The sequence below is a fragment of the Caulobacter sp. 05T431 genome (assembly GCF_056665975.1).
Genome location: NZ_JBFTKU010000009.1, coordinates 1 through 114,319, shown reverse-complemented (window position 1 = coordinate 114,319; position 114,319 = coordinate 1). Strand labels below are relative to the sequence as shown.

Annotated in this window: 108 protein-coding genes and 1 riboswitch (1 of these 109 cut by a window edge); of the genes, 61 read left to right on the top strand and 47 right to left on the bottom strand. The window is 68.4% G+C overall.

Annotated elements, in window-relative coordinates; translation table 11 throughout:
* The 4 genes in view from AC1U89_RS10645 to AC1U89_RS10630 are tightly spaced (at most 2 nt apart) and all read left to right on the top strand, a layout consistent with a single transcriptional unit that may run on beyond the window.
* Positions 1–919, top strand: partial view of an arginine N-succinyltransferase gene (locus AC1U89_RS10645; protein WP_479899675.1) — the 3' portion only. 86 nt of this gene lie to the left of the window's left edge; the window shows 919 of its 1,005 coding nt (coding positions 87–1,005); the start codon falls outside the window, past its left edge; it ends in the stop codon at positions 917–919.
* Entirely contained in the window at positions 916–2,367 is a 1,452-nt protein-coding gene (gene astD, locus AC1U89_RS10640; RefSeq protein WP_479899674.1) for a succinylglutamate-semialdehyde dehydrogenase, read from the top strand. Before AC1U89_RS10645 ends, astD begins: the two co-directional genes overlap by 4 nt.
* Positions 2,364–3,707, top strand: coding sequence for an N-succinylarginine dihydrolase (gene astB / locus AC1U89_RS10635; protein ID WP_479899673.1), 1,344 nt, complete (start codon positions 2,364–2,366; stop codon positions 3,705–3,707). The genes astD and astB overlap by 4 nt, the downstream gene beginning before the upstream one ends.
* 2 nt (positions 3,708–3,709) lie before the next feature.
* Entirely contained in the window at positions 3,710–4,222 is a 513-nt protein-coding gene (locus AC1U89_RS10630) for an N-acetyltransferase family protein (protein WP_479899672.1), read from the top strand.
* On the opposite strand, the gene AC1U89_RS10625 is transcribed toward AC1U89_RS10630, so the two are convergent.
* A complete protein-coding gene (locus AC1U89_RS10625) occupies positions 4,219–4,983 on the bottom strand; it encodes a LytTR family DNA-binding domain-containing protein (RefSeq protein ID WP_479899671.1) in 765 nt (254 codons plus the stop codon). The genes AC1U89_RS10630 and AC1U89_RS10625 overlap by 4 nt on opposite strands.
* 207 nt (positions 4,984–5,190) lie before the next feature.
* Between AC1U89_RS10625 and AC1U89_RS10620 the strand changes: the two genes are divergently transcribed.
* The gene (locus AC1U89_RS10620) at positions 5,191–6,381 is read left to right on the top strand and encodes an acyltransferase family protein (protein ID WP_479899670.1); all 1,191 of its coding nucleotides are present in this window, start codon (positions 5,191–5,193) and stop codon (positions 6,379–6,381) included.
* Here AC1U89_RS10620 and phhA read toward each other — a convergent pair.
* A complete protein-coding gene (gene phhA, locus AC1U89_RS10615; protein ID WP_479899669.1) occupies positions 6,339–7,220 on the bottom strand; it encodes a phenylalanine 4-monooxygenase in 882 nt (293 codons plus the stop codon). The genes AC1U89_RS10620 and phhA overlap by 43 nt on opposite strands.
* 183 nt (positions 7,221–7,403) lie before the next feature.
* Here phhA and AC1U89_RS10610 point away from each other — a divergent pair, with 183 nt between their 5' ends.
* Positions 7,404–9,248 (top strand): DUF3422 family protein, encoded by a 1,845-nt coding sequence (locus AC1U89_RS10610; RefSeq protein WP_479899668.1) that lies wholly within the window; start codon positions 7,404–7,406, stop codon positions 9,246–9,248.
* Here the strand turns inward: AC1U89_RS10610 and hspQ are convergent.
* Positions 9,245–9,574, bottom strand: a complete 330-nt coding sequence (hspQ, locus tag AC1U89_RS10605; RefSeq protein ID WP_029914740.1) for a heat shock protein HspQ — start codon at positions 9,572–9,574, stop codon at positions 9,245–9,247. The two genes, AC1U89_RS10610 and hspQ, sit on opposite strands and share 4 nt — an antisense overlap.
* A 160-nt stretch (positions 9,575–9,734) precedes the next feature.
* Here hspQ and AC1U89_RS10600 point away from each other — a divergent pair, with 160 nt between their 5' ends.
* The 7 genes from AC1U89_RS10600 (at position 9,735) to guaA (ending at position 16,754) form a co-directional block, all read left to right on the top strand.
* On the top strand, positions 9,735–10,862 hold the full coding sequence (locus AC1U89_RS10600; protein ID WP_479899667.1) for a Ppx/GppA phosphatase family protein: 1,128 nt from the start codon (positions 9,735–9,737) through the stop codon (positions 10,860–10,862).
* Positions 10,859–11,566, top strand: a complete 708-nt coding sequence (locus AC1U89_RS10595) for an RlmE family RNA methyltransferase (RefSeq protein ID WP_029914734.1) — start codon at positions 10,859–10,861, stop codon at positions 11,564–11,566. Before AC1U89_RS10600 ends, AC1U89_RS10595 begins: the two co-directional genes overlap by 4 nt.
* A gap of 100 nt (positions 11,567–11,666) precedes the next feature.
* Positions 11,667–11,876, top strand: a complete 210-nt coding sequence (locus AC1U89_RS10590; RefSeq protein ID WP_479899666.1) for a hypothetical protein — start codon at positions 11,667–11,669, stop codon at positions 11,874–11,876.
* A 100-nt stretch (positions 11,877–11,976) separates the two neighbouring features.
* On the top strand, positions 11,977–13,440 hold the full coding sequence (guaB, locus tag AC1U89_RS10585; protein ID WP_479899665.1) for an IMP dehydrogenase: 1,464 nt from the start codon (positions 11,977–11,979) through the stop codon (positions 13,438–13,440).
* A gap of 4 nt (positions 13,441–13,444) precedes the next feature.
* Positions 13,445–13,840, top strand: a complete 396-nt coding sequence (locus AC1U89_RS10580; RefSeq protein WP_479899664.1) for an MAPEG family protein — start codon at positions 13,445–13,447, stop codon at positions 13,838–13,840.
* Between the two features lie 8 nt (positions 13,841–13,848).
* Positions 13,849–15,129, top strand: coding sequence for an RsmB/NOP family class I SAM-dependent RNA methyltransferase (locus tag AC1U89_RS10575; RefSeq protein WP_479899663.1), 1,281 nt, complete (start codon positions 13,849–13,851; stop codon positions 15,127–15,129).
* A 62-nt stretch (positions 15,130–15,191) separates the two neighbouring features.
* Positions 15,192–16,754, top strand: coding sequence for a glutamine-hydrolyzing GMP synthase (gene guaA / locus AC1U89_RS10570; RefSeq protein WP_479899662.1), 1,563 nt, complete (start codon positions 15,192–15,194; stop codon positions 16,752–16,754).
* A gap of 60 nt (positions 16,755–16,814) precedes the next feature.
* On the opposite strand, the gene AC1U89_RS10565 is transcribed toward guaA, so the two are convergent.
* The 3 genes from AC1U89_RS10565 to AC1U89_RS10555 form a co-directional block, all read right to left on the bottom strand.
* Positions 16,815–17,540, bottom strand: coding sequence for a sensor histidine kinase (locus AC1U89_RS10565; protein ID WP_479899661.1), 726 nt, complete (start codon positions 17,538–17,540; stop codon positions 16,815–16,817).
* Positions 17,541–18,126: 586 nt separating this feature from the next.
* On the bottom strand, positions 18,127–18,564 hold the full coding sequence (locus AC1U89_RS10560; RefSeq protein ID WP_479899660.1) for a D-Ala-D-Ala carboxypeptidase family metallohydrolase: 438 nt from the start codon (positions 18,562–18,564) through the stop codon (positions 18,127–18,129).
* Between the two features lie 74 nt (positions 18,565–18,638).
* Positions 18,639–19,229 (bottom strand): hypothetical protein, encoded by a 591-nt coding sequence (locus tag AC1U89_RS10555; RefSeq protein WP_337686970.1) that lies wholly within the window; start codon positions 19,227–19,229, stop codon positions 18,639–18,641.
* A 99-nt stretch (positions 19,230–19,328) separates the two neighbouring features.
* Between AC1U89_RS10555 and AC1U89_RS10550 the strand changes: the two genes are divergently transcribed.
* Positions 19,329–19,898, top strand: coding sequence for a 2'-5' RNA ligase family protein (locus AC1U89_RS10550; protein WP_479899659.1), 570 nt, complete (start codon positions 19,329–19,331; stop codon positions 19,896–19,898).
* Positions 19,899–20,017: 119 nt separating this feature from the next.
* Here AC1U89_RS10550 and AC1U89_RS10545 read toward each other — a convergent pair whose 3' ends face one another.
* Positions 20,018–21,388 (bottom strand): aminotransferase-like domain-containing protein, encoded by a 1,371-nt coding sequence (locus AC1U89_RS10545; RefSeq protein WP_479899658.1) that lies wholly within the window; start codon positions 21,386–21,388, stop codon positions 20,018–20,020.
* A gap of 65 nt (positions 21,389–21,453) precedes the next feature.
* Between AC1U89_RS10545 and AC1U89_RS10540 the strand changes: the two genes are divergently transcribed.
* A complete protein-coding gene (locus tag AC1U89_RS10540) occupies positions 21,454–21,849 on the top strand; it encodes a DUF983 domain-containing protein (protein WP_479899657.1) in 396 nt (131 codons plus the stop codon).
* 112 nt (positions 21,850–21,961) lie between these two features.
* On the opposite strand, the gene manD is transcribed toward AC1U89_RS10540, so the two are convergent.
* Entirely contained in the window at positions 21,962–23,173 is a 1,212-nt protein-coding gene (manD, locus tag AC1U89_RS10535; RefSeq protein WP_479899656.1) for a D-mannonate dehydratase ManD, read from the bottom strand.
* Positions 23,174–23,540: 367 nt separating this feature from the next.
* On the opposite strand from manD, the gene AC1U89_RS10530 reads away from it, so the two are divergent.
* The 3 genes from AC1U89_RS10530 to AC1U89_RS10520 all read left to right on the top strand — a co-directional run bounded on the left by AC1U89_RS10530 (position 23,541) and on the right by AC1U89_RS10520 (position 28,604).
* Positions 23,541–25,763, top strand: a complete 2,223-nt coding sequence (locus tag AC1U89_RS10530) for a TonB-dependent receptor (RefSeq protein ID WP_479899655.1) — start codon at positions 23,541–23,543, stop codon at positions 25,761–25,763.
* 127 nt (positions 25,764–25,890) lie between these two features.
* Positions 25,891–27,837, top strand: a complete 1,947-nt coding sequence (uidA, locus tag AC1U89_RS10525; RefSeq protein ID WP_479899654.1) for a beta-glucuronidase — start codon at positions 25,891–25,893, stop codon at positions 27,835–27,837.
* An 8-nt stretch (positions 27,838–27,845) separates the two neighbouring features.
* The gene (locus tag AC1U89_RS10520) at positions 27,846–28,604 is read left to right on the top strand and encodes a FadR/GntR family transcriptional regulator (protein WP_479899653.1); all 759 of its coding nucleotides are present in this window, start codon (positions 27,846–27,848) and stop codon (positions 28,602–28,604) included.
* On the opposite strand, the gene AC1U89_RS10515 is transcribed toward AC1U89_RS10520, so the two are convergent.
* Positions 28,601–28,840: a hypothetical protein gene (locus AC1U89_RS10515; RefSeq protein ID WP_479899652.1), complete on the bottom strand. Its 240-nt coding sequence runs from the start codon at positions 28,838–28,840 to the stop codon at positions 28,601–28,603. The genes AC1U89_RS10520 and AC1U89_RS10515 overlap by 4 nt on opposite strands.
* A gap of 9 nt (positions 28,841–28,849) precedes the next feature.
* On the bottom strand, positions 28,850–29,590 hold the full coding sequence (locus tag AC1U89_RS10510; RefSeq protein ID WP_479899651.1) for a DUF899 domain-containing protein: 741 nt from the start codon (positions 29,588–29,590) through the stop codon (positions 28,850–28,852).
* 75 nt (positions 29,591–29,665) lie between these two features.
* Here AC1U89_RS10510 and AC1U89_RS10505 point away from each other — a divergent pair, with 75 nt between their 5' ends.
* From AC1U89_RS10505 to der, 14 genes are all read left to right on the top strand, one after another.
* Entirely contained in the window at positions 29,666–30,109 is a 444-nt protein-coding gene (locus tag AC1U89_RS10505) for a MarR family winged helix-turn-helix transcriptional regulator (RefSeq protein WP_479899650.1), read from the top strand.
* Positions 30,110–30,221: 112 nt separating this feature from the next.
* Positions 30,222–30,578 (top strand): ArsC family reductase, encoded by a 357-nt coding sequence (locus AC1U89_RS10500; RefSeq protein ID WP_479899649.1) that lies wholly within the window; start codon positions 30,222–30,224, stop codon positions 30,576–30,578.
* On the top strand, positions 30,579–31,238 hold the full coding sequence (locus AC1U89_RS10495; protein WP_479899648.1) for an HAD hydrolase-like protein: 660 nt from the start codon (positions 30,579–30,581) through the stop codon (positions 31,236–31,238).
* 47 nt (positions 31,239–31,285) lie between these two features.
* Positions 31,286–31,477: a hypothetical protein gene (locus AC1U89_RS10490; protein WP_479899647.1), complete on the top strand. Its 192-nt coding sequence runs from the start codon at positions 31,286–31,288 to the stop codon at positions 31,475–31,477.
* Between the two features lie 36 nt (positions 31,478–31,513).
* Positions 31,514–31,945: a hypothetical protein gene (locus AC1U89_RS10485; RefSeq protein WP_479899646.1), complete on the top strand. Its 432-nt coding sequence runs from the start codon at positions 31,514–31,516 to the stop codon at positions 31,943–31,945.
* On the top strand, positions 31,945–32,460 hold the full coding sequence (locus AC1U89_RS10480; RefSeq protein WP_479899645.1) for an RNA polymerase sigma factor: 516 nt from the start codon (positions 31,945–31,947) through the stop codon (positions 32,458–32,460). The genes AC1U89_RS10485 and AC1U89_RS10480 overlap by 1 nt, the downstream gene beginning before the upstream one ends.
* Positions 32,457–32,771, top strand: coding sequence for a hypothetical protein (locus AC1U89_RS10475; RefSeq protein WP_479899644.1), 315 nt, complete (start codon positions 32,457–32,459; stop codon positions 32,769–32,771). Before AC1U89_RS10480 ends, AC1U89_RS10475 begins: the two co-directional genes overlap by 4 nt.
* 184 nt (positions 32,772–32,955) lie before the next feature.
* On the top strand, positions 32,956–33,327 hold the full coding sequence (locus AC1U89_RS10470) for a DUF6249 domain-containing protein (RefSeq protein ID WP_479899643.1): 372 nt from the start codon (positions 32,956–32,958) through the stop codon (positions 33,325–33,327).
* A gap of 27 nt (positions 33,328–33,354) precedes the next feature.
* Positions 33,355–33,942, top strand: a complete 588-nt coding sequence (locus AC1U89_RS10465) for an RNA polymerase sigma factor (RefSeq protein ID WP_479899642.1) — start codon at positions 33,355–33,357, stop codon at positions 33,940–33,942.
* Positions 33,935–34,300: a hypothetical protein gene (locus AC1U89_RS10460; RefSeq protein WP_479899641.1), complete on the top strand. Its 366-nt coding sequence runs from the start codon at positions 33,935–33,937 to the stop codon at positions 34,298–34,300. Before AC1U89_RS10465 ends, AC1U89_RS10460 begins: the two co-directional genes overlap by 8 nt.
* 103 nt (positions 34,301–34,403) lie before the next feature.
* Positions 34,404–35,231 (top strand): 3-methyl-2-oxobutanoate hydroxymethyltransferase, encoded by an 828-nt coding sequence (gene panB / locus AC1U89_RS10455; protein WP_479899723.1) that lies wholly within the window; start codon positions 34,404–34,406, stop codon positions 35,229–35,231.
* Positions 35,232–35,396: 165 nt separating this feature from the next.
* Positions 35,397–36,149, top strand: a complete 753-nt coding sequence (locus tag AC1U89_RS10450) for a tetratricopeptide repeat protein (protein WP_479899640.1) — start codon at positions 35,397–35,399, stop codon at positions 36,147–36,149.
* Between the two features lie 11 nt (positions 36,150–36,160).
* The gene (locus tag AC1U89_RS10445; protein ID WP_479899639.1) at positions 36,161–37,576 is read left to right on the top strand and encodes a PQQ-like beta-propeller repeat protein; all 1,416 of its coding nucleotides are present in this window, start codon (positions 36,161–36,163) and stop codon (positions 37,574–37,576) included.
* Between the two features lie 109 nt (positions 37,577–37,685).
* Complete coding sequence (der, locus tag AC1U89_RS10440; RefSeq protein WP_479899638.1) at positions 37,686–39,455, top strand: ribosome biogenesis GTPase Der; 1,770 nt, start codon at positions 37,686–37,688, stop codon at positions 39,453–39,455.
* Here der and AC1U89_RS10435 read toward each other — a convergent pair.
* Complete coding sequence (locus AC1U89_RS10435) at positions 39,452–40,354, bottom strand: NAD(P)/FAD-dependent oxidoreductase (protein ID WP_479899637.1); 903 nt, start codon at positions 40,352–40,354, stop codon at positions 39,452–39,454. The genes der and AC1U89_RS10435 overlap by 4 nt on opposite strands.
* Before the next feature lie 74 nt (positions 40,355–40,428).
* On the opposite strand from AC1U89_RS10435, the gene AC1U89_RS10430 reads away from it, so the two are divergent.
* Positions 40,429–41,001, top strand: coding sequence for an alpha-ketoglutarate-dependent dioxygenase AlkB (locus AC1U89_RS10430; protein ID WP_479899636.1), 573 nt, complete (start codon positions 40,429–40,431; stop codon positions 40,999–41,001).
* Here AC1U89_RS10430 and AC1U89_RS10425 read toward each other — a convergent pair.
* The 13 genes from AC1U89_RS10425 to rpsF form a co-directional block, all read right to left on the bottom strand.
* Positions 40,998–42,488: a methyl-accepting chemotaxis protein gene (locus AC1U89_RS10425; RefSeq protein ID WP_479899635.1), complete on the bottom strand. Its 1,491-nt coding sequence runs from the start codon at positions 42,486–42,488 to the stop codon at positions 40,998–41,000. The genes AC1U89_RS10430 and AC1U89_RS10425 overlap by 4 nt on opposite strands.
* A 285-nt stretch (positions 42,489–42,773) precedes the next feature.
* Entirely contained in the window at positions 42,774–43,526 is a 753-nt protein-coding gene (locus tag AC1U89_RS10420; protein ID WP_479899634.1) for an SDR family NAD(P)-dependent oxidoreductase, read from the bottom strand.
* Between the two features lie 66 nt (positions 43,527–43,592).
* The gene (locus AC1U89_RS10415; RefSeq protein ID WP_479899633.1) at positions 43,593–44,576 is read right to left on the bottom strand and encodes a bile acid:sodium symporter family protein; all 984 of its coding nucleotides are present in this window, start codon (positions 44,574–44,576) and stop codon (positions 43,593–43,595) included.
* Positions 44,577–44,686: 110 nt separating this feature from the next.
* Positions 44,687–46,186 carry an amidophosphoribosyltransferase gene (gene purF, locus AC1U89_RS10410; protein WP_479899632.1) on the bottom strand — a complete coding sequence of 500 codons (1,500 nt, stop codon included), beginning with the start codon at positions 46,184–46,186 and terminating at the stop codon, positions 44,687–44,689.
* Entirely contained in the window at positions 46,183–46,806 is a 624-nt protein-coding gene (locus AC1U89_RS10405) for a CvpA family protein (RefSeq protein ID WP_479899631.1), read from the bottom strand. The genes purF and AC1U89_RS10405 overlap by 4 nt, the downstream gene beginning before the upstream one ends.
* A complete protein-coding gene (gene radA / locus AC1U89_RS10400) occupies positions 46,803–48,185 on the bottom strand; it encodes a DNA repair protein RadA (RefSeq protein WP_029914664.1) in 1,383 nt (460 codons plus the stop codon). The genes AC1U89_RS10405 and radA overlap by 4 nt, the downstream gene beginning before the upstream one ends.
* Positions 48,186–48,260: 75 nt before the next feature.
* The gene (gene alr / locus AC1U89_RS10395; RefSeq protein ID WP_479899630.1) at positions 48,261–49,343 is read right to left on the bottom strand and encodes an alanine racemase; all 1,083 of its coding nucleotides are present in this window, start codon (positions 49,341–49,343) and stop codon (positions 48,261–48,263) included.
* 55 nt (positions 49,344–49,398) lie between these two features.
* Positions 49,399–50,082 (bottom strand): MarC family protein, encoded by a 684-nt coding sequence (locus AC1U89_RS10390; RefSeq protein ID WP_479899629.1) that lies wholly within the window; start codon positions 50,080–50,082, stop codon positions 49,399–49,401.
* Positions 50,083–50,166: 84 nt separating this feature from the next.
* Positions 50,167–51,690 (bottom strand): replicative DNA helicase, encoded by a 1,524-nt coding sequence (locus AC1U89_RS10385; protein WP_479899628.1) that lies wholly within the window; start codon positions 51,688–51,690, stop codon positions 50,167–50,169.
* 192 nt (positions 51,691–51,882) lie between these two features.
* On the bottom strand, positions 51,883–54,297 hold the full coding sequence (locus tag AC1U89_RS10380; RefSeq protein ID WP_479899627.1) for a TonB-dependent receptor plug domain-containing protein: 2,415 nt from the start codon (positions 54,295–54,297) through the stop codon (positions 51,883–51,885).
* Positions 54,298–54,499: 202 nt separating this feature from the next.
* On the bottom strand, positions 54,500–55,084 hold the full coding sequence (rplI, locus tag AC1U89_RS10375; protein WP_029914649.1) for a 50S ribosomal protein L9: 585 nt from the start codon (positions 55,082–55,084) through the stop codon (positions 54,500–54,502).
* Positions 55,085–55,097: 13 nt separating this feature from the next.
* Entirely contained in the window at positions 55,098–55,373 is a 276-nt protein-coding gene (rpsR, locus tag AC1U89_RS10370; protein WP_029914647.1) for a 30S ribosomal protein S18, read from the bottom strand.
* Positions 55,374–55,388: 15 nt separating this feature from the next.
* A complete protein-coding gene (rpsF, locus tag AC1U89_RS10365) occupies positions 55,389–55,769 on the bottom strand; it encodes a 30S ribosomal protein S6 (RefSeq protein ID WP_029914645.1) in 381 nt (126 codons plus the stop codon).
* Between the two features lie 235 nt (positions 55,770–56,004).
* Here rpsF and AC1U89_RS10360 point away from each other — a divergent pair, with 235 nt between their 5' ends.
* Positions 56,005–56,562, top strand: a complete 558-nt coding sequence (locus AC1U89_RS10360) for a DUF2059 domain-containing protein (RefSeq protein ID WP_479899626.1) — start codon at positions 56,005–56,007, stop codon at positions 56,560–56,562.
* 116 nt (positions 56,563–56,678) lie between these two features.
* Complete coding sequence (locus AC1U89_RS10355) at positions 56,679–57,311, top strand: hypothetical protein (RefSeq protein ID WP_479899625.1); 633 nt, start codon at positions 56,679–56,681, stop codon at positions 57,309–57,311.
* Between the two features lie 3 nt (positions 57,312–57,314).
* On the opposite strand, the gene AC1U89_RS10350 is transcribed toward AC1U89_RS10355, so the two are convergent.
* The 3 genes from AC1U89_RS10350 to AC1U89_RS10340 form a co-directional block, all read right to left on the bottom strand.
* The gene (locus tag AC1U89_RS10350; protein WP_479899624.1) at positions 57,315–58,112 is read right to left on the bottom strand and encodes a sterol desaturase family protein; all 798 of its coding nucleotides are present in this window, start codon (positions 58,110–58,112) and stop codon (positions 57,315–57,317) included.
* Between the two features lie 70 nt (positions 58,113–58,182).
* Positions 58,183–59,298: a helix-turn-helix domain-containing protein gene (locus tag AC1U89_RS10345; RefSeq protein WP_479899623.1), complete on the bottom strand. Its 1,116-nt coding sequence runs from the start codon at positions 59,296–59,298 to the stop codon at positions 58,183–58,185.
* An 81-nt stretch (positions 59,299–59,379) separates the two neighbouring features.
* Positions 59,380–59,922 (bottom strand): peroxiredoxin, encoded by a 543-nt coding sequence (locus AC1U89_RS10340; RefSeq protein WP_479899622.1) that lies wholly within the window; start codon positions 59,920–59,922, stop codon positions 59,380–59,382.
* A 123-nt stretch (positions 59,923–60,045) separates the two neighbouring features.
* Here AC1U89_RS10340 and AC1U89_RS10335 point away from each other — a divergent pair, with 123 nt between their 5' ends.
* From AC1U89_RS10335 to AC1U89_RS10290, 10 genes are all read left to right on the top strand, one after another.
* Positions 60,046–60,525, top strand: a complete 480-nt coding sequence (locus AC1U89_RS10335; protein WP_479899621.1) for a group II truncated hemoglobin — start codon at positions 60,046–60,048, stop codon at positions 60,523–60,525.
* 65 nt (positions 60,526–60,590) lie between these two features.
* Positions 60,591–61,070: a hypothetical protein gene (locus tag AC1U89_RS10330; protein ID WP_479899620.1), complete on the top strand. Its 480-nt coding sequence runs from the start codon at positions 60,591–60,593 to the stop codon at positions 61,068–61,070.
* 66 nt (positions 61,071–61,136) lie between these two features.
* On the top strand, positions 61,137–62,081 hold the full coding sequence (gene fabD, locus AC1U89_RS10325; RefSeq protein WP_479899619.1) for an ACP S-malonyltransferase: 945 nt from the start codon (positions 61,137–61,139) through the stop codon (positions 62,079–62,081).
* A 31-nt stretch (positions 62,082–62,112) separates the two neighbouring features.
* Positions 62,113–62,853, top strand: a complete 741-nt coding sequence (gene fabG, locus AC1U89_RS10320) for a 3-oxoacyl-[acyl-carrier-protein] reductase (RefSeq protein WP_029914631.1) — start codon at positions 62,113–62,115, stop codon at positions 62,851–62,853.
* Between the two features lie 187 nt (positions 62,854–63,040).
* Positions 63,041–63,280, top strand: coding sequence for an acyl carrier protein (locus AC1U89_RS10315; protein ID WP_007672577.1), 240 nt, complete (start codon positions 63,041–63,043; stop codon positions 63,278–63,280).
* A gap of 186 nt (positions 63,281–63,466) precedes the next feature.
* Positions 63,467–64,747 carry a beta-ketoacyl-ACP synthase II gene (fabF, locus tag AC1U89_RS10310; protein ID WP_337687032.1) on the top strand — a complete coding sequence of 427 codons (1,281 nt, stop codon included), beginning with the start codon at positions 63,467–63,469 and terminating at the stop codon, positions 64,745–64,747.
* Positions 64,744–65,883: an endolytic transglycosylase MltG gene (mltG, locus tag AC1U89_RS10305; RefSeq protein ID WP_479899618.1), complete on the top strand. Its 1,140-nt coding sequence runs from the start codon at positions 64,744–64,746 to the stop codon at positions 65,881–65,883. The genes fabF and mltG overlap by 4 nt, the downstream gene beginning before the upstream one ends.
* Before the next feature lies 1 nt (position 65,884).
* Entirely contained in the window at positions 65,885–66,766 is an 882-nt protein-coding gene (locus AC1U89_RS10300) for a YicC/YloC family endoribonuclease (protein ID WP_479899617.1), read from the top strand.
* The gene (gene gmk, locus AC1U89_RS10295) at positions 66,756–67,400 is read left to right on the top strand and encodes a guanylate kinase (RefSeq protein ID WP_479899616.1); all 645 of its coding nucleotides are present in this window, start codon (positions 66,756–66,758) and stop codon (positions 67,398–67,400) included. Before AC1U89_RS10300 ends, gmk begins: the two co-directional genes overlap by 11 nt.
* A 48-nt stretch (positions 67,401–67,448) precedes the next feature.
* The gene (locus tag AC1U89_RS10290; RefSeq protein ID WP_479899615.1) at positions 67,449–67,970 is read left to right on the top strand and encodes a hypothetical protein; all 522 of its coding nucleotides are present in this window, start codon (positions 67,449–67,451) and stop codon (positions 67,968–67,970) included.
* On the opposite strand, the gene rsmA is transcribed toward AC1U89_RS10290, so the two are convergent.
* The 6 genes from rsmA to lptF form a co-directional block, all read right to left on the bottom strand.
* Positions 67,967–68,788 (bottom strand): 16S rRNA (adenine(1518)-N(6)/adenine(1519)-N(6))-dimethyltransferase RsmA, encoded by an 822-nt coding sequence (gene rsmA / locus AC1U89_RS10285; RefSeq protein WP_479899614.1) that lies wholly within the window; start codon positions 68,786–68,788, stop codon positions 67,967–67,969. The two genes, AC1U89_RS10290 and rsmA, sit on opposite strands and share 4 nt — an antisense overlap.
* A 31-nt stretch (positions 68,789–68,819) precedes the next feature.
* Positions 68,820–69,824, bottom strand: a complete 1,005-nt coding sequence (gene pdxA, locus AC1U89_RS10280) for a 4-hydroxythreonine-4-phosphate dehydrogenase PdxA (RefSeq protein ID WP_479899613.1) — start codon at positions 69,822–69,824, stop codon at positions 68,820–68,822.
* Entirely contained in the window at positions 69,821–71,170 is a 1,350-nt protein-coding gene (locus AC1U89_RS10275; protein ID WP_479899612.1) for a peptidylprolyl isomerase, read from the bottom strand. Before AC1U89_RS10275 ends, pdxA begins: the two co-directional genes overlap by 4 nt.
* A 75-nt stretch (positions 71,171–71,245) precedes the next feature.
* Complete coding sequence (locus tag AC1U89_RS10270; RefSeq protein WP_479899611.1) at positions 71,246–73,678, bottom strand: LPS-assembly protein LptD; 2,433 nt, start codon at positions 73,676–73,678, stop codon at positions 71,246–71,248.
* A 25-nt stretch (positions 73,679–73,703) separates the two neighbouring features.
* On the bottom strand, positions 73,704–74,807 hold the full coding sequence (gene lptG / locus AC1U89_RS10265; protein ID WP_479899610.1) for an LPS export ABC transporter permease LptG: 1,104 nt from the start codon (positions 74,805–74,807) through the stop codon (positions 73,704–73,706).
* Complete coding sequence (gene lptF / locus AC1U89_RS10260) at positions 74,804–75,940, bottom strand: LPS export ABC transporter permease LptF (protein WP_479899609.1); 1,137 nt, start codon at positions 75,938–75,940, stop codon at positions 74,804–74,806. Before lptF ends, lptG begins: the two co-directional genes overlap by 4 nt.
* Positions 75,941–76,233: 293 nt before the next feature.
* Here lptF and AC1U89_RS10255 point away from each other — a divergent pair, with 293 nt between their 5' ends.
* The 9 genes from AC1U89_RS10255 (at position 76,234) to AC1U89_RS10215 (ending at position 85,276) form a co-directional block, all read left to right on the top strand.
* A complete protein-coding gene (locus AC1U89_RS10255; RefSeq protein WP_479899608.1) occupies positions 76,234–77,715 on the top strand; it encodes a leucyl aminopeptidase in 1,482 nt (493 codons plus the stop codon).
* Positions 77,716–77,717: 2 nt separating this feature from the next.
* Positions 77,718–78,179, top strand: coding sequence for a DNA polymerase III subunit chi (locus AC1U89_RS10250; RefSeq protein ID WP_479899607.1), 462 nt, complete (start codon positions 77,718–77,720; stop codon positions 78,177–78,179).
* A complete protein-coding gene (locus AC1U89_RS10245) occupies positions 78,176–78,511 on the top strand; it encodes a peptidase inhibitor I78 (protein ID WP_479899606.1) in 336 nt (111 codons plus the stop codon). The genes AC1U89_RS10250 and AC1U89_RS10245 overlap by 4 nt, the downstream gene beginning before the upstream one ends.
* Positions 78,512–78,694: 183 nt before the next feature.
* Positions 78,695–79,108: a Csu type fimbrial protein gene (locus AC1U89_RS10240; protein ID WP_479899605.1), complete on the top strand. Its 414-nt coding sequence runs from the start codon at positions 78,695–78,697 to the stop codon at positions 79,106–79,108.
* A gap of 11 nt (positions 79,109–79,119) precedes the next feature.
* Positions 79,120–80,349, top strand: a complete 1,230-nt coding sequence (locus tag AC1U89_RS10235; protein WP_479899604.1) for a spore coat protein U domain-containing protein — start codon at positions 79,120–79,122, stop codon at positions 80,347–80,349.
* A 39-nt stretch (positions 80,350–80,388) separates the two neighbouring features.
* Complete coding sequence (locus AC1U89_RS10230) at positions 80,389–82,707, top strand: fimbria/pilus outer membrane usher protein (protein ID WP_479899603.1); 2,319 nt, start codon at positions 80,389–80,391, stop codon at positions 82,705–82,707.
* Positions 82,695–83,195 carry a spore coat protein U domain-containing protein gene (locus AC1U89_RS10225; protein ID WP_479899602.1) on the top strand — a complete coding sequence of 167 codons (501 nt, stop codon included), beginning with the start codon at positions 82,695–82,697 and terminating at the stop codon, positions 83,193–83,195. The genes AC1U89_RS10230 and AC1U89_RS10225 overlap by 13 nt, the downstream gene beginning before the upstream one ends.
* A 15-nt stretch (positions 83,196–83,210) precedes the next feature.
* Positions 83,211–83,450 carry a hypothetical protein gene (locus tag AC1U89_RS10220; protein ID WP_479899601.1) on the top strand — a complete coding sequence of 80 codons (240 nt, stop codon included), beginning with the start codon at positions 83,211–83,213 and terminating at the stop codon, positions 83,448–83,450.
* A gap of 83 nt (positions 83,451–83,533) precedes the next feature.
* Positions 83,534–85,276, top strand: a complete 1,743-nt coding sequence (locus AC1U89_RS10215; RefSeq protein WP_479899600.1) for a cellulase family glycosylhydrolase — start codon at positions 83,534–83,536, stop codon at positions 85,274–85,276.
* A 144-nt stretch (positions 85,277–85,420) separates the two neighbouring features.
* Here the strand turns inward: AC1U89_RS10215 and AC1U89_RS10210 are convergent, their stop codons facing one another.
* Both AC1U89_RS10210 and AC1U89_RS10205 read right to left on the bottom strand, forming a co-directional pair.
* The gene (locus AC1U89_RS10210) at positions 85,421–85,825 is read right to left on the bottom strand and encodes a hypothetical protein (protein ID WP_479899599.1); all 405 of its coding nucleotides are present in this window, start codon (positions 85,823–85,825) and stop codon (positions 85,421–85,423) included.
* A gap of 96 nt (positions 85,826–85,921) precedes the next feature.
* The gene (locus AC1U89_RS10205) at positions 85,922–87,793 is read right to left on the bottom strand and encodes an ABC-F family ATP-binding cassette domain-containing protein (protein ID WP_479899598.1); all 1,872 of its coding nucleotides are present in this window, start codon (positions 87,791–87,793) and stop codon (positions 85,922–85,924) included.
* 100 nt (positions 87,794–87,893) lie between these two features.
* Here AC1U89_RS10205 and ndk point away from each other — a divergent pair, with 100 nt between their 5' ends.
* The 3 genes from ndk to AC1U89_RS10190 all read left to right on the top strand — a co-directional run bounded on the left by ndk (position 87,894) and on the right by AC1U89_RS10190 (position 90,658).
* Positions 87,894–88,313 (top strand): nucleoside-diphosphate kinase, encoded by a 420-nt coding sequence (gene ndk / locus AC1U89_RS10200; RefSeq protein WP_479899597.1) that lies wholly within the window; start codon positions 87,894–87,896, stop codon positions 88,311–88,313.
* A gap of 141 nt (positions 88,314–88,454) precedes the next feature.
* On the top strand, positions 88,455–90,017 hold the full coding sequence (locus tag AC1U89_RS10195; protein ID WP_479899596.1) for a tetratricopeptide repeat protein: 1,563 nt from the start codon (positions 88,455–88,457) through the stop codon (positions 90,015–90,017).
* Complete coding sequence (locus AC1U89_RS10190; RefSeq protein WP_479899595.1) at positions 90,014–90,658, top strand: YoaK family protein; 645 nt, start codon at positions 90,014–90,016, stop codon at positions 90,656–90,658. The genes AC1U89_RS10195 and AC1U89_RS10190 overlap by 4 nt, the downstream gene beginning before the upstream one ends.
* Positions 90,659–90,660: 2 nt before the next feature.
* Here the strand turns inward: AC1U89_RS10190 and AC1U89_RS10185 are convergent, their stop codons facing one another.
* The 5 genes from AC1U89_RS10185 to purM all read right to left on the bottom strand — a co-directional run bounded on the left by AC1U89_RS10185 (position 90,661) and on the right by purM (position 97,840).
* Positions 90,661–91,878, bottom strand: coding sequence for a dipeptidase (locus tag AC1U89_RS10185; protein WP_479899594.1), 1,218 nt, complete (start codon positions 91,876–91,878; stop codon positions 90,661–90,663).
* Positions 91,879–91,933: 55 nt separating this feature from the next.
* Positions 91,934–94,330: a TonB-dependent receptor gene (locus AC1U89_RS10180; protein WP_479899593.1), complete on the bottom strand. Its 2,397-nt coding sequence runs from the start codon at positions 94,328–94,330 to the stop codon at positions 91,934–91,936.
* Positions 94,331–94,720: 390 nt separating this feature from the next.
* Positions 94,721–94,810: riboswitch (glycine riboswitch) on the bottom strand.
* Between the two features lie 166 nt (positions 94,811–94,976).
* Positions 94,977–96,026 carry a hypothetical protein gene (locus tag AC1U89_RS10175; protein ID WP_479899592.1) on the bottom strand — a complete coding sequence of 350 codons (1,050 nt, stop codon included), beginning with the start codon at positions 96,024–96,026 and terminating at the stop codon, positions 94,977–94,979.
* A gap of 44 nt (positions 96,027–96,070) precedes the next feature.
* Positions 96,071–96,652, bottom strand: a complete 582-nt coding sequence (purN, locus tag AC1U89_RS10170) for a phosphoribosylglycinamide formyltransferase (protein ID WP_479899591.1) — start codon at positions 96,650–96,652, stop codon at positions 96,071–96,073.
* 162 nt (positions 96,653–96,814) lie between these two features.
* Positions 96,815–97,840 (bottom strand): phosphoribosylformylglycinamidine cyclo-ligase, encoded by a 1,026-nt coding sequence (gene purM / locus AC1U89_RS10165; RefSeq protein ID WP_479899590.1) that lies wholly within the window; start codon positions 97,838–97,840, stop codon positions 96,815–96,817.
* A gap of 113 nt (positions 97,841–97,953) precedes the next feature.
* On the opposite strand from purM, the gene rnd reads away from it, so the two are divergent.
* Positions 97,954–99,123: a ribonuclease D gene (gene rnd / locus AC1U89_RS10160; protein WP_479899589.1), complete on the top strand. Its 1,170-nt coding sequence runs from the start codon at positions 97,954–97,956 to the stop codon at positions 99,121–99,123.
* 48 nt (positions 99,124–99,171) lie between these two features.
* Here rnd and AC1U89_RS10155 read toward each other — a convergent pair whose 3' ends face one another.
* The 7 genes from AC1U89_RS10155 to hdaA all read right to left on the bottom strand — a co-directional run bounded on the left by AC1U89_RS10155 (position 99,172) and on the right by hdaA (position 110,333).
* Positions 99,172–101,238 carry an ATP-binding protein gene (locus AC1U89_RS10155; protein ID WP_479899722.1) on the bottom strand — a complete coding sequence of 689 codons (2,067 nt, stop codon included), beginning with the start codon at positions 101,236–101,238 and terminating at the stop codon, positions 99,172–99,174.
* 115 nt (positions 101,239–101,353) lie between these two features.
* Entirely contained in the window at positions 101,354–101,632 is a 279-nt protein-coding gene (locus tag AC1U89_RS10150) for a hypothetical protein (RefSeq protein ID WP_479899588.1), read from the bottom strand.
* Positions 101,633–101,809: 177 nt separating this feature from the next.
* On the bottom strand, positions 101,810–104,827 hold the full coding sequence (locus AC1U89_RS10145; protein WP_479899587.1) for a TonB-dependent receptor domain-containing protein: 3,018 nt from the start codon (positions 104,825–104,827) through the stop codon (positions 101,810–101,812).
* Positions 104,828–105,114: 287 nt separating this feature from the next.
* Positions 105,115–106,602 carry a Ppx/GppA phosphatase family protein gene (locus AC1U89_RS10140; RefSeq protein ID WP_479899586.1) on the bottom strand — a complete coding sequence of 496 codons (1,488 nt, stop codon included), beginning with the start codon at positions 106,600–106,602 and terminating at the stop codon, positions 105,115–105,117.
* A 79-nt stretch (positions 106,603–106,681) separates the two neighbouring features.
* Positions 106,682–107,131, bottom strand: coding sequence for a hypothetical protein (locus AC1U89_RS10135; RefSeq protein ID WP_479899585.1), 450 nt, complete (start codon positions 107,129–107,131; stop codon positions 106,682–106,684).
* Positions 107,128–109,362, bottom strand: a complete 2,235-nt coding sequence (locus AC1U89_RS10130; RefSeq protein WP_479899584.1) for an RNA degradosome polyphosphate kinase — start codon at positions 109,360–109,362, stop codon at positions 107,128–107,130. The genes AC1U89_RS10135 and AC1U89_RS10130 overlap by 4 nt, the downstream gene beginning before the upstream one ends.
* A gap of 275 nt (positions 109,363–109,637) precedes the next feature.
* Positions 109,638–110,333, bottom strand: coding sequence for a DnaA regulatory inactivator HdaA (hdaA, locus tag AC1U89_RS10125; RefSeq protein WP_479899583.1), 696 nt, complete (start codon positions 110,331–110,333; stop codon positions 109,638–109,640).
* A 189-nt stretch (positions 110,334–110,522) separates the two neighbouring features.
* On the opposite strand from hdaA, the gene AC1U89_RS10120 reads away from it, so the two are divergent.
* From AC1U89_RS10120 to AC1U89_RS10110, 3 genes are all read left to right on the top strand, one after another.
* Positions 110,523–112,385, top strand: coding sequence for an NACHT domain-containing protein (locus AC1U89_RS10120; RefSeq protein ID WP_479899582.1), 1,863 nt, complete (start codon positions 110,523–110,525; stop codon positions 112,383–112,385).
* Between the two features lie 19 nt (positions 112,386–112,404).
* The gene (locus tag AC1U89_RS10115; protein WP_479899581.1) at positions 112,405–113,148 is read left to right on the top strand and encodes an EcsC family protein; all 744 of its coding nucleotides are present in this window, start codon (positions 112,405–112,407) and stop codon (positions 113,146–113,148) included.
* A gap of 132 nt (positions 113,149–113,280) precedes the next feature.
* Complete coding sequence (locus AC1U89_RS10110; RefSeq protein ID WP_479899580.1) at positions 113,281–113,748, top strand: SRPBCC domain-containing protein; 468 nt, start codon at positions 113,281–113,283, stop codon at positions 113,746–113,748.
* Positions 113,749–114,319 lie beyond the last annotated feature (571 nt).

The window sequence follows — 114,319 nt, the reverse complement described above, 5'->3', positions numbered from 1 at the left end:
GCCGGAGGACGAGCACACCCTGCGGGCTCGTCTTGAGCTCTCCCAGAAGAGCTTCCATTCCGAGGTCGCCGCGCCCGAGGCCTGGTACACCCTGATGCTCGAGGACCTGGCCGAAGGGGACGTGGTCGGCGTGGCCGGGGTCAAGGCGGGGGTGGGCCTGAAGCGCCCGCATTTCTCGTTCCGCGTCGTGACCCTGGCCCAGTCTTCTCCCACGCTGGACAAGCGGTTCGACCACCGGGCCCTGGTGCTGGTGAACGAATGCGCCGGCTGGTCCGAGGTCGGTTCGCTGTTCCTCAAGCCCGAGCGCCGCAAGGGCGGGGCGGGGCGTCTGCTGGCCCAGTCGCGCTACATGCTGATCGGGCTGGAGCCGCAACGCTTCGCCGAGATGGTGCTGGCCGAGCTGCGCGGCTGGTTCGACGAGGACGGCKGCTGTCCGTTCTGGGATCACGTGGCCAGCAAGTTCTTCCGGCTGGAGTTCGACGAGGCCGACATGATGAGCGCCTCGACCGACGGCCAGTTCATCCTGGACCTGGCCCCGCGCCACCCGATCTACGCCGAGCTGCTGCCCCAGGTGGCGTCCCAGACCATCGGCCGGGTGCACCGCGAGGGCGAGGCGGCGCGGGCCATGCTGGAGACCGAGGGCTTCCGCTTCTCGGGCCTGATCGACATCTTCGACGCCGGCCCGACCGTGGCGGCGCGGCGCGACGACATCAAGACGGTGCGCGAGGGCCGGCGGCTGCGTGTGCGGCTGGGCGAGGACGCCTATGGCGAGGAGGCCCTGATCTGCTCGGGCGCGGTGGCCCGCTTCCGGGCGGTGCGCGCCCCGGTGCTGATCGACGGCGAGAGCGCGATCATCGGCCGGGACGCGGCGGCGGCCCTGGGCGTGAAGGACGGCGAAATGGTGCGGGTGAAGGCATGAGCGGCGTGTTCATCGACGGCGTCTGGCGGACGGGCGCGGGTTCCGAGGCGACCTCGGTCGATCCCACCACCGGCGAGGTGATCTGGCGCCAGGCGACGGCGAGTCCGACCGATGTGGCCGCGGCGGTCGAGGCCGCGCGCAAGGCCTTCCCCGCCTGGGCCGACCTCTCGCGCGACGAGCGGATCGCGGTCCTGCGCCGCTACAAGGACGTGCTGGTGGCCCGCACGGCGACCTTCGCCGAGGCCCTGAGCCGCGAGACCGGCAAGGCGCTCTGGGAGACCAAGGCCGAGCTGGGCTCGATGGCCGGGAAGGTCGAGGCCTCGATCAAGGCTTATGACGAGCGCACCGGCGAGCACGCCAGCGACATGGCCTTCGGTCGCGCGGTGCTGCGCCACCGTCCGCACGGCGTGATGGCCGTGCTGGGCCCGTTCAACTTCCCCGGCCACCTGCCCAACGGCCACATCGTGCCGGCCCTGCTGGCCGGCGACACGGTGGTGTTCAAGCCGTCGGAAGAGACGCCCCTGGCCGGCCAGCTGCTGGTCGAGGCGCTGGAGGCGGCCGGCGTGCCGCCGGGTGTGGTCAACCTGGTGCAGGGCGGCCGCGAGGTCGGCCAGGCCCTGATCGACCAGGAGATCGACGGCCTGCTGTTCACCGGCTCCGCCGCCGCCGGGGCCTTCTTCCGCCGCCACTTCGCCGACCGGCCGGACGTGATCCTGGCCTTGGAGCTGGGCGGCAACAATCCACTGGTGGTCTGGGACGTCGGCGACGCCGAGGCCGTGGCGGCCCTGGTGGTGCAGTCGGCCTACATCACCACCGGCCAGCGCTGCTCGTGCGCCCGGCGGCTGATCGTGTCGGACGACGCGGCGGGGCAGGCGGTGATCGACGCCGTCGCCGCCCTGTCGGAGCGCCTGGCGGTCGGGCCCTGGAACGGCCGCGAGGAGCCGTTCATGGGCCCGCTGATCTCGGACCGCGCCGCCGCCATGGCCCTGGCCGGAGCCAAAGCCATGCCTGGCCGAGCCGTGCGGCCCATGACCGCCGTCGACGGCCTCAGCGGGGCGTTCGTCTCGCCGGGTCTGGTCGACGTGACCGGCCACGCCGTGCCGGATGAGGAGCTGTTCGCGCCGCTGCTGCAGGTGCGCCGGGTCGGCTCGTTCGACGAGGCGATCGCCGCCGCCAACGCCACCCGCTACGGCCTGTCGGCCGGGCTTGTCTCCAATGAAACAGGGCGTTGGGATCACTTCCTCAAGCGCATCCGGGCCGGGGTGGTCAACTGGAACCGGCCGACCACGGGCGCCGCCGGGACCATGCCGTTCGGCGGTCTGGGCAGCTCGGGCAACCACCGGCCCAGCGCCTACTACGCCGCCGACTACTGCGCCTATCCGGTGGCCAGTTTCGAGGCGCAGGCGGTGGCCAATACCCTGGGCGATATCAAGGGTCTGCGCGAATGAGCTCGCGAGCGGTCGAGGCCAATTGCGACGGGCTGGTCGGGCCCACCCACTCGTATGTCGGCCTGTCGCCGGGCAATATCGCCAGCCAGATAAACGCCGGCGAGGTTTCCAATCCGCGCGCCGCTGTGCTGGAGGGCCTGACCAAGATGCGCAAGCTGGCCGACTGGGGCGTGCCCCAGTTCGTGCTGCCGCCGCACGAGCGGCCGGACCTGGCGCTGCTGCGGGCCATAGGGTTCTCGGGAACCGACGCCGAGGTGCTGGGCAAGGCCTGGAAAGACGCGCCGGCCCTGGCGGCCGCCGCCTGTTCGGCCTCGCCGATGTGGGCCGCCAACGCCGCAACGGTCACGCCCAGCGCCGACACCGCCGACGGCCGCGTTCACTTCACCCCGGCCAACCTGCTGACCAACCTGCATCGCAGCCTGGAAGGTCCCCAGACCGCCCGCGCCCTGCGCCGCCTGTTCCCGGACGAGGCCCGGTTCGCCGTCCACGATCCGCTGTCGGCCCAGTCCCATTTCGCCGACGAGGGCGCGGCGAACCATGTGCGGCTGTGCGCCGACCACGGCGATCCGGGCGTGAACCTGTTCGTCTGGGGCCGCGAGGCGTTCGAACGCTGGGACGGCCGCTATCCGGCCCGCCAGACCCTGGAGGCGTTCGAGGCCATCGAGCGCCGCCACGGCGTGGCGCGCGGCGTCTTCGCCCGCCAGGGCCGGGCGGCCATCGACGGCGGGGCGTTCCACAACGACGTGGTCTGCGTCGGCACGCGCGAATGTCTGCTGTTCCACGAACGCGCCTTCGAGGACGGCGCGGCGATGCGGAACGGCGTGCAACGCGCCGCCGACGGCCTGTTCGAGCCGGTCTTCGTCGAGGTCTCCGAGGCCGACCTGCCGATGGACGACCTGGTGAAGAGCTATCTGTTCAATTCCCAGCTCCTGGTCCTGCCGGGCGAGGACCGGCTGGTGCTGCTGGCGCCGGGGGAGACACGGGACAATCCGCGCKCCCACGCGGTCGCCCAGGGCCTGGCCAGCTCGAACGGTCCGATCGGGCGGGTCGAGTACGTCGACGTGCGCCAGAGCATGCGCAACGGCGGCGGCCCGGCCTGCCTGCGGCTGCGCGTKGTGCTGACCGAGGCCGAGCTGGCGGCGACAAACTCCGCCCAGCGTTTCGACGCGGGCCTGCACGAGCGCCTGAACGCGTGGGCCGAGCGCCGCTATCGTGACCGTCTGGCGCCCGCCGACCTGGCCGATCCGGCGCTGATCGTCGAGAGTCGCGAGGCGCTGGACGAACTGACAGCGATCCTCGACCTTGGCGGTGAGTTCTATCCGTTCCAGCGAGCCGCCTGACCATGAGCGACTTCACCGTCCGGCCCGCGCACGCCGAAGACGCGCCGGCCATCCTGGCCCTGCACCGCAAGGTCGCGGCCCTGCCGGGCGGCCTGGCGCGCGAGCCGCACGAGGTGACCGCCGACTATGTCGCCCACGCCATGGCGGCCGCTGCGGACGGCGGGGTCGGTCTGGTGGCGGTCGGCGCGGACGGCGCGGTGTGCGGCGAGCTGCACGTCGAGCGGATGAAGGTCGGGATCTTCACCCACGTGCTGACCGACCTGACGGTGGCCGTCGATCCGGACTGGCAGGGCAGGGGCGTGGGCTCGGCCCTGTTCCGCGTCCTGATCGAGACGGCCCGGACGATGACCCCGCCGGTCGGCCGCATCGAGCTGTGGACCGGCGCGAACAATCTGGGCGCCCAGAGGCTGTACGAACGCCTGGGCTTTCGGATCGAAGGCCGCATGGTCGGACGCGGCCGCTATCCCGACGGCCATGTCGAGGACGACATCGTCATGGGACTGCTGCTGGATTAGCGGCGCAGGGCGGTCAAGGCCTGCGGGAAGCGACGCGACAACGGCGCCTCCACCGCGCCCAGCTCGATCGCGAAGTCGCCCGAGCCCTCGGGACGCAGACCTGTCACCCGCGCCGGATTGACCAGCCACGAACGATGGGTCCGCAGGAAGCCGTGCCGGGCCATGTCGGCCTCGAGCGCGCTCAATGACGACCGCATCAGCGGCCGCCGATCGTCGGCGAGCACGAACTCGGCGTAGTTCCCGGCCGAACGCACGGCCAGGATCTCGGACACCGGCACGCGCACCAGCCGGGCGCCGTCGCGGATGTCGAAGGTCGGCGCGGTCGCCGCCGTCTGCGCGTGGTCGGCGGCCTCGCGAGCGCTGCGCCTCAGCGACAGGTAGTAGATGATCGAGGCCAGACCGTAGGCCATCAGGTCCTTGCGGAACTCGTAGGGGAATTCGGTCGACAGCGGCCCGAACCGGTAAGGCTCGCCCATGAAGGCCAGGTAGGCCAGCTTGCGCAGGGTCACGAAGCCGGCGACATGCAGCACCGAATAGAGCACGACCGCGACGAGGTGGACCGGCGCGGCGCGCCACCAGCGAGGGGAGGTTCGGGTGGTCCAGACCGCGACGGCGGCGGGGATCATGAAGATCGCCATCGTCACCAGGGCGCTGCTGCCTTCCCAGATGGCGGGGGCCAGCGTGCCGAGGCGCGGCGCGTCGTGGCGGATGGTCAGGACGTTGACCACGGCGATGCACGAGATCAGGCAGACGCCCAGCACCCAGGCGCGTCCGAGGCCCAGACGTTCTTCGCCGCTCAGCCCGAAAAGCGCGCCGTTCGTCCCTGTGGGTTTTCCGCTCGTCCCTGTCGGCGGCCGCCCGTCCCCTGGCCCTTGGCTCCCGGCGGAGGTCCGGGTCACGACGTTCGCATCGTTTTTCAAGCCGGACGCCTCGCCATGCCTTCGCCCGTCATGCCTTCAACGGTCTCAATGCCCGATCGCCGCTACGACCTCGACTGGATTCGGGTCGGCGCGTTCTTCCTGCTGATCCTCTACCACGTCGGCATGTTCTATGTGCCCTGGGATTGGCACGTGAAGTCGCCGCATCCGGTGGAAGCCCTGGAACTGGCCATGTTCCTGACCAATCCCTGGCGGCTGACGCTGCTGTTCCTGGTCTCGGGCGCTGCGACCCGATTCATGGCCGACAAGGTCTCGGTCGGAAAACTGACCACCATGCGGGTGGCGCGCCTGTTGCCGCCGCTGCTGTTCGCGATGGTCGTGATCGTGCCGCCGCAGTCCTATTACCAGGTGGTCGAGTACATCGCGGCCCATCCGGGCACCTCGCTGAGCGTCGACCATTTCTGGGTTCGCTACATCACCGCCTCGGGTCACTGGTGCAGCCCGGACGGCTGCCTGATCACCCCGACCTACAACCACATGTGGTTCGTGGCCTATCTGTTCCTCTACACCCTGGCCCTGGCCGCCCTGCTGCTGGTCTGGCGTCGTCTGGGGCAGCATCTCCAGGCGGGCGCCGAGCGCGTCTTCAAGGGTCTTGGGCTGTTCGCCTGGCCGATCCTGTTCCTGGGCCTGCTGCGCGGCACGCTCTACGTCCGCTACGGCGAGACCCACGCCCTGGTCGGCGATCACTATGTGCACGCCGTCTCGTTCTCGGCCTTCCTKCTGGGGTTCGGCCTAGCCAAGTCGGAKGCGCTGCGCGAGCGCCTGATCGCCGCGCGCTGGCCGGCCCTGGCCCTGGCCGTCGCGGCCTACGCCGGCTGGGCGGCCTACGCCTGGACCTATCGCAGCGATGCGCCGATCCCGCCGCCCGGCCTCAAGCTGGCCATGCGCTTCGTCTACGCCACCGACACCTGGTGCGCGATCGCCGCCATCCTGGGCTTCGGGGCCAAACACCTGAACCGCGGCGGTCCGGCCCTGCGCTACCTGACCCTCGGGGTGTTCCCGTTCTACCTGGTCCACCAGACCCTGATCGTGGTCATGGCCCACCACCTGGCCAAGTTTAACCTGCCCCAGCCGCTGGAAGCCGCGATCCTGATCGTCCTGACCTTCGCCGGCTGCTTCGCCACCTACGAGATCGTCCGCCGGGTTCCCGGCGTGCGGATCCTGTTCGGCCTGAAAGGTCAGCCGCCCGCCGAGGCCAGTCGCCCGCCGGCCTTCGCATAGGCCTGGGTGCCGGCGGTGATCACCCGATCGCCGCCGGCGATCTCGGCGATGCCCAGGTCGCTGGCCCCGGCCAGGCGCTCGTAGAGGGCCCCGAAGTCGCGCAGGGTCACCTCCTGCAGGGTCTGGATCGAGGGGATGACGAAATAGATCTGCTGGAAATCGTCGATCCGATAGGGCGTGCGCATCACCCGCTCCAGATCGAAGCCGATGCGGTTGGGAGAGGGATCGTCGAGGGCGAAGATCGACTCCGTGCGCGAGGAGACGATGCCGGCGCCGTAGATCCGCAGCCCCGCCTTGGTCTCCATCAGGCCGAACTCGACCGTGTACCAGTAGAGCCGCGCCAGGTTGGTCAGCCGCCCCAGTCCCAGGGCCCGTTGACCGCCCTGGCCGTAGGCCTGCATGTAGTCGGCGAAGGTGGGGTCGGTCAGCATCGGCACGTGGCCGAAGACATCGTGGAAGATGTCGGGCTCCTGCAGGTAGTCCAGCTCATGCGGCTTGCGGATGAACTGGCCGGCCGGAAAGCGGCGGTTGGCCAGGTGGTCGAAGAACACGTCGTCGGGCACCAGGCCCGGCACGGCCACCACGCTCCAGCCAGTCAGGCGCTGGAGTTCCTCGTTGATCCGCTTGAAGTCGGGAATGCCCGAGCGATGCAGGTCCAGCGCGTCCAGTCCGCGCAGGAACTCGTCGCAGGCCCGACCGGGCAGCAGGGCGGTCTGGCGCTCGTACAGGGTGATCCAGACGTCGTGCTCGGCCTGGGAATAGGCCTCCCATCCCTGGTCGATGGTCCAATCGGCGGCCGCCCCGGGCGGCGGTTCGGGCAGGATGTGCAGTGCGTCCATGACGACAGTCTAGGCCGCGCCGGAGAGTAAAACCTTCCGACCATGCCTCTTCCGAACGGTGTTTCGAGAAGGGTTTTGCGCGGGCGGCGATGCTGGAAGACGAAAGATGTCGCCTAAGGCGTTGCGCGCGCAGGTAGAGCTGACTAACGTCACCGTAGCACGCAACCTTGGGGGAGGAGCGCGATGCCCTACGAGAGTCCGCTGGTCGAAGCGGCGAGGCAGTCCCACCGGCGAGCGCCCAGGCCCTGCKGCGCGCCGGCCGTCACCGCGCACATCGGCTTCTGGCACCGGCTGCAGGCCAGCTCGGGCGAGACGGCGGCCGAGCATATCCGCAACGGCGCCGCGGCGTTGAGCGGCGCCTATCAGGAAATCAACGCCGCGATCCACCGTTTCCAGGAACTGCTGGGCATTCCGCCCGAGCGCCGGAAGCGGTTCGTCGACAGCCACGCCGGCGACGCGCCGGAACACTACCTCCCGCTGGAATTCGAGTTCGGCGGCCTGATCGGCAAGGCGGTCTTCTCGCGCAACAGCGAAGCCGTCAGCGCCACCTTMATCATCGACCTTTCGAAGGAGCCCGGCGACCAGCTCTATCCGCTGCCGGGGCGTTGGGTCCGCGAGGCGGCCGACAATCTGAAGGCCGGCTTCGCCGATCTGGCCGGGCAACTGCCCAAACCGAACGATCCGGGCCGGCTGCAGAGACACGCCGATTATCTGTACGACGGCTTCTGGGCTCTGTTCTTCCGCAATCTCGAGATCGAGGCGATCGTCGGCCGAGGCGGTGGGGACTGGCAGAAGTTCGTCGACGTGCGCGGCGTCGTGCTCAATGTGGGCGACGAAAACAACGTCCACCGGGTCAAGGCCGAGCCGCTTCCGCACGACTTCCTCAACGTGGTGCCCAGCTTCGACGGCGCGGAATCGGCCGAGGCGCTGCATCGGGTCTGGCCGTTCGTGCAGGCGTCCCATACCGAGGCGCGGGACGTCGAGTTCGTCATGAACAAAGTGCTCGCCGGGCGGGCCCTGTTCGTCTCGGCGTTCGGCGACCTGGGCGTCGGGATCGCCCGTCCGAAGTCGCCGCCGGCGCGCGTCGGCTCGGGCGTGGTGCGCTATCTGGTGATGACCAACGGCCTGGGCGCGACGCGTCTTCGACCGGGAAGCCAGGTCGAGGTGCCGTTCAATCGCTGGCAGATCGGACGGCTGGTCTTCCGGCTGCATGAATTGGCGACAATGCGGATGATGGCCCTGCGCGACCTGCGGCTGGTCAAGGGCGCCGGTCAGCAGGCGATGGTGCTGGGCAGTCGGCTCGACGAGCTCTATCGGCGACAGACCCAGGGCAAGCAGACCACCCGCGATCAGATCAACGACCTCTTCAAGGCGCTGAACAACCTGGGCTCGGACGCTGTCGGCGGGCTGAGCTACCGGATCAATCGTTCACGCCTGATGGCCCAGGGCTACAAGCAGACGCTGCTGGACCTGGAGATCGAGCGCGTCGACGGCTGCCAGCCCTACGACGAGTTCGTGCGTCGCCGGCTGTATCACGAGTTCGATACGATCGACCGGATCGGCATCCGGGTCGAGAGCCTGTCCAACCGCGCKGCCAATCTGCTGTCGCTGGTCGATACCACCAACCAGCTGGAGAACGGACGGGACATCGCCAGGCTGACCTCGCAGCTCAACAAAGGGCAGCAGGTGATGTCCGACAGCCAGCGGTCGATGGTGGTCAGCCAGCAATCGATCGCCGAAAGCGAACGGCAGATCGAACACCTTCAAACACGTGCGGAGCTGCTGATCGGCTGCGGCGCCGTCTATTACGTCAGCAGCATGCTGGAGAAAGCGCCATTCTACGAACGGTTCGCGCCGGCTTGGTTCAAGCACGGCGCGTTCTTCCAATGGCTCGGCGACGACCAGGCTGCCGATGCGGTGTTCAACATCGGCTTGGTCGGCTTGGCTTTCCTTGTCTGGACCCTGTCATCCCGCTGGTTTGCGTCGAGAAGACGGTCGCGACGCCGGGCGCGGCAACAGCAAGCCTAGTGCGAGATCCGCGGCCGCAGCTTGTACGCCCCGTGGTCGAAGCTCTCGAAGATCACCGCCGTCTGGGGGTGGCCCACGGGCTCGCCGGTGTCGTCGGCCAGCAGGTTCTGCTCGGAGACGTAGGCGACGTAGGTGTTGTCGTCGTTCTCGGCCAGCAGGTGGTAGAACGGCTGGTCCTTGGTCGGCCGGATGTCCTCGGGAATGGAGTTCCACCATTCCTCGGTGTTGGCGAACACCGGGTCGACATCGAACACCACGCCCCGGAAGGGGAAGATGCGATGTTTGACCACCTGGCCGATCGCGAATTTGGCGAGTCTCGGGTTCATGTCGCTCAGTTTACACGAGTCTCCTGACTAGAACCTGAACGTAGAGTTCCGTGCCCGGATAACAAGGCGAGGCCTTCCGGTGGGGGAATCCGGCCGCTATGCTCGCTCCCGAAGTGAGGCGGTTCGGCTCGAATCGCCTGCGAGACAAGGTGGAACGACCATGTCGGAGGCGCCGCGAGCGCCCGGCGCGCCTCAGCCTTCGGGCTCGGGCCGGCGCCGGCCGCCAGGCGAGCAGTCGTGCTATGCGGCGCTSGACCTGGGTACGAACAACTGCCGCCTGCTGGTGGCGACGCCTTCGCCGCGCGGCTTCCGCGTGGTCGAGGCCTATTCCCGGATCGTCCGGCTGGGCGAGGGGCTTTCCCAGACGGGACAGCTGTCCGACGAGGCCATGGACCGCTCGATGGCGGCCCTGAAGGTCTGCGCCGAGAAGATCCGCCGCCGCAAGGTGGTTCGGGTCAAGGCGGTGGCCACCCAGGCCTGCCGGGGCGCGGTCAACGGTCCCGATTTCGTCCGCCGGGTCGCCGAGGAGACCGGCCTGCGGCTGCAGATCATCACCCCCAAGGAAGAGGCCCAGCTGTCGGTGGCCGGCTGCATGAGCCTGTTCGACCGCGACGCCGAGGCCGCCCTGGTGGTCGATGTGGGCGGCGGCTCGACCGAGCTGTCGTGGGTGGACCTCAAGGGCGAGGGGCTGGACAGCAAGCCCCGCCAGTTCGCGACCTGGAAGCTGCCGATCAAGGCCTGGCTGTCGATCCCGATCGGCGTGGTCACCCTGGCCGAGCGTTTCCCCGAGGGCGAGCGGGCGGAGGAGGGGTGGTTCCGGGCCATGGTCGACGCTGTCAAGGCGCGGATCGAGGCCTTCCCGCACGCCGAGCCGATGCGGCGGCTGTTCGAGAGCGGCCGGGCCCACATGGTCGGCACCTCGGGTGCCATCACCAGCCTGGCCGGCCTGCACCTGGGCCTGCCGCGCTACGACCGCAACATCGTCGACGGCCTGTGGATGCAGCGTCACGAATGCGAGGCGGCCGCCGATCGGCTGTTGACCCTCACGCCCCGGGAGCGCGCTCAGGAGCCCTGCATCGGGGCCGATCGCGCCGACCTGGTGCTGGCCGGCGCGGCGATATTGCAGGCCGTCCAGGAGCTTTGGCCGTGTTCGCGCGTGCGTGTCGCCGACAGGGGGCTTAGAGAAGGCCTCCTGATGTCCCTGATGTCCGATCAGCAGAAGAAGCCGCGCCGGCGTCGGCGAGGCGGCGCCGGTCGGTCGTCCCGCCCTTCGACGGTGAACGCATGAACGACGAACCTCCCCGCAAGCGCATGGTCAAGCCGCCGGCCGGCGGCAACGAGAGCGGCCGCGCCAAGCCGGCGCGCCTGAAGACCGCCTTCGGCCGCACGCCCAGCCAGCAGGCCTGGCTGGAGCGGCAGATCAACGACCCGTTCTCGGCCAAGGCCCGCGCCCTGGGCTATCGCAGCCGCGCGGCCTTCAAGATCAGCGAGATCGACGACAAGTTCCATTTCTTCCGCAAGAACGCGCGGGTGATCGACCTGGGCTGCGCGCCCGGCGGCTGGCTGCAGATCGCCGTGGAGCGCGGCGTGACCCAGCTGGTCGGCGTGGACCTGCTGCCGGTCGACCCGGTGGCCCCCGCCCACATCCTGGAGATGGACTTCACCGACCCGTCCTGTCCGCCGAAGCTGATCGAGTTGCTGGGCGGCGCCCCGGACCTGGTGATGTCGGACATGGCCCCCAACACCGTCGGCCACCGCGAGACCGACCACCTGCGGATCGTGGGCCTGATCGAGATCGGGGCCGAGTTCGCCATCGAGGTGCTCAAGCCCGGCGGCGCCTTCGTGGCCAAGGCCTTCCAGGGCGGCGAGACCGCCGAGGTGATCGCCCGCCTGAAGAAGCACTTCGACAAGGTCGTGCACTTCAAGCCCAAGGCCAGCCGCAGCGACAGCTCCGAGGTCTTCCTGGTCGCGACCGGGTTCAAGGGGCGGTAAGCCCTCCAGGCCGGGCTAGGGTATTCGACCGATTGCCGGGCGCGGCCTGCGGGCCTGTTCTCTGCTGCGCGCAGTCTCGCGCAGACGTGAGAGTACCCCGATGTCCAAGTCTTTCAGCCTCGCCGTCGCCTTGGCCTTCGCCCTGTCGGCCTTCGGATCGTCCGCCCTGGCCGACAAGCAGTGCCGCGACTCCAAGGGCAAGTTCATCAAATGCCCGGCCGCTTCCGCGCCGGCCAAGCCCAAGCAGTGCAAGGACGCCAAGGGCAAGTTCGTCAAATGCGGCTCGCCCGGCGCCAAGCCGGTGAAGTAGGGCGACTGGCGCCCGCGAATTTTCGTCCCATTTCTGCGGTCGGGCGGGTCGACAGGTGGTCGTCCCGACGCTATACCCGCGCCGCAAAATGGAGACTCCAATGGAGATTCGCGAAGGGCTCACCTTCGACGACGTTTTGCTCGAACCCGGTCCGTCAGACGTCATGCCCACCCAGGTGACGACCGAGACCAAGTTCACGCGTGAAATCAGTCTGAACATCCCGCTCGTGTCCGCCGCCATGGACACGGTCACCGAAAGCCGGCTCGCCATCGCCATGGCCCAGGCCGGCGGCATGGGCATCCTGCACCGCAACCTGACGGTGGAAGAACAGGCCGACCACGTGCGCGAGGTGAAGCGCTACGAAAGCGGCATGGTCATCAATCCGCTGACCATCAATCCCGACACGACCCTGGCGGAAGTCCGGGAGATCACCGCGCGGCGCAAGATCTCGGGCTTCCCGGTCGTCGAGAAGAAGACCGGCAAGCTGGTCGGTATCCTGACCAACCGCGACATGCGGTTCGAAGGCGACGACAAGGTCCCGGCCTCGGCCCTGATGACCCGCGAGAACCTGATCACGGTTTCCGAGGGCGTCGATCACCGCGAGGCGCGCGAACTGCTGCGCAAGCACAAGATCGAGCGCCTGATCGTCGTCGACGACGCCTATCGTGCCGTCGGCCTGATCACCGTCAAGGACATCGAGAAGGCCCAGGCCCACCCCCTGGCCGCCAAGGACGACAAGGGCCGGCTGCTGGTCGGCGCCGCCTCGACCGTCGGCGACGCCGGGTTCGAGCGGTCGATGGGTCTGGTCGAGGCCGGTGTCGACGTCGTCGTCATCGACACCGCCCACGGCCACTCCAGCCAGGTCGCCCAGGCGGTCGCCCGCCTGAAGCGCGAAGCCAATCGCGTGCAGATCGTGGCCGGCAACATCGCCACCTACGACGCCGCCCGCGCCCTGATCGACGCCGGCGCCGACGCGGTGAAGGTCGGCATCGGCCCGGGCAGCATCTGCACCACCCGTATCGTCGCCGGCGTGGGCGTGCCGCAGCTGACCGCCATTGCCGAAGCCGTCCGCGCGGCCCGCGAAAGCGGCACCCCGGTCATCGCCGACGGCGGCATCAAGTACTCGGGCGACCTGGCCAAGGCCATCGCGGCCGGGGCCTCGACCGCCATGATGGGCTCGATGTTCGCCGGCACCGAAGAGGCGCCCGGCGAGGTGTTCCTGTACCAGGGACGCTCGTACAAGAGCTATCGCGGCATGGGCTCGGTGGGCGCCATGGCCCGCGGCTCGGCCGACCGCTATTTCCAGAAGGACATCACCGACAGCTTCAAGCTGGTGCCGGAAGGCATTGAAGGGCAAACGCCTTTCAAGGGCCCGATCGCCCCGGTGCTGCACCAGCTGGTGGGCGGCCTGCGGGCGGCCATGGGCTATGTCGGCGCGCCCGACATCGCCGAGTTCCAGAAGCGGGCCCGCTTCGTGCGGATCACCGGCGCCGGCCTGCGTGAGAGCCACGTCCACGACGTGATGATCACCCGGGAAGCGCCGAACTATCCGAGCGCGGTCTAGCCCGGTGCGGATGGCCCTCGAACTTCAGATGCTGGGCTGGGCCGTCGTGATCGGCCTGGTCCACCTGCTCTGGGCGGCCGCGGCCGCCCAGCCGCAGCGCGGCCTGAAGTGGAACGTGGGCCCCCGCGACACGCCGGTGGTGCTGACGGGAATGGCGGGGCGCCTGGAACGCGCCTTCGCCAATTTCCGCGAGACCTTCCCGTTCTTCGCCGCCGCCGTGCTGGTCGCCTATCTGGGCGGACGCCTCGGCATGCTCTCGGCCCATGGAGCGGTGCTCTATGTCGGGGCGCGGGCGGTCTACATCTTCCTCTACGCCTTCGGCGTGCCGTATGTGCGCTCGCTGGTCTGGCTGGCTTCCTTGATCGGCATCTGCCTGATCCTCGCGGCCTTGGTGATCTGAAAGCAAAAATGCGCGACGGCGGCAGACTAGCAGCGGCGATCGAGGTCCTCACCGAGATCGAGACGCGCCATTTCCCCGTACGGATGGCGCTGAAGCGCTGGGGCGAGAGCGCCCGGTACGCCGGTTCCAAGGACCGCGCCTTCGTGTCGGGCCTGGCGCTGGACGCCCTGCGCCGCAAGCGCTCGCTGGGCTGGATGATGGGCGACGACAGCCCGCGCGGCGTGGTGCTGGGCGTGCTGGCCCAGGACTGGAAGTGGCCGGTCGACCGCATCGCCGAGGCGGCGGGCGAGGAGCACGGTCCCGGCGCCCTGACCGACGCCGAGCGCGAACGCATCGCTTCGCCGCGGCCGCTGGACGACGCGCCGCCCGCCGTGGCCGGCGACTATTCCGACTGGATGGAGCCGTCGTTGGCGCGGGCCCTGGGCGAAAATCGCGCCGCCGAGATGGCCGCCCTGTCCGAACGCGCCCCGGTCGACCTGCGCATCAACCTGCTGAAGACCGACGTCGAGCGCGGCGCCAAGGCCGTGGCCCTGATCGGCGCCCAGCCGGCCGGCGTGCTGGACACCGCCTTCCGCATCCCCGCGCCCGGCGCCGCCGACCGCACGCCGTCGGTCGAGGCCGTGCCGGCCTTCTCGAAGGGCTGGTTCGAGGTCCAGGACCTGGGCTCGCAGATCGCCGCCGCCGTGGCCGGCGACGTCAAGGGCAAGCAGGTGCTGGACTTCTGCGCCGGGGGCGGGGGCAAGACCCTGGCCCTGGCCGCCGCCATGGACAATCGCGGCCAGATCTACGCCCACGACAGCGACGCCCGCCGCCTGGCCGACACCATTCGTCGCGGCCAGAGGGCAGGGGTCCGCAATCTGCAGATCCGCTCGCCGATCGAGGGCGCGCCGCTGAAGGGCCTGGAGGGCAAGCTGGACCTGGTGTTCGTCGACGCCCCCTGCACCGGCTCGGGCACCTGGCGCCGCCACCCCGACGCCAAGTGGCGCCTGTCGCCCGACCAGCTGGCCAAGCGCCAGATCGAACAGGACGCCGTGCTGGCCGACGCTTCCGACTTCGTGAAGCCGGGCGGTCGCCTGATCTATGTCACCTGTTCGCTGCTGGCCGAGGAGAACGAGGACCGCGTGGCGGCCTTCGTCGAGCGCCATCCGGGGTTCTCGGTCAAGCCGATCACCCTGGCGGGCGTCGAACAGCACCTGACGCCGGAAGGCTATCTGCGCCTGACCCCGCATCGCGCCGGAACCGACGGCTTCTTCGCCGCCGTGATCGAGCGCGGGTCCTACGCGCCCTGAACCTGAATTGCTCCCGCGAGGGAGACCGAAACGAAACGACGAACGCTGGAGAGCCTGACCCTATGACCGCCGAACCCCATCACCAGCGCGTCCTGATCGTCGACTTCGGCAGCCAGGTGACCCAGCTGATCGCGCGCCGGGTGCGCGAGGCCGGCGTCTATTGCGAGATCCATCCGTTCGACAAGGCCGAGGCCCTGGTCGACGACTACAAGCCTTCGGCGATCATCCTGTCGGGCGGCCCGGCCAGCGTGCTGGAGGCCGACAGCCCCCGCATCGGGACCAAGCTGTTCGACCTGGGCGTGCCGATGCTGTGCGTCTGCTACGGCGAGCAGCTGCTGTGCGACGTGCTGGGCGGCAAGGTCGAGGGCGGCCACGCCGGCGAGTTTGGCCGCGCCGAACTGACCATCGGCAAGCAGAGCCCGCTGTTCGAAGGGCTGGCCGGCGTCGGCGAGCTGGAAACCGTGTGGATGAGCCACGGCGACCGTGTCACCGCCATTCCCGAGGGCTTCGAGGTGATCGCCACCTCGACCGGCGCGCCGTTCGCCGCCATCGCCAACGACGCCCGCAAGATCTACGGCGTGCAGTTCCACCCCGAGGTGGTCCACACGGTCAATGGCTCGAAGATCTACAAGAACTTCCTGTTCAACATCGCCGGCCTGTCCGGCGACTGGACCATGGCGTCCTTCCGTCAGGAGATGGTCCAGAAGATCCGCGCCCAAGTCGGCGACGGCAAGGTGATCTGCGGCCTGTCGGGCGGCGTCGACAGCTCGGTGGCCGCCGTCCTGATCTACGAGGCGATCGGCGACCAACTGACCTGCGTGTTCGTCGACACCGGCCTGTTGCGCAAGAACGAGGCCGACCAGGTCGTCACCCTGTTCCGCGACCACTACAACATCCCGCTGATCCACGTGGACGCCGGCGACCTGTTCCTGGGCGAGCTGGCGGGCGTCTCCGATCCCGAGACCAAGCGCAAGACGATCGGCAAGCTGTTCATCGACGTCTTCGACAAGGAAGCCGCCAAGATCGAAGGCGCGGCGTTCCTGGCCCAGGGCACGCTCTATCCGGACGTCGTCGAGAGCGTCTCGGCTCGCGGCGGCCCGTCGGCGGTGATCAAGAGCCACCATAACGTGGGCGGCCTGCCGGACTACATGAAGCTGAAGCTGGTCGAGCCGCTGCGCGAGCTGTTCAAGGACGAGGTCCGCGCGCTGGGCGTCGAGCTGGGCCTGGCCCCGGCCTTCGTCGGCCGCCACCCGTTCCCCGGCCCGGGCCTGGCCATCCGCATCCCCGGCGACATCACGCCCGAGAAGGTCAAGGTCCTGCAGGACGCCGACGCCATCTATCTGGAAGAGATCCGCAACGCGGGCCTCTACGACAAGATCTGGCAGGCCTTCGCCGTGCTCCTTCCCGTGAAGACGGTAGGGGTCATGGGGGATGCGCGCACCTATGAGAACGTCCTGGCCCTGCGCGCGGTCACCTCGACCGACGGCATGACCGCCGACTTCTTCGAGTTCCCGTGGGACGTGCTGGGCAAGACCGCCACCCGGATCATCAACGAGGTCCGGGGCGTCAACCGCGTGGTCTACGACGTGACGTCCAAGCCGCCCGGCACGATCGAGTGGGAATAGCTTTCCTGCTTTGATGCGCTTTCTTCACGCGAACCGGTTTCCGCTTCGCTTGAAAGCGCTCTAGTCGGCCGCCTTCGGCTGGAACGGCGCCCAGGCCTCCACGAGCAGGCCTGGGACCGCGTTGTTCAGCGAGATGTGGCCGTTCACGAACTCCAGCCTCAGGCGCATGCCGGCCAGGCCGACGCCGGCGGTTGCCTGGGCGCTTTCGGGCAGGCCGACGCCGTAGTCGCGGATCGACAGCAGCACCATCTCGCCCGCCTGGCGCAGGCCGATGGTCGCGCGGGGACTGCCGGCGTGGCGATGGACGTTGGCCAGGGCTTCCTGGGCGACGCGGTACAGGGCCACCTCGACCGAGCGGGCCATCTTGGGGAAGTCGTCGGCGATATCGATCTGCAGGGCCAGGCCGGTGCGGCGGGCGAAGCCCTCCGCCATCTGCCGGATGGCCGGGCCCAGCCCCATCTCCTCCAGGGCGGGAGGATGCAGCACGTAGGACAGACTGCGGATCTCCTCCAGGGCGTTGGCGAGCAGGGCCTCGACCTCGACACGGGTCTTCTCGGCGCGGCCTTCGACCTTCATCGCGCCCAGCATCAGCTTGGCCCCGGTCAGGTATTGGGCCGTGCCGTCGTGCAGCTCGCGCGCGATCCGTCGGCGCTCGTCATCTTCGGCGTGGAGCAGGGCGGCGGTGGCGCGTCCCAGGGCGGCCTGGGTGTGGCGCTGGACCGTGATGTCCTCGTGCGCCAGGACGATCAGGGTCCGATCGTCGCGGGAGATGCGCGTCGCGGTCATACGGGTCCACAGCGGACCGTTGTTGAGGAAGATTTGATACTCGAAGCGTAGGGGACCAAGCTCGCCGGCAAGCAAATCCCGCAGACCTTGCCTGGCTTCCGCTGCGTCAGGCGCGTCGAGGCTCTCGCAGAACGAGATATAGTTGAGGCCCAGTCCGTAGTTTTCCACAGGCAATTCGTGAAACTCGGCGAACTGCGTCCAGGCGTCATTAACCGCGATGATTTCACCCTGGTCGTTCAGGATCGCTACATTCGCGGCGACGGCGTCGAGTATGGATTCGTGCAAGCTAAACGCGGACCACTCGCTCATCTCGTGAGCCGTATGCATTTGCGTATTTAGTCCTGTGTTTTGATTGTTCGTCTCACGCAAGCCACTGTGCAGGATTCGCGCGACGAGGCACGCGAACAGAACGCACATATTTTATCGCCGCGCATCCGTAGTTTCGAATTTATATTTCAACCGCTGCGATCAGGCGTGTGCGGAACACCCGTCGCGAAATGCGGGCCAAAGCCATCGGTTCCTGAACGCCCGAAGGCGAAGGTTCGCCCCCCGTCCGCAGGAAATGCCGGTCCGTGGGATCGGAGGCCTAGGGTTCGAGGCCGTTATAGACCGTCGAGCCGGGTCCGCCGGGCTGGCGCAACACCTGCTGGCGCAGCCTGGGATCGAAGCTGATGTGCACGCAGCGGCTCTTCTCGTAGATCAGCTGGTCGAACTTCAGCCCGCTATCGCGGATGGTCTTGGCCGCGTCCAGGTCGGTGAGGCCGTCGACATGGAAATCGGCGGCGTGGCCCAGGGCGTGGGCCGAGTTGGGCACACCCCCGACCGCGGCGTTGACCTGGGGGTTGCGATAGGCGCTGGTGATCTCGATCGGCCGGCTGAACAGCGCCCGGACACCCTCCATCCGCTCGGCCAAACGCTTGAGGTTCTCAAGATGCGGCGGCGTCGGGTCGTTCTTCACGCCCATCGACAGGGCCTTGCTGGAGATGGTGAATTCCTCGAGCGAGAAATGCGCGCTGAGTTTCATGAGCGCCCCTCCTGGTGCCGCAAGAGGTTAGCGGTTACGCGACACAATCCAAGCGGGAATTTCTGTAGGCGCGCCTACTGAATGTGGCCGTAATGGCGGGCGACATAGATCACGAAATAGATCAGGGCCCCGCCGGCGAAGAGGGTGTGGAAGCGCAGGTTGCGGATGAAGCAGCCGGCCAGGCTGAGCCCGACCATCAGGGCGATGCGGATCGGATATTCCGGGCTGAGGCTCAGGAAATGCGCCACGCCCTTCAGCAGGGTGTCCAGGACGTCCATCAGGAGGCTGGCGATCAGCAGGCCGAAGAACCAGGCCCGCCGCGACATGAAGTAGTCGCCGTAGCCGTCGTATTCGCTGATCTCGGTGGGGAAGATCACGCTGCACAGCAGGAAGATCATCGCCGCTTCCGAGATCAGGAAGAGATAGGTCTCGAAGGTGAGGGCGCGCAGTTCGGTCAATTGGAACTGCCACCACCAGAAGGCGGTGATCGAGACCATCATGTAGAGCACCCAGCACAGGTGTGGCCACCACAGGTGCTCCTTCTTGGGGTGCTGGATCAGGCCGGCAACGCCGTTCAGCAGCCGCGCCAGGCTGAGGCCCATGATGATGCTGATCATCGTACGGGCGTGGACCAGGAGATCGTGGGTGGGCGGGGCGACCTGCATCCCGCAAGATGACCACTCGGCGCGGTTGTGCGCTAGCCCCTCCCGTTCGCGTGTCGAGACGGCGTGGCGCCGGCCCCGGAATCCGGGCAGGGTGCGGGGGTGTCCGACCAGTTCTCCCTCTTCGACGCGCCGCCGGCCACCGACCGGCTGTTCCTCGCGATCTTCCCCGACCCGGCGACGGCGGCCGACATCGCCCGGCGGGCCGATGCGCTGCGCGCCGTGCACGGCCTGAGCGGGCGACCGCTGGCGCCCGAGCGGTTCCACATCACGCTGCACCATCTGGGCGACCATGCCGGCGTGCGGCGCGACATCGTGGCCATGGCCGGTGAAGCGGCTCAGATGATGGCGACCGCGCCCTTCGAGGTGGTCTTCGACCGCGCCGCCAGCTTCCACAATGGCGGCAACAATCCGTTCGTCCTGCAGGGCGGCGAGGGGCTGGAGGCGCTGAAGGCGTTCCAGCGCGACCTGGGCCTGGCGATGGCGCGGGCCGGCGCCGGCAAGTGGGTGGACAAGAGCTTCACCCCGCACGTGACGATGCTTTACGACAGGCGGCTGGTCGCCGAGCAGGTGATCGAACCGATCAGATGGACCGTCGGCGGTTTCACCCTGATCCACAGCCTGCTGGGGCGGACCGAGCATATTCCGCTGGCGCGCTGGACGCTGGACTGAACCCGCGGAGKAATTTCGCGCTCAAGCTGAACCAATCGCCGCCTCGCGCATTGTCTAGCTGTATCCCCCCTTGATTTGAACTGACCCCGGAGCCTTCAGGCTCCGGGGTTTTTGTTGGTTCAGACGATCGCCTTGGGTCTCAGCAGGGCGGCGACATTGCCCAGGGCTTCGCGCAGCAGCGACGCCTTGGCCGGCCCGCCCAGCGAGATGCGCAGGCCACCCGGCGCGTCGGGCGTCGCGGCGAAGGCGTCGGCCGTGACCAGGGCCAGGCCGCGCGCGGCGGCCAGGGCGCGTAGCCCGGCCGGGTCCTGGCCAGCGGGCAGGTCCAGCCAGACATGCAGCCCCTCGGCGTCGCCCCGGGCCGCGGGCAGGAGCTCGGCGGCGATGGCGCGGCGGGCGCGGGCCTCCAGCCGGACGCCCGCCAGGATCCGCTCGGCGGCGCCGTCTCGGATCCAGCGCACGGCGACGGCCGTGGTCAGGGGCGATCCCATCAGCGCCGTGGCGTGAAGAGCCTCGGTGATCCGCGCGGCCATGGGCCCATGGGGAGCCGCGAGGAAGGCGGTCCGCAGCCCGGGCGTCAGGGTCTTGGACAGGGTGGCGATGTGCAGGGTGCGTTGCGGCGCCAGGGCGGCCAGGGCGGGCAGGGGGCTTTCGAACAGCCGGCTGTAGGGATCGTCCTCGATCAGCCAGGCGTCGCCGGCGCCGACGATGGCCGCGATGGCTCGGCGCCGCGCCAGGCCCATGGTCGTGGCGACAGGATTGCGGGTGCTCGGGACCAGATAGATGGCGGCCGGCCGCTCCTCGGCGCAAAGCCGCTCCAGCGCTTCGGGCAGGAATCCTTCATCGTCGACCGGGCAGGCGACCAGCCTCACGCCCAGGCGCTCGGCCAGGGCGATGATCCCGGGATAGGTCAGGGGCTCGACGACGATGCGGTCGCCGGGCTTGGCGAGAGTGGTCAGGACGGCGGTCAGGGCCGACTGGGCGCCGGGGCAGACCACGATCCGTTCGGGCGCGATCTCGCCCAGCACTGGCGCCAGCCAAGCCGCGCCGGCGGCCCTTTGGCCTGGCGCGCCAGGACCGGCGTGATAGGCCATCAGGGTCGCCACGTCGGTGCGATCCAGGACCGCGACGGCCGTCTCCTTGAGCAGGGCGGCCAGCGACACGCCCTGGGGCGGGGGCGGCAGGTTCATGCTCAGGTCGACCAGGCCGGCCTCGTCGTCCACAGCCCGGCGGCGCACGAAGGTGCCGCGGCCCACCGCACCCTCGACCAGGCCGCGCGCCCGGGCGGCGCCGTAGGCGCGGGTCACCGTGGTGAAGTCTATGCCCAGCTGGTCGGCCACGGCGCGCTGGGGCGGCAGCTGGTCGCCCGGCTGCAGCTCGCCGTCGCGGACGGCTGTCTCCAGGGCTTCGACCAGGGCCAGATAGATCGGTCGGCCGCCGCCCGTGGCGACATGCCTCAGCCAGCCGGCCGTCGGACGGTCGCGGGTCATGGTTGCTTTTCCATGGCGCGATACATACATTCTGAAAATAATGTATGCAACAAGGCGCGCATTGTATGGACCGGCCCTTGCTCACCCACTACGACAATCCCACCAGCCTGCAGGCGGGTCTGACCTGCCGCTGTCCCCGCTGCGGCGAGGGCAAGCTGTTCAGTGGTTTCCTGCGGCTGGCCAAGCGCTGTGACCGCTGCGGGCTGGATTTCAGCTTCGCCGATCCGGCCGACGGTCCGGCCTTCTTCGTCATGACCGGCGTCGGCATCGTGGTGATCGCGATCTGGGCCTGGGCGGTGATCGCCTGGAACCCGCCGCTGTGGGTGCAGTTCGCCACCGTGTTCCCGGCCCTGCTGGTCGGCTGCCTGGGCACGCTGCGCCCCGTGAAGGCCTGGCTGGTGGCCGAGCAGTACATCCACAAGGCCAGCGAGGGCGGCGCCTCCAGCGTCCAGCAACGCTAGGAACGGCAAGGGGAGGGGACGCCCGCGGCGGGGGCGGTGCGGACATCCCCTCCATCGCGCCGCGCGAAGGCGGCGCGTCATCCCGTCCGGCAGGCGGACGGGACATGCGGGATCACCAGTTGAACAGGGTGCCGTCCTCGAGACGGTTCACCGGCAGACTGGCGGGGCGGTAGGGGAACTGGGCGGCCAGGTCCTCGTCGATGTCCACGCCATGGCCGGGCGCTTCGCCGGGATGCAGTTCGCCGTCCTTGAAGGTGTAGGCGTGCGGGAAGACCCGGTCGGTGTCGGCCGTGTGGCGCATATATTCCTGGATGCCGAAGTTCGGGACCCACAGGTCGAAGTGCAGGGCCGCGCCCATGCAGACCGGCGACAGGTCGGTGGCGCCGTGGAAGCCGGTGCGCACGTTGTTCACCTCGGCCAGCCCGGCGATGCGCTTCAGGTGCGAGATTCCGCCGGCGTGGACGATGGTCGTGCGGATGTAGTCGATCAGCTGCTCGTCGATCAGCTGCTTGCAGTCCCAGATCGAGCTGAACACCTCGCCCACGGCCAGGGGGGTGGTGGTGTGCTGGCGGATCAGGCGGAAGCTGGCCTGGTTCTCGGCGGGGGTCACGTCCTCCAGCCAGAACGGGCGATAGGGCTCCAGGTCCTTGCCCAGGCGACCGGCCTCGATGGGCGTCAGGCGGTGATGGCTGTCGTGCAGCAGGTGCACCTCCTCGCCCAGCGCCTTGCGGGCCGCCTCGAACAGCTTGGGCACGGTGGGCAGGTACTTGCTGGTCGACCAGACGTTCTCGGTGGGCAGGGCCGCGTCGGCCGGCTCGTAGAACAGCTTGTCGCCCGAGACGCCGTAGGTGCTGGCCAGGCCCGGCACGCCGGTCTGCAGGCGGATCGCCTTGTAGCCCATGGCCTTGTAGTTCAGCGCCTCGTTGATCGTGTCCTCGATCGTCGCGCCGTTGGCGTGGCCGTAGACCATCACGCCGGTGCGGCTGGCCCCGCCCAGCAGCTGGTACAGCGGCAGGCCCGCGACCTTGGCCTTGATGTCCCACAGCGCCACGTCGACGGCGGCGATGGCCGACATCGTCACCGGCCCGCGCCGCCAGTAGGCCCCGCGATAGAGGAACTGCCAGATGTCCTCGATCTGGTGGGCGTCGCGGCCGATCAGGCAGGGGATGACGTGGTCGGTCAGATAGCTGGCCACGGCCAGTTCGCGCCCGTTCAGGGTAGCGTCGCCGATGCCGTACACGCCCTCGGACGTGGTGATCTTCAGGGTGACGAAGTTGCGCCCCGGACAGGTGACGATGACCTTGGCGTCGATGATTTTCAGCATGCGGGCCTTCCGTAAATCCTKACTGGCGCGCGCGGCGTCGAAGGCCGCCGGGCGCTCCCGCGAGCCCCCGAGGATTCGCGAAAGAGTTCAAAAGTGGCCTGGCCAATTGCGTCGTTTCCAACCTCGGTGTCAAGCGAGCGCCGGACAACGCATCGCTCAACGCGCGACCTTTCGAACACTTCATTATGGAAATTCATCAAATATAACGGTCACATGGCCGAAATCGCGAAAATTTCGGAAACCGGTGTCATTGAATTTGTAGGAGAGGCCAGGGGAATATCTTGAAAGTGTCCTGGCCACTTGTTAGGTTCCCGACCATCGACACGGCGAACAAGCCATCCAAGCAAGTCGAGAAGAGGGGAAATCCATGAAGCGGCTGCTCTGCTGCGCGTCCACGCCCGCGCTCCTGCTGGCCATGTCCACCACGGCCTTCGCCCAGGCCGCGCCCGACGCCATCGCGCTGGACGAGGTGGTCGTCACCGCCCAGAAGCGCGCCGAGAACGTCCAGAACGTGCCCCTGGCGGTTTCGGTCGTCACCGCCCGTCAGCTGGAAAGCGCCGGCGTCAAGGAATTCACCGACGTCTCTCGCGTCGCGCCGTCCCTGACCATCCGCCAGGCCGACCAGCCGATCAACGCGTCGGTGGCGCTACGCGGCATCGGCACCTTCGCCTACGGCATCGGCGTCGAGCCCAGCGTCGCGGTCCAGCTGGACGACGTGCCGGTCTCGTTCCAGGCCCGGGCCTTCTCCGACCTGACCGACGTCGAGCGCGTGGAAGTGCTGCGCGGCCCGCAGAGCACCTTGTATGGCAAGAGCGCCTCGGCCGGCCTGATCAACATCACCACCCGCGACCCGACCCCGCAGTTCAGCGTCCTGGCCAACGCCCTGGCCACCGACGACCACGAATATCGCGGCGCGGTCAGCCTGTCGGGCCCGATCGGCGAGACCCTGGGCTTCCGCCTGAGCGCCAGCCGCAGCGAGTACGCCGGCAACGTCAAGAACCTGTACGACGGCAAGAAGGTCAACGGCCGCGACGAGACCTCGGTCCGCGGCAAGCTGGTCTGGCGGCCGATCGAGGACCTGAAGGTCACCCTGGGCGCCAGCTATATCGACGGCGTCGCCACCTCGGACGCGACGATGCGGGTCTATACGCCGGGCGCCACCCTGCGCGGCACGCCGGGCCTGACCTCGAACGTCACCATGCCGGGCGTCGTGGCGGGCGAAGAGAACCTGACGGTCAGCAACGACACGCCGCCCTACGCCAAGAGCGAAGGCTTCGGCCAGTCACTGAAGGTCGAGTACAACCTGCCCCAGGACTTCACCCTGGTCTCGATCACCTCGCACGACCAGTTCCGCCTGGACGACCAGCTGGACTCCGACCGCACGTCCTATGCGGGGATCAAGAATTCCCAGGGCGGCTACTTCAAGGCCAAGGCCAATACCCAGGAATTCCGCCTGCTGTCGCCAGGCGACGGGCCGTTCCGCTATACCCTTGGCCTGTTCTACGGCGACAACGACCTGCGCCGCAGCTTCAAGCGGGGCCCGGTCTTCTCGCTGGCCCAGTGGTACGCCATGGYCACGTCGGAGAACAAGGCGGCGTTCGGCCAGGCCGAATGGACCTTCCTGCCCAAGACMACGGCGATCGTCGGCCTGCGCTACCAGAAGGAAGACATCGGCTACTATTTCAACGACATCCAGAACGGCAACGCCAAGTTCTCGGGCGGCGACAGCGACAAGTCGGCGACCTATCGCCTGGGCCTGCGCCACCAGCTGACCGACGACGTCATGCTGTTCGGCTCGTACGCCACGGGCCACAAGGGCCAGACCTACGACCTGACGACTGGCTTCAACCAGGCCCGCGCCGACGTCGGTCCGATCGCGCCGGAAGAGTCCAAGTCGTTCGAGGTCGGGGTGAAGAGCCAGCTGCTCGATCACCGGGTGATGCTGAACGCCACGGCCTTCCACGTGAAGTACGACGACTACCAGGCCCAAGGCATCGACACGATCGGCGGCACCCAGAACTTCCGCCTGACCAATGTCGGCAAGGTGCTGACCAAGGGCGTGGAGGTCGAGGCGACGGCGATCGTTACTCGCGAGCTGCGGTTCAACGCCTCGGCCGCCTATGTCGACGCCAAGATCACCTCGTTCCCGAAGGCGGCCTGCTGGCCGGGCCAGACCGCGGCCCAGGGCTGCGTCGCCGGCTCGCCCTCGTACCAGGACCTGAAGGGCGCGACGCTGCCCAACGCGCCCAAGTGGAAGCTGAACGCCGGCATGGACTTCACCCAGCCGCTCGGCAGCTACGAGATGCTGTTCTCGGCGGCCTACGCCTATCAGACCAAGGTCAACTTCTCGCTGAACACCGACCCGGGCACGGTCCAGAAGGCCTATGGCGTGGTCAACGTCTCGGGCGGCTTCCGCAAGCCGGACGACGGCTGGCAGGTCGTGGCCTTCGTCAACAACGTGTTCGACAAGAGCTACGGCGTGAACGGCGCCAACCAGTACGGCAACTTCGGCAGCCAGACGGTCACCGAACTGCAGCCGGCGCGCGACTTCCACCGCTATGCGGGCGTGCGCCTGTCGCTGACCTACTAGGACTTTCTCCCGGGGTCCTCGAGCGGCGGGCTTCGGCCCGCCGCCTTTCTTCTTTCTGGTCCTGGCGGCGGGATTCGCCGCTAGGGTCGACCTTCAAAAGACGTTTCAAACAGGCGAGGGCGTACGGATGGCGGACAATTCGCGCAAGGACGGCGGCGAGGCCCCGCGGGGGCAGGTCACCCGCAGGAGCATGGTCGGCGTGTCGGGCGGCATGGTGCTGGCGGGCGTCGCGGCCGGCGCGAGCCAGGCCCAGGCGCAGGCGGCCAAGCCGGGTCCCGCCGTCGGTACGCCCAGCATCCTCTATCCGCACGAAAGCGCCACGCGCTCGACCAAGAGCCTGGCGGCGACCTGGCGCTTCCGCACCGACCCCAAGGACGTCGGCGAGGTCGAAGGCTGGCAGAAGGGTCTCAAGGACTTCCGCCTGATCCCCGTGCCGGCCAGCTGGAACGACATCTTCGACGACGTGCGAAACTATGTCGGCTCGGCCTGGTACGAGACCGATTTCCGCGTCGACAAGGGCTGGGCCGGCCAGCGCATCCACCTGCGCTTCGGCTCGGTGAACTACACCGCCAAGGTCTGGCTGAACGGCAAGCCGCTGGGCGGCCACGTCGGCGGCCACCTGCCGTTCGCCTTCGACATCACCGACGCGGTGTCGCTGGACGGCGACAACGTGCTGACCGTGCTGGTCGAGAACAAGATCCAGCTGGACCGCGTGCCGTCCACGCCCGACCGCGCGCGCTGGCACATGCACACCGTCCACTTCCCGCAGACGGCCTACGACTTCTTCCCCTACGCCGGCATCCATCGCCCGGTGCTGCTGTTCACGACGCCCGACGTCCACCTGAAGGACGTGACGGTGAAGACCAGCCTGGACGGTAAGGTGTCGATCGACCTGGAGGCCAGCGCGGCCTGGTCGGGCAAGGCCAGCGTGACGATCTCCGACGGAAGCGGCGCCCAGAAGGGCTCGGCGACCCTCAGCGGCGGCAAGGGCTCGACGGTGGTGGCGATCAAGGGCGCGCGGCCCTGGAGCCCGGAGGACCCGCACCTCTACACCCTGACGATCCGCCTGGAGAACGGCGCGGTGTCCGACGAATACGCGTTCAAGATCGGCGTGCGGACCATCGAGGCCAAGGGCGACAAGCTGCTGCTGAACGGCAAGCCAGTGTTCCTGCGCGGCTTCGGCAAGCACGAGGACTTCCCGATCCACGGCCGCGGCCTGGACGTGCCCTCGATCATCCGCGACTTCGAACTGCTGAAATGGATCGGCGGCAACAGCTTCCGCACCTCGCACTACCCGTACAGCGAGGAGGCGATGATGCTGGCCGACGAGCATGGCCTGCTGGTCATCGACGAGACCCCGGCCGTCAGCCTGGTGTTCGCCGACCCGCCCGAGATCCAGGAAGCCCGTTCAAAGCAGCTTCGGCAGGACATCGTCGAGCTGGTCCGCCGCGACAAGAACCATCCCTGCGTGATCATGTGGTCCCTGGCCAACGAACCGTTGGTGAAGCCCTTCCACACGACCGATCCCGAGCCGCCCGGCGGCAACGAGACCGGCCTGAAGTTCTTCTCGCCGCTGTTCGACCTGACCCGGCAACTGGACTCCACCCGGCCGGTGACCATCGTCAGCGTCCAGGGCGGCTCGATGGACTGGCAGGCCTTGGGCGACGTGATCTGCACCAACTCCTACCAGGGTTGGTACTCGCTGTCGGGCCAGCTGGACCTGGCCGAGGAGGCGCTGAAGAACGACGTCGCCAAGCTGCGCGCCCGCCATCCGAACAAGCCAATCATGTTCACGGAGTTCGGCGCCGACGCCGTGGCCGGCATGCACGCCCATCCGCCCGAGATGTGGACCGAGGAATACCAGGCCGACATGGTCGAGATGTATATCCGGGTGCTGGGCGAGTACCCGTTCATCTTCGGCACCCACCCCTGGGCCTTCGCCGATTTCCGCACCTCGCAGAGCATCATGCGGATCGGGGCGCTGAACCACAAAGGCTTCTTCACCCGCGAGCGGAAGCCCAAGCTGGTGGCCCATCGCGCCCGCGCGCTGTGGAGCAAGCCGGCCGAGGTCTGATCGCTCCCGTGACCGAGCCCGTCGCCGACTCGCGGAAGCTGCGCCAGCACATCGCCAACCTCATCGCGGCCTCGATCCGCGACGGGCGCTGGGCGACGGGCGAGCGGCTTCCGTCCGAGCGCGACCTGGCCGACGACCACGGGGTCAGTCGGCCGACCATCCGCGAGGCGATGATCATCCTGGAGGCGCGAGGCCTGGTCGAGGCGCGGCACGGGGCAGGGGTCTATGTGGCCGACGCCCCGCGCCCCGAGGTCTCCGCGCCTCGGCTGGAGGTCAGCGCCTTCGAGCTGGTCGAGGCCCGGCGGCTGATCGAGGGCGACGCCTGCGCCCTGGCGGCGGCGGTGATGACCGACGACCAGCTCGACGAGTTGACGGTCATCCTGCACGACATGGCCGAGGAGCACGACTTCGGGGCGTTGGCCGACCTGGCCGACCGGCGCTTCCACGTCGCCATCGCCAAGGCCAGCCGCAACGGCGTGCTGGTGGCCATGGTCGAGAACCTGTGGGACCTGCGCTACCAGCCGGCCTGCCGCGATCTGCTGGAACGGGCGGGGCGCATGCGGGCCCAGCCTCTGGTCAACGACCACCAGGAGATCCTCGACGCCCTGAAGGCCCGCGATCCGGCCGCGGCGCGCACGGCGATGCGCGAGCACCTGGGGCGGGTGATCGACAACCTGATGGCCGTGGTCGAGGCCGATGCGCTGGAGGAGGCGAGGGCGCGGATCCAGGCCCGCCGCAGCGAGGTGGCGCGCCGGGCCGACGTCTAGCGGAAGGTCGGCGGGCCCGAGCAGAGCGGCGCGGCGACGATCTCGGCCAGCACCGTGCGGTCGTGGGCCACGGCCCGCTGGCGATAGTGCTCCAGGTGTTGCGGGACCAGGACCGCCAGGGCCGCGGCCGCGCCGCCCGCGACGATCGCCACCGGCCACGCGCCCAGCAGCGCCCGCAGGCCGCGCGCCGAGGCCCCGGTCAGCAGAGCCAGCAGTCCCAGCGCGCAGCACAGCATGGCGGACGCCTAGGCCGGGATCGCTTCGGCGTGGCAGGCCTTGGCGGGGGCGGCGTCCTCATATTCGTCGTGCCGGCGCATCCAATCGCCCATGTTGCCGGACTCGTTGCGGCCCAGGGGCGCGCGGTCGAGGATCATATAGGTCCCGATCAGCTCCTCGCCGCCGCGGCCGTAGCTGGAATAGGTGTGGAACACCTGGCCGGTCTCGTCCTTGAAGAACGAACTCATGCCCGGGGCCTCGCCCGAGTCGGGGTTGGCGGGCTCGAAGTTGTAGGTGGCGCCGGCCGCCACGGTCTCCGGCGTGAAGGAGACACCGAAGTCGTAGTTGAAGTCGCCGCCGAACGACGAGACCCAGGGGAATTGCCAGCCCATCCGCGCCTTGTAGGCGGCGATCTTGTCCAGCGGCGCGCGCGACACGGCGATCAGGGTCACGTCGTGATGGTTCAGGTGGGGCAGGGTTCCGTCCAGATGGTCGACCAGGAACGAGCAACCCGGGCAGCCGGCTTCCCACTCGGGCGGCAGCATGAAGTGGTAGACCACCAGCTGGCTTCGGCCGTCGAAAAGCTGGTCCAGGGTCTTGCGGCCGGTCGGGGTGTCGAACGTGTAGGTCTTGTCGATCTTGACCCAGGGCAGGGCCAGGCGCTCGGCGGCGTTGCGATCGCGCAGCCGGGTCTCTTCCTTCTCATGGGCCAGCAGCGCCTTGCGCGCTTCCAGCCATTCCTCGCGCGACGCGACCTTGGGGTTCGCCATCGTCCTTCTCCCTGTTCGTAAGCCCGCCCGGCCTCCGGCCTTGACAGATAACGTTGATATCAACATAATTGGAGAGTGTCAAAGCCCCTTCAGGTCCCGTACGCCGCCACCCTCCATGTGAAGGACACCTGCTTGTGCCTGCACGCCCAGCGCGCGGCGCGGGCCCTGGCGCGGCGCTTCGACGACGCCTTGCGGCCGTTCGAGATCACCAGCGGCCAGTTCTCGCTGCTGATGTCGCTGAACCGGCCCGAGCCCCCGACCATCGGCTCGGTGGCGGGCCTGCTGGCCATGGACCGCACCACCCTGACCGCCAATCTAAAGCCGCTGGAACGACGCGGCCTGCTGACGGTGGCCGTCGATCCCAACKACCGCCGCAACCGCCGGCTGGCCCTGACCCCGACGGGCATGTCGCTGCTGGCGCGGGCCCTGCCGGTGTGGACCTCGACCCACGCCGAGCTCGAGACGGCCCTGCCGGAAGGCGGCGACGCCCTGCGCGCGGGGCTGCTGGCCCTGGCCTGACCAGGATCCGGACGCCCGGGGTGTTCACCCAGGTCTTTTTCCGTTTTGCCCGATGGCGCGCGAACTCTAGGCTGTCAGACTCGAGAATCTGACGCGCACGGAGCAATCAGGCGTGACGACCACGATCTACGGCATCAAGGCCTGCGACACGATGAAGAAGGCGCGGGACTGGCTGGACGGTCACGGCGTGGCCTACGCGTTCCATGACTACAAGACGACGGGCATCGACCGTCCGCGCCTGGAGGCCTGGAGCAAGGCCGTGGGCTGGGAAACCCTGCTCAACAAGGCCGGCACGACCTTCCGCAAGCTGCCGGACGCTGACAAGCAGGGCATCGACCAGGCCAAGGCCATCGACCTGATGCTGGCCCATCCGTCGATGATCAAGCGGCCGGTTCTTGCGACGGGCGATCAACTGCTGGTCGGATTCAAGCCAGACGTGTATGGTCGCGCCATGGGTTCGGGGGGCTGAATGGACGCCCAGATCGATCTGGTCATCTTCGATTTCGACGGCACGCTGGCCGACAGCACGGCCTGGGCCATCCGCGCCGTGCGGCCGCTCGCCGAGCGCTTCAAGTTCAAGGCGGTCACCGAGGACGAGATCGCCATGCTCCGCGGCCGCACCAGCCGCGAGATCATGGCCTATCTGGGCCTGCCGCTGTGGAAAGTCCCGTTGGTCGCCGCCCACGGCAAGAAGATGATGGCCGCCGAGGCCCACGCCATCCCACTGTTCTCCGGCACCGGCGACCTGCTGCGCGCCCTCTCGGCGGCCGGGCTCCGGCTGGCGATCGTCAGCTCCAATTCCGAAACCACGATCCGCTCGATCCTAGGCGCCGAGCTGGCGGGCCTGGTCGATCACTACKGCTGCGGGGCGGCGATCTTCGGCAAGGCCGCCAAGTTCAAGGCCGTGGTCAAGGCAGCGCGCATCCCCAAGGACCGGGTGCTGTGCATCGGCGACGAAACGCGCGACATCGAGGCCGCGCGCGAGGCGGGCCTGGCCTGCGGGGCCGTCGAATGGGGCTACGCCACCCGCCGCGCCCTGGCCGACCACGGCCCGACCATGATGTTCTCGGCCATGGATGAAATTATTTCGCGGGTCGCCGCATCCAATCAGCAGGTCGGCGCCGACTAGTCTTCAGAAACGGCGCGAAGGGTCGCGTCGATCTGGAGATGAGACCGATGGAAGAGCTGTTCCGCTCTTATTGGTGGCTGGTGTTCCCCCTGGGCTGGATCGTGTTCGGGGCTTTCCAAAGCTGGCTGGCCTATCGCGCGCGCCGCGACACCGTGGCCCTGCTGAAATCCTACGCCGAGGCCGGCCGCGAGCCGCCCGCCGAGCTGGTGGCGCGCCTGCGCGTCCGCGGCGCCTGCTGAACCTGAAGGCGTCCGGGACGCCTGGAGACCAAGACCATGGAAGAACTCTTTCGATCCTACTGGTGGCTGATCTTTCCGCTGAGCTGGTTCGTGTTCGGCGCCTATCAGAGCTGGTTGTCCTACAAGGCCAACCGCGACACGCTGKACCTGATCAAGACCTACGCCCAGTCGGGACGCGAGCCGCCGCCGGAATTGCTGGCCAAGCTCAACAAGCGCTGGAACGACGGCGACGAGTTCGATGACGGGGACGACGAGCGCGCGCATCGCCGCCACCGTCGCCGCTATCGGCGCCACAACAGCTGGTCTCGTGTCGCGCTGTTCGGCTGCCTTTGCATGGGCTTCACCTTCGCGTCGATCACGGACATCTACCAGGCCGGCCCAGCCTTCGTCATCGTGGCCTTCGTGATGGGCGCGCTGACCGTCGCGTCGGCGGTGTCGATCCTCGTCGATCGGGCCCCGAGGGACTGATGGACGCGCCGCTGGTCCGGGCCGCGCGGGGCGGGTCGCAATCCGCCTTCGCCCGGCTGGTGGCGGCGCACGAGCGATCCTTGCGCGGCTTCCTGCGCAAGAGCGGCTTCGGCGACGCCGATGACATCGCCCAGGAGGCCTTCCTGGCGGCTTGGTCTGGCCTGAACCGCCTTCGCGACGATGAGGGCTTCCGCGCCTGGCTGTTCGGCATCGCCTGGCGCAAGGCCCTGGACCACAGCCGCTCGGCCCGCCGCGCCGCCCGCCGGGACGAGGCCTGGCGCGAGGACCAGGCGCAGGACGCGCCGCGCCAAGCCGATCCGGCCGACCGCATGGCCCTGGAGGCGGCCCTGTCCGACCTGCCGCCGGATCAGAGGGCCTGCGTCACCCTGTGCCTGGGCCAGGGCTGGTCGCACGGCGAGGCGGCCGAAGTCCTGGGCCTGCCGCTGGGCACGGTGAAGTCGCATGTGAACCGAGGACGTGAGAGACTGTTGTCAGTATTGGGAGACGCGTCATGACCCCCGACGAACGCCTGGCCGCCTTCTTGTCCGAGGACGCCGCTCCGGTCCGATCCGGTTCGGCGCGCCCATCGGTCGACGCACTGTTCGTCGCCGAGGTGATGCAGGCCGTGGGCCGGCGCGAGCTGGGGATCAAGCTGGCCTCGGCCGCCGTGACCGCCCTGGCCGCCGGCCTGGTGCTGTGGGCCTGCGCGCCGGTCCTGGACCTGGCGGTCCAGACCCTGGCGCCCGTCCTGCTTCCGGTCGCCGGGATCCTGACCGTGGCGGCGGCCGTCGTCGTGCTGGGCGGCCAGGGTCTGGTACGCCGCTAGGCCCTGGATTTCCCCGGGAAATCGGTCGAAGTCTTCGAAAGGCGAAGCCTTACGAAAGTTTCATCCGACCCGGCGCCTCCAAACGGCATGGCCCAGGTCTCTTACTTACAGAAGGCGAGGGCAGAGACGCCGCCGCCGAACATTCGAGGGGACTGAAGTCATGGACTTTGGATTTCTGATTCCAATGTCGCCGTTTCTCATGGTCGCGGCGATCGTGATCGTGCCGGCCTGGCTGCGGGCGCGCGAGCGTCGCGAAATGCAGCAGACGGTGCGCGCCGCCATCGAGAAGGGACAGCCGCTACCTCCGGAACTGGTCGAGGCGCTCTCCAAGGACGTTCGTCCGCGGATCGCTTCCTCGGCGCATCGCGATATGCGGATCGGCGTGATCCTGCTGTTCGTCGCTGGAGGCGTCGCCCTGACCGCCCTGGCCCTAGGCCGGATCAATGACTACGCGATGTACGGCACGCTGGCCGGCTCGGCCGTTCCTGGCGCTGTCGGCCTGGCCTTCGTCATCCTCAGCTTCTTCAACCCCAACAAGCGTCCGCCGCAAGACTGACGATTGCGGGGAGAGGGGACAAAGCTCATGGGCACTGAACGCCCACCCACCGGCCATGACGTCGAACTGGCAGCCCTGGCGGCGGCCGGCGACCGGCGGGCCTTCGGCGAGCTGGTGCGCCGCCACGGCTCGGCCGTGCGGGGCCTGCTGCGCCGGCTGGGGGCCGATCCGGCCGCGGCCGACGACGTCGCCCAGGACGCGTTCCTGGTCGGCTACGAGCAGATCGCCGAATATCGCGGGGAGGGGGCCTTCGCGGGCTGGATCAAGAAGATCGCCGCGCGGCTCTACCTGCGGAAGGTCAAGCGCGAGGCGCGCCTGGTGCTGACCGAGGCTCCCGAGGAGGAGGCCCCGGTCGGGTCCGACGGTCCCGCCGCGACGGCCGACCGCCTCGACCTGGACGAAGCCCTCAAGTCTCTGTCCAAGGCCGAGCGGATCTGCGTCTCGCTTTGCTACGGGGCCGACTGGTCGCACGCCGAGGCGGCCGAGGTCTTGAACATCCCCCTTGGGACGGTCAAATCCCATGTCAAACGTGGTCTGGATAAACTCAGGGCCCGGATGGCCGCGCCGTCCGGGAGCGCATCGAACGACTCCGCGAGGAGAGAAAGCCATGGCTGACCTGGATTTCGAAACCCAGCTGACGCGCCTCTACGGCCAGGCCCCGGCGTTTCGCGACGCTGAGCTGTTCGCGCAGGAAGTGACCGACAAGCTGGATCGGGGCTGGGCGCTTCGTCGCGTGATGATCGGCGCCACCGGCGTCGTGGCCGGCGTGGCCGCGGCCGCGCAGCTGGTCAGCGCGCGGTTCTCCGGCGAGTTCTCGGAAATGTCCCACGAAGGCGCGCAACAGCTGGGCAAGCTGACCCAACGCTACGACCAGCTGTTCACCCTGGGCGGATCGGAGACCCTGTGGCTGGCGGTGGCCTTGGCCGGTCTAGCTTTGGCCTTCGCCGTCACCCGACTGATGGACGAGGTCTAGGCCTCGCTCCCGGCGCGGTTTCGGTCAGGTTTTCAACGATCATGTTGCGGCGCCGAACATTCTGGCGGAAAACGGCTCGCTTTTTTCCGCTGGAGTGCCCGTCCTGTCCGCCCACCGTGAAGAGAAGGTCCGTCGACTGGCGGCCCCAGACATCGCCGCGCGCAAGGGCGGCGAGCCCATCGTCTGCCTGACGGCCTACACCGCGCCGATCGCCGCGGCGCTGGACGAGTCGTGCGACCTGCTGCTGGTCGGCGACTCGCTGGGCATGGTCGTCCACGGCCTGCCCAACACCGTGGGCGTGACCATGGAGATGATGATCCTGCACGGCCAGGCGGTGATGCGCGGCTCGCGCAAGGCCATGGTTGTCGTCGACATGCCGTTCGGCTMGTACGAAGGCGCGCCCGAGGAGGCCTACGCCAACGCCGTGCGGATCATGAAGGAGACCGGCTGCCAGGCGGTGAAGGTCGAGAGCGGTTCCACCGTGCCCGCCACGATCGCCTATCTGGTCCAGCGCGGCATCCCGGTCATGGGCCACATCGGCCTGCGTCCCCAGGCGGTGCTGGTGGACGGCGGCTTCAAGGCCAAGGGCAAGGACGAGGCCGGGCGGCTGAAGGTGCTGGAGGAAGCCCGCGCCACGGCCGAGGCCGGCTGTTTCGCGATCGTGGTCGAGGGCGTGGCCGAGGGCCTGGCCCGCGAAGTGACCGCCGCCGTCTCGGTCCCGACCATCGGCATCGGCGCCTCGGCGGGCTGCGACGGCCAGGTGCTGGTGGTCGACGACATGCTGGGTCTGTTCGACTGGACCCCCAAGTTCGTGCGCCGCTACGCCGACCTGAAGGGCGAGATCGAGCGCGCCGCCGCCGACTATGCGCGCGACGTCAGGGCCCGCACCTTCCCGGGCGAGGCCGAGACCTACTACGCGAAGAAGGTCTAGGGCGCTCGCGGGCCGGTTCCGCCCCGTTGCGGCTGGCCCGGACACGCTATAGGTTCGCCGCCTCGGTGGGTTCGCTCGCCATGGTTTTCATTCGCGTGTCGATTCTCGGAGCGATCCGGTGTCGATGCCTCAGGGCGCAGTTTCGCCCCTACCGGAGCCTCGTTCGTGGTCGATGTGTTTGACGAGGTCGAAGAGCAGCTGCGCTCCGACCGCTACAAGTCCCTCGCGCTGAAGTCGCTGCCCTGGGTGGGCGCGCTGGCCGCGGTGGCGATTCTGGGCACGGGCGGCTGGATCGGCTGGACCAGCTATCAGCAGAACCAGACCGACAAGGCCACCGAAGCCTATCAGGCGGCCCTGACCACCGGTCAGAAGCAGGGCCCGGTCGCGGCCTTCCCGGCGTTCGAGGCGATCTCCAAGACCGGCACGCCCGCCTACAAGACCCTGGCCCTCCTGCAGATGGGCGGCGTGCGCCTGGAACAGAACAAAACGGCCGAAGCGGTGGCTTATTTCGACCAAGCTGCCAAGCTTGCGCCCAATCCGGTGCTCGCCGACCTGGCCGGCCTCAATTCCGCCTTGGCGCTCCTCGACACGGCTTCCTACAAGGACGTCGAGGCGAGGCTGACCCCGTTGATGGGCGAGAAGAGTCCCTATCGTGTGCAGGCCAAGGAAGCCCTGGCCTTCGCCAAGCTGCGGGCCGGCGACCTGGCCGGCGCCCGCGCCGACTTCCTGGTGCTGTCCAACTCGCTCGACAACTCCTCGGACGAGATCCGCGAGCGGGCTCAGGGCGCCATGGCCATGATCGATTCCGGCTCGGCCAAGGACCTGCCGGCCATCGCCAAGGCCGCCGCGGCCCTGCCGCCTCTCTCCGCCCTGCCGCCCGGCGCGCCCGTCGGCGTCGCCCCCGCTACCGCCCAATGAGCCGCCGCCCCATGACGACCAAGCGCTATCTGCTTCTCACCGCGATGATGACCGCCGCGGTGTCGGTGGCCGGGTGTTCGACGATCTCGAAGATCAATCCCTTCGACAAGAAGGAAGCCAACAAGACCCTGGCCACCCAGGGCCAGCGGATTTCGGTCATCGCCTTCGACCAGAAGGTCGAGGCGTCCGAAGCCCTGAAGGGTTCCGACTTCTTCCTGCCCGAGCCGACGGTCCAGGCCGACTGGCCGCTGCCGGGCGGCAACGCCGAGCAGTCGGTCGAGCACGTGGCCGCCGCCGCCAACTTCGACATCGCCTGGCGCAAGGGCTTCGGCCAGAAGGCCAACCGCAAGTACCACGTCACCGCGCCGCCCGTGGCCGCCGACGGCAAGATCTTCGTCATGGACGGCGAGGCGACCGTGGTCGCCATCGACGCCCGCAGCGGCTCGACCATCTGGAAGAAGGACCTGCGTCCGGCCAAGGCCCCGGGCAAGAAGCACGGCTTCATGGGCCTGGGCGGCAGCGCCGGCGACCGGACCGGCTTCGGCGGCGGCGTCGCCTACGCCAACGGCAAGCTCTACGTCTCGTCGGGCTTCCGCTTCGTGGCCCAGCTCGACGCGGCCACCGGCGCCGAGGCCTGGCGCCAGCAGACCAGCACGCCCATCCACGCCGCGCCGACCGTCGCCGACGGCCGGGTGTTCGTGATCTCCACCGACAACGAGCTGCTGACCTTCAACGCCGCCGACGGCGCGCCGGGCTGGACCTATCAGGCCCTGATCGAGCCGGCCCGCATCCTGGGGGCGACCAGCCCCGCGATCAGCGGCGACACGGTGGTGGCCGGCTTCGCCTCGGGCGAACTGGTGGCCCTGCGCGCCACCAACGGCAACGATCTGTGGAGTGAGGCCCTCAGCCGCGCCAGCCGCACCAACGCCCTGTCGGAAATCCGCGACATCGCCGGCCGTCCGGTGATCTTCAAGGGCGACGTCTTCGCCGTCAGCCACTCGGGCGTGTTCGCCGCCACCGACCTGCGCACGGGCCAGGCCCGCTGGAGCCTACCGGTCACCGCCATCACCAGCCCCTGGGCGGCCGGCGACGTGGTCTATGTGGTCGACAAGAGCGGCCAGGTGATCTGCGTGTCGCGCGAGGCCGGTCAGGTCTACTGGATCCGCGACCTCAACAACACCGAACAGCTGAGCAAGAAGCAGAAGAAGAAGCGCGCCAAGCACCCGCTGCTGTGGTCGTCGCCGATCCTGGCCTCGGGCCGCCTGATCACCGTGTCGAGCGAAGGCCAGGCCGTGGCGCTGAACCCCAAGACCGGCGAGACCCTGAAGACCCTGAAGATCGGCCAACGCACCTTGCTGGGCCCGATCGCCATGGGCGACACGGTCTATGTGGCCACCGACGAGGCGGACCTGATCGCCATCCGCTAGGCGTCGCCGAGCCTCGCTCGGACCCACAATCCAAGCCATGCGAACCCGGGCCAGCCTCAGCTGGTCCGGGTTTGTCGCTTTTGTCCCCGAAATCGACTAATCACAGCCCATGCCTTTGAAACTCGCCATCGTCGGTCGCCCCAATGTGGGCAAGTCGACCCTGTTCAACCGTCTGGCCGGCCGCAAGCTGGCCCTGGTCGACGACCAGCCCGGCGTCACCCGCGACCGTCGCTTCGCCCACGGCCGCCTCGGCGACCTGGATCTGGAGCTGATCGACACCGCCGGCTTCGAGGACGTCACCGACGAGAGCCTGGAAGCGCGCATGCGCGCCCAGACCGAGCTGGCGATCGAGGAGGCCGATGTCAGCCTGCTGGTCTACGACGCCCGCGAGGGCCTGACGCCGCTCGACAAGATCTTCGCCGAGATCCTGCGCCGCCGGAACAAGCCGGTGCTGGTGGCGGCCAACAAGTCCGAGGGCAAGGCCGGCGACCACGGCGCGGCCGAGGGCAACGTCCTGGGCCTGGGCGAGCCGATTCAGATCAGCGGTGAACACGGCGAGGGCATGGCCGAGCTGTACGCCGCCCTGCTGGCCGTCGCGCCGGAGGAGCTGCAGAGCGACCACGATGAACTGGGCGACGAGAACCCGATCAAGATCGCCATCGTCGGCCGTCCCAACGCCGGCAAGTCGACCCTGATCAACCGCCTGATCGGCGAGCAACGCCTGCTGACCGGCCCCGAGGCCGGCATCACCCGCGACTCCATCTCGGTCGACTGGGACTGGGGCGGCCGCAAGGTCCGCCTCGTCGACACCGCCGGCCTGCGTAAGAAGGCCAAGGTCAACGAGAAGCTGGAGAAGCTCTCGACCCAGGACACCATCCGCTCGCTGACCTTCGCCGAGGTCGTGCTGCTGGTGATGGACGCCACCCATCCGTTCGAGACCCAGGACCTGCAGATCGCCGACCTGGCCGAGCGGGAAGGGCGCTGCGTGGTCTTCGTCCTGGCCAAGTGGGACCTGATCGAGGACCCCGGCCAGATCCTCAAGGAGTTCAACGAGCACGCCGAACGGATGCTGCCCCAGCTGCGCGGCGCGCCCGTGGTGGCGCTGTCGGGCGAAACGGGGCGGGGCGTCGAACGCCTGATGCCCGCCGTGCTGAAGAGCCACAAGGACTGGTCGACCAAGGTCAAGACCCGCGACCTGAACGACTGGCTGCAGATGGCCATGCAGCGCCACCCGCCGCCCAGCGTCGGCGGCAAGCGCATCAAGCCCAAGTACATGGCCCAGACCAAGGCTCGACCGCCGACCTTCGTGCTGTTCTCCAGCCGCGCCGACCAGATGCCCGAGCAATATCGGCGCTACCTGATCAACAGCCTGCGCGAGAGCTTCGACCTGCCCGGCGTGCCGCTGCGCATCACCCTGAAGTCCGGCGCCAATCCCTACGCCGAAGGCGAGGCCAAGGGCCACTCGGGCAAGGGCAAGCGGGAGTTCGAACGCAAGGAGCGCGAGAAGGAGCGGATCCGCGCCTCGCGCAACACCGTCAAGAAGTCGGTGCGCGTGGCCGAGGCCGCCGCGGCCGCCGCCGCGGAAGCCGCCGGCCTCCCGCCGCCCGCCAAGAGCGCGGGCAAGCCCGCCTCGAAGGCCTCCAAGGCGCCCAAGCCGGCCGAGATCGCCGCCGTTCCGGCGGTCGAGCCCGGCAAGGCCGCCGTGAAATCGGTCAAGAAGCAGGGGCCCAAAGTCCAGAAGAAGTCGACCACACCCAGCTACAAGGTCGGCTTCAAGGCCGCCGGCGGCAAGGCGGCCGGCTCCAAGACCGCCGCCCGTCGTCCCGTGGCGGGCGCCCGCACCGTGCGCGGCAACAAGGCGCCGCCGAAGGGGCGCTAGCCGCCCTTGAGCCGGTTGTGCATGGCCGTTGCGGCGATCGCCGCCTCGCCCTGCGCCGTGGTGATCTGGTTGAGGCCGCGCACCATGTCGCCGGCCGCGTAGAGGCCCGGGATCGAGGTCTGCTGGTGGTCGTCCACCACCAGCCGTCCCTGGTCGTCATGGCGCGCGCCCGCCGCCAGGGCCAGGCCCGTCCGGGGCTTCACGCCCAGGGCGCTGTAGAGCGCGTCGAATTCGACACGTCCCGCACCCGAGAAGCATAGGGCGCGGGGCCGATCGGGCTGAAGCTCGACATCCTCGATCGGCGCCTCGATCACCGCCACCCCGGCCTGGGCCAGCAGGGCCCGCTCCTCGGCGGGCAGGGCTTCGGGCGCGGCGATGTGGATCAGGGTCAGTTGGTCGGCATAGGTCCGCAGGAACAGCGCCTCGCGCGCGCCCAAGGCCCCGTGGCCGATCACCCCGACCCGTTGGCCCGTAACCTCGAAGCCGTCGCAGATGGGGCAGATGCGCAGCAGGGTCCGGCGTACGGACTCATCGACCTGGGGCAAGTCGGGGGCGTTATCCTCCACGCCGCAGGCCAGCAGGACGGTGGGCGCGCGGAGGATCTGGTCGTCCAGCGCCAATGCGAAGCCGTCATCCAGGACCGACAGGCCTTCGACCGCGCCGGGCCGGATGAGCGCGCCGTAGCGCAGCGCATGCTCCCTCTGCAACGCGAGCAGCGCCGTGCCGGCCACGCCGTCCGGAAAGCCCGGGTGGTTGTGGGTGATGGGAATCCAGGCGGCCCGGCTGTCGCCGCCGTCGACGACCAGGACCCGCCGCCGGAAGCGGCCCAGATAGAGGGCGGCGGTCAGGCCGGCCGGACCGGCTCCGACGACGATCGCGTCCAGGCTTTCATGAGTCATGATCGGCCATAGACGCGCCAGACCGCCAACGGTTGCACTGGAACACGGCGTCGGCCGACGCCATTTGCCGTGACATGGACCCGCGCCAAGCCAGCCTGTTCGACGATCCGCCGCCCGGACCGCCGGGTTTCGTCTATCGCCTCGACGCGATCACCCCGACGGAGGAGGCTGATCTAGCCGAGGCGGTCGGCCGGCTGGAGCTGCGCGCCTACGAGATGCGCGGCTACAGCGCCCGCCGCCGCGTGGCCTATTTCGGCCGCCGCTATGACGACGACGCGCGCGGATTGACCGACGGTCCGCCGATCCCGGATTTCCTGCAGGCCCTGCGAAGGAAGGCCGCCGACCTGGCGGGCGTGACGCCGGACGCCTTGGTCCACGCGCTGATCAACGAATATCCGCCCGGCGCGCCGATCGGCTGGCATCGCGACCGGCCGGCGTTCGGCCAAGTGGTCGGCTTCTCGCTGCTGTCGCCGGCCGTGATGCGGTTCCGCCGGGCGCGGGAGGAGGGCGGCTGGGCGCGACGCTCCCTGATCCTGGAGCCCCGCTCGGCCTATGGGCTGGCCAGGGAGGCCCGATCGGTCTGGGAGCACAGCATCCCGCCAGTGGAGGCGCTGCGCTACTCGATCACCTTCCGGACCCTGGCCTAGAACTCTTCCCACTCCGGCGCGACGGCGGCGCTGGAGCCCGGCCGCATCTGGGGCACAGGACGCGCCGCGGGACGAGGCGTTTCGACGGCGCGCGGGCGAGCGGCCGGCGCGGCGCGGCGGTGCGTCGCCTCGCCGGTGTGGAAGCGCGACACCAGCTCGGCCAGGCCGACGGACTCGGTCCGCAGGTTGGCGGCGGCGGCGGTGGCCTGCTCGACCATGGCGGCGTTCTGCTGGGTGACCTGGTCCATCTGGTTGATCGCCGAGTTCACCTGGTTCAGGCCCGTGGCCTGTTCCTGCGAGGACTGGGCGATCTCGGAGATCAGGGTGTCGATCTCGGCGACCTTGCCGACGATGCCGTTCAGCGCCTGGCCGGTGTCGCCCACCAGCTGCACGCCGCGCGCCACCTGCGAGGTCGAGTTGGCGATCAGGGTCTTGATCTCCTTGGCCGCTTCGGCAGAACGCTGGGCCAGGGCCCGGACCTCCTGGGCCACCACGGCGAAGCCGCGACCGGCGTCGCCCGCGCGAGCCGCTTCGACGCCCGCGTTCAGGGCCAGAAGGTTGGTCTGGAAGGCGATCTCGTCGATGACGCCGATGATCTGGGTGATTTGGCCCGAGCTCTGCTCGATTTCGCCCATGGCCGCGACGGCGTCGCGCACCACCTCGCCCGAGCGCGCGGCCTCTTGCCGGGCCCCGGACGCGGCGTCGGACGCTTCCTTGGCGCCGACGGCGCTGCGGCGGACCGTGGCGGTGATCTCGTCCAGGGCGGCGGCGGTTTCTTCGAGGCTGGCGGCCTGCTGCTCGGTGCGGCGCGACAGGTCGTCGGAGGCGGCCGAGATCTCGTCGGCGCCGCCGCGCAGGCCGTCGGTCGAATCGACGATCTGGCCGATGGCCGCGCGCAGGGCGTCCACGGCGGCGTTGTAGTCTTCCTTGATGGGCAGGAAGCGGCCTTCGAAGTTCTCGGTGATCCGGGCGGTCAGGTCGCCGCCGGCCAGGCGCTTCAGATAGCCGGCCAGCGAACAGACGACGGCGCTCTGCTCGGCTTCGGCCTTGCGGCGCTTTTCGTTCTCGATGCGCTCGAGCTCGACCGCGGTGATGTCGACGGCGAACTTGATGACCTTGGCGGGCTTGCCGGCGGCGTCGAAGATCGGGTTGTAGTTTCCCTGGATCCAGACGTCCTTGCCGCCCTTGCCGACGCGCTGGAACTTGTCGGAAAAGAACTCGCCGCGACCCAGGCTGCCCCAGAAGGCCTTGTATTCGGCGCTGGCGCCGTAGGTCGGATCAACGAACATGCTGTGGTGGCGGCCGACGATCTCGTCCAGCCGGTAGCCCACGGTGTCGAGGAAGTTCTTGTTGGCGGTGATGATCGTACCGTCCAGCTTGAACTCGATCATCGCCTGCGAGCGGTCGATCGCGGCGACGGTGGCCTCAAGGTCCGCGAGGCGTTCAGTCGCCTTCGGGTCCGGACGTTTGGGCGAAAAAAGCGACATCGATAAGCTCCCCCGCGTGCAACCGCACCGAGGGTCGCACCACACGGCAAGCGTGCGTTCGCCTGGGTTGAGGAGGCGTTAACGCTGACGCCGAACGCAGTCCTCGCCACCGCGACAGTTTGGCGCAACATCTCGTGATCCGATGAAACTATGGAATTCCAAGGGATTGAATTTATTCGATTTGTCGACTTATCGACTTTTGAAGCCCCTACGGCTCACCGAAAAGAAGCGCCACCAGGAGCGCTTCCTATGGGTTAACAGCGATCACTGATCGCTTGCGGTCGTTCAACCGATGCTGGCCGATTCCTGGCCGCGGTCCTTGAACTTCACGACGCCCTTGGGCGGCTCGCGGTCGGGGCGGGCCAGGTCGACGATCAGCGGGACGATGGTGTCCGGGGCGGGCACGGTCTGCGGGTCCTCGCCCGGGAAGGCGCCGGCCCGCATGCGGGTGCGCATGGCGCCCGGGTCGACGCAGACGGCGCGCACGGAGGTGTTCTCCATCTCGTCGTCGTAGCAGGCGACGATCGCCTCCAGCCCGGCCTTGGAGGCCGCGTAGCCGCCCCAGAAGGCGCGGTGGGTCTTGGCGACGCTGCTGGTCAGGAAGATGGCCCGACCGGCCTCGGCGCGGCGCAGCAGCGGGTCCATGGCCCGGATCAGCCGCCAGTTGGCCGTCAGGTTGGTGGCCATGATCATGTCCCAGCCCTTGGGGTCAAGGTGGCCCACCGGGGTCAGGGCGCCCAGCACGCCGGCGGCGCCCACCAGGATGTCCAGCTTGCCGAACCGCTCGTAGAGGGCCGCGCCCAGCTGGTCCAGGCCGTCGGGCTCGCGCAGGTCCAGCGGGACCAGGGTGGCGTGCTCGCCGGCAGCGGCGAAGATCGCGTCGTCCAGGGCCTCCAGCGCTCCCTGGGTGCGGCCCAGGGCGATGACGTGGGCGCCCGCCTGGGCCAGGCCCAGGGCGATGGCTTCGCCGATGCCGCGGGTGGCGCCGGTGACGAGGGCGATGCGGCCGGCCAGCGGCTTTTCGGAGTCGGAAATCATGGGCGGGTTCTAGTGGCTAAGCCGGCAAATGGAAACCGGAACAGCCCCTTAAGTCGCCCGGCCTGTTCAGGCCTCGTCGGCCGGCCGCGCGCCGTAGCGCTGGGCGATCACCGAGCAGGCCATCAGCTGGATCTGATGGAACAGCATCAGCGGCAGGACCAGGACGCCCGCCGTGGCCCCGGGGAACAGGATGCCGGCCATCGGCACGCCGGTGGCCAGGCTCTTCTTGGAGCCGCAGAACACGATGGCCACCTCGTCGGGCTTGGAGAAGCCCAGGGCCCGCGCGCCGAAGACGGTGGCCAGCATCACCACGGCCAGCAGGGCGCAGCAGACGGCCAGCAGCAGGAACAGCTCGGGGATCGAGACGATCTTCCAGATGCCGCCGACCACGGCGGCGCTGAACGCCGAATAGACCACCAACAGGATCGAGCCGCGGTCGACCTGGCCGACCAGCGCCTTGTGCTTCTCGATCCAGCCCTTGACCCACGGACGGACGATCTGGCCGGCCACGAACGGGACCAGCAGCTGGATGACGATCGACTGGATCGAGTCCCAGCCGCCCACGTCGCCGTGGGCGTGCATCAGCAGGCCCACCAGCACCGGCGTCAGGAAGATGCCCAGCAGGTTCGAGGCCGAGGCCGCGCAGACGGCGGCGGCGATGTTGCCCCGACCGATCGAGGTGAAGGCGATCGACGACTGCACGGTCGAGGGCAGGCAGCACAGGAACAGCATGCCGGCCGAGAGGGTGGGGGAGAGCACGCCGGACTTGCTGATCGCCAGGCCCAGGGCCGGGAACAGCACGAAGGTGAAGGCCAGGATCGTCAGGTGCAGCCGCCAGTGGGTCAGGCCCGCGACCACGGCCTCGCGCGACAGCTTGGCGCCGTGCAGGAAGAACAGCACCGCGATGGCGATCTTGACCACCCAGCCGACGACGGTCGCCGCCTCGCCGCGCACCGGCAGGATCGAGGCCAGCACCACCATCCCGAACAGGGCCAGGATGTAGCCGTCGATCTTCAGCTTGGCGAGCAGGGCGGAAACGGGATTGGCCAAGGCGCAACTCTCTCGAACGTCGTCGCCCTCGGACGACCCGGGCGGCGGACCGGGTTAGCCCAGCTTGGGGTCCCCGAACAAGTCGGGGACGACGATGGCGGGCGGGTGGCCTAGGCGCTGAGCAGCGACAGCTGCTTCTCGGCCTGGTCGTTACGGCCCTCGGCGATCTCGCGATCGGTCAGGCGCGTGGGATAGTCGCCGGTGAAATAGTGGTCGGTGAACTGCGGCTGGGCCGGGTCGCGCGGACCGGCCTCCAGCGCCTGGTACAGGCCGTCGACCGACAGGAAGCCCAGGCTATCGACTTCCAGGAACCGCGCCATCTCCTCCAGCGACTTGGTGGCCGCCAGCAGTTGGTCGCGCTCGGGCATGTCGATGCCGTAGAAGTCGGGCCACTTGATCGGTGGGCTGGCCGAGCGGAGGTGGACCTCCTTGGCGCCGGCCTCGCGGACCATGCGGACGATCTTCAGCGAGGTGGTGCCGCGCACGATCGAGTCGTCGATCAGGATGACGCGCTTGCCTTCCAGCACGGCGCGGTTGGGGCTGTGCTTCATGCGCACGCCCAGCTCGCGGACGCCCTGGGTGGGCTGGATGAAGGTGCGGCCCACATAGTGGTTTCGGATGATGCCCAGGTCGAAGGGCAGGCCGCTCTGTTGGGCGAAGCCGATCGCGGCCGGCACGCCGCTGTCGGGCACCGGCACCACGACGTCGGCCTCGACGCCGGTCTCGATGGCCAGGCGCTGGCCCATGCGCTTGCGCACGTCATAGACCGAGCGGCCGTTCACGACGCTGTCGGGGCGGGCGAAATAGACATATTCGAACACGCAGGGCCGGGCGGCGACGTTCTGGAACGGACGCAGCGACTTCACGCCGGTCTCGGAGATCACCACCATCTCGCCGTGCTCGACGTCGCGCACGAAGCGGGCGCCGATCATGTCCAGGGCGCAGGTCTCGGACGCCAGGATAGGCTGGCCGTCCAGGTCGCCCAGCACCAGCGGGCGGATGCCCAGCGGATCGCGCAGGCCGATCATCTTCTTGTTGGTGATGGCCACGATGGCGTAGCCGCCCTCGATCTGGCCGACGGCGTCGATGAAGCGGTCGACGATGCGGGCCTTCCGCGAGCGGGCGATCAGGTGGAGGATCACCTCGCTGTCGCTGGTCGATTGGAAGATCGCGCCCTCCTGCACCAGGCGCTCGCGCAGGGTCAGGAAGTTGGTCAGGTTGCCGTTGTGGGCGATGGCCACGCCGCCGGTCTCGAGATCGGCGAACATCGGCTGGACGTTGCGGATCCCGCTGCCGCCGGCCGTGGAGTAGCGGGTGTGGCCGATGGCCATGTTGCCGGGCAGGCGCTGGACCAGGTCGTTGCCGGTGAAGGCGTCGCCGACATGGCCCATGTGGCGTTCGGTGTGGAAGCGCTGGCCGTCGAAGGCGGCGATGCCGCAGGCTTCCTGGCCGCGATGCTGCAGGGCGTGCAGGCCCAGGGCGGTGACCGCGGCGGCGTCGCGCACGCCGTAGACGCCGAAGACGCCGCATTCGAGGCGCAGGGTGTCGTCTTCCGGATCACGCCACGGCTTGGACGAGAAGCGGTCGGTCGACTGGCCGAAGGACGTCATCGCGATTTCTCCACCAGCTCGTCGACGGAGCGACGCTGGTCCTTATCATAACCCGGATCGCCCGACTTGCGTTCGGACGGTTTGTCGCTGGCGCCGTCATGGACGGCGTCTTCAATGGCGGGAGCCAGCTTGCCGGCCAGGCCCGCGCCCTTGGGGGCGAACACCTTCAGCACCCGGCCGGCGGCGTTGGACAGCGGATACAGCGCCGACTTCGACATCCAGTGCGGGACGCGGTCGGGCGGAGTGGCCATGTGGAACACCAGGCTGAACACGCCCAGCACCACCAGGCCGCGCAGCAAGCCGAACGCCAGGCCCATCAGGCGGTCCAGCGTGCCCAGGGCGCCGTCGGCGTGCAGGGTCTTGGTGATCTGGGCGCCCAGCAGGCGCAGCAGCACGAAGACGATGACGAAGCCCACCAGGATGGCGGCCGCCGTGGCCGCCCAGTCGGGGTCCATCATGCCCCGGAACAGCGGGCCGGTGACGCGCAGGGCCAGCAGCGACACCAGGGCCGCGACGATGAACGACAGGGCCGAGGTCAGCTCCCGCGACGCGCCGCGCGCGAAGCCGACCACAGCCGAAACCAGCAGGATAAGGCCGAAGATGATGTCGAAAGGCGTCACGTCAGCTGGCCCCAGATCTCGTCGCCGATGCGGCGCACCGCGTCGGCCAGCCTGGCCACGCCGGCGACGGGCAGGGCTCCGCCGCCTTCGGGCAGGCCCGACAGCGGTCCCAGAGCTCGACCAAAGCCGAGTTTCGCGGCCTCTTTCAAACGTGTCTCCATACGGCTCACGGGCCGCACTTCACCGGACAGGCTGACCTCGCCGAAGACGACGCAGTCCTGCGGCAGGGCGATGTCGAGGGCCGAGGAGGCCAGAGCCGCCGCCGCAGCCAAGTCCGCCGCCGGCTCGGTGATCCGCAGGCCGCCAGCGACGTTCAGATAGACGTCCTTGTTGCCAAAACCAAGGCCGCAGCGTGATTCCAGCACAGCCAAAACCATGGCCAGGCGCCCCGAATCCCATCCGACCACGGCGCGTCGGGGCGTTCCGTACGCGGACGGCGCGACCAGGGCCTGGAACTCCACCAGGACGGGTCGCGAGCCTTCGATGCCGGCGAACACCGCCGCGCCCGCCGCCCGCTCGCCGCCTTCGTTGAGGAACAGGGCCGAGGGGTTCTTGACCTCGCGCAGGCCGGCGTCGCCCATTTCGAACACCCCGATCTCGTCGGTGGCCCCGAAGCGGTTCTTGGCCCCGCGCAGCACCCGGAACGGATAGCCGCGTTCGCCCTCGAAGCTCAGCACGGCGTCGACCAGGTGCTCGACCACGCGCGGACCGGCGATCTGGCCGTCCTTGGTGACGTGGCCGACCATCAGGATGGCCACGCCCTGCTTCTTGGCCAGGCGCACCAGCTCGCTGGCGCAGGCCCGGACCTGGGTGACGGTGCCCGGACCGGCCTCGTGGGCGTCGCTCCACAGGGTCTGGATCGAGTCGATGACCACCAGGTCGAACTTCTCGCGCTTCAGCCCGTCCAGGATGTCGCGCAGGCTGCTCTCGGCGGCCAGCTTCACGGGGGCCTGGGCGAAGCCCATGCGATCGGCCCGGCCGCGGATCTGGGCCACGGCCTCCTCGCCGGAGATGTAGGCGCAGTTGACGCCGGCCAGGCTGGCCTTGGCCATGACCTCCAGCAGCAAGGTGGACTTGCCCACGCCCGGGTCGCCGCCGATCAGGATCGCCGAGCCCGGCACCACGCCGCCGCCGCAGACCCGGTCGAACTCATCGACGCCGGTGATGATGCGGGGCGGGGCGGGGGTGTCGCTTTCCAGGCCCGTGAACTGCAGACCACGCACGCGGGTGGCCTTGGTGCTGGACAGGGCGCCGGGCGCGCGCGTCCCGACCTCCTCGACCAGGCTGTTCCAGCTCTGGCAGGCCGAGCACTGGCCCGACCACTTGGTCGAGACCGCGCCGCAAGACTGGCAGGCATAGACGGCGCCGTCGCGGGCCATGGGGACTCCTGATTCGAGCGTGACTGGAGACTACAGCCTGGCCGCCGGGTGCGCCAAAGGCGGACGCAGCGTTCTTCAGCCGCCCGTGACGGTCCGTCGGGCCCGGGGCGCGATGCGGGTCAGGAGCTCGTAGGCCGTGGTGCCGGCCGCCGCCGCCGCGTCGTCGACGGGCAGGTTCGGACCGATGATCTGCATCATCGCGCCGGGGCGGGCGGCGTCGCAGTCGGTGATGTCGACGGCGATAAGGTCCATCGACACCCGGCCCAGGATCGGCCGCCGGGCGCCGTCGAACCACACCGCGCCGCGCGGATGGGCCGCGCGCGGCACGCCGTCGGCGTAGCCCGCCGCCAGAATGGCCACGCGGATGGTCTCCTCGGCCGTGAAGGCCGCGCCGTAGCCGATGCTCTCGCCGCGCGGCACCACCCGGGCCTGGAGGATCGGCGCCTCCAGCGTGGCCACGGCCTTGATCCGGTCGTCGGCCATGTCGCGCGGGCCGCCGCCATAGAGGCTGATGCCCGGCCGGCACTGGTCGAAGTGATAGTCGCCGCCCAGGAAGATCCCGCCGGAATTGGCCAGGCTGCGGCGGGCGTTCGGGAACAGGGCGGCGGCCTCGGAGAATCGGGCCAGCTGGCGGGCGTTCAGCGGGTGCTCGGGCTCGCCGGCGCAGGCCAGGTGGCTGATCACCAGGCCGATGTTCAGGAACTTCAGCCGGTCCATGGCCCCGGTCAGGACCACGGCCTCCTCGGGACGCAGGCCCAGGCGGTTCATGCCGGTGTCGATGTGCAGGGCGGCGTCCAGCACCCGGCCGCGGGCGTGGCTGTTCCAGGCCTCGATCTGCGGCAGGCTGTTGAGCACCGGGGTCAGCCGGGCCGCCTCGATGGCCGGAGCAGAGCCGGGGGTGACGCCGTCCAGCAGGTAGATCGTCGCCTTGCGGTCGCCCAGGGCCCGGCGCAGGGCCAGGCCTTCCGACAGCCGGGCCACATAGAAGGCGCGCGCCCCGTCGTCCCACAGGAAGCCGGCCACAAGCGCCGCGCCCAGGCCGTAGCCGTCGGCCTTCACGGCCGGCGCGATCTCGCTGCCGCCGGCGGCGGCCTTGAGCACGGCGTGGTTGGACGCCAGGGCGTCGAGGTCGAGGGTGAGAAGGCTGGTTTCAGTCACGGGGCGGGACGTAGCCGAGCCCGCCGCCCGTGGCCAGTGCAGATGCGGAGGAGAATCAACGCCCGGCCAGGAACTGGCCGACCAGGGCCTCCACGCCGCTGGCGACGATCTGCACGCCGATGCACATCAGCAGGAACGCCATCAGCCGCGACATCACCCGCGCGCCGTTGACGCCCAGGAAGGCCAGCACCTTGTCCGAGGCCCGATAGAAGCCCCAGACCATCAGGGCGATGACCACCACGGCCAGGCTGGCGCCCAGGAAGAACGGGATCACCGAGTGGCCCTGGACGGGGCGTTGCGAAGACAGGGCGATGGCCACCGAGATGGCGCCCGGCCCGGTCGTGAACGGCATGGTCAGGGGGAAGAAGGCCATGTCCTCGGCCCGGCTCTTCAGGGGCGCGGCCTGGTCGGCCTTGCGCTCCTCGTGCTCCTCGGGGGTCATCAGCAGGGCCYAGGCCCGGATGGCCACCACCAGGCCGCCGGCCACGCGCAGGGCTCCCAGGCTGACGCCGAAGAAGTTCAGCACATAGCCGCCCAGCAGCAGCGAGCCCAGCAGGATGAAGAAGGCGTAGAGCGCGATCGTCGGCGCCAGCCGCTTGCGGGTCTCCGCCGGATAGTCGCCGAGCATCTGATGGAAGATCAACGCCGCCCCGATCGGATTGACGATCGAGAACAGGGCCGGGAAGGCCAGCAGGAAGGCGCCGACCAGGGTCGATACCGGCAGGGGGCTGAACTCCATCGAGCGGTCTCTTGCGGCGGGCGGGGAAGGGCACCCTGGCCCAGTCCGTCCGCCCGCGTCAAACAGCGCCGGATTTGGGGTCGACTATTCGTCGTCGCCGCTGCGCATCTGGTGGAAGTAGTGGTCGCGGGCCAGGTTGCCGAAGCGCGTGGTGTCGCTGTTGAACGACAGGCGGACGGTGCCGATGGGACCGTGACGCTGCTTGGCGATGATCACCTCGGCCAGGCCCTGCAGGCGATCCATGTCCTCTTGCCACTGCAGGTGCTCGGGCGTGCCTTCGCGCGGCTCGGAGCGGCCGACGTAATAGCTTTCGCGATAGACGAACCAGACCATGTCGGCGTCCTGCTCGATCGAGCCGGATTCGCGAAGGTCGGAGAGCTGCGGACGCTTGTCCTCGCGCTGTTCGACCTGACGCGACAGCTGCGACAGGGCGATAACCGGGCAGGCCAGCTCCTTGGCCAGGGCCTTCAGGCCCATGGTGATCTGCGAGACTTCCTGCACGCGGCTGGCGTTGGACGACAGGTCCGAGCCGGTGACCAGCTGCAGGTAGTCGACCACGATCAGGTCCAGRCCGACCTGGCGCTTCAGGCGACGAGCCCGGGCGGTCAGCTTGGCGATGGAGATGCCGCCGGTGGCGTCGATATAGAGCGGGGCTTCCTGCAGCTCGATGGCCGCGTCGCGCACCCGGCCGAACTCGCTGGCGTCGATCTCGCCCTTGCGGAGCTTGTCGCCCGACACGCCCGAGGCGTCGGCCAGCATACGCAGGGCCAGCTGCTCGGCGCTCATTTCCAGCGAATAGAAGGCCACCACGCCGCCGCTGACGGTCTTCTTGGTGCCATCCGGCTGGGGCTCCCAGGCATATTTCTTGGCGATATTGAAGGCGATGTTGGTCGCCAAGGCGGTCTTGCCCATCGACGGACGACCGGCCAGGACGATCAAGTCGGAGGGGTGAAGGCCGCCGATCTTGGTGTCCAGGTCGATCAGGTCGGTCGAGACGCCCGACATGCCGCCGTCGCGGCTGTAGGCCTCGGCGGTCATCTCCACGGCGCCGCGCAGGGCGTCGCCGAAGCTGACGAAGCCAGACGATGCGGTGCCGCTTTCGGCCAGGGTGTAGAGTTGCTGTTCGGCCGCCTCGATCTGGTCGCGCGCGGGCAGCTTGACGTCGTCCTTGCCGACGCCGCCATGGGCCGTGGAGGCGATCTCGCCGCCGATGCGGATCAGGTCGCGGCGCAGGGCCAGGTCGAAGACGGCGCGGGCGTAGTCGCCGACATTGGCGGCGGGCGGGGCGCGGTCGACCAGGTCGGCCAGGTAGCGCAGACCGCCCAGCTCGTCGAACGCCGGGTCGTGCTTGAACTCGTCGGCCAGCAGGATCGGCTCGGCCAGCTGGCCCTTGCGGATGTGGGTCTCGATCGAGCCGAACAGCCGCTGGTGGAAGGGCTCGTAGAAGTGGCGCCCCTGCAGGCTGTCGGTCAGGCGCTCATAGGCCGCGTTGTCGTACAGCAGCACGCCCAGCAGGGCCTGTTCGGCCTCCAGGTTGTGAGGCGCGACGGCGACGACGATGTCGCCCTGAGACGGCGGGCGGAGGTCTAGAGCTGGAACGAGGGACATCGGCGGAGGTTAACGCGAACGGCTGTTGGGAGGTACGGGCGAGGGGTCAGATGAACGGGGATGTTTTGTGTATGTTCTCCAGGATTATGACCCGTCACCTCTACGATCATGACCCGTCAAAAGCGGACGTAGAAAGGGCGCGACGATCGCTCGCCGCGCCCTTGGAACGCTTAGTCGAAGCCGGTCAAGGACTTACCAGCTGTAGCTCAGACGCGTGTAGAGGAAGCGCCCGTTGAAGCCAAACGGCGAGTAGCTGGGGAAGCCCACCACGCCGGTCGTGTTGACCGGAGCCGGGGCCTTGTTGGGATACTCGTCGAACAGGTTGTTCACGCCCAGGGCCCAGGTGATGTCCTTCAGGAACGTGTAGCGCGCCTCGGCGTCCCAGACGGTCTTGGCGCCCGACTTGTAGTCCAGCGCCGGGGTGGCGTTGGGGATCAGCACCGAGCCGTAGGCGGTGCCCCGCAGGGTGGCGCCCCAGGGGCCGTTGCTCCAGTCGCCGCTGGCCACGAACTTGTGGTCGGGCGTGCCCTGCTCGTAGGTCAGGACGTTGACCCGGGCGAACAGGGGCGGGGGCACGGGCAGGCCGGACAAGGTGCTGGTGGTCGGCACCTTGTTGACGTCGGTCTGGTTGTAGTTGGCCGCCAGGGTCAGGTCGAAGCGGCCGGCCGCGTCGGCGTCCAGGCGATAGCGCGCCACCACGTCGACGCCCTTGCTGGTGGTGTCCACGCCGTTGACGAAGAACCGCGCCGTGGTCACGCCGAACGGCTGCAGCAGGTTGTAGATCGCCTGCTGGGTGGGCGTGCCGCCGTTCACGCCCTGGATGTTCTCCGAGAGCACGATGCGGTTGTCGATGTCGATCTGGTAGGCGTCGACCGTCAGCTCGAACGGGCCCTTGTGATAGACCGCGCCCAGCGAATAGTTCTTCGACTTTTCCGGCTCGAGCGGCTTGGCGCCCAGGGCCGCGGCCGTGGCGCTGGTGGCCGGGAACGTGCCCACGTCCACCGCCGCGCCGCCGGCGATGATGTTGATCGAGGTGGTGGTGAAGTACTGCTGCTGCAGGGCCGGGGCCCGGAAGCCGCTGGAGAACGCGCCGCGCAGGGCGAAGTTGTCGGTGAAGTCGTAGCGAGCCGCGATCTTGCCGGTCGTGGTCGAACCGAAGTCCGAATAGTCCTCGTAACGGGCGGCCAGATCGACATCCAGCTTGTCGGTGATCTGGTTGTCCAGGTCGACATAGAGGCTGGTGGCGTTGCGGCTGACATCGACCTCATTGGCCGGGCGGAAGCCCGGGAAGCCCTGGGCGCCGGCGCCCTTGCCGTTGCCGCCGTTGACCCACGAGGCGGTTTCGCCGGCTTTGATCCTGTAGCTTTCGTCGCGGTACTCGATCCCGAACGCCAGGGTGCTGGGCTTGGCGAAGTTGAACAGCTCCAGCGGCCGGTTGACGTCGATGGCCGCCACCGTCTGCTCGTAGCGCATCGAGCCGTCCTTGAACCGGGTCGGCGAGCTCGGGCCCAGCGAGGCGTTCAGCGAGTTGATCGTGCCGTACTCGACCTTGTTGGCGCCGTTGGTGACGCTGGCGTCGACATTGAAGCCGGCGATCACGCCCTTGGCGCCGAAGGCCAGGTTGTAGTCGTCGATGTCGGTGGTGATCCGCGGCACGTAGCCGGTCGGATAGACGCTGACATAGTTGTTGGCGTTGTCGGCCAGGCGCGGGAAGGCCGAGCTTTCACCCTTGCGGTTCTGGTAGCCGGCCAGGCCGTACAGGCTCCAGTCGTCGTTCAGCGGCAGGCCGAAATTGGCGTAGATCGTCTTGGTCTCGACCTGCGGGTCGCCGTAGACGCCGGTCACCTTGCTGGGCGTGACGCGGGGGTCGAAGTCGGCGCGGTTGGTCGGGTTGCGGAACGAATACTCGCCGGTGACGGTCAGGTAGCCGTCGTTGGGCAGGGCGAAGCCTTGCCACAGCGAGGCGCTGTAGGTCGGGCCGTCGTGCGCCTTGCGGCCGTCCTGGTTCCGCGTGGTCTTCACGTCGGTGTTGTAGATCCCGTAGGTGGCGCTGGCGCCGCCGCCGTGACTGGCCTGGCGCAGGCGCAGATTGATCACCCCGGCGATGGCGTCCGAGCCGTACTGGGCCGCCGCGCCTTCACGCAGGATCTCGACGGTCTCCAGGGCCGCGGTCGGGATGGTGTTGAGGTCGAACGGGGCCGAACCGCGGCCGATCGAGCCGTTGATGTTGACCAGGGCGGCGGTGTGGGCGCGGTGGCCGTTCAGCAGCACCAGGGTCTGGTCGGGCGACAGGCCGCGCAGGGTGGCCGGACGCACGGAGTCGGTGCCGTCGGTCACGGCCGGGCGCGGGAAGTCCAGCGACGGCGCCACATTGGCCAGGGCCTGGGCCAGTTCCGGCGTGCCCTGCCGGGTCAGGGCCTTGTTGTCGACGACGTCGACCGGCGAGACCGTGTCCAGCCGCGAGCGGGCGACCCGGGTGCCGGTGACCACGACCTGGTCGACCGCGGTCGACTCGTCGGCGGCGGGCGCGGCCGCGTCCTGGGCGTGGGCGACGCCGGCCACGGCCACGATCGACGTGGCGGCCAGCAGGAAGTTTCTGAAGCGCATAGCGAATCCCCTCGCTTGGCTTCCGGCGGCCGTGGAGGCCTTTTTTGTCCGGAAGCGGAGGAGCCTGTCTCCCCCTTTAGGAAAGGATGGGAATGCGTGCGTTCACTCGCAAGCTGAGCAATTCTTGACGAACGCGCAGAAAAAAACGGCGCGGATTTCTCCGCGCCGTTCTTCCAGTTTTTCTAGACGCTACTAAGCCGGATCAGGCTTCGTAGTGGTCGCCTTCGAACGAACCGGCGCCGCCTTCGGCCATGTCTTGGGCGGCTTCGGCGTCAGCGGCTCGGTCTTCCTCGAACTGAGCGGCGATGACGTTTTCGCCGCGCGCTTGGCGATCGGCTTCGTCTTGGCTGCGCGCGATGTTGAGGGTGACCGTGACGGTCACTTCAGCGTGCAGCTTCACCTTCACTTCGTGGACGCCCAGCGTCTTGATCGGCTTGTCGAGGACGATCATCGAGCGATCGACCTTGCCGCCTTCGGCCTTGATGGCGTCGGCGACGTCGCGACCCGCGACCGAACCGTACAGCTGGCCGCTTTCGCCGGCTTGACGGATCATCACGTACTGATGGCCGTCGATGCCTTCACCGGCCTTGCCGGCGTTTTCGCGGTTCTTGACGTTGCGAGCTTCGATCTCAGCGCGCTGAGCTTCGAAGGTCTTCAGGTTGGCCGAGTTGGCGCGCAGGGCCTTGGAACGCGGCAGCAGGAAGTTACGGGCGAAGCCGTCCTTCACGGTGACCACGTCGCCGAGGACGCCGGTGCCTTCGACGCGTTCGAGCAGAATGACTTTCATCGTGGTGTCTCCCTTACTTCACGACGTAGGGGAGCAGAGCCAGGAAGCGGGCGCGCTTGATGGCCTTGGCCAGTTCGCGTTGCTTCTTGGCCGACACCGCGGTGATGCGCGACGGCACGATCTTGCCGCGCTCGGAGACGTAACGCTGCAGCAGCTTCACGTCCTTGTAGTCGATCTTCGGCGCGTTGGCGCCCGAGAACGGGCAAACCTTGCGGCGACGGAAGAAGGGGCGGCGGGCGCCGCCACCGGCGGCGGGAGCGCCGGCTTCGGGAGCAGTGGTATCGGTCATGATCTCTATTCTCCCTTACGCTTGCGGCGCGAAGTCGTCGCGCGGGCGCTCGCTGCGCTCGCCACGTTCGCGGTCGCGACGGGCCAGAACCGGCGACAGTTCCAGGTCCAGCTCTTCGACGCGGATGGTCATGAAGCGCAGGACGTCTTCATTGATCAGCAGCTGACGTTCCATCTCCTTCACGGCCGCGGCCGGAGCGTCGATGGCGAGCAGGGAGTAGTGGCCCTTGCGGTTCTTCTTGATGCGATAGGTGAGGTTGCGCAGGCCCCAGTATTCGATCTTGGCGATGTGACCGCCATTCTCTTCCAGGAGAGCCTTCAGTTGCTCGTTCAGAGCTTCGGCCTGTTGCGGCGAGATGTCCTGCCGCGCGATGACCACGTGTTCGTAGAACGCCATGTTTTCCTTCTTCCGGCTTGGAAGGCGGCGCGGGCGACGGCGGAAGTCCGTCGACCACGATGGATCCTGCATGCCGAGCGGGAAATCCCGACCCAAAGGGCTGCGTGCAAGACCGCCATCCGTGAGAGGGCGCGCTAATAGCCGAAAGGGCGTCGGAAGGCAAGGAAACCCTTGCTCTTGCGCCTCCAAGGCTCTTTGAGGCTGACTACGGCCGAGCTCCAAGGGGGAATTTCGCGTGAAACGTTTCGTCGTCGTCGCCTTCGCGGTCGCGTGCCTGGCCGCCGGTTCGGCCCAGGCCCGCCAGGCGCCGCCCGCCGCCGCCGCCGCGGCTCCGGCCAAGGCCGCGCCCAGCCCTCGCGCCCTGGCCCTGACCAAGCGCTACATCGCCGCCCTGCACGTCGACGAGACGATGAAGCCGCTGATGCAGAGCATGATGACGCCGCTGATGGAGGAGCAGGAGCGCACGAACACCGACCTCACCGCCGAGCAGCGCAAGGCGCTGCGCGAGACCGTCGAGGAACTGGTGGGCGGCGATCTGATGAACGACGTCATCGACCGCATGACCCCCGTCTACGCCTCGATCTTCTCCGAGGACGAGCTCCAGGCGCTGGTCGATTTCTACGAGAGCCCCAACGGCCAGTCGATCGTCCGCAAGATGCCGTCGATGGGCCCCGCCATGGCCGAGGTGATGCGGGACATCATGCCGKAAATCCGCGCCAAGGTGACCGCGCGCATCTGCCAGAAGCTGGGCTGCGGCGCGACGGCGCCCGTCAAGAAGCCCGTCCATTCCTAGAATCGCCTCCCGCGCGGGCGCTCGAACAACTGTCATACAAAATTGCCGGTCGGGTTCTTTGGTCGCGCAAAGGCTTGTGCTATCGGGGGTTCATKGGGTTTCGCACGCTCGCTTGCTTGATCGCGGTCACGGCCGCGACCACGGTCCTCGCCGGTCCGGCGACGGCCCGCGAGGTGATGCGCAAGCCCGACCTGTCGGTCTGGGGCTCGGACGGCCACTTCCAGGGCTATTCGGCCGCCCAGACCCTGGACCTGTCCAGCGACGCCGAGAACGCCACCTTCACCGCCAAGGTGGCCGGCTCGATCGACGATMCKACCTATAATTTCGAACTGAACCTCAAGCAGAAGCCCGACGAGCAGGCCACCGCGAACCGCGCGCTGGGCGTCGCCGCCTCGTGGAACGCTCGCGAGGCGGCGATCCGCTCGTCCCTGGCGCGTTCGTTCGGCTTCGGCCTGCTGCCCAAGGCCAACTATGTCCGCCTGTCGATGGACATGAACGCCACCCAGCCGGTCTATGTGCGCGGCCGCCTGCCCGAGACCCGGGCCAATGTGCGGTCGGAACTGACCCTGGACGGCCGTCCGGTCGCCTCGATCGCCGTGGGCGGCGGCACGATGGGGCAAGAGGGCGTCGACTTCAGCCTGACCCGGCCGTTCGACATCCCCGCCGAGTTCACCGTCAGCCTGCGCGCCGCCGACGAGCGGGTCCAGGACGGGCGGCTGATGGTCAAGCTGGTCCGCACGACCTGGTGAGGCTCAGGCGGCCTCCGCCATGACCTCGCGCCCCGGACGGCGCACCGCCGCCGCGAACCGCTCCAGATAGCGTGGGTTCTCGGTGCCCATCCACTTGTCCCACCAGGTGAAATAGAGCCCGTAGTTCCAACCCGCCTGGGCGTGGTGCAGGTCGTGGTGGGTCACCGTCGTCAACCAGGGCAGCAGCGGACGGCCGTCGCGGGTGGCCGGAAACAGCTCGTAGCCGCTGTGGCCCAGGGTGTTGCGGACGATCTGGTGCAACATGAAAAGCCCGGCCACGGGCCACTGGGTGGGGACCAGCAGCATCCACAGCGGCACAAACAGCGCGTTGATCGCMGCCTCGCCCAGGTCGAAGCTGTAGGCGGTGAACGGCGAGGGGCTGTTGGACCGGTGGTGGCGGCGGTGGAAGGTCCGGAACAGCCGCCGGTCGTGGATCAGCCGGTGCGTCCAGTAGAACCAGGCGTCATGGGCCACGACCATCAGGGCCAGGCTGGTCCAGAACCAGACCGGTCCCAGGCCGCGGGCGATGTACGGGCCGGGCATCAGGCCAGCGCGGAACAAGGCGAAACTGATCAGGCCGACCGTCGAGAAGATCATGATCGAGCGGATCGAGCAGGCGAACTCGATCAGCAGCTGGCGCGCGGGCGGGCGGCCCTCGCGAATCTTGCGGCCGGCCAGGGGCGCGGCCAGCACGACCCACAGGGTCAGCCAGACGCCGACCGCGAAGGTCACATAGCGGCTAACGTCGGTGAAGGCGGCGTGCAGCCAGTTGTCGGCCATCGCAGCGAGATAGGGGAACATCGGACTTCCTCGGTTGGACGATGGCCGAAGGAAGAGGCAGGGCAGGTCGCCCGTCGCGCCGATCGCGAAATCAGGCGGACTTGTCGGCTTTCGGCGAGGGATCGCCGCTTTCGACCAGCCGCAGCCGGGGCGGCGCCGGGGTGTTGGCGGTCCGCCATTCGGTCGGGGTGACGCCGGTGGCCGCCCGGAAGGCGCGGTTGAACGGCCCCAGCGAGGCGAAGCCCAGGTCGTAGGCGATGGTCGAGATCGACTTCAGGGCCAAGTCGGGGGCGGCGAGGGCGGTCTTGGCCGCCTCGATCCGGCGACCGTTGACGTAGTCGGCGAAGTTGCGATGGCCCAGCACGCCGTTGATCAGCCGGCGCAGGCGATGCTCGGGCGCGCCGACCAGGGCCGCCAGGGCGGTGATCGACAGGTCCTCGCCGCGCCAGACCTCGTCATGGTCCATGGCCGTCTCCAGCCGCGACAGCACCAGGCGGTCGGCGGGCGAGAGGTCGTGGTCGGCCAGGGGCGCGGGACGCGGCGGCCGGTCTTCGGCGTCGGGGACGGCGGCCAGGGCGGGCTCGGCCCGCAACAGGGCGACCGAGCCGGCCAGGGCCAGGACGGCCAGCACCAGGGCCTGGGCCAGGCGTCCGTGGCCGAAACCCGTCAGGCCGGCACCGGCGGCCAGGTTCTGGACGCTGAGCAGCAGGATGTAGCTCGCGGCGGCCAGCATGACCGGCCCGCGCATCCGCCGGCGCTCGGCCACCAGGTCGCCGCGCCAGCCGCGCCAGATGACCAGCAGGGCGTGCAGCACGATCCCCGCCGAGGCCAGGTTGAAGACCAGCCAGAAGGGCCCGCAGATCGTGGGCGGCAGCGATCGCGCCAGCAGCCACCAGGCGGCCAGCCCCACAGCCGGCCACAGGCGATGGAGCGAGAAGCGCCGCTCGTCCGCGAACAGGGCGTAGGCCAGTGTCCAGAACAGGCCGGTGGTCGCCACCGACATCAGGCACAGCGGCAGCCAGGCCACGAGCACGCCGCCCGGACGGTAGCCCTCGACGACATGGGCGGCCGCGCACACGAAGAACAGAGCCCCCACCCAGCGGACGGGCGAGGGGCGGCGGTCCAGGGCCAGGCCCAGCCCCGTGGCGGCGAACCCGCCGATGGCGACGCCGCGCGCCAGCGTCTCGAGAAGGATCGTGTCGACCATGGCCGAGATCCTAGGCCTTGGCGGGCGGGACCGCTCCGGTCCCGCCGCGCCGTTTCCGGAAGAGTCTGGCCGAAACCCGGCCTACTTGTGCTTTCCGACCTTGTAGGCCTTCACCGCGTCCATGGTCTGGGTCACGTGGCCCTGGAAGTTCAGGTCGCTGTAGGCCAGCAGGATCTTGCCGCTGGGGGCGATGACGTAGGAGGTGCGGTTGGACAGGTTGTCCTTCATCGGCAGCACTACGTCATAGGTCTTGATCAGGGCCGGATTGGCGGCGGCCACCGCGAACTTGTCGCGGCAGTGCTCCTTGGAGAAGTCCTTGATGCGGTCGACATTGCCGGCCGTCACGCCGATCACCGTCGCGCCCAGCTTCTCGAACTCGGGCGTCGCCTCGGCGAACTCGTGGGCCTCGGCCGTGCAGCCCGAGGTGTAGGCGGCCGGGAAGAAGTACAGCACCACCGGGCCCTTCTTCAGCGCCTTGGACAGGGTGAAGCTGAAATCGTTGCCGGCCAGGGCGGCGGGGGCGGTGAAGTCGGGCGCCTTGTCGCCCACCTTGAGGGCGGCCAGGGCGGGAGAGGCGGCCAGCAGGGCGCCGCAGAGGGCGAGACCGGTGAGCAGGCGTTGCATGCGGAGGCTCCGAGGGAAGGCGAGGGCGCAGCCAAGTGCGTCATCGATTCAATAACCCCATTCTCGCGCCTTCCAAACGCCGACCTTCGTCCTAAAGTCCGAACCGCGAAACGGGAGGCGACCTTGGCGCTCGGCGAGACGGAAATCCCAACCCTGGCGGCCTGGGCGGGCGGGCCCGAGCGCTTTCGAGCGCTGTTCGAGGCCTTCTACGCCGCCGTGCCAGACGATCCGGTTCTGGCCCCGGTGTTCGCCGGCATGAACCCGCGCCACGCCGAGCACGTGGCCGCCTTCGTCACTGAAGTGTTCGGCGGTCCCAAGGCCTACAGCGAGGCCGGCGGCGGCCACGCCTCCATGATCGGCCACCATCTGGGACGCCATCTGACCGAGGCGCAGCGCCGGGCCTGGGTCGCGCTGATGCTGGACACCGTCGACGCGGTCGGCCTGCCGGCGGATCCGGAGTTCCGCGCCGCGTTCGTCGGCTATCTGGAGTGGGGCACGCGGCTGGCGGTCATCAATTCCGCGCCGGGCGTGGCGGCGCCGCAGGATGATCCGCCGATGCCGGTCTGGGGCTGGGGACCGCCGGGCGGACCCTGGCTGGGCTGACGCATCCGTCGTCGCGCTTCGCCTCGCGTCATGGTAGAGGTGAGCGACAGACGGAGGCGGCTCGAATGCGCGGCGCGATCCTTTCCCTGGCGGTCCTGATGGCCGCGGCGGCGCCCCTGGCCCAGGCGGAGACGCCGACGATCCGATCGTTCCGGGCGGTCTCGTCCTCCCGAGTCGCGATTCCGGCCACGCCGCGCCCGCCGATGACGCCCTCGGTCATGCCCAGGGCGATCCCCACCGCGACGCCGCCGCACTGTCCGCCGCCGCCCAAGCCGCCGCTGTCGGTCAGCATCCCCAAGCCCGACTACAACAAGCGGACCATGGCGCTGATCCAGCAGAACATCATCATGATGTCGGCGATGCGGGCGGCCCAGGCGTCGCGGCCCTGCGACCCGTCCTGGAGCGCCAGGAAGCTGGCCCGCCGGGGCTGCCCGCCCGCCCAGCTCACGCCCGAGCCGATGCTGGAGCCAGTCCCGCCGCCTCCGGCGCCGGATCGGGAGACCATCGCGACCGCCGCGCCGACGGCGATCGCCCTCGAAAACTGATCCTTGCCCGTGACGCGGTGATCCCATAACCCTCCCGCCCTTGGATTTGTAACGACGGAGCGGGCCATGAGCATCGCCTTCATCTTCCCGGGGCAGGGCAGCCAGACGGTCGGCATGGGCGCCGATCTCGCCCAGGCCTTTTCGGCCGCCCGCGAGGTCTTCCAGGAGATCGACGACGCCCTGGGCCAGAAGCTCTTCCAGCTGATGGTCGAGGGCCCCGAGGGCGACCTGACCCTGACGGAGAACGCCCAGCCGGCCCTGATGGCCGTCAGCCTGGCGGTGACCCGCACGCTGGAGAAGGAATTCGGCGTCGGGATCGACAAGGCCGCCTTCGTGGCCGGCCACAGCCTGGGCGAATACAGCGCCCTGGCCGCCGCCGGCGCGATCACCCTGGCCGACACCGCCCGCCTGCTGAAGCTGCGCGGCCAGGCCATGCAGCGCGCCGTGCCGGTGGGCGAGGGCGCCATGGCCTCGCTGATCGGCCCCAAGACCGACCTGGCCCTGGCCGAGGCCGCCGCCGCGGCCGGTTCGGAGGTCGGCGTCTGCGTCGTGGCCAACGACAACAACAACGGCAACGTGGTGATCTCCGGCGCCAAGGCCGCCGTGGACAAGGCCATCGAGAAGGCCAAGGAGCTGGGCGCGCGGGCCATCCCGCTGAACGTCTCGGCCCCGTTCCACTGCCCGCTGATGCAGCCGGCCGCCGACGAGATGGCCGAAGCCCTGGCCCGGACCACCATCGTCGCGCCCCGCGCCCCGCTGGTGGCCAACGTCACCGCCGCGCCGGTCCACGATCCCGACGTCATCCGCAAGCTGCTGGTCGAACAGGTCACAGGCCGCGTCCGCTGGCGCGAAAGCATGACCTGGCTGGCCAATGAAGGCGGCGTCACCCGCTTCGCCGAGGCCGGCGCCGGCAAGGTGCTGTCGGGCATGGCCAAGCGGATCGCTCCGGACGCCGAAGCCGTTCCCCTGAACAGCCCGGCCGACCTGGAAGCCTTCGCGAAATCCCTCTAACCCCCATTCTTCCTTGGGGAGGAAACCCAAAATGTTCGATCTCACCGGCAAGACCGCCCTCGTCACCGGCGCCACGGGCGGCATCGGCGGGGCCATCGCCAAGGCCCTGCACGAGCAGGGCGCGCATGTCGTGCTGTCCGGCACCCGCGAATCGGCCCTGGCCGAGCTGAAGGCCCAGTTCGGCGAGCGCGTCTCGACCGTGGCCGCGAATCTCTCGGACGCCGAACAGGTCGACGGCCTGGTCGCCAAGGCCGAGGAAGCCGCCGGCGCGCCGCTGGACATCGTGATCGCCAACGCCGGAATCACCCGCGACGGCCTGATCGTCCGCATGAAGGACGAGGACTGGGACACCGTGATCAAGGTGAACCTGGAAGGCTATTTCCGCCTGGCCCGCGCGGCCGCCAAGGGCATGATGAAGCGTCGTTCGGGCCGGATCATCGGCATCACCTCGATCGTCGGCGTCACCGGCAATCCGGGCCAGACCAACTACGCCGCCTCCAAGGCCGGCATGATCGGCTTCTCCAAGGCCCTGGCCCAGGAGCTGGCCAGCCGTAACGTGACCGTCAACTGCGTGGCCCCCGGCTTCATCGCCAGCCCGATGACCGACGCCCTGAACGAGCAGCAGAAGGCCGGCATCCTGTCGACCATCCCCGCCGGACGTCTGGGCGAGGGGAGCGATATCGCCGCTGCGTGCGTTTACCTCGCCAGTGACCAGGGCGGCTACGTCACGGGTCAGACCTTGCACGTCAACGGCGGCATGGCCATGATCTAGACGGGCCGTCTTTTCCTGGGCTCCGCGCCTTTCTGCTTGGAAAGACGAAAGCCCACATTTCTAATCGGACGTGCCGCTAGTCACTCGAAAAGGAACGTGATAGGCGGTGGCCCGACAATTCCCGTGGGGGCGAGGTTCGTCCGAGCGTCCCGCGGTACTGCAAGATTCAAAACGAGGGACTAACAGAATGTCCGACATTCTCGAGCGCGTGCGTAAGATCGTCATCGAGCACCTGGACGCCGATCCGGAAAAGGTCACCGAAAAGGCCAGCTTCATCGACGACCTGGGCGCCGACAGCCTCGACAACGTCGAGCTGGTCATGGCGTTCGAAGAAGAATTCGACATCGAAATTCCGGATGACGCCGCCGAGCACATCCAGACCGTCGGTGACGCCGTGAAGTTCATCACGGAAAAGACCGGCGCCTAAGGCGTCGGGTTCGCGTATTTCAGCGAACGGGACTATCAACCGCCGCGTCGCACGGGCTCTTGCCATCGTGCGCGCGGCGGTTTTCGTATGTGGCCGAGATTCGAGGCCTTGAATCAGGGGAAGCGTGGGGCTGTCCGAGTCGTCAGCATCCCCATATGACCGCGATGCGAAGGTTGGGAGTGATCCATGCGTAGAGTTGTCGTCACCGGGCTTGGCCTCCTGACCCCTCTGGGTCAGGGCGTCGATGTCACCTGGAAGAACATCCTGGCCGGCAAGTCCGGCGCGAACAGGATCTCGGCCTTCGATCCGACCGAATACGCCTGCCAGGTCGCCTGCGAGGTTCCGCGCGTCGACGGTCGCGGCGGCGGCGGTCCGGACGTCGAGGGATCGTTCAACCCCGACCTGACCATGAGCCCGCGCGACCAGAAGCGCGTCGACGACTTCATCCTGTACGGCATCGCCGCCGCGGACGAAGCGGTGAAGGATTCGGGCTGGGTCCCGGAGACCGAGGAAGACAAGTACCGGACCGGCGTGATTCTCGGCTCGGGCATCGGCGGCCTGTCGACGATCGCCGACACCGCCCTGGAGCTGGAAGCCAAGGGGCCGCGCCGCGTCAGCCCGTTCTTCATCTCCTCGGCCCTGATCAACCTGATCTCGGGCCAGGTCTCGATCCGCTACGGCTTCAAGGGCCCCAACCACGCCGTGGTCACCGCCTGCGCCACCGGCGCGCACGCCATCGGCGACGCCACGCGCCTGATCAAGTACGGCGACGCCGACGTGATGATCGCCGGCGGCGCGGAAGCGGCCGTCTGCAAGGTCGGCATGGCCGGCTTCATCGCCTGCCGCGCCGTGGCCACCGCTTTCAACGACACGCCTGAAAAGGCCTCGCGTCCCTATGACAAGGACCGCGACGGCTTCGTGATGGGCGAGGGCGCCGGCGTCGTGGTGCTGGAAGAGTACGAGCACGCCAAGGCGCGCGGGGCCAAGATCTACGCCGAGGTCATCGGCTACGGCCTGTCGGGCGACGCCTACCACATCACCGCCCCGTCGGAAGACGGCGACGGCGGCTTCCGGGCCCTGTCGGCGGCCGTGAAGGACGCCGGCCTGGCGCCGTCGGACATCGACTACGTCAACGCCCACGGCACCTCGACCATGGCCGACGGCATCGAGGCCGGGGCCGTCGAGCGCTTCCTGGGCGATCACGCCAAGAACGTGGTGATGTCGTCGACCAAGTCGATGACCGGCCACCTGCTGGGCGCGGCCGGCGCGATCGAGGCGATCTTCTCGGTCCTGGCGATCCGTGACCAGATCGCCCCGCCGACCATCAACCTGGACAACCCGGACGTGAGCGTCGCCATGAACCTGGCGCCGAACAAGGCCGTGCCGCACAAGATCGACGTGGCCGTGTCCAACAGCTTCGGTTTCGGCGGCACCAACGCCTCCGTCGTGTTCCGCAAAGTCTCGTGAGCCGGAAGCCCTCCTCCTTGAAGAACGGGCCCCAACGCCGGACCCCGCGTCCGGCTCCGAAGACGGGGGCTCCCCGCAAGGCCAATCCGCGCCGGCGCGAGACCGCGCCGGTCGGACGCCGCATCGCCGCCACGGGCGCCGGCCTGCTGACCATGCTGGGCCTGGCCGCCATGGTGGTGGTGCTGGTCGCCGTGTGGATCTACCAGGGCCCGGGCCCGGCCGCCCGTTCGGGCGACGTCACCACCGTCGTCCTGCGGCGCGGCGCCAGCCTGCCCGAGATCGCCTCCAGCCTGGAGCAGGCGGGCGTGATCCGCTCGTCCTCGCTGTTCCTGACCGCCGCCCAGACCACGGGCGCGGCCCGCAAGCTGAAGGCCGGGGAATACGAGTTCGCCTCCAAGGCCTCGCTCAGCCAAGTGCTGGCCAAGATCCGCGACGGCAAGATCGTCCGCCACCAGGTGACCATCGCCGAGGGCCTGACCTCGGACATGGTGGTCGACATCCTGATGCGCGCCCCGGAACTGACCGGCACCGTGCCGACGCCGCCGGAAGGCTCGGTCCTGCCCGAGACCTACCAGGTCCAACGCGGCGAGGACCGCGCGGCGGTGCTGCAGCGGATGATGGACGACCGCGACGCGCTGCTGGACAAGCTTTGGGCCGCGCGTCAGCCGGGCCTGCCGTTCGAGACCAAGGACCAGGCCGTGACCCTGGCCTCGATCGTCGAGAAGGAAACCGGCCTGGCCCGCGAACGTCCCCACGTGGCGGCGGTGTTCATCAACCGCCTTCGCCAGGGCATCCGCCTGGGCAGCGATCCGACGATCATCTACGGCCTGACCCGCGGTCGCCCGCTGGGCCGGGGCATCCTGCAGTCGGAACTGCAGCGCGAGACGCCCTACAACACCTATCTGATCACCGGCCTGCCGCCGACCCCGATCGCCAATCCGGGCAAGGCCGCCCTGGAAGCCGTGCTCAATCCGATGAAGAGCGACGATCTCTATTTCGTCGCCGACGGCACCGGCGGCCACGTCTTCGCCTCGACCTACGAAGAACACKAGCACAATGTCGCCAAGTGGCGGCAGGTTGAGCGGTCCAAGGCCGCGGCCCAGGAGGGCGCGAAGACCCCGCTCGCGGGAGGGTAGGATGGCGCTGTCGGGCATGACCGGCTTCGCCCGCGTCGAGGGCTCGCACGGGGCCTGGTCGTGGGCGGTGGAGGCGCGCAGCGTCAACGGTCGCAATCTCGAGACCCGCTTCCGGGGCCCGCCGGGCTTCGAGGGCCTGGACCGTGCGGCCCGCGACGGCGCCCAGGCCCGCTTCCAGCGCGGCCAGCTGACCGTCAACCTGCAGGCCAAGCGCGCCGAGGCCCAGGCCGCGGTGCAGATCAATGTCGAGGCGCTGGAGCGCTATCTGAAGGCCGGCGCGCCCTATGTGGCCACCGGCATGGTCGCCAAGCCCACCCTGGACGGCCTGCTGGCCCTGCGCGGCGTGGTCGACGCCCGCGACGAGGACGATGCCGCCGAGGACCGCGCCGAGGTCGAGGCCGCCATGTCCGCCACGATCGCCCAGGCCCTGGACGGGCTGAAGGCCGCGCGGCTGGAGGAGGGGGCCGCCCTGGCCCCGATCCTGACCGGCGCGGTCGACCGCATCGAGGCCCTGACCGTCCTGGCCTCGCAGGAGGCCGCCGGCCAGCCGGCCGTGCTCAAGGAGCGCTACGCCCGCAAGCTGACCGAGCTGATCGGCGAGGCCGCCTCGGAGGAGCGCATCGTCCAGGAAGCCGCCGCCATGGCCGTGAAGGCCGACGTGCGCGAGGAACTGGACCGCCTGGCCAGCCACGTGGCCGCCGCCCGCGCCCTGCTGGCCGCCGACGCGGCCGCCGGCCGTCGCCTGGACTTCCTCAGTCAGGAGTTCATGCGCGAGGCCAACACCCTTTGCAGCAAGTCGGCCCTGACCGCCTTGACCGCCCACGGCCTGGATCTGAAGGCCACGATCGAGCAATTCCGGGAACAGGTTCAGAATGTCGAATAACCCGCATGGACGCACGCGCGGCCTGCTGATGATGGTCGTGGCCCCGTCGGGCGTCGGCAAGACGTCGCTGACCCGCCGCCTGGTGGCCGACCACAACGACCTGCACCTGTCGATCAGCGCCACCACCCGCGACCCGCGTCCGGGCGAGCACGACGGCCGCGACTACCACTTCGTCACCCGCGAGAAGTTCCAGGTGATGATCCAGGACGACGCCTTCCTGGAGTGGGCCGAGGTCTACGGCAACCACTACGGCAGCCCGCGCGGGCCCGTGGTCGACGCGCTGGAGCGCGGCGAGAGCGTGCTGTTCGACATCGACTTCCAGGGCGCGATGAAGGTCCACGCCCAGATGCCCGACGACTCTGTGCTGATCTACGTCCTGCCGCCGTCGCTGGCCGAGATGAGCCGCCGCCTGCACGCCCGCAGCCAGGACAGCGAAGAGGTGATCGCCCGCCGCCTGTCGCGCGCCAAGGCCGAGGTCGCCGACTGGGAACGGTTCGACTACGTCATCCTCAACGACGACTTCGACAAGGCCTATTCGGACCTGGCCCACATCTATCACGCCGAGCGTCAGCGCCGGGCCCGCAACCCGTGGATCGGCAACCTGGTGGCCGACCTGCTGAAGGAAGAGGTCTGAGGGCTCGGCAAGCGTTGCCTTAAGTGCGCGCGTGGGTAGCATGCGGGCATGAAAGCGCTTCGAACAATCCTCGCCGCCGCCGCGTTCGCCCTGGTCGCGAACGGGGCCTGGGCGCAGGGCTTCGACTACGACGCCTTCCAGCCGACGACGCTGTCGAAGGCCCGGGCCGAATTCATCGAGGTCGCGAGCCAGCCCATTCCGGGCCGGCCGGGCGTGTTCCTGACGAGCTACTTCAATCAGGGCGGCCAACGTTGGCGGACCCCGGCGACCTATACAGGGCAGTCACGCCCCCTCGACGCGGAAGAGCTGAAGTTCATCCGTGATTGGCTGAAGAGCAGCCAGCGCGAGAACCTCGCCGGCATTTTCACCGACAGCTATCTCTTCACCCTGGACGGCGTGGAGTACTGGCTGCCGGTCCAGGGTCCAGTCGCGACGTTTTTCCCGAAGGAGCTCAAGCCCGGGGACAAGATCGACCTCTATCTGGTCGAGATCGGCGGCACGCGGCGCGGCGATCGCTGGCTCTGGCTGCCTCTGGTCTCCGAGTTCCGGACGATCGAGGAGGGGCGCTAGCCCGCCAGCAGCGCCCTCGCCAGGGCCTGGAACCCCGCCACGTCGATGGTCTCGGCCCGGGCGTCGGGGTTGATCCCGGCCTTTTCGCACAGGGCCGCGCCGCCCAGGCCCTTGAGGCTGGAACGCAGCATCTTGCGGCGCTGGCCGAAGGCGGCGGCGGTGACTTTCTCCAGAGCGGCGACCAGGGCCTTGTCCGGCGCTGGCGCCAACGGGACCAGCCGCACCACGGCCGAGGCCACCTTGGGCGGCGGGGTGAAGGCGCGGGCCRGCAGGTCCATGACCACCTTGGCGCTGCAGACGGTCTGCGAGACCACGGCCAAGCGGCCATAGGCGTCGTCGTCGGTGTCGGCGGCGATGCGGTCGGCGACTTCCTTCTGGAACATCAGGGTCATCGACAGCGGCCGGAAGGGACCCGTCAGCCAGTTGATCAGCAGCGGCGTGCCGACGTTGTAGGGCAGGTTGGAGACCATATGGGCCGGGCCGCCGGCGATGGCGGCCATGTCGACCTTCAGGGCGTCGCCCTGGACGAGGGTCAGACGGCCTTCGGCGGCCGCGCCCAGCTCCTCGAGCAGCGGGACGAACCGCTTGTCCATTTCCACGGCCACCACGCGGGCGCCGGTCTCCAGCAGGGCGCGGGTCAGGCCGCCKGGGCCGGGGCCGACCTCGATCACCACGTCGCCTTCGCCCACCTCGGACAGCCGGGCGATCTTGCGGGTGATGTTCAGGTCCAGCAGGAAGTGCTGGCCGAAGCTCTTGTTGGCCAGCAGGTCATGCTCGGCGAGAACCTCGCGGAGCGGCGGCAGGTCGGCGAGGCTCATCGGGACTCGAGGGTTCTAGCGGCTCAGAGACTCAGGCGATCGAGCGCCGGTCGGCGATCTCGGCGGCCAGGCGGATGGCGGCGATCAGGCTGTCGGCCCGGGCCAGGCCCCGACCGGCGATGTCGAAACCCGTACCATGATCGGGCGAGGTGCGCACGATCGGCAGGCCCAGGGTGACGTTCACCCCGGCCCAGAAGTCCAGCATCTTGACCGGGATCAGGGCCTGGTCGTGGTACATGCAGAGCACCGCGTCGTAGGTGGCGCGGGCCTCGGCGTGGAACAGGGTGTCGGCGGGAGCGGGGCCCTTGACCTGCACGCCCTGCGCACGAAGGGCCTGGACCGCCGGCTCGATGATCGCCGCTTCCTCGCCGCCCAGGGCCCCGCCTTCGCCGGCGTGGGGGTTCAGAGCCGCCACGGCCAGGCGCGGGACGGCGATGCCAAAGTCCCTGCGCAGGGCCTCGACCGTCACCAGGCCGGCGTTGACGATCGCCTCGATGGACAAGGCCGAGGGAACCGCTGAAAGGGGCGTGTGGATGGTCACCAGGGTGGCGCGCAGGTCGCGGGCCGCCAGCATCATGATCGGGCCGTGCGGCGGCTGGCGCTCGCCCACATGGGTCAGTTCGGCCAGGAACTCGGTGTGGCCGGGAAAGGCGAAGCCGGCGTCGTAGAGCGGGGCCTTGGCGATGGGAGCGGTGACCAGGCCGGCCACGGCGCCCGACAGGGCCAGGCCCGCCCCGGTCTCGATCCAGCGGATCACCTGCGGCGCGTGGGCGCTGGACGGCTGGCCGGCCACCACGGGGGCCTGCAATGGGATGTCGAGGACGGGCAGGGCCTCGCCGAACACCTTGATCGCCTCGACGGGCCCGGTCACGGCGCGGACCTTCACCCCGCCGCCGGCCGAGGCCAGCAGCTGGGCGTCGCCCACCACCATGAACGTCGGCCCTTCGGCGCGCAGCACCGACCAGGCCTTGGCGATGATCTCCGGCCCGATGCCGGCCGGATCGCCCGCGCTCAGGGCAAGGGCGGTCGTCTTCACCGGGTCTCGATGGTCGCCGAGTTGCGCAGGTCTCGCAGATAACGTTTGGAGATCAGCGCAAGCTGTTGGCCGCGCAGGCGATTTTCGATCTGGTCGTGGGTCGGGGCCTGGGCGCCCGACTGGCGCTTGCCGCAGACCGCGATCAGGTGCAGGCCCGCATCGGTGCGGATCGGGTCGGAGACCTGGCCGACCTTGAGGCTGTTGGCCGCTTCCTGGAAGGCCGGGGCCAGATCGGTGATCTCGGCCTCGCCCAGATCGCCGGCGACCGCGCCGTCGACCTTGCCGGCCGTGGCTTCCAGGGTCTCGCAGCTGGTGATCTTCGGCTTCAGGTCGACCAGCAGCTTGTTGGCGGCGTCGACCTGGGCCTGGGGCGCGTCCTTGGGCAGGGCCACGGCCACCTGCTTGAGGTCGACCAGGGCCGTCTTCGCGCCCGAGCGCTTGTCGCGCAGATAGATGATGTAGACGCCGTCGCGCACCGGGACCGGGGCCGACAGCTGGCCGGGACGCAGTTGCTCGAGCGCCGCGTCGACCTCGGGCGGCATCTCGCCGGGGCTGACCCAGCCGGCGTCGCCGCCGTTGGCCGCGGTCGGCGAGGCCGAGAATTGACGCGCCACGGCCGGGAAGGGGGCGCCCTGCTGCATCTGGGTGATCAGCTGCTTGGCGCCGTTCTCGGCCACTTCCATGCCGCCCACGCGCTGGGCGTCGATGAACACTTCGCTGACCTGGTACTGCGGCTTGCTGGCCGCTTCGGCCTGGCGGCGCTCGAAGGCCTTGATCTGGTCGTCGCCGATGCGCAGGCGCGAGCCGTAGCKGCCGCTGATCCAGGCCTGCCAGCTGCTGTCGGCGCGGATCTGCGCCTTCCAGGTGTCGATGCCCACGCCTTGCGCCGCCAGCTGCTGAGTCAGCTGGTCGGCCGTCATGTTGTTGCCCTTGGCGATGTCCTGGATCTGCTCCGCAACCTCCTGGTCGGTGGAGATGATCGTGATCTTCTGAGCCTTCTCGACCCGACGCAGCTCCTGCATCTGGACGTGCTCGTCGATCAGCGACCGCAGGGCTTCCTGCTCCAGCTGGGGCAGGTTCTCCTGGGTGGGCTGCATGCCCGAGGTCACCATCAGCAGGCGCATGCGCTGCATCAGGTCGTAGCTGGAGATGATGTCGTCGTTGACGACGGCGGCGACGCTTTCCGACAGAGGGTTGGCGCGCGGCGCGGCGGCCGCGGCGGACGCGTCCGCCGACGGAGGCGCGGCCTCCTGGGCCTGGACCGCCGAACCAAGGCTCGCCACGGTCAAGGCGAGGATGGAAGCGGTGCAGGCCGCCAGTTTCGTCACGCTACGCGCAGACCGCATCGGTATTGTCGTTCCTCTAGACGCGTCCAAAGGAAGGCGCGCGCTTAATCGCGCGTCCCCCGACGCGGTGACATTCTAATCGCTGTACAGTGTGTCGCCCAATGTGGCGAGCGTTAGGCGCAGCACCACGGATTGATCGGCCCTCAGTTTCAGACCGTTGGCGGTCTGGGTGTAGCGATCCTCGTTCTGGTAGATCACATCCAGGCGGACGCAGTCGTCGGTGTAATAGACGCCCAGGTCCCGGCGGGTCCACGACCACTTGCTGTCGGTCACCGGCAGGCCGAAGGCGCGGGCGTCCTGATAGGACAGGCGGCCCAGGGCGGTCACGCCCCAGTGTTCGCGGATCTTGTAGTCGCCGATGAAGTCCAGGTTCTCCTGGCGCAGGCCCGAGGTGTCCTTGTTGTCCTTCAGGTAGCGCAGGGAGGCGAAGCCCTTCGCGCCCGAGGCGTCGAGGCCGGCCTCGAGGCGGTTCAGCTTGCTGGTGTCGTCGTCGAAACGGGCCCGGGTGAAGGCGCTGATCCCGCGGATCGGCGTGACGGTGGCCGCCACGATCCAGTCGGAAGCCTTCTGGTCCAGCCCCGCGCGGGTCGGCATCAGCGGATCGACCTTGGTGCGCAGGCTGCGGCCCAGCAGGACGCTGCCGCCGCGGCCGTCGGCCAGCTTCAGGGTGGCGCGGCCGCCGACGTTCATACGCGTGCCGCCTTCGTAGAGGTCGAAGCCGGGCGACTTGTTGACGTCGAACAGGTTGGTTTCGTCGAGCTCGAAGTTGGTGCTGTCTTCGTTGAAATAGATCGGATTGCCGGCGGGGTCGCGGGCGACGACGATCGGCACGCGCGAGCTGTCCGAACCGGTGGCCAGCTGGACCAGGGGCTCCAGGACCACGCTGCCGCCGTTCTTCAACGGCTTGAACAGCGGCAGGCTCAGATCGACCCCGGCCACGCCCAGGCCGCGCGAATAGTTGATGCTGGTGGTGTCGCCGGCGACCATGGCGCTGGTCGGGATGAACACGTCGCTGACGCGATAGGCGTCGCCCCGGGCCTGGGCGAAGGGCTCCACCCGCAGGCCCGGCCCCAGGATCATGCTGGCGCGCCAGTCGCCCTCGACCGTGCCGCGGGCGGAGTCGACCCCGGCCTGGCCCTTGTAGGCGGCGTAGGCGTAGGGCGGCTCACCGAACTGCGATTCAGAGCGGGTCAGGACCACGCCCGAACCCTGCAGCCGGAGCCGTCCGCCCAGAATGGGCGATTCCGGCGACCAGCGGCCTTCGACCAGCGGTCCGATCACGGGGAAGGCGCCGCTGTTCTCGAACTGGTTGGCCAGGCCCGCGGAGCTGACCTGGACCACGCGCAGGCCCTGCACCGACACCATCGAGGCCGAGAACCAGGACCGGTCCGTCTGGCGCGTGGTGTAGATCTGCGACATCAGGCGATGGTCATCGGGCGAGAACATGCCGCGCTGCTGGTAGACGTCGCTGATGTCGTAGTCGTCGAAGATCAGGGCCTGGGAAGCGCGCTCGGCGGTGAAGCCCCACTTCCAGTTCTGGTCGATGTCGAAGGCGCCCTTGGCCAGGATGTAGCTCTTGGCCGTCGCCTCGCCGAAGCGGTCGCCGTGGTTGTCGAAGTCCTTGTCGTAGGTGGCGCCGACCCGCGCCTCGACGTAGCCCGAATAGAAGCGCTTGCGGTAAGTCGCGTTCAGGAACGGGTTAACTTTCGTGTTGATTTGGGGGTTTACGACCAAATCCTGAGACGGCGAGATCACGAACAGATAGGGCTGCTGGTACACTAGGCCGCGCTTCTTGGAGACGGCGATCTTGGGCACCAGGAAGCCGGAGCGCCGCTCGGTCTCGGGATCCGGATGCCAGAACACAGGCAGGTACATCAGGGGCGCGCCCCACATGCGGATCGTCGCGCCGTGGTAGTAGACCAGGTGCTTGGTCTTGTCCTGGACCACCTTGTCGGCCTGGATGCTCCAGGTCGGCTTCGGCTTTTCCGCGCACACCTGGCAGGGCGTGTAGATGGCGCGGTTCAGCTCGGTGATCTGGTCGTTGCGGCGCACGGCGCTGTCGGCCGCGATCTTGATGTTCTTGTCCAGGCGGGCCGACACGTGGCGGGCGAAGCCGGCCTTCATGTCCTTGTCCATGGTCATGTCGTCGGCGAACTGGGCGGTGCCGTCGGCGTTGATCAGGGTCACGTGGCCGTGGGCGGTGATCACCTCGGTCTTGGTGTCGTAGACCACCTCGTCGGCGCGCAGGGTACGCCCCTGGTAGCGGGCCTCGACGTCGCCGCGGGCGATCATCTTCTGATTGGCGTCGTCGCGGATCAGCAGGTCCGATTCCAGGTAGTAGCCCGTGTCGCCCAGGCCGTCGTCCACGGCCGGCGACGGCGCGGGCGCGGCCGGGATCGTGGCGAGCGGCTGCTGCGCCTGCGCCGAGCCGCTCAGGGCGAGCCAGGCCGCACCGGCCAGCAGGACCGCGCGGCTCTTCTCTTTCGCCCCCCAGCGAAGCTCCAACATCAACGACCTCGATCCCGACACAGACTCAACCATCCTCGGTATAGCAAAGCAGAGTCAGACCCGCCAAAAGCGCCACGATCGGCGGCGTCCAGGCTGCCATGACCGGCGTCAGCACGTCGGCCTTGCCCAATGCGCCACACAGCTCGTTAAAGAAGAAGAAACCAAAGCCCAGCGTCACGCCAGCCCCGGCCAGTCCCGCCAGCCCGCCCAGCCGCATCAGCCGCAGCGAAAAGGCGGCCGCCAGCACCGACATCGCCGCGAACAGCAGCGGCGTGGCCAGGACCTGCTGCAGCCGCAGGCGGAAGGGGATCGACGAGAAACCCGCCGCCTCGGTGCGCTTGATGGTCTCCGGCAGCYGCCAGACGGCGATGGCCTGCGGGTTGTTGAACCGTTCCGACGCGGTGCGGTCGTCCAGGTTGGACGGCATGGTGTAGGAATCGGAGCGGATCGCCCCGGCGCCCGGCATGGCCACCCGCACCCCCGACAGCTGCCAGAAGCCGGGCTCCAGGCGCGCCTCGTCCGCCTCGATGCGGCGGGAGAACTGCAGGGTGCCGTCCGGCTGCACCGCGTATTCGAACAGCGAGACGCCGCGAAGGCGGACGCCGCCGTCGACCTGGTCGCGGGCCCGGGCCCGGATGACCACCTGGGTCTTCTCGTTGCCCTGGCGCAGCCACAGCCCCTTGGGCGCGGCCTTCAGGTAGGTTTCCATCAGCGCGTCGCGCGAGGTCTCGAACTGGGCGCTCATCGCCGAGGTCAGCGGGTTGAGCAGGGTCAGGGTCACCACGCCCATCACGAAGGCGGCCACGGCGGCGGGCATGATGAAGCGCCAGGCCGACACCCCGGCCGCCCGCATGGCGATCAGCTCGCTGCGCCGGTTCAGGCCGACGAAGGCGCCCAGGGTCCCGAACAGGAAGATAAACGGCGTCAGCACCAGGATCGTGGCCGGCGCCTGCAGCACGGTCAGGAACAGCAGCTGGGCGAAGCCCACCTCGGCGCGGGTGCCGACGTTCTTGGAGATGTCGACGAAGGCGATCAGCATGACCAGCACGCTCACGACCGCCAGGGCGGCGGCGAGGCCTCCCAGCGTCTTGCGGAGCACATAGCGCTCGATCATGCCGATGCCGATCATCCGACCCCCAGCGGCTGGAGATCGTCATGCGCGCCGATGGCGATGTAGCGCTTGACCTTCTGGCGGAAGATCTGGGCCAGGCCCCACCAGATCGCGGCCAGGGGCACGGCGTACTGCAGCGGATTGAGCCACAGGTCGTTGTCGCAGGCGGCCTTCACGCCGAAGCCGAGGATCTGGACCATGGCGGCGGCCGCGCCGACCAGGGCGATGCGCTTGCCGTAGCCCATGCGGCTGAACGAACCGCCGATCACCGCCGCCACGGCCATCGACATCATGGCCATGTTGTAGAGCGGGCTGGCCAGCCGCCAGTGGCCCTCGGACAACAGCTTCTCGCGGTTGTGCTGCTCCCAGTCCTGGGTCAGGTCGGGGAAGAACAGCTCGTGCGGATAGCGGTCGCCGATCTTGTAGTGCAGCAGCTCGTCGCTCTGGAACAGCGAGCTGAGGTCGAAGGTGTATTCGTCCCACGACAGGTACTGCAGCACGCCCGCGCTGGAGAACTCCTGGTTGGAGCCCTTGCGCAGGATCAGCACCGGCAGGCCCTTGCGTTCGGCGATGACGCCTTCASGGGCGGTGTAGGTGACGGCGCCGCCGTTGGCCTTTTCCTGGTGGATGAAAAGGTTGTGGATGATCTGGTCGCGATCGATCGTCTGGGCGTAGACGGTCAGGCCGGGGCCCGGCTCGGTGAACTCGCCCGGACGCACAAGGGTCGAGGCCAGGTCGGACTTGATGTCGAAGAAGGTCTCGCGAATCGCCCGCGAGCTCCAGGGCGCGGCCCACAGGCTCATGACCAGCGACAGCAGGGTGGCGAACACCGCCAGGCGCATGGCCGGCGAGATCACCCGCCAGCGGCTCATGCCGCCCGCGAAACAGACCACGATCTCCTGCTCGGTGTGCAGGCGGTTCAGCGCCACCAGGGTGGCCACGAACAGGGCGATCGGCAGAATCATGCCCAGCAGCTGGGGCAGGGCCAGGGCGATGATCTTCAGGAACACCGTCGCGCTCTGCCGCTGCTCGATCAGGACGTCGAACTCCGACAGGCTGCGCGCCAACAGGGCGAGCGCCACCAGGGCCAGGGTCGCCAACAGCGTCGGGCCCAGCAGCTGGCGGAAAAGATAGCGTTCGATCAGGCGCATCGACGTTGGGGCAGGGGACCGGCTCGAAGGGGGACTTGGGCGGGAAAGGAAGGTCTGGGGCGGGAGAGCAGAAAGGACGGAGTCGCGCGGCGCGCCCCCAGGACGGGTCCCTTCTACACGGCGTGTTCGCGTGCGCACAACCGCTCAAGTCAGGCGAGAAAGCGGCGTTCGTTACCATTCGGCGCCCGCCGCGCCGACGGCCTCTAAGATTGGTGCTTTTCTTCGGTTCGGGTTTGCGTCAATCCAACGGCTGAAGGTCCCGCCAGGGCTCCATCGGTTTTCAGGAGCGCGCCATGCGTATCGAGTTCGTCACCGCCGACACCCAAGCCGGCGCCAACGCCGCCCTGGCGGTCCTGGCCTACGAGGCCGCCGCCCTGTCGCCGGAGGCCAAGGCCGTCAACGAGGCCACGGGCGGCGCCCTGGCCCGCGCGGTGGCCGGCGGACGCTTCACCGGCGCCAAGGGCCAGACCCTGGACCTGATCGCCCCTGCCGGCCTGGACGCCGCCCGCGTGCTGCTGGTCGGCGTCGACGGCGACGGCGCGGTCGAGCCCGAGACGGTCGAGATCGCCGCCGGCCACGCCTTCCAGGCGCTGAAGGCCTCGGGCGTCACCGAACTGGTGCTGAAGCTGGGCGGCGACGCCGAGACGGCGGCCCGCGCGGCCTTCGGCGTCAAGCTGGCGGCCTATCGCTTCGACAAGTACCGCACCACCGAGAAGGCCGAGAAGAAGCCCTCGGTCGGGGTGGTCAAGGTGGCCGCCGCCGATCCGGCCAAGGCCCAGAAGGCGTTCGCCGGTCTGGAAGCCCTGGCCGACGCCGTCCTGTTCAGCCGTGACCTGGTCTCGGAACCGGCCAATATCCTGCACCCGGAAGAATTCGCCGCCCGCGTGAAGGGCCTGGAGACGCTGGGCCTGGAGGTCGAGATCCTGGGCGAGGCCGAGATGGCCAAGCTGGGCATGGGCTCGCTGCTGGGCGTGGGGCAGGGCAGCGTCCGCGAGAGCCAGCTGGTGGTGATCAAGTGGCTGGGCGCGTCCGACAAGTCGGCCCAGCCGGTGGCCTTCGTCGGCAAGGGCGTCTGCTTCGACACCGGCGGCATCTCGATCAAGCCGGCCGACGGCATGGAGGACATGAAGTGGGACATGGGCGGCGCGGCCGCCGTGGCCGGCGTCATGCACGCCCTGGCCGGCCGCAAGGCCAAGGTCAACGCCATCGGCATCCTGGGCCTGGTCGAGAACATGCCCGACGGCAACGCCCAGCGCCCCGGCGACGTGGTCACCTCGATGTCGGGCCAGACCATCGAGGTCATCAACACCGACGCCGAGGGCCGCCTCGTGCTGGCCGACGCGCTCTGGTACTGCCAGGACCGCTTCAAGCCCAAGTTCATGATCGACCTGGCCACCCTGACTGGCGCGATCATCATCTCGCTGGGTAACGACCTGGGCGGTTTGTTCAGCAATAACGACGGTTTGTCGGAAAAACTTCTCGCCGCCGGCAAGGCCGAGCGCGAGCCGCTGTGGCGTCTGCCGATGCCGGCCGCCTACGAGAAGCAGATCGAAAGCCCGATCGCCGACATGAAGAACATCGGCGGCCGCCCGGCCGGCTCGATCACCGCCGCCCTGTTCCTGCAGAAGTTCGTCAACGGCCTGCCGTGGGCGCACCTGGACATCGCCTCGGTGGCCTGGAAGAAGCCCTCGACCGACCCGACCGTCCCGGACGGCGCGGTGGGATTCGGCGTGCGGCTGCTGAACCGCCTGGTGGCGGACTCCTACGAAGGCTGACCTTGACCGACGCGTCCTGCGACATCTGGTTCTACCACCTCGAGCGCAGCCCCTTGGAAGAGGTGCTGCCCGGGCTGCTGGAGAAGACCCTGGGACGCGGCTGGCGGGCCCTGGTGCGTGGCGGCGATCCCGCCCGCCTGCGCGCGCTGGACGCCCATCTCTGGACGTTCAGGGACGACAGCTTCCTGCCGCACGGGCTGGACGACGAGCCGATGGCCGACCGCCAGCCGGTGCTGCTGAGCGACAAGCTGGACAACCCGAACGGCGGTCAGGCGTTGTTCCTGCTCGACGGGGCCGAACCGGGCGATCTCTCGGCGTTCGAACGGTGCATCCTGCTGTTCGACGGCCGCGACGAGGAGGCCCTGCGCCTGGCGCGGGGTCGATGGAAGGCCTTCAAGGGCGCGGGACATCCCGTKTCCTACTGGCGCCAGGGCGCCGAGCGCGGATGGGAGAAGCAGGCATGAAGCGTTTCGCGTTGGGCAGCGTCATCCTGATCCTGGCCGCCTGTTCCAGCGCGCCGCCGCCGCCCGCGCCGATGCCGCCGCCGGCCACGCCGACCGCGCCGCCGGCCATCGCCCTGCCCAAGCCGCCCGAACCCGAGAAGGACCAGTGCGGCCTCAAGGACGCCCAGGCCTTCGTCGGCAAGAACCGCACCGAGCTGCCCGCGCCGGTCGATCCCTCGCGCTGGCGCGTGGCCTGCACGACCTGTCCGGTGACCATGGACTACCGTCCGGACCGGCTGAACATCCTGTTCAACCCCGACACCGGAGTCGTCCAGCAGGTGAAGTGCGGCTAGGGCCGCGACGCCTTCGACCAGACGTTGTCGGCGTCCCCGGCCGTGGGGCTAGACCCCAGGGTCGGTGGGTGTTTCGCCCGATGGCTCCGCCCCGGGTGAAGTGGCAGCGTGGCCGTTATGGGCTGCGCGTTCCGTCATCTCCTGTGGCTTCCGTTCGCGGTGATCGCGAGCGCGTCCCCCGCCTTGGCGGAGATCGACCAGGACGTCCTGGCGGTCCGCACGGAGGTCCGGCCGCAATGCCGCGTCCAGGCCGGCGACCTGGACCTGGGCCTCTACCACCCCGACCAACCCTCCCGGGCCACCTCGTCGATCGAGCTGCAATGCACGCCGGGCGTGGTCGCGCGCATCGCCCTGAGCGGCGGCCAGTCGGGCGACCCGATGAACCGCGCCATGCAGGCCAAGGGGCAGCTGCACTACCAGCTCTACAAGGACGAGGCCCGCACCCAGGTGTTCGCCGACCGCAACAGGACCGAGATGCAGGACCTGAAGACGACGGGCCTGCCGCAGCGCGTGCTGGTCCACGGCGAGGCGCCCGCCGGCCAGTCGGTCCCCGAAGGGACCTACGTGGACATCGTCGTCGTCACGGTCACCTATTGAAAGGACATGCCATGCGATCCCTGACCCTGTCGGCGTTCCTGGCCATGGTGCTGAGCCTCCTGGGCCTGCTGCTCGGCGCCCGGCAGGCGGCGGCCCAGACCGCCACCGACACCTTCCAGGTCCGGGCCCAGGTCACCAAGACCTGCACGGTCGTGGCCAACGACCTGGACTTCGGCATCTACAATTCCTCGCAGCAGAGCCGCGCCTCCACCGACATGACGGTGCAGTGCACCCCGCTGACGGCCTTCTCGGTCGAGATCGGGGCCGGCGGTTCGGGCAACCGCAACGATCGCTGGATGAACGGCCCCGGCGTCAACCGACTGCGCTACGGGCTCTACAAGGACGGCGGCTACACCCAGCCGATGATGACCACGGGATCCGACTTCACCGGCGTGAGCGATCCCCAGGGCACCCCGATCCGGTACCAGATGTACGGCCAGATCGTGGCCAACCAGAGCGTTCCGGCCGGTGACTATCTCGACACCGTGACCGTGACCGTCACCTACTKAGGGAGAACGGCAATGAAGGCATTTTGGGTTGGCTTCGCCGCGGTCGCGTCGTTCGCCTGCACCCTGGCGGCCGCCCCACCGGCCGCCCTGGCGGGCTCGGTCGAGCTGTCGCCGATCACCCTGCAGATGGTCGGCAAGGAACGCACCACCACCTTGCGGGTCCGCAACACCGAGGCCCAGCCGATCACGCTGCAGCTGCGCGCGGTGGACTGGGAGCAGTCCCAGGGCGAGGACGCCTACACCCGGTCCCAGACCCTGGCGGTCAGTCCGCCGGTGTTCACCCTCAAGCCCGGCGAGACCCAGACGGTGCGCGTCGTCGTCGAGGGGGTGGACACGGTCAAGACCGAGAAGGCCTATCGCCTKATCCTGGACCAGATCCCGGAGGGCCATCTCAAGGGAGACGCCGGCGTCGTCGTGCCGATCCGGGTGCTGCTGCCGGTGTTCCTCACCCCGTCGGCCGGCTCGCGGCCCAAGCTGTCCTGGTCGCTGAGCGCCTCGCCCTCGGGCGGCGTGCTGACGGCAAAGAACACTGGCGACGCCCGCGAGCGGCTGGTCGGCCTGAAAGTGACCAGCGGCGCGACCGAGATCTCGAACGAGCAGGGCCTGAGCGGCTACGTGCTGGCTGGCTCCAGCCGGAACTGGACCTTGAGCGGGGCGGGGGCGGGGAAGGCCACGGTCTCGGTCACCGGGGAGGGCCTGTTCGAGCCGATCAAGGCCGACGTTTCACCCTAAGCCGCGCCCATGGGATCGTGGCGGCGCGGGGCCTTGGCGATGAGCTTCTGGGCGGTCGCCGCCGCCGGGCGGACCCAGGTTCCGCCCCCGCCGACCTCGGCGATCCCGGAGGCGACGATCGATCCTACCGCGCCGATAACCTACTATCTCGACGTGCGGATCAACGACTGGCCCGTCCGGCTGGTGGCCAGGTTCCGTGACGAGAAAGGCCGCCTGTCGCTGCCCGCGGACCAGTTCGAAGGCCTGGGGTTCCGCCTCGACGAGGCCTGGGTCACCCGGGAGGGCGAGGCTCGGCGCGTCTATCTCGACAAGGTCCCGGGCCTGTCCTGGCGGGTGGACTCCCAGGCCCAGATCATCGCGATCACCGCGCCGTTCGAGATCCTGGCGCCCGAGAAGCTGGCCGTCGCGCCCGGCCCCTTGCACGTCGAGGCGCAATCGGGACGCGGGGCGCTCCTCAGCTACGACCTGTACGGCGAATGGGCCGCCAAGCCCAATGAGGGCAGCTATGGCCGCAGCCTGAGTTCGGCCCTGGAAGCGCGGCTGTTCTCTTCGCGCTACACCCTGGTCTCGACCGGCGCCGTCGCCTGGTCGGAAGCCTCCACCCAGGCCATCCGCTACGAAAGCTACCTGKCCTTCGACGACCAGGAGCGGGCGCGCACCCTGCGGATCGGCGACGGCACCAGCCGCGCCCTGAACTGGAGCCGGAACCTGCGCTTCGGCGGCGTCCAGTACCAACGCAACTACAGCCTCCGCCCCGACCTGGTCATGACGCCGTTGCCGGAATTCACCAGCGGCGTGACGACGCCGTCGACCCTGGACCTCTACATCAACGGCGTGAAACGCTATTCCGGCGCCGTGCGGCCCGGCGCCTTCCAGCTGGGCCAGCTGCCGGTCCTGACCGGCTCCAACAGCGTCACCGTCGTCGTCACGGACGTCGACGGGCGCGAGCGCGCCGTGAACCTGCCGTTCTACATGAACACCCAGATGCTGGGGCGGGGGATCACCGACTTCAGCTTCGAGGCCGGAGCGGTTCGCCGGGATTTCGGGATCGAGAGCGGGAACTACGGCCAGACCTTCGTCTCGGGCGTCTGGCGGCGGGGCCTGTCCGACGCCCTGACCGTGGAGCTCCACGGCGAGGCGGCCAAGGGGCTGGCCATGGGCGGTCTCTCGTTCGGCGGGGCGGTGCGGGACCTGTTCGCGATCGGCGGATCGTTCGCGGTCAGCCACAGCCCGGACGGCGACGGGACCCTGTGGGCCATCGGCTTTGACCGCACGACCCCCTGGTTCAGCTTCATCGGTCGCCACGAGGAGGCCTCGGCCGGTTTCAAGGACATCGCCGCCGTCGCGGACGAGCCGCACACCCGCAAGCGCGACAGCGCCGCCGTCGGCCTGAGCATGGGCAAGGGCGGGACGCTGAACCTGGCCTACGTCTCCGAGACCCGGGCCGACGGCGTGAAGACCCCCGTGGCCACCGCCAGCTACTCGGCCGACCTGTTCGGTCGCCGCGCCCGCCTGATGGTCACCGGCTACGGCGTCCTCGACGAGCACGACCAGTGGGGCCTCGGGGTGACGCTGTCCGTGCCCCTGGGGCGGCGGGGCCTGGCCACCGCCGGCGCGCACCAGCGGCCGGAGGGCCGGGCCTACGAGCTGGAGGCGCGGGGCACGACGATGGACGACCGCCTGATCTGGCAGATCCGCGACGTGGAAGGACCGACCCCGAACCGCTCGGCGGAGCTGCGCTGGGACGGCTCGACCCTCGACGGCCAGGTGAGGGTCCGAAACGACGAGGTCACCACCACCTTGCAGGTTGAGGCGGCCCAGTCGCTGGTGCTGTTCGACGGCCATCTGTTCGTGGCGGATCGGGTCGATGACGCGTTCGCGGTCGTGCGGGTGGGGAAGAGCGCCGGCGTCGAGGTGTTCCGCGAGAACCAGCCGGTGGGCCGCACCGACGCCGGCGGCCGGCTCTTCGTGAACCATCTGCGCGCCTACGAGAGCAACGGCCTGTCGATCGATCCCGCCGGCCTGCCGCTGGACGCGGTCCCCGACACCACCAGCAAGACGGTGGCGCCCCGCCGCGGCGCCGGCGCGCCGCTGGTCTTCGAGGTCGTCGAGGAACGCTCGGCCCTGGTGGTCCTGATGACCAAGAGCGGATCCGCGCCGCCGGCCGGCGCCGAGGTCCGCCTGGGCGACCGCGTCTTTCCCATGGGCTACGGCGGCGAGGTCTACTTGCGGGGGCTGGAGGTGGGGCGCAACCTGATCCGGGTGCTGTGGCGCGACCACGATTGCCAGGTGGTCGTCACCGTCCCGGATCAGCCGGGCGAGATCGTCAAGCTGGGGCCCTACGCATGCACGCCCTGACCGTCCGAACAGCGTCCATCGCCGCCCTGGTCCTGACGTTCGGCCTGGTCCTGGCCCCGGCGACGCCCGCCGTCGCCCAGTCCCACGCCGGCGCCTGCAACATCACGGTCCTGGAGCTGTCGTTCGGCGAGTACGACGTCTTCGCCTCCAACCGGACCCGGGCGGTCGCGCGGGTGAAGGTGGACTGCGGGGGCGTGAGCACCAAGATCCGGCCGACGATCGAGCTCAGCGCCGGCATGTCGCAGGATTTCGGCCGTCGGACCCAGGTCTCGGGCGCCAATGTGCTGGTCTACAACATCTATGCCGACCAGGCCCTGACCCAGATCGTCGGGGACGGTTCGTCCGGAACGACGGTCCTGTTCCCCGAGCTGGTGGGCGGCCCGGGCGGCAGCGTCAGCAGCGTCGACCTGTACGGCGCGATCGAGCCGCGACAGTTCGTACCACCGGGTTCATACTTCGACAGCGTATACGTGACGTTGACCTTCTGAGGGGTTGGATGAGCCATGATCCCGGTTCTCGTCTCCTTCCTCGCCGCCACGGCGGCCGTCGCCGGGCCCGGGGCCCCGCCTTCGAGGCCTTCCGCCATGTCGGGCCTGATCAGCACCGGCCAGATGATCGTGCGGGCCAAGGTCGTCGACCGCTGCGAGGTCGGCCCCGGCGGCGCGGTCTGCCAGGGCGGCGCGACAATCAAGCCGCTGGCGGTCGACCGGCCCACGAGCGTGCGGGTCGACATCGTCTTCTGACAATCTAGACAACGTTGTCATCGGTGACCTAAAGTGGCCTGACCAGTTCGCCCGCGAGAGGCGACGTCGGGAGATCCGCCCAGATGAAAGCCTTGTTCGCCGCCGCGGCGTCGCTCGCCCTGTTGTCCGTCGGGACCGCCCATGCTGACGGCTACCTCCGGGCCAAGGAGAAGCGGATCGTCGACGAGACCGGGCGGCCGGTGATCCTGCGCGGCATGGGCCTGGGCGGCTGGATGCTGCAGGAAGGCTACATGCTGCGCCTGGGCGAGCTGGGCAAAGGCCAGGAGCACGTGATCCGGGCCGAGACCGCCAAGCTGATCGGCCCCGAGCGCGAGGCCGCCATCCACCAGGCCTGGCTCGACAACCACACCACCAAGGCCGACATCGACGCCATGGCCGCCATGGGCTTCAACTCGGTGCGCCTGCCCATGCACTACGGCCTGCTGACCCTGGCCGCCGACCAGGAACCGGTCCCCGGCCAGGACACCTGGAAGGAGGACGGCTTCAAGCGCATCGACGACCTGCTGGCCTGGACCAAGGCCAACGGCATGTACCTGATCCTGGACCTGCACGCCGCGCCGGGCGGGCAGGGGAACGACCTGCCGATCGCCGACCGCGATCCGTCCAAGCCCTCGCTGTGGCAGAGCCCCGAGAACCGCCGCAAGGTGGTGGCCCTCTGGCGCAAGCTGGCCGCCCGGTACAAGGACGATCCCGCGATCGGCGCCTACGACCTGCTGAACGAACCCAACTGGGACTTCGACGGTCCCGGGGGCGACCACGGCTGCAAGGACGAGAAGCAGACAGCGCTGTGGGACTACTACAAGGAGCTGACGGCGGCCGTCCGCGAGGTCGACAAGCGCCACATGCTGATCCTCGAGGGCAACTGCTGGGGCAACAACTACAAGGGCCTTCCCGCCGTGTGGGACGACAACATGGCCCTGTCGTTCCACAAGTACTGGAACGTCAATGACGAAGCCTCGATCGCCACGGTCCTGAAGCTGCGCGAAGACACGGGCCTGCCGCTGTGGCTGGGCGAGAGCGGCGAGAATTCCAACGCCTGGTTCCGCGACGCCATCGCTCTGGTCGAGACGCACGAGATCGGCTGGGCCTTCTGGCCGCTGAAGAAGATCGGCTTCAACCAGCCGCTCGAGGTGACGCCCAACCCGGGCTACGCCAAGCTGGTCGACTATTGGACGAAGAACGGCCCCAAGCCGACCGCCGACGAGGCCTATGCGGCCCTGATGACCCTGGCGTCCAAGGACGTCCGCTTCGAGAACACCATCCGCCACGACGACGTGGTCGACGCCATGATCCGCCAGCCGCACGACGCCACGACGCGGCCGTTCAAGGATCACCGGATCGGGGCCAAGGGCGGGAGTTTCGCCGCCGTCGATTACGACCTGGGCGCGCTGGGCCAAGCCTATGCCGACCGGGACACGGCCAACTACCACGTCTCGACCGGCGGCCAGCGCACGTCCTGGAACAACGGCCGCACCTATCGCAACGACGGCGTCGACATCGCCCGCGAGGCGGACGGGAGCGCCTATGTCGAGGACTTCGTCGACGGCGAATGGCTGAAGTTCACGGTCGTGGCCGACAAGGCGGGGACCTACGACCTGGCGGTCTCGGCGCGCGGCGAGGGCGGCAAGCTGTCGGCCTCGGTCAACGGCGGCGCGGCGGGGTCGGTGGTCGCGACGCCGACCGGCGCGGCGTGGACGACGGTCCGCCTGTTGAAGGTGGCCTTGCTGGCGGGCCGGAACACCGTGGTCTTGCGTGCGGACGGCGCGGCGGCGCAGATCCAAGCCCTGTCCCTCAAGCCCCAATAAACCGCTCATCCCGGCGAATGCCGGGACCCAGATCCTAAAGCTGGGCGGTTGATTGGAAGGGCGCGGCGTTGGTGGCGTCAGCCACGGCGCCATTCCATCTGGGTCCCGGCATTCGCCGGGATGAGCGGATTGAAAGAAGCAGCGCTATCGCGACCCAACGCCCGGATGCAGCGCCGGCTCGCCGTCGAACACGCCCAGATAGCCCAGCTCGCCCAGCAGGGGGGTCATGGTGTCGGCGTAGTCGTCGGCGTGCTTCAGCAGCGGCGCGGGGCGGCCGGTCTGGTCCTGCAGGCGGTAGACGGTCCACATCTTGCCACGCGGGGCCGGGGCGCCGGGCTGCAGATAGCGGTGCTCCCAGCCGACCAGGGCCGGGCTGCGGCCGATCTCGATGTCGAACGGGCGGTCGCGGAAGGCCAGGTCCATGTCCAGACGCATGGCGTCGGCCAGGCGCTGGTCCAGCCATTCGCCGAAGGCCGCCAGCACCGAGGTGGCCGACAGGCCTTCCGGATTGGCGACGATGTGATTTCGGGACGCGGTTCCTGAACTCATGCGGACAGGAATAGGCCGCCGGGTCTCTCGTTTTGGCTAAGAGACGTGGTTTAGGCTCGTTTACCACAATCAGGGCGCGAGCCTGGGCGCGGAAGGTCAGGCCTCGGCCTCGGCCAGCGCCTCGGCCAGCTCCATCCAGGTCGCCTCGGCTTCGTCCAGCTTGGCCTTGGCGTTGTCGCGGCGCTTGGTCAGCTCGGCCACCTTGGCCGGGTTCTTGTAGAGCTCCGGATCGGCAAGTTGGGCGTCCAGCTCGTTGAGCTGGCGGGTCTGGCGGGTGACGACCTGTTCGGCGGCCTCGATCTTGCGCTTCAGCGGCTCGACGGCGACCGTCTTCTTGGCCGGCGCCCCGGCGGGCTCGGCCTTGGCCGGTTCGCGGTCCACCTGGGTGGGCTTCACCGCCTGCTTGGCGCGCTCCAGCACGAACTTGGCGTAGTCGTCCATGTCGCCGTCGAACGGCTTGACCGAACCGTCGGCCGCCAGCCACAGGCGGTCGGCGACCAGCTCCATCAGCGAGCGGTCGTGGGTGATCAGGATCACCGCGCCCATGTAGTCGTTCAGGGCGTCCAGCAGGGCCCGGCGGCTGTCGATGTCCAGGTGGTTGGTCGGTTCGTCCAGGATCAGCATGTGCGGGGCGTCCATCGCCACCAGGTTCAACAGCAGGCGCGCGCGCTCGCCGCCCGACAGGCTCTCGACCTTGGTCTCCTGCTTCTCGAAGCCCAGGCCGAACTGGGCCAGCTTCGAGCGGCGCGAGCTCTCCGACGCTTCCGGCATGGCCCGGCGGATGATCTCCAGAGGGGTGTCCTCGGGATCCATCGCCTCGATCTGGTGCTGGTGGAACCAGCCGACCTTCATCTTCTTGTCGCGGTGGAACTCGCCGACCTGCACGCCCAGGGCCCCGGCGATCATCTTGGCGAAGGTCGACTTGCCCGCGCCGTTGACGCCCAAGAGACCGATGCGGTCGTCCAGGTCCATGCGCAGGTTCAGGTTCTTGAGGATCGCGCGGCCGGCCTCGTAGCCGACGCTGGCCTTCTCCAGCCGGATCAGCGGCGGGGGCAAGGGGCGTGGCGGCGAGGGCAGGGTGAAGGGTGCGACGCGCTCCTCGATCGTGGTGGCCACCGGCTCCATCTTGGCCAGGCGCTTCATGCGCGACTGGGCCTGGGCGGCCTTGGAGGCCTTGGCCTTGAAGCGGTCGACGAAGGCCTGCAGGTGGGCGCGCTCGGCGTCCTGCTTGGCCTTGGCCGACAGCTGCAGGCGGGCCTTCTCGGCGCGGCGCTTCTCGAAGTCGTCGTAGCCGCCGACATAGAGCTCCAGCTTGCCGCCGGCCAGGTGCAGCATGTGGGTGCAGCTGTTGTTCAGCAGCTCGCGGTCGTGGCTGACGATCAGGGCGGTGTGCGGGTACTTCTGGAGCCTGGCTTCGAGCCAGAGCGCGCCTTCCAGGTCCAGATAGTTGGTCGGTTCGTCCAGCAGCAGCATGTCCGGCTCGGCGAACAGGGCCGCGGCCAGGGCCACGCGCATGCGCCAGCCGCCCGAGAACTCGGCCATCGGCCGCGCCAGGTCCTCCTGGGTGAAGCCCAGGCCCACCAGGATTTCCGAAGCCTTGGCCGGGGCGGCGTCGGCGTCGATCTCGATCAGCCGGGCCCAGATCTCGCCCATCTCCTCGGGCTCGGCCGTCTCCAGGCGGGTCAGCAGGCCGTGGCGCTCCTCGTCGGCCTCCAGCACCGTCTCCAGCAGGGTGAAGGGCGTGGCCGGGTGTTCCTGGTCCACCGAGCCGACGCGGGCGCTCTTGGGCAGGCTGATCTCGTCGTCGCCGGCCTGCAGATGACCCAGGATCAGCTTGAACAGGGTGGACTTGCCCACGCCGTTGCGACCGATCAGTCCGACCTTGGCCCCGGCGGGCAGACTCACGCTGGCGTGGTCGAAGAACCGCCGACCCCAGGCGTCGAAGGTCAGGTCGTTGATCTGGAGCATTTGATTTTAAGGTTACGCGGCGGGTTGGCGGGGAGGAGGCGCCCGGCTATAAGCCCGCAACCTCCCAATCTACAAACTTTCTCTGTGAGATTTTCGGATCATGACCGAACGCACCTTCTCGATCATCAAGCCCGACGCCACCCGTCGCAACCTGACCGGCAAGATCAACGCCGTGATCGAGGAAGCCGGCCTGCGTATCGTGGCCCAGCGCCGCGTGAAGCTGAGCGAAGCTCAAGCCAAGAAGTTCTACGAAGTCCACGCCGAGCGCCCGTTCTACGGTGAACTGGTCGCCCAGATGACCGCCGAACCGGTGGTCGTCCAGGTGCTGGAAGGCGACAACGCCGTCCTGAAGTACCGCGAAGTCATGGGCGCCACGAACCCGGACAACGCCGACGAAGGCACGATCCGCAAGCTGTTCGCCCTGTCGATCGGCGAGAACTCGGTCCACGGTTCGGACAGCCTGGAAAACGCGGGCATCGAAATCGCCCAGTTCTTCAAGGACGAAGACATCGTCGGCTAAGGCTCGCGCCTTACCGATCCGAAGAGGCCGGCGGAGCGATCCGCCGGCCTTTTTGTTTGCCCGCTGGACATCCGAGCCCGGCTCGTCCTCCAATCCGCCTCAGGGAGCGGCGTGGGGACGATCAGTTTGCCAGGGCGAAGGATGATCCTGCGGGGCGTGGCGGCCGCCGCGTTGCTGGCCGCGCCCGGCGCGGTCCGGGCCCAGGCCCCAGTTCCGCCCAAGGCCACGCCGGTCGAGGCGGTGGCCGTCTCGCCCCAGGCCGCCGGCCGCTGGCTGCGGGCCGAGGGCGAGCACGTCATCGTCTATTCCGACGAGGGGCCCGAGATCGTGCGGCGCACGGTCGAGGACCTGGAGGCCTTGGACCAGATCCTGCGGTCGATCTACGGCAAGGCCGGCGATCCGGCGGCGCGCAAGTTCCCGATCTATCTGGTCCGGCCCGTCGCGCGCGGCGCGGCGGTCAACGAGACCTACCAGCGCTTTCTGCCCGGCGCGACGACCGGCTCGCTGTCGATGGACGTGGCCACCACCGACGACATCTTCGCGGTCGTGGTCCGCGACAACTTCCGCTTCTTCGGCGTGGCCGACCGGACGGCCGGCGACGACAGCGTGCTGTGCGCCTACGCCTTCCACTTCTTCAGCGAGAACTTCGCGTTCCGCCAGCCGCGCTGGCTGAGCAAGGGCGCGGCCATCTATTACAGCGCCATCGACATCCGGCCCGACAGCGTGGTGGTCGGCGCGACGCCGGCCCTGTTCGCCGACGATCGGGTCATGCGCGACCTGGGCAGCATGCCGGGCCTGATCGCCGAGGCCGGCGATGACCGCACCGATCCGGGCCGCTACGACGCGCGCTCGGCCCTGCTGGTCCGCTATCTGTGGGCCGATCCCGACCGCAAGGCGCGGCTGGCGACCTATCTGGATCGCCTGGAAGCCGGCGCCCGCGACCCGAAGGCGACCTGGGCCGAGGTCTTCGGCCGGCCGGTCGGGAAGCTGGAACCCGCCTTGCGGTCCTTCCTGCGCGAGGCTCCGGTCACGACGACCCTGGCCCGCCCCCAGGGACCGCCGCCCGCCGTCACGATCCGCCGGATGCCGGCGGGCGCCGACGATTTGATCCTGGAACTGCAGCGGCTGAAGGCCAATCCCTATCCCGGCCAGGCCGACCCGCTGCGGCGGATCCGCAAGGCGGCGGCCAAGCGGCCGGACGAGCGCTACAGCCGCCAGGCCCTGGCCCGGGCCGAGATCACCCTAGGCGACCGCGACAAGGGCGAGCGCCTGCTGGAGGCGCTGCTGCAGGAGGACGGCGGCAACCTGGAGGCCCTGCGGMTGATGGGGACCAGCAAGCTCTATCGCGCCGCCGCCGACAAGGCGCGCGCCGCCCCGCTGCTGGCCGAGGCCCGCGCCTACCTGACCCGCGCCGACGCGGCCGAGCCGAACGACTACCAGACCCTGTTCCTGCTGGCCCAGACCATGTCGCCCGACGACACGCCGTCGCCGGAGCGGCTGGCCCTGCTGCGGCGCGCCGTGACCCTGGCGCCGGACGTGGCCGAGATCCGGATCGTGGCCGCGGTCGCCTTCCTGCGGGCCGATGATCGCGAGACCGCCTTCTCGCTGCTCAAGCCGATGTCGGCCGACCCGAACGGCGGACTGGCCGCGGCCCAGGCCCGCAAGGTGCTGGAGCTGATGGCCAAGGCGGGCGCGGGCTCATGAAGGATTATCGCCGTCGCGAGATCGCCCTGGCGGCCGCCCTGTCGGCCGTGGCCGGCTATGTCGACGCCGTCGGCTTCCTGAAGCTGGGCGGCTTCTTCGTCTCGTTCATGAGCGGCAATTCCACCCGGCTGGGCGTGGGGATCGCGACCGGGGACTGGGCGATGGCGCGCACCGCCCTGATGCTGATCGGGCTGTTCGTGGTCGGGGCGACGCTGGGCGCCCTGGTGGCGCGGGCGGCGGGCGAGGGGCGGCGGTCCTGGGTCCTGGCCCTGGAGGCCGGCCTGCTGGCGAGCGGCGCCGGCCTGATCGGCCTGGGCTTCGGCCCGGCGGGCGCGGGCGCCGTGGTCCTGGCCATGGGGGCCGAGAACGCGGTGTTCCAGCGCAACGGCGACGTCGGCCTGGGCCTGACCTACATGACCGGGACCCTGGTCAAGATCGGCCAGCGGATCGCCGCGGCCCTGACCGGCGGCGACCTCTGGGCCTGGGTCCCGTTCGCGTGCCTGTGGCTGGGCCTGGCCTCCGGCGGGGCCCTGGGGGCGTTCGCCTATCTGCGCTGGGGCGTGCTGGCCCTGTGGGCGGCGGCCGCGCTGGTCGCGATCCTGGCCGCCGCCCAGGCCTGGCGGGAACGTCGGGCGGCCTAAGCCTAGGCCGCCGGCGCCTTGGCCGCCTCGGCCGCGCGCAGCAGGCGCAGGACGTTGCCGCTCCAGATCTTCTCGAGGTCGGCCTTGGTGTAGCCCTCGGCCAGCAGGGCCTGGGAGATCTTCCAGTAGTCCGACGCGTCGTTCAGCCCGACCACCCCGCCGCCGCCGTCGAAGTCGATGCCGATGCCCACGTGGTCGACCCCGGCCACCTTCAGGGCGTGGTTGAGGTGGTTCATGAAGTCCTCGAACGTCGCCTTCTTCACCGGCCACTTGGCGTCGATGGCGTTGCGCTCGGCCATGAAGGCGGCGCGCTGCTCCTCGGTCATCTTGTTGCGGGCCCCGACCTTGGCCATCAGGGCGGCCATGGCGGCCTCGCGCTCGGGGACCTTGGGCGTGTCGATCAGATAGCTGGAATAGGCGTCGACCTGGATCACCCCGCCGCTGTCGGCCAGGGCCTTGATGCGGGCGTCGTCGACATTGCGCGGATGGTCGAACACCGCCTTGCAGCCCGAATGGGTCAGGATCACCGGGGTCTTGGACAGGGCGATCAGCTGGTMCAGCACCTCGTCGGACGAGTGCGAGCCGTCCAGCACCACGCCCAGCCGGTTGGCCTCGGCCACGAACTGTTTCCCCAGCGGCGACAGGCCATGCCATTCGGGCTTGTCGGTGGCGCTGTCGGCCATGTCGTTGTTCTTGAAGTGCGCCAGGCCCGAGATCCGCACGCCCATCGCATAGAAGCTGGACAGCAGGGTGACGTCGCCGTCGATCGGATAGCTGTTCTCGATGCTGATGAAGACGACGCGCTTGCCCTGGGCGGCGATCGCGGCGGCGTCGTCGGCCTTCAGGGCCAGGCCGAACTTGTCGCCGTGCCGGGCGACCATCTCGCGGATCTCGACGCCGCGGATCAGGGCGGCGTCGCGAGCCGCCCGCGTGGCCTCGGGCGTGCGCGGGCCCTGGGGCGTGTAGATGGCGAAGAAGCCGCCGTCGAGGCCGCCCTCGACCATGCGCGGATAGTCGATCTGGGAACCGTCCTTGGCCGCGTCGTGACGGTCCAGGATGTCCCAGCCGGGTCGGCCGAAATTGGCCGGGGTGTCCAGGTGGGTGTCGAGGGTCAGCAGGCCCTCGTGGATCTTGCGGGCCGAGGCGGCGGTTTCGGCCGCTTGCGAGGACGTGGCCAGGGCCAGGGCCGAGACGGCGGCCAGGAGCAGGGTGCGGGTCATCGGGGTACTCGAAGCTGTCCGGCCGGCCTCTCGCGAGACCGGCCGGAACGTGGACCTAGAAGTCGGCGGAGAGGGTGAACTGGATCGTGCGGTGCGAGCCGGGCCGGAAGCTGGCCGGGGTGTTCACCGTGGTGCTGATCGTGCCCAGATAGTCCTTGTCGAAGATGTTATCGACATTGACCCGCGCCTTGACCTGCTCGAACGGACCGGCCGCGAAGCCGTCGCCGAGGTCCAGATAGGCGTTCCAGATCGTGTAGCCGCCGGTGGTCTCGTTGTTGACGAAGTTGGTGAAGCGGTCGTCGATGTGGCGGGCCGAGAGGTTGAACACCACGCCCTCGGTCGGCTGGACCGTCACCCCGCCCTGGAACAGCCATTCGGGGAAGTCGGGCACCGACTTGCCCTTGGTCAGCAGGGTGATCGGCGCGGCCGTGGCGCTGGAGCGATAGCCCGGGACGTCGTCCTGGAACTCCGACTTGTTGTACGAGACGTTGGCGTTGAAGAAGATCTTGCCGTCCAGCAGCGCCGGCTTCCATTGGCCGCTGAACTCCACGCCCTGCGCCTCGACCGCCCCGACGTTCTGGTAGAAGCTCTCGATCGTCCCGCCGCCGCCCGGCACCTCGGTGTTGAACTGCTGGAGGCGGTTCTTGAACTGCGTCTTGTAGGCCACGATCGAGGCGTTGAAGGTCTGGCGGTTGGCGCGATAGCCCAGTTCCAGGTTCTTGGAGGTCTCGGGCTTGGGCGCGACGACCGTCGGGCTGGCGGCCGAGAACACGTCGTCGGCGCCGCGGGGCAGGGCCATGTTCTCCGAATAGGACGAGAAGATCTGGTCGCGGCTGTTGATGTTGTAGACGACGCCCACCTGCGGCAGGAAATCGTCCTTCCACTTGGCCGTCAGGGTCGGCTTGCGCTGTGCGATGTAGTCGCCCGGATTGCGGTAGCCGGTGATCTTGTAGTCGATGTCGGTGGCCTTGAAGCCCAGCTCGACCTTCAGCTTGTCGTCGACCAGGCTCAGCGTGTCCTTCAGGAACAGCTGGGTGGTCTCGCGGGTCGAGACGTAGTTGCGCTGCAGGTGGACCGGCTCGTTGAACAACGGGGCGCCGTCCGGATTGCCGTCCTGCACGTTGTAGCGCGCCTGGGTGCGGTGATAGTCGTCGTCCTCGAGCCAGACCCCGGCCTCGAACTTGTTGAAGCCGGCGCGCCAGGCGACCTTGCCCGTCACGCCCTTGCGGGTGCCGTCGATGCCCGACAGGCCGTACTGCAGGCCCTTGGGCGCGGTCAGGCCGGGCACGATCAGCCGCTCGGCGTTGTAGCTGGCCAGCGAGGTGGCGTAGGCCTCGGGCGAGACGCCATAGCCTTCCTTGTCCTCGTAATAGCCGGTGGCGGTGACGTCGATCGCGTCGGTGATCGGGGTGTTCAGGGTCAGGCCGTAGAGGTGGTCCTGCCGGCTGTTGACCGCGAACTTGTAGTACTGGGCGTAGTTGGCGTTGGAGTAGGGCACCCCGGCCGTGGTCTGGGGCAGGCTGGAATCCGTGGCCGCCGTGCCGAACGGCGTCGAGAGCGGCACATTGCMCAGATAGGCGAAGCTGCGCCCCTTGCGACCGAACACGTCGCCCGCGGTCCCGGCGTACTGGGCCTTGGTGATCGACGGGCTGTCATAGTCGAAATAGTCGTTGTGCACGGTCTGGAAGCTGATGTTCCCGCCGTTGGGCAGGGCGTAGTTGATCTTGCCCTCGTAGTGCTTGCGATCGATCGTGCCCGGACCACGCCACAGGTCGCCCTTGATGATCGAGGCGCTGGCATAGGCCGAGAAACCGGCGTGTTCGCCGGTCTCCAGGCGCAGGAAGCTCCGGCGCAGGCTGTCGCTGCCCAGGGTCTGGCTGATCGAGCCGCCGGCGGTTTCGGAGGGCTTCTGGGTGAAGTAGTCGACGATGGGCCCCAGCGAGGCGTAGCTGGGCAGGGCGACGTCACCGGCCCCGGCCGAGGCGGTCACCCGCAGCAGGTTCTCGTTGTCGACATAGCGATAGATCGGGCTGCCGCCGAACTGGTCGCTGCGGCCCATCGGGATGTTGTCGAGCAGGAAGCCGATCTGCTGGAAGTTAAAGGCCCGCACCGAGACCGAATTGCCGAACTCGTACATGCCCAGGGCGTCATTGGCCTGGACGTTGAAGCCCGGCAGGCTCTCCAGCATCTTCAGGCCGGTGATGCCGGCCGGCGCCGACAGCAGCGCCTCGCGGGTAATCGACACCGTGGCGGTCGCGTGGTCGGTGCCGATGGCGACGCTGGCCTCGGACACCCGGGCCCCGGTGACGACCAGTTCGTCGACGGTCGAGCCCTTGTCGGCCTCCTGGGCCAGGGCGGGCGTCGCGCCCCCTAGGATCGAAGCGGCGAGCAGCAGGGCTCGGAACCGGCCCGAGGCCGGCGAAAGGCGCGTGTTCGTCATGACTATCCCCAATCATTTTTGACTGAGGACAAGCTCGACGGTCGGTCTATCGCGGTAAATTCAGAAAAGCTGCTTTTGATGACAAAATATAGGCAAGTTCAAGATGTACGCAGTGATGTATAACTTATKAACATTGAAAATGTTCTATATTGCTACTTCAAATGGGTATCTCACGAAAACCGCATAGGTCATCGTGTGAGGGCCGAACAGACTTTTTGAATTGGGTCGTATGGACGGGGGTCTCAGGTCATCGGCAGCCAAGAGGTGTCGTGACGGACCGCCATGGCCCGCCTTCCGCACCCCCGCTGTCCTTGGCGCCTGAGAGATTCAGCGGCTCGACAAGAGGCCGCCTTGCTCCTTCGGCGAGGGCGCACGCAGACGCGCCCTGCTTTCCAGCGTTTCGAGGCCGTCGCGGTCCTTCTGCTTGAGCGTTTCCGGGGCGGTTTCGCCTTCAGCGCCGGGCCAGGGCCCGATCTCTCCCGCGAGAGCCCCGACAGGAGGATCCGCAACAGGCTTTGCGTCAATTCATGCGCGCGCCCGGTGGCGATGTCGGCCTGGGGCGCCGTCTCGAAACGCAACCTTCGCCGCTTTTCACGGCGTCGAACGCGCACGAGTTCGCTCTCGTGCAAGTCGGGACGCCGCCGATATCCGGACGGGCTCAGACCTCCAGCGGATGGCGGATCATGTAGTCGGCGCGCTCGCGGATCGACGGGCTTCGATCGGTGGTCATGCGGGCGACCAGCTGGTCCACGTCGCGGATGGAGGCGCGGCGCTCGATCAGCGCGTCGGCCGCCACCCGCCGCACGACAGCGGACCGGTCGGCCAGGCCCTGACGGATCAGGGCCTCGGGATCTTGGTCGACCGCCAGGTCGCGGCTGTCCGTCAGGACGATGCGTTGGCGCACGCCGTAGGCCTTGTCGATCCATTTCCAGCCGAGGCCGACGGGCCAGCTGGCCTTGCGGTCGATCAGGCATTTCAACGCCGTCGCCCGGACGGACGGCTGCACCGCGCCCCGAGCCAATCCGGCCAAGTCGCCGTCGAATCCAGGGTATCGCAGCAACTGCCGCAATCGGGTCGCCAGCGGCCCGCTCGCGCGTGTCATGAACAGCGGCGCGACCCGCGCGGCCACTTCGGGATTGGCGAAGACCGCATCCAGCGCCTGGCGCTCCTGCCCCCACCTTTGCCATTTGAAGGCCTTGTCGACGAGGTCGATCGCGGTTCGAGCCGTCAGCTCGGGGGAGGCGAGGGGAAAGAGCCGTTCCGCGCAGCGAACGGCGGCGGCTCGGACCGGTTCAGCCCAATCGTTGAGCCGGAACGCGATCGCCGCGAAGGCGAATGGCGTGGCGGGCGGATCGGCCAGGACGTCCAGCGCCGTTTCCCGAATCCGACCGTTGGAATGAAACAGGAAAAGCCAGGCATAGCGCGGATCGGCGGCCATCAGTTCGCGCTCCGACGGCGGAGGCGCGGCGGGGCGGAGCAGGTCCAAGACGCCGTTCAGCTTCGTCCGCGCCGAACGAGGCCAACCGAGCCCCATCGCGGCGTTGATCTCGTAGGATGCGCGCGAGACCGCCTCGGCCGGCAGATCCCCGAGATGGGCCAGCACCTGCTCCAGGCTGGCGCTATCCGGCGCCGGGCCCGAGACCAGCCGGTCCCCGAACGCCGACAGGCTCTGGCGCGCGCTCAAGGATAGGAGATAGTCACGCTTCATCACGGCAACCTAGCCGCGCGACGCCGACCGGCGAAAGCGGAATGTCAGAGCCCGCGCACGAACTCGGCCAGGGTCGCCGGATAAAGCTGGTGCTCCTGCTCCAGGACGCGGTCGCTCAGCATGTGCTCGGTGTCGCCCGGCAGGATCAGCACGCGGGCCTGGCCCAGGACCGGGCCTTCGTCGACGCCGGCGGTGACGAGGTGGACCGTGCAGCCGGCCTCGACCTCGCCGGCGGCCAGGGCGCGGCCGTGGGTGTCCAGGCCGGGATAGGCGGGCAGGAGGGAAGGGTGGATGTTCAGCATCCGGCCTTCCCAGGCGTTGACCAGGAAGGGCGTCAGGATGCGCATGTATCCGGCCAGGGCCACGACCTGGATGCCGCGTTCGCGCAGGGCCGCGTCGATGGCGCGCTCGTGGGCCTCGCGGTCCTTGCCGAAGTCGCGCTGGTCGACGGCCAGGGCCTCGATCCCGGCGGCGGCGGCGGTGACCAGGCCGCCGGCTTCCGGCTTGTTGGAGAGCACCAGGGCGATCTCGAACGGACAGGCGGGGTCCTGTGCGGCCCGGACCAGGGCCTCCATGTTGGAGCCCCGGCCGGAGATCAGGACAGCGACTTTTGTTCTTGGGCTCATCAGGTCGATCCTCACTCCTTCTCCCCTTGCGGGAGAAGGTGTCAGCGAAGCTGACGGATGAGGGGTCGAAGGCGAGGTCAGCTGCGCGGCGGCGCGTCAGAGAAACCCCTCATCCGACCCGCTACGCGGGCCGCCTTCTCCCGCAAGGGGAGAAGGACAAGCTCAGGCCTGGACCAGCTGCCCGCAGATGAAAGCGTCTTCGCCCGCGTTCAGCAGGGCGGCCAGCACCGGTTCGGCGTCCGAGGCGGCGACCACCAGGATGAAGCCGACGCCGCAGTTGAAGGTGCGGCGCAGTTCGTGGTCGCTGATGCCGCCCTCGCGCTGCAGCCAGTCGAAGACCGGGGGCAGGGGCCAGGCGTTCCAGTCGAACTCGGCCTTCAGGCCCTCGGCGACGCAGCGCGGCGGGTTCTCGATCAGGCCGCCGCCGGTGATGTGGGCGCCGCCCTTGACCCGGCCGGACTGCAGCAGCGGCAGGATCGACTTCACATAGATGCGGGTCGGGGCCATCAGGGCCTCGGCCAGGGTCTTGCCTTCCGCGAACGGGGCCGGGGCGTCCCAGGCCAGGCCCGAGCGCTCGACCACGCGGCGCACCAGGCTGTAGCCGTTGGAATGCGGGCCCGACGAGCCGATGCCGATCACCAGGTCGCCGGCCCGCTGCTTGTCCAGCTTGGGCAGGACGCCGTCGCGCTCGACCGCGCCGACCGAGAAGCCGGCCAGGTCGTATTCGCCGTCGCTGTACATGCCCGGCATCTCGGCGGTCTCGCCGCCCACCAGGGCCGAGCCGGCCAGCTTGCAGCCTTCGGCGATGCCGGCGACCACGCTGGTGGCGGTGGCTACGTCCAGCTTGCCCGTGGCGAAATAGTCGAGGAACAGCAGCGGCTCGGCGCCCTGGGCCAGCAGGTCGTTGACGCACATGGCCACCAGGTCGATGCCGACCGTCGCGTGCATGCCGGTGTCGATGGCGATGCGCAGCTTGGTGCCGACGCCGTCGGTGGWGGWGRCCAGCAGCGGGTCCTCGTAGCCGGCGGCTTTCAGGTCGAACAGGGCGCCGAAACCGCCCAGTCCGGCCTCGGCGCCGGGGCGCCGTGTGGCCTTGGCCAGGGGCTTGATCGCCTCGACCAGGGCGTTGCCCGCATCGATATCGACGCCGGCCTGGGCGTAGGTGAGGCCGTTCTGGGGGTCGCTCATGCGTTCGCTCTGGCTCGAAAACGGCCCAAGGGACCGTTTAGACAAGGAAAAGTTGACGCCCAACTCATGCTTTAGCTTGCAGACTCGGGGGTGCGCGAGGCTATTAGCAGCCGATGACGACGATCACCACTACCGCTGAGCTGGCGGCGTTCTGTAATGAGCTGAAGGGACAGCCCTTCATCGCCGTGGACACCGAGTTCATGCGCGAGACCACCTACTGGCCCAAGCTGTGCCTTATCCAGGTGGCTTCGCCCGACACCGAGGCCTGTATCGATCCGTTGGCGGACGGCATCGACCTGACGCCGCTGCTCGACGTGCTGCGCGATCCTTCGATCCTGAAGGTATTCCACGCCGCCCGTCAGGACGTCGAGATCTTCAACAACCTCAACGCCATGCCCACGCCGCTGTTCGACACCCAGGTGGCGGGCATGGCCGCCGGGTTCGGCGAGCAGATCGCCTACGACGCCCTGGTCCGCCAGATGCTGAAGGTCGAGCTGGACAAGTCCAGCCGCTTCACCGACTGGGCCCGCCGTCCGCTGAGCGAGAACCAGCTGACCTACGCCATCGCCGACGTGACGCACCTGGCGACCCTGTTCCCCATCCTGCGCGACCGCCTGGAAAAGGCCGGCCGCCTGGCCTGGGTGGAAGAGGAGATGAAGGCGCTCAACGATCCGGCCGCCTACGACGTCGATCCCGAGAAGGCCTGGCGTCGCCTGCGTCCGCGCAAGACCGCCGCCAAGTACCTGGCGGTGTTCAAGGCCGTGGCCGCCTGGCGCGAGCGCACCGCCCAGACCCGCGACCAGCCGCGCGGCCGCATCCTGAAGGACGAGGCCATCGACGAGCTGGCCACCCAGGCCCCGACCTCGCTGGAAGGCCTCAACACCCTGCGCAGCGTGCCCAAGGGCTTCGGCGGCTCCAAGTTCGGTCCCGACCTGCTGGCCGCGATCAAGGCCGCCCTGGCCGATCCGGAAGGCTACGCCCCGGTGCTGGAGAAGTCCGGCCCGCCGCCGCCCGCCTCGGCCGGCGCGGTCGTCGAACTGCTGAAGGTGTTGCTGAAGGCCCGCGCCGAGGAAGCCGGCGTCGCCTCCAAGCTGATCGCCACGGTCTCGGACCTGGAGAAGATCGCCGCCAACGACGAGGCCGACACGCCCGCCCTGCAAGGCTGGCGCCTGGAGGCCTTCGGTTCGGACGCCCTGAAGATCAAGCGCGGCGAGCTGGCCCTGGTGCTGGACGGCACGCGGGTGCGGGTGGTCGAGGTCCGCCGGGCCCCGCCGAAGGCGTAACAATCAATCCGCTCATCCCGGCATTCGCCGGGATGAGCGGTGTTTTTCTCAAACCGCCCCGCGCTCCATGGCCGCGGTGATCGCCTCGATCAGCTTGCCGGCGTCGACGGGCTTGGCGACCACGCCGTCCATGCCGGCCTGGGCGTATTCCGCCACCTGGTGGTTCATGACATTGGCCGACAGGGCCAGGATAGGGGTCGGCGACAGGCTGTGGGCGCTCTCGCGCTCGCGGATGGCCCGCGTGGCCTCGATGCCGTTCATCACCGGCATCTGGACGTCCATCAGGATCAGGTCGAAGTCGTCGGCGTGGAAGGCGTCCACGGCCTCGCGGCCGTTGGCCACGGTGTGCAGGTCCACGCCCGCCGGCTCGAGCAGGGCGCGCAGGATGAACTGGTTGGTGGCGTTGTCCTCGGCGGCCAGGATGCGCAGCGAGCGGATGTCGCCGTCGGCCGGCGCGGGAGCCAGGTAGTCGGCGGCGTCGGCGCGCACGAACGGCAGGCGGAAGACAAAGGTCGAGCCCTTGCCGGGGGCGCTGTCCATGCGCAGGGTCCCGCCCATGCGCTCGACCAACTCGCGCGAGATCGCCAGGCCCAGGCCCGTCCCGCCGAACCGCCGGGTGGTCGAGCTGTCGGCCTGGACGAACTTCTCGAACAGGGCGGCGATGCGTTCGGGCGCGATGCCGATGCCCGTGTCGGCCAGGGTGAAGGTCAGGCCCTCGGGCGTGGCCTCGACGGCCAGCCGGATCCGACCCTCGGGCGTGAACTTCACGGCGTTGGAGGCCAGGTTCGACAGCACCTGGCGCAGACGCACGCTGTCGCCGCACCAGGTCCCCAGGGCGTCGGGCGCGATCTCGGTGACGAAGGCCACGTCCTTCTGATCGGCCAGCAGGGCGAAGGGGCGGCAGGCGGCGGCCACCGTCTGGCCCAGGTCGAAGACGTGGTCGTCCAGCTCGAACCGGCCGGACTCGATCTTGGACAGGTCCAGCACGTCGTTGAGGATGGCCAGCAGGGTCTCGCCGCTGTCGCGGATCATCTTCAGGTGCTCGCGGTGCGGCGAGCCCAGGCCGCTCTGCTCCATCACCTGGGCCATGCCCAGCACCCCGTTCAGGGGCGTGCGGATCTCGTGGCTCATATTGGCCAGGAACTGCGACTTGGCGAGGTTGGCGGCCTGGGCCCGGTCGCGGGCCTCGACCACCTCGGCCAGGGCCTTCTTCTCGCCAGCCTCCGAAGCGTCCAGCTCGCGCAGGACCTGGCGGACGCGCAGGGCCAGGGCGGCGCCGGCCGCGATCAGCAGCAGGACGCCGGGCAGCACCAGCGGCGCGGCCTCGCGCACCGCGTCGAGACCCGGCTGCTTGGGCGCCCAGGCCAGCCAGCCCAGCGGCTCGCCGCCCGGTCCGCTCAGGGCGATAGCCGCGCCCCGCGCCGGCTGAGCGTCGACGAGACCCGGACGGCGGATGCGCATCTCCTGGGCCAGGGCGGGCAGCAGGTGGCGATCGGCCCGCTGGGCGCAGATCACGATCATCGCCGGAGTCGCGCCTCGAGGCCGCGCGGCCTTTTMCGGCGTGACCGTCGACAGGGCCACCAGATAGACGCGGCCGTCCGCCCGGACGACGCCGTGCGCGGTCTCGGCGATCGTCGCGGCCGTGAGATCGGTCGGGCGAGGGCGCCTGGCCGCGGCCGTCTCCTGGCGACGGACCTCGGCGATCAGGGGCGCGACGGCGGCGACCAGCGCGGCCTGGCTCTCCGGCGTCGCCCGGCCCTGGTCCACCCAGGCGTAGAAGGGGCGGTTTTCGGAATCCAGCACGATCGACAGGTCGTCGCCGCGGTTGTTGGCGTAGTAGGAGCCCATCTCGGAATCCATCCACCCCAGGTCGACGCCCGGGCGGATCGTCTCGAAGGCCTGGTCCCAGACCGCGGCGGCGGCCACGTCGCTGTCCAGGCGCAGCAACGACCGTTCCAGGGTCTGCCGGACGACGAGGTGCTCCTCGCGGGCCTGCAGGCGGTCGACGGACACGGCGGCGAAGGCCAGCAGGGCGCAGCCGCCCAGGACGACGATCGTCACGACGATCGCCCCCAGGGCCAGCAGGCTGCGCACCGCACGGCGTCCCGCCGGCATGCCGTTCAAGATGTCTATCCCCCTGCCCATGGCCCCAGATTGCATGCGCGCGTGTTCAAACGGTAAAGGTTGCGCGCTTTGCGTAACGCTGTTCCGCCGCCGGTGTTCCGGAAGGTTAACGGGCGATCTGCGGCAGGAGGCCGCCGGCCGCCAGGGCCAGGCAGCCCAGGATCGCGACGTGGAACACCAGGCCGACGATCACCGTGCGCTTGACCGACCAGCGGGCGTCGGCGGCGAAGGCGCGGGCCAGGTCGTCCTGCAGGCGGCGAGCCGGACCGAGGACGGAGACGTCGCTGTCGTTGGCCAATCGCGGCGCGGGCCGCGAACGCGGCGGCGGAAAGGCCAGGCTAGGGTCCTCGAGACGTTCGACTTCGAAAATCCGCTGCTTCTGCATGGATATGCTCCCCGTTTCTGAGGTGGAGCTTGCGATGCCCGTGGATAACAAACCGTGCTCGTCGACCAAGGTTCGGTGCGGCGGCGTGTCGCGGCCCCGCCGAAGTCGGAACGAAGGGGCAAAAAGAAAGGGCCGGTCCCTTTCGGAACCGGCCCCCTTCAGGCGATGGCTTCGAACTTAGTATTCGAAGCGGACGCCCACCTTGAACGTCCGGCCGACCAGACCCGGATAGTGGAAGGTCGTCAGGAAGTTGGGAGCGCTGGCGTAGGCGGCCGGAGCCACCGGCGCGCGGGCGTCGAACAGGTTGCCGACGTTGCCGTACACCGTGAAGCCTTCCTTCACGCGCGCGGAGGCGTTCAGGTCGACGTTCACGAAGCGCTTGATGTAGCAGAACTTGTTCCCGATCGTGGCGTTGCCCGGCGAGTACAAGTTGTTGGTCGCGCAATCGGTGCCGGCGCGCTGGTCCTGGGCCACTTCGGCGATCTTGCCGACCCAGTAGGTGGTCGCCGACACGGTGTAGCGGCCGAACTCGACCGAGTTCTGCCAGTTGCCGCGCCAGTCCGGCGTGCCGTTGCCCGACGACAGCTGATACGGACCCAGGGTGCCCGCGTACTTCTGCACGCCCTTGCTGGTGTGCAGGTCGTACTGGATCACGTGGGTGACCTCGATACGGCTGGTGAACTTGCCGTCATACGGCAGGTTGACCTTGGCCGTGGCCGAGAAGTCGATGCCCGAGGTCAGCGAGTAGTTGGCGTTGACGAACGGGGCGTTGATGATCAGCACGCGGGGCAGGGCGCTCGGGAACAGCGGGTCGATGGCGTCGACCAGGTTGCACGAATAGCCCGCGCCCACCGCCGCGACCGCCGCGCACGCGTCGGTGACATTGGTCTTGGAGTAGTAGGCGGCGCGCGCGTCGGCCATCAGCGGGCCGGCGACGATCAGGTCCGACTTCTTCACGTTGTAGTAGTCGACCGTCATGCTGAGCCACGGGAAGGGCTCGGCGATCATGCCGACGGTGTAGCTGCGCGAGGTTTCCGGCTTCAGGTCCGGATTGCCGACGTAGCCGCCGCCCAGATTGTACTGTTGGGCGTAGGGGTTGGTGTTGCCGCCCGAGACCAGGCCGCCGTGGGCGAGCTGGAACGAGTTCGGCGGGGCGTAGGTCGAGAAGCCGGCGTACTGGCTGCGCGGACCGGATTCAGCGAAGGTCGGCGCGCGGAAGCCTTCCGAATAGGTGCCGCGGAACGCCACCTGCTTCACCGGCGTGTATTTCACGCCGATCTTCGGCGAGAAGTGGCTGAAGCCTTCCGAATAGTCGTCGTAACGGCCGCCCAGGTTGACTTCCAGGTTGTCGAGCACCGGGGCCAGCAGTTCGGCGTAGACGGCCGACACCGTGTGCTCGCCGAAGGCCGACGAGGTGGTCAGGGTGTAGGTGTCCAGCTTGGCGTTCTGGTTGTTGTTCTCGAGCTTTTCCTTGCGGACCTGGGCGCCGACGGCCAGCTGCATGTCGCCGCCGGGCAGGGCCCACAGGCGCTTGGTGACCGAGGCGTCCAACGACACCATCGACGAGTGCGACGGGGTGGTGATGGTCGGCGAGATGAAGTTGCGGACCGCCGCGGTGTTCTGCGACGGGTTCACGAAGTTGTAGGCGCCCGTGTTGATCGCGTTCATCAGGTTCGCGATGTTCAGGAAGCCGAACTGGTCGATGCTCAGGTTGTCCTTGGCCCCGACCGCTTCGACGCGCCAGTTCCAGTCACCGTCGATGTCGCCCTTCAGGCCCGCGGTGCCGCGATACACTTCGTTGGTGCGGTCGCTGCCGGCCGGCAGGTCGCCGAACAGGTAGTAGATGCGCGCCGCGCCGTTCGACGGATCGTTGGCGTAGGCGGCCGCGTAGGGGTTGTTCGGGTTCAGGCGACGGCCGGCCGCGGTCGGGTCGGCGCAGTTGGCGCCCGAGGTGCAGATCCAGACCGGCAGCACCAGGCCCGGGTTGTTCGAGGCCAGGGCGGCCGCGCCGCCGAAGGGCTGCGTGTTCCGGATGGCGCGGGGCTGGTTGATGATGCTGACGAAGTCGTACGAGTAGCTGCCGGTGACGTAGCCCTCGACGTGGTCGCTAAAGCGTTTGCTGATACGGCCGTTGACCGCGTAGCGCTTCTGCTTGGGCGCGATCTGGTTGTACTGGTCGACCAGGTTGTACTTGCAGCCCGTGCCGCGCGCGCCGCCGGTGGTGACGGTGTAGCTGCCGTTGGCGCAGTTCGTGTTCAGCGAGGTGTAGTTGCTGTACGGCTGGGTCGCGCCCGAGGAGTCGACATAGGTGCCGTCCGCGAACGCCAGGACGCCGCCCGACAGCGGGTTGTTCAGGTTGCTCTGGGTGGTGCGGACCACCACGGCGTTGGGGCTGGCGGTGTTGATCGAGTCATCGCCGCGGTTGTTGTCCAGGCCGCCGATCGAGGTCAGGTCCTGGGTGTTGTAGGGGAAGCCGCGGTCGTGGCTCGCGACGCGACCGTCCGTCTGGTATTCGCCGTTGATGTAGACGTTGAAGCCGCTGGCCGAATAGTCGCCGTAGCCCAGCGTCAGGTCGAAACGCTTGTGCTCGGCGTCGCCGCGGTCGGATTCGCCCGCTTCGGCGCTGCCGGCCACGCCCTGGAACTGCGGCTTGAGGATCAGGTTGACCACGCCGCCGATGGCGTCGGCGCCGTAGGTCGACGAGGCGCCGTCCTTCAGTACTTCGACGCGGTCGATCAGGCTGAACGGGATGCTGTTGAGGTCGACATAGGCGTTGTGGCCGTCGTCGTTGATCGGGAAGTTGGTCGAACGCAGGCCGTCGATCAGGACCAGGGTCGAGGACACGCCCAGGCCGCGCAGCGAGACGGCCGAGCCGCCGGCGCTGAAGCCGCTCTGGAAGCCGGTGCCGATCGAACCGGCGCCGTCGGCCGAGACCGAGCGGATCGCGTCGGTCGCGGTCGTGAGACCGGCGCGCTGCAGGTTCTCCGAGGTCAGCACGGTGACGGGCGAGGGGGTTTCGGTGTCCGTCCGACGGAACAGCGAACCGGTGACGACGATCTCTTCGACCTCGTCGGGGGCGGCGGCGGCCGGAGCGGCCGTCTGGGCGCTGGCCGAGCCGACGGCGAACAGGCCGGCGGCGACGCCGCAGATCATCGACGACGCAAGCAGGCGCTCACGCAAGAGTTTAGTTGTCAAGATACATCCCCAATGTAGTGACCACGCCGTTCGAGGCGCGAACGAGTCACCGACTCAGCTTTTCTGACCCCGGCTTTAGAACGGCTACAGATCAACGAGACGCCGGGTCAACAATCATTGCATTAATGAAATGTAACGTGGTTCTTTTGTCACATAAGAGCGACTTATCGTGTCACGATAGAAACATTGGACGCGATATCGTTTCTCGATAGTGGCGCGCGCGCGGACGTAGAGCAGGCCGCAACGGACGGGTGGTCACAGCCTATGCGCGTGGAGGGGCCGGCCGGCTACAGCGCGGTGATCTTCAGCTTCAGGCCCAGCAGGGCCGCCAGGGCGCCTGCTCTTTTGGCGGTCTGCTCGCCCAGCAGCAGGTCGGCGTAACCCGGCTCGGCGGTCAGCAGCAGGTCGCCCTTATCGATGACCAGGCGCGAGCGGGCCAGCAGGGGCGCGCTTCGGCCGGACAGGTCGCAGCCCAGACGGATAGCCGCGCCCACGGCCCGGGCGCGCTTCAGTCGGGCCGGCGAGAGCAGGCGCTCCAGCACGTCCACCTCCGGCGGGGTGAAGGCCGTGGCGTGGCGCGCGAAGGCCGCGGCGGCCAGGAAGGCGCGTTCGGCGTGGGTCTGGCCGGCGATCGGGGCGCGTAGCACCTGCTCGAACACCAGGTCGGCGCGATGGTCCGGGTGCAGGCGCGCGCCCAGGTCGGCCAGGCGGCAGGCCGCCGAGACCAGGACCGCGTCGCGCTCGCCGAAACAGGGCGGCAGCTGGTCCAGGGCCGGCGTCAACCAGGCGTCCAGCGCCGCGCCCAACTCGTCGGCGACGCCTTGCCTAGCCCCCAGCGAGGCGCAGCCTTCGATCAGCGGGTCCAGCCGGCGCACGCCGGGCGGCATGGCCTCGAACAGCAGGCCCTCGCGCACGCCGTAGGCCGAGATCTCGATGCGCTTGAGGTCCAGGCTCTCGATCAGCTGCTCCAGCACCACGGCGGCGTAGGGCAGGGTCTCCGAGCGCTTGCGGCTCATGCCCTCGATGCGCTCCAGCGAGCTCTTAGACTGGTGGGCGACCAGGCGGGCGGCCTCCAGGGCCTCGGCGCGGCCGATGCTGTACTGGTGGACGACATGCAGCGGATAGCCGTTCAGCCGCATGTGCAGCAGGGCCAGGTTGCGCCAGGCGCCGCCCACGGCGTGGAAGACGTCGGTCTTGAACGCCTCGGCCACCGGGGCCAGGCGTTGGGCGCACAGGCGGCGCACCTTCTCCAGGTCGAAGCCGTCCGACACGCCCAGGCTGAACGGGCCCAGGGGCAGGGTCACGCCCAGGCCGGCGCCGGTGGCCTCAAGGCGGATCAGCTCCAGGCTGGCGCCGCCCAGGTCGCCGACCACGCCGGTGGCGTCGGGCGCCCCGGCCAGCACGCCCAGGGCGGCGTAGCGGGCCTCTTCCTCGCCCGACAGCACGCGGGTGGAGAAGCCGGTCTCGGCCTGGATCTGGCGGACGAAGGCCGCCCCATCCTTGGCCTCGCGCACGGCGGCGGTGGCGGCGATGAAGGTCTCGGCCGGCTTGACGGCCTCCAGCACGGCGCGGAAGCGCTTGAGCGCCGCCAGGGTCTGGGCCACGCCCTCGGGGTTCAGCTTGCCGCCGTCGCCCAGGTCGCGCCCCAGGCCCGCCAGGACCTTCTCGTTGAAGACCGTCCAGATGGCGCGGCCTTCCAGCCGGTACACCACGAGGCGGACCGAGTTGGAGCCGATATCGATAACGGCCGCGTCGCGCGGCGCCGCAAAAGGCATGGGGGTGGTTTAGCGCATTGGGCGGGGAGGGGAAGGCGCCGCACGGAAAAAGCTTTCGCCCGTCGCGCGGAGCCTCCCTCTAGGACAACGGATGGGGCGAAACCAGCGGCAAGGGCTCGTTCAGGGTCTTGCGGCAGGCCCGCACGCGCCAGCCGGACGGGGCCTTGTCGAAGTAGCAGGCGCCGAAGCTGACCGGCCGGCCGTGCTCGCGACGGCCGCCCTTGGTCATGGCGTAGGTCGAGTCCGGGCTGACCAGCAGGTGCTCGACCGGCTTGGGGCGGGCCGGGCAGCGGCCCCACGGGCGGCCGTGCTCCATGATCTTCCAGCCCGAACGGTAGATCACCCCGGACTTGAACAGCGCCTTCTCATGCGCCTTGGCCCAGGCCAGGTCGGCGGCGTCGCCCGCCTGGGTGTCGCCGGGAACCGCGGGCAGGGCGAAGATCGCGCAGACGTCGGCCTGCTGGGCGGGGCGCGGTCCGCAAGCCGTGAGGCTCAGCGTCGCCAGGACGGCGAGTACGGACCGCCTCATCCCCGCTTGCGCGGGCCCACGTGGTCGAACGCCTGCGGCAGGTCCTTCACCTTGTGGCCCCGGCCCGACAGGCTGGGATTGGTCATGAAGTATTCGTGGGCCGAGAAGGCGCCCTTGCGGTCCCAGGCCGGGTCGCGGGCGTAGTGGCCCTCGCTGTCGAGGTTCCAGCTCTGGGCCTCGTCGTTGAGGTTGGCGACCATGATCTGGTTCAGCACCTGCTGGTGCACGGTGGGGTTCTCGACGGGGACCAGGCTCTCCACCCGGCGGTCCAGGTTGCGCGGCATCCAGTCGGCCGAGCTGATGAAGACGCGGGTCTGCGGGCTGGGCATGGCCCCGCCGTTGGCGAAGGCCACGATGCGGGCGTGCTCCAGGAACCGGCCGACGATCGACTTAACCCGGATGTTCTCCGACAGCCCCTTGATGCCCGGCCGCAGGCAGCAGATGCCGCGCACCACCAGGTCGATCTGCACCCCGTCMTGGCTGGCCGAATAGAGGGCGTCGATGATCTGCGGGTCGACCACGGCGTTCATCTTGGCCCAGATCGCCGCCGGCTTGCCGTCGCGGGCGTTGCGGGCCTCGGCCGCGATCATGGTCAGCAGGTCGGGCTTCAGCGTCTCGGGCGAGAAGCTGAGCTTCTCCAGCCGCCCAGGCTGGGCGTAGCCGGTGATGAAGTTGAACAGCTTGCCGCCGTCGCGCCCCAGGGCCGGGTCGCAGGTGAACAGCGACAGGTCGGTGTAAACCCGCGCCGTCTGCGGGTGGTAGTTGCCGGTGCCGAWGTGGCAGTAGGTGCGCAAGCTGCTGTCGCCCTCGCGCCGCACCACCACCGACAGCTTGGCGTGGGTCTTCCAGTCGACGAAGCCGAACACCACGTGCACGCCCGCCCGCTCCAGATCTCGAGCCCACTTCAAGTTATTTTCTTCGTCAAACCGAGCCTTGATCTCGACCAGGGCCGTGACGTTCTTGCCGTTGTCGGCCGCCTCGATCAGGGCCGCCACGATCGGGCTGTCCTTGGACGTGCGGTACAGGGTCTGCTTGATSGCCWGSACKTTGGGGTCGCGCGCCGCCTGGCGGATGAACTGGACCACCACGTCGAAGCTCTCGAACGGGTGGTGGACCAGGATGTCCTTCTCGCGGATCGCCGCGAAGCAGTCGCCGCCGTGGTCGCGGATGCGCTCGGGGAAGCGGGCGTTGAACGGCTTGAACTTCAGGTCCGGACGGTCGGGCGGGATCAGCTCGGCCATCTGGGCCAGGCCCAGCTTGCCGTCGACCAGCACCACGTCCTCGGGCAGGGCGCGCAGGCCCTCGATGATGAAGGCGCGCAGGTCCTCGGGCATGGTGGTCTGGATCTTGACCCGCACCACGCGGCCCAGCCGACGCTTCTTCAGCCGCGCCTCGAACTCGCGCACCAGGTCCTCGGCCTCTTCCTCGATCTCCAGGTCGCTGTCGCGGATCAGGCGGAACAGGCCGCGACCCTCGACCTCGTAGCCGGGGAACAGGTGGTCCAGGAACAGGATGATGAAGCTTTCCAGCGCCACGATCCGCCGCTCGCGCTTGCGCATGCTCTTGGCCGGGGTCTGCGACAGCTCCCAGAACCGCTGCACCTGGCTGGGCACCGGCACCAGGGCGTACAGGTGCTTGTCGTCGGCGATGCGGCGCAGCTTCAGCGCCAGGCAGAAGCCCAGGTTCGGGATGAACGGGAACGGGTGGGCCGGATCGATCGCCAGGGGCGTCAGCACCGGGAACATCCGGGTCAGGAAGATCTCCTCGGCCCGCTCGCGGTCGGCGCCGACGATGTCCTTGGCGTCCAGCAGCTTGAGGCCCTCGCCCCACAGCTCGGCCCGCACCTCGCGCCAGATCTTCTGCTGCTCGGCCATCAGCTCGGCGGCCGAGGCGTTGATCCGCGCCAGCTGCTCGCCCGGCGTCAGCCCGTCCTGGCTGACCACCCGCACGCCCTCGCGCACCTGGCCCTTCAGGCCGGCCACGCGGACCATGTAGAATTCGTCGAGGTTGTTGGCCGAGATCGACAGGAACCGCAGCCGCTCCAGCAGCGGGTGGCGCGGATTGCCGCTCTCCTCCAGCACCCGCCAGTTGAAGGCCAGCCACGACGTCTCGCGGTTGAAGAACCTTTCCGGCGCCGCCAGCAGCTCGTCGTCCAGCCGCAGGCCCGCCAGGTCCGGCGCGGCCGGCGAAGGCGCGGCGGGCAGGTCGAGGGCGGTCGCGGCGTCGGTCATGAGGAACTCCGGTTTACCGCATACAGAGTGAAGGACGGTGGTGACAGGAGCAAGACAAACGCCCCTCACACTCGCGGCGTCGCAAGCTTTGCCTGGAAGAAGTTCCTATGTTCCTAAACGCTTGAGGTTTCACCACTTGCCCCCACCTGACCGCTTCGCGGTCTGTCCGCCCCCATAGGGGGCGGATGCGCGCGCCGGACGCCGCAGCGCGGCTTCTTCCCCCTGTGGGGGAAGACGATCGCGAAGCGATCCGTAGGGGGCAAGTGTTCGCCGCCTCAGTCTTCCTCGTCATCCACCCCGAAATCCAGCACCGACAGCGCCAGCGCCTTGTTCACCTCGCGCCCCTGCTCGATGGACGCTTCGTCCAGGGCCGCCACCGCCGCCAGGACCTCGGCCGCCGAGCGGGGCAATCGCGCCATCAGGTAGGGATAGAGGTCGCCCGCCGGCCGGATGCCCGCCGCCTCGAAGGCGCGGCGCAGCACGGCCTCCAGCACGATGTCGTCGGGCTCCATGACCCGGGCCACGGTCAGGGCGTTCAGCCGCGAGCGCAGGTCGGGCACCGCGGCCTCCCAGGCCACGGGGGCCAGGCGGCCGGTCAGCAGCAGGCTGCCGCCGTCGACCCCGGCCATGTTGATCAGGTGGAACAGGGTCTCGTCGTCGACCAGGTCGCCCTCGGACCGGCGGTCGGCGTCCTCKACCAGCAGCGGCCGGCCGCGCAGGGCGGCCAGGTCCAGAGGCACATTGCCGGTGGAGGCCGCCTCGATCGTCACGGCCCCGGTCCGCGCCGCCCAGTCGCGCGCCAGGTGCGACTTGCCCGTGCCCGCCGGCCCGACCAGGGCCATTCGCCCGTCGGGCCAGGCCGGCCAGGCGTCCAGCCCCTCCAGCGCCTCCAGATTGGTCGGCGACGACGCGAACGACTCCCGGTCCCAGCAGGGCGGGGCGGTCAGCGGCAGTCGGAACTGACGGGGCAAGGCGGGGTCCGGGGCGGTTTACTCTGTTGCCGGAGATATAGGCCGGGTTGTGGGGGAGGGCGAGGGCGTGAGGTGTGGTTGGCTGGGGATGAGGGGCGGGGAGGTGTGGATGGGACATCTCTTCTAACAGTTGCAGCGTCACCGGTATGCGTGGCAGCAATTGAAAAACAGGTGCTCCGGGGTTGAAACATGAGCGATCTAGATCCGAACGAAATAGCGATCGGCGTTGCCGGACATATCTTGGACAACGCGTTCAATGGCTTGGCTGAAGCCGCGACCTCTCAGTTCAAGAAAATAGAAACAAAATTGAAGAAGGGATTTTCCGATTATATATCGGCTAGCTTAAGGAGAACAAATAGCGTTAAGACATTAATACATCCAGACGAAGCAGTTGATATCGGTAGTATTTATGTACCACTTACTTATAGAGTAGGAAAAAAAACGAAAAAGGATGGAGATATCATTGCAGATATTTTTTCCGGACGCAAGGTTCTTGTAAGCGGTACTGCCGGTGGCGGAAAGTCTATGCTTATTAAATATGTAAACACCTTCCTCCTTACTAATTACAAGAACAAGTTACCGATATATTTTGAACTTAGATCTCTCAATTCTCTTGGTGGTCAAGATTTAATTGACGCCATTCACGCATCCGTACGCACGCATATTAAATCCATGTATAAAGAACTTCTAATTGAATACATTAGATCTGGAAAAGTTGCTTTCATTTTGGACGGATTTGATGAAATAGATCATGATATGAGGTTAAAATATGGGGAAGAAATTCAAAATATAAGTAGCGAAAACCCAAAGCTTTCAATTCTTGTTACATCGAGGCCGGAAGACAATCTTCCCGGTCTGGAGGAATTCACTGTATATAACTGCCAGGGCATGTCAAAACTTCAATCAATGACCTTGCTTTCTAAAATAGAATTTGATGATGAAAAGAAGACCAKCTTCATTCATCAAGTAAATGATTCATTGTACGCAAAACATAAGGAATTTCTATCAAACCCCCTAATGACCACAATGATGCTTTTAACCTATTCATATCATTCTGATATACCGGATAAGATTCATATTTTCTACCAACAAGCGTTCGAAACGCTATTTCAACGACACGATAGAAGTAAAGGCGTTTACACAAGAAAGTCTTATACAAAATTGCCTATGGATGAATTTCAAAGAATCTTAGAGCACTTTTGCGCTTCTTCGTATATTTCGTCGGATTTTAGCTTTGATGGCGACAAAATTCGAAAATATATATCCAATTCCATTTTATACAGAAAATCTTCTGTAAACACGGAAGAATTTCTGTCTGATCTTAGAGAATCTATCTGCTTAATACAGACAGATGGCGTTGAATTATCGTTTGTTCATAGATCTTTTCAGGAATATTTTACGGCTAGATTTATTTCATCACTTCCTGATGATAAAATTGGAAATGCAATAGATACAGTCTCAACGAGATCCGAAACCGACTCTGTCATTAAAATGATATATTCTATAAACAAAGATTCGTTTGAAGAAAATTGGGCTTTACCAAGACTAAAAACTCTCGTTGAAATAGCAAATGGTGGCGACAAAGAGCGCAATCTTGTCTCCGTATTTCCAAGAATCTTTCTTCAATTGGCAATTTTCCCCTCTGGAATAACACTCTCTAATAGTTCTGAAAAATGGGGAAACATAGCTATAACACTCTGGTCCGTTTACAATATGCTTCATAATGGAGGAACCACCGAGACATCAGATGTTATTAAATCAGTGAACAATGTCAGACCGAATAGGAAGTTATATTCTGAATTGATAAATCTGTCTGGTGGAAATAGCAGGATTTTTGATGTCATAGTCGGAATAGAGGTGGCTGAAGAATCGGAGAAGGATAGAATGGTGGCCATTATAGACCCGTCACTTATGTCTATCGACTTGTACAACACCTTCCATGTAGAATATTATATACGAAAGGAATTTGACCTATGGGAATCCCATATTTCAAGGATTGAATCCGAATCTGAGGCGCGAAGTCGTTCATTTAGTTCGATATTTGATGCCTAGTCAGATTTTATCTACCTCCATGCTGACCTCCGACCTCGCCGCCTGGCGCGCCCGCATCACCAAGCCCGCCGGGCCGCTGGGGAACGCCTCGCGGGCCGTGCAGCGGAAGATCAACACGATCATCCCGGAGAAGGTCCACGCCGCGATCACCGCCGCCATGGAGGCGATGACCAAGGCGATCCTGACCGGGGCCGACTTCGCCACGGCCTCGCCGCTGCGCGACGCCACGCTGGAGCAGCGCGAGGCCAAGGTCGTGGCCGCCATCCAGGGCTGGAAGACCGCCGCCGGGGCCGAGGGCGGGGTGGCCGGGGCGGGCGGGTTCCTGCTGGCGGCGGCCGACTTCCCGCTGCTGATGAGCTTCAAGCTCAAGCTGCTGTTCGAGATCGCCGCCCTGTACGGCCATGACGGGAGCGTGCTGAGCGAGCKGCTCTATATCCTGCACATCTTCGAGCTGGCCTTCTCCGACGTCGAGCATCGCGTGAAGGTGCTCGAGGCCATGGACGACTGGGACAGCCGCGAGCACCCGACCGACCTGAAGGCCTTCGACTGGCGGTCGTTCCAGCAGCAGTACCGCGACCACATCGACCTGGCCAAGCTGGCCCAGCTGCTGCCCGTGGTCGGCGCCCCGGTCGGGGCCGTGGTCAACTGGCGGCTGACGGCGCACCTGGGGAAGACGGCGATGATGGCGTACCGGATGCGGTGGCTTGAAAACCCTCTCCCAGAGGGAGAGGGCGGGGCCCGCGCCGGAGGCGTGGGAGGGTGAGGGGTTACACCCTGTCCGATTTCACACCGAACGCCCTGCCGGCGCGCCGGTTGACGGTTTAACCCCTCACCCTCCCACCGCTGCGCGGCGGGTCCCTCCCTCTCCCTCTGGGAGAGGGTGTAAGGTGACCCCATGCCCTTGCCCACCACTCGCGCCAGCCGCCTGATCCCCGCCGCGCCCGACGCCGTCTGGAACGCCCTGATGGACCCCGAGATCCTGGTCCGATGGTTGCCGCCCGGCGACATGACCGGCCGGATGCACGCCTTCGACGGACGGGTGGGCGGCGGGTTCGAGATGTCGCTCTACTATCCCGAGGGCGAGACCGGACACGTCGGCAAGACCGCCGAGCGCGAGGACCGCACGCGCGTGCGCTTCGCGGCCATCACGCCGGGCCGCCGGGTGGTCTGGGCGGTGCTGTTCGACACCGACGACCCGGCGCTGAAGGGCGAGATGACCATCACCGTCTCGCTGGAGCCGGCCGAAGGCGGCACCCGGGTGACCTTTCTGTCGGAGAACCTGCCGCCGGGGTTGCGGCCGGCGGACAACAAGGAGGGCTCGAAGGAGAGCCTGAAGAAGCTGGCGGCGTGGTTCGGGGGATAGGGCGCGCCTCGCGGCAAGGCGCCGCCGCCTAAATCCCCTCTCTCATAGAGAGAGGGAGGGGCCCGCCGCGAAGCGGTGGGAGGGTGAGAGGTTACAATCTCTCAGGACAAGGCTCTAACGAGGAGCGGCATGACTTGGCGGTCGTAATGAGGGAGGAAGTCTGGATTCCCTTGGAGGGGCTCGGCAGCTCGGGATTTGCCGGCAGGCGGTGAAACCACTCACCCTCCCACCGCCTGCGGCGGCGGGCCCCTCCCTCTCTCTATGAGAGAGGGATTCTGATGAGCCTATCCTATGCGGATAGCGAATGAAGTTCAGCGATTTCAATAGCCTGAACTTTCTCGACCCGATTTGATCCTCACCCTTCCCGACGCCCGTATCCTGTTCCCACCTCGACGCGGGAAAGGGCGCATGGCCAGCGACCGATGCGGCGGCGGGGGGCGATCGAGCGGGAAGCTCTGTCGGCGGGCCCTTCTGCTTGAGTAGAGGCGGGACCCAAACTTCAGTCTCTGGTGCCGGTCGGGCGTGGTCCACAGATACGACGTGACTGAAGGTCGATGAAGCAGCAGGCGGG

What these genes read in the sequence shown, in the direction of transcription:
- AC1U89_RS10575 (WP_479899663.1), top strand. Translation starts at nt 13,849, where the DNA reads ATGCGCGACGGCGGCAGACTAGCAGCGGCGATCGAGGTCCTCACCGAG.
- AC1U89_RS10205 (WP_479899598.1), bottom strand. Translation starts at nt 87,793, where the DNA reads ATGCTCCAGATCAACGACCTGACCTTCGACGCCTGGGGTCGGCGGTTC.
- AC1U89_RS10220 (WP_479899601.1), top strand. Translation starts at nt 83,211, where the DNA reads ATGATCCCGGTTCTCGTCTCCTTCCTCGCCGCCACGGCGGCCGTCGCC.
- AC1U89_RS10175 (WP_479899592.1), bottom strand. Translation starts at nt 96,026, where the DNA reads ATGAAGCGTGACTATCTCCTATCCTTGAGCGCGCGCCAGAGCCTGTCG.
- AC1U89_RS10630 (WP_479899672.1), top strand. Translation starts at nt 3,710, where the DNA reads ATGAGCGACTTCACCGTCCGGCCCGCGCACGCCGAAGACGCGCCGGCC.
- AC1U89_RS10595 (WP_029914734.1), top strand. Translation starts at nt 10,859, where the DNA reads ATGAACGACGAACCTCCCCGCAAGCGCATGGTCAAGCCGCCGGCCGGC.
- fabG (WP_029914631.1), top strand. Translation starts at nt 62,113, where the DNA reads ATGTTCGATCTCACCGGCAAGACCGCCCTCGTCACCGGCGCCACGGGC.
- AC1U89_RS10225 (WP_479899602.1), top strand. Translation starts at nt 82,695, where the DNA reads ATGCACGCCCTGACCGTCCGAACAGCGTCCATCGCCGCCCTGGTCCTG.
- rpsF (WP_029914645.1), bottom strand. Translation starts at nt 55,769, where the DNA reads ATGGCGTTCTACGAACACGTGGTCATCGCGCGGCAGGACATCTCGCCG.
- AC1U89_RS10150 (WP_479899588.1), bottom strand. Translation starts at nt 101,632, where the DNA reads ATGCAGAAGCAGCGGATTTTCGAAGTCGAACGTCTCGAGGACCCTAGC.
- AC1U89_RS10330 (WP_479899620.1), top strand. Translation starts at nt 60,591, where the DNA reads ATGCGCGGCGCGATCCTTTCCCTGGCGGTCCTGATGGCCGCGGCGGCG.
- AC1U89_RS10430 (WP_479899636.1), top strand. Translation starts at nt 40,429, where the DNA reads ATGGACCCGCGCCAAGCCAGCCTGTTCGACGATCCGCCGCCCGGACCG.
- AC1U89_RS10110 (WP_479899580.1), top strand. Translation starts at nt 113,281, where the DNA reads ATGCCCTTGCCCACCACTCGCGCCAGCCGCCTGATCCCCGCCGCGCCC.
- purN (WP_479899591.1), bottom strand. Translation starts at nt 96,652, where the DNA reads ATGAGCCCAAGAACAAAAGTCGCTGTCCTGATCTCCGGCCGGGGCTCC.
- AC1U89_RS10315 (WP_007672577.1), top strand. Translation starts at nt 63,041, where the DNA reads ATGTCCGACATTCTCGAGCGCGTGCGTAAGATCGTCATCGAGCACCTG.
- AC1U89_RS10435 (WP_479899637.1), bottom strand. Translation starts at nt 40,354, where the DNA reads ATGACTCATGAAAGCCTGGACGCGATCGTCGTCGGAGCCGGTCCGGCC.
- AC1U89_RS10470 (WP_479899643.1), top strand. Translation starts at nt 32,956, where the DNA reads ATGTCGCCGTTTCTCATGGTCGCGGCGATCGTGATCGTGCCGGCCTGG.
- AC1U89_RS10135 (WP_479899585.1), bottom strand. Translation starts at nt 107,131, where the DNA reads ATGAGGCGGTCCGTACTCGCCGTCCTGGCGACGCTGAGCCTCACGGCT.
- AC1U89_RS10380 (WP_479899627.1), bottom strand. Translation starts at nt 54,297, where the DNA reads ATGCGCTTCAGAAACTTCCTGCTGGCCGCCACGTCGATCGTGGCCGTG.
- AC1U89_RS10340 (WP_479899622.1), bottom strand. Translation starts at nt 59,922, where the DNA reads ATGCAACGCCTGCTCACCGGTCTCGCCCTCTGCGGCGCCCTGCTGGCC.
- fabF (WP_337687032.1), top strand. Translation starts at nt 63,467, where the DNA reads ATGCGTAGAGTTGTCGTCACCGGGCTTGGCCTCCTGACCCCTCTGGGT.
- AC1U89_RS10270 (WP_479899611.1), bottom strand. Translation starts at nt 73,678, where the DNA reads ATGTTGGAGCTTCGCTGGGGGGCGAAAGAGAAGAGCCGCGCGGTCCTG.
- rpsR (WP_029914647.1), bottom strand. Translation starts at nt 55,373, where the DNA reads ATGACCGATACCACTGCTCCCGAAGCCGGCGCTCCCGCCGCCGGTGGC.
- AC1U89_RS10190 (WP_479899595.1), top strand. Translation starts at nt 90,014, where the DNA reads ATGAAGGATTATCGCCGTCGCGAGATCGCCCTGGCGGCCGCCCTGTCG.
- gmk (WP_479899616.1), top strand. Translation starts at nt 66,756, where the DNA reads ATGTCGAATAACCCGCATGGACGCACGCGCGGCCTGCTGATGATGGTC.
- AC1U89_RS10565 (WP_479899661.1), bottom strand. Translation starts at nt 17,540, where the DNA reads ATGACCGCGACGCGCATCTCCCGCGACGATCGGACCCTGATCGTCCTG.
- ndk (WP_479899597.1), top strand. Translation starts at nt 87,894, where the DNA reads ATGACCGAACGCACCTTCTCGATCATCAAGCCCGACGCCACCCGTCGC.
- AC1U89_RS10300 (WP_479899617.1), top strand. Translation starts at nt 65,885, where the DNA reads ATGGCGCTGTCGGGCATGACCGGCTTCGCCCGCGTCGAGGGCTCGCAC.
- AC1U89_RS10245 (WP_479899606.1), top strand. Translation starts at nt 78,176, where the DNA reads ATGAAGCGTTTCGCGTTGGGCAGCGTCATCCTGATCCTGGCCGCCTGT.
- purF (WP_479899632.1), bottom strand. Translation starts at nt 46,186, where the DNA reads ATGACGTCCTTCGGCCAGTCGACCGACCGCTTCTCGTCCAAGCCGTGG.
- hspQ (WP_029914740.1), bottom strand. Translation starts at nt 9,574, where the DNA reads ATGAACCCGAGACTCGCCAAATTCGCGATCGGCCAGGTGGTCAAACAT.
- der (WP_479899638.1), top strand. Translation starts at nt 37,686, where the DNA reads ATGCCTTTGAAACTCGCCATCGTCGGTCGCCCCAATGTGGGCAAGTCG.
- uidA (WP_479899654.1), top strand. Translation starts at nt 25,891, where the DNA reads ATGGCGGACAATTCGCGCAAGGACGGCGGCGAGGCCCCGCGGGGGCAG.
- phhA (WP_479899669.1), bottom strand. Translation starts at nt 7,220, where the DNA reads ATGGACGCACTGCACATCCTGCCCGAACCGCCGCCCGGGGCGGCCGCC.
- AC1U89_RS10345 (WP_479899623.1), bottom strand. Translation starts at nt 59,298, where the DNA reads ATGGTCGACACGATCCTTCTCGAGACGCTGGCGCGCGGCGTCGCCATC.
- fabD (WP_479899619.1), top strand. Translation starts at nt 61,137, where the DNA reads ATGAGCATCGCCTTCATCTTCCCGGGGCAGGGCAGCCAGACGGTCGGC.
- AC1U89_RS10460 (WP_479899641.1), top strand. Translation starts at nt 33,935, where the DNA reads ATGGCTGACCTGGATTTCGAAACCCAGCTGACGCGCCTCTACGGCCAG.
- AC1U89_RS10540 (WP_479899657.1), top strand. Translation starts at nt 21,454, where the DNA reads ATGGACCGGCCCTTGCTCACCCACTACGACAATCCCACCAGCCTGCAG.
- AC1U89_RS10560 (WP_479899660.1), bottom strand. Translation starts at nt 18,564, where the DNA reads ATGAAACTCAGCGCGCATTTCTCGCTCGAGGAATTCACCATCTCCAGC.
- AC1U89_RS10510 (WP_479899651.1), bottom strand. Translation starts at nt 29,590, where the DNA reads ATGGCGAACCCCAAGGTCGCGTCGCGCGAGGAATGGCTGGAAGCGCGC.
- manD (WP_479899656.1), bottom strand. Translation starts at nt 23,173, where the DNA reads ATGCTGAAAATCATCGACGCCAAGGTCATCGTCACCTGTCCGGGGCGC.
- AC1U89_RS10545 (WP_479899658.1), bottom strand. Translation starts at nt 21,388, where the DNA reads ATGACCCGCGACCGTCCGACGGCCGGCTGGCTGAGGCATGTCGCCACG.
- AC1U89_RS10475 (WP_479899644.1), top strand. Translation starts at nt 32,457, where the DNA reads ATGACCCCCGACGAACGCCTGGCCGCCTTCTTGTCCGAGGACGCCGCT.
- AC1U89_RS10480 (WP_479899645.1), top strand. Translation starts at nt 31,945, where the DNA reads ATGGACGCGCCGCTGGTCCGGGCCGCGCGGGGCGGGTCGCAATCCGCC.
- guaB (WP_479899665.1), top strand. Translation starts at nt 11,977, where the DNA reads ATGGAGATTCGCGAAGGGCTCACCTTCGACGACGTTTTGCTCGAACCC.
- AC1U89_RS10215 (WP_479899600.1), top strand. Translation starts at nt 83,534, where the DNA reads ATGAAAGCCTTGTTCGCCGCCGCGGCGTCGCTCGCCCTGTTGTCCGTC.
- rplI (WP_029914649.1), bottom strand. Translation starts at nt 55,084, where the DNA reads ATGAAAGTCATTCTGCTCGAACGCGTCGAAGGCACCGGCGTCCTCGGC.
- guaA (WP_479899662.1), top strand. Translation starts at nt 15,192, where the DNA reads ATGACCGCCGAACCCCATCACCAGCGCGTCCTGATCGTCGACTTCGGC.
- AC1U89_RS10555 (WP_337686970.1), bottom strand. Translation starts at nt 19,229, where the DNA reads ATGCAGGTCGCCCCGCCCACCCACGATCTCCTGGTCCACGCCCGTACG.
- rnd (WP_479899589.1), top strand. Translation starts at nt 97,954, where the DNA reads ATGACGACGATCACCACTACCGCTGAGCTGGCGGCGTTCTGTAATGAG.
- AC1U89_RS10425 (WP_479899635.1), bottom strand. Translation starts at nt 42,488, where the DNA reads ATGTCGCTTTTTTCGCCCAAACGTCCGGACCCGAAGGCGACTGAACGC.
- AC1U89_RS10290 (WP_479899615.1), top strand. Translation starts at nt 67,449, where the DNA reads ATGAAAGCGCTTCGAACAATCCTCGCCGCCGCCGCGTTCGCCCTGGTC.
- AC1U89_RS10210 (WP_479899599.1), bottom strand. Translation starts at nt 85,825, where the DNA reads ATGAGTTCAGGAACCGCGTCCCGAAATCACATCGTCGCCAATCCGGAA.
- AC1U89_RS10490 (WP_479899647.1), top strand. Translation starts at nt 31,286, where the DNA reads ATGGAAGAGCTGTTCCGCTCTTATTGGTGGCTGGTGTTCCCCCTGGGC.
- AC1U89_RS10515 (WP_479899652.1), bottom strand. Translation starts at nt 28,840, where the DNA reads ATGCTGTGCTGCGCGCTGGGACTGCTGGCTCTGCTGACCGGGGCCTCG.
- radA (WP_029914664.1), bottom strand. Translation starts at nt 48,185, where the DNA reads ATGGCCCGCGACGGCGCCGTCTATGCCTGCCAGTCTTGCGGCGCGGTC.
- AC1U89_RS10255 (WP_479899608.1), top strand. Translation starts at nt 76,234, where the DNA reads ATGCGTATCGAGTTCGTCACCGCCGACACCCAAGCCGGCGCCAACGCC.
- AC1U89_RS10140 (WP_479899586.1), bottom strand. Translation starts at nt 106,602, where the DNA reads ATGCCTTTTGCGGCGCCGCGCGACGCGGCCGTTATCGATATCGGCTCC.
- AC1U89_RS10465 (WP_479899642.1), top strand. Translation starts at nt 33,355, where the DNA reads ATGGGCACTGAACGCCCACCCACCGGCCATGACGTCGAACTGGCAGCC.
- AC1U89_RS10590 (WP_479899666.1), top strand. Translation starts at nt 11,667, where the DNA reads ATGTCCAAGTCTTTCAGCCTCGCCGTCGCCTTGGCCTTCGCCCTGTCG.
- AC1U89_RS10445 (WP_479899639.1), top strand. Translation starts at nt 36,161, where the DNA reads ATGACGACCAAGCGCTATCTGCTTCTCACCGCGATGATGACCGCCGCG.
- AC1U89_RS10420 (WP_479899634.1), bottom strand. Translation starts at nt 43,526, where the DNA reads ATGATTTCCGACTCCGAAAAGCCGCTGGCCGGCCGCATCGCCCTCGTC.
- astD (WP_479899674.1), top strand. Translation starts at nt 916, where the DNA reads ATGAGCGGCGTGTTCATCGACGGCGTCTGGCGGACGGGCGCGGGTTCC.